This window comes from Legionella impletisoli, from assembly GCF_900639875.1.
Lineage (GTDB): Bacteria > Pseudomonadota > Gammaproteobacteria > Legionellales > Legionellaceae > Legionella_A > Legionella_A impletisoli.
In genome coordinates, this window is record NZ_CAAAIA010000006.1 from 1 (window position 1) to 115343 (window position 115343).

Below are 115343 nucleotides of genomic sequence, written 5' to 3' on the forward strand. Positions count from 1 at the left end.
CAGCTCTTTTTACAGGGCTTTGTTCTCTTCTTAATGCACTCGATTTATTAGAACGATATGACCCAGGAGAACTTAAACAAATGCTTCGCCAAATAATAGGAGAAGCATTTGTGTAGATACCTATGGGTCAAGCCGAGGTACGTAGGGGTAGTAAAAATCGTACTTCTTAACCTAATATACTCCAACATGCTTTGGATTGACCAAAGCATCAACAAAGTGCCCACTACGTAGTCAGCTTGATTGCAACATCCACCGATGCTGGTATATCACTTCGAACCTGGATACCTCAGTTAAGTCGATTTGTGTTTCATTTGGTATGTTTTAGAAATAACCTCTTGAACTTCTTGTTCCCCAAAAGACAAGCCCTTCTTATTCGCCCACATTGAGAATTCCCGAAGAGATTCACTCGTTGATTCTGAACGCTTATCCTTTAGCCATAATGCATGTGCAACTGATTCAGGACTCAATTTTTTAGACTGGATCCCTTTCAAGAAACTTGGCTTAACTATTGTTTCTTCAGAAGCACCAGACGTTGGAGTTGGTTCCAGAGAAGTATCCTCTTCCTCATGCCCTGAATTACTGAATGATTCTAACTCAAGTGTTGTAGAAGACTCTGAGCTGGAAAGTTCTTCAACGGAAGGTGCTGAAAAATCACTGATGGATTCAGAATTCGGTATATCAACATCGTCCTCTTGCTGTTGGCTTTGAGTGATAGCTCCAATGCACTGACTGAGGGATGTAGTGTGAGCCATTAGAGACTCCTCTTCAATCGATGTAATTATTTCTTTATATCGACGCTCTTCTGCTGCAAAATGTTGTTCATTTTGCTTTATCATGATTCCAGCAGAAAATCCTCCCACCAATAGTGTGGTTGCGGCTGCGGCTATTGCGATGCCTAGTGGCGCAAGCACCCCAGTCAACGCTAATGCCACGCCAACACCCGCTAACAAACCAATCAATAATCCCTTACCAAATGGGCTTAAGTTTCGGCTTAAAAAACTTCGTGTATGAACGGTTGGTTGTTCTACGGCTTGCAGCGCTTGAGAAAGTGAGCGTACTTGCTCAGGAATGTCAGTCATCAATTGCTGATAAGAGTCTATTGATTCTAACATGAAGCCTTGTTTCATAGCAGATATTTTTACATCGGCTACATTTTGTGCCGTTTTTTTATGAAATGCCTTCACAGCTTCTCGAACTTGAAATGGAAAAGATTTTAGATCGTCCGTTAATATTGCTAATAAACGGTTCATATAATCCTTATAAACGTCCTCATTAAGCAAATCAGCGTGCTCAAGTTCATATTTTATTTGTTTAACAACTTCCTGCGGAACTTCTGCTTGCTCAGCAAGTGTTATGAACAGTTGTAGTTCAGTTTTTTTGTATTCGTATAAACGTTGGGGATCAAAAATCGTATTAGGTTGAATGCATAGATGTAAAACACGTAAAGACTCTTCGTTAATGGAACCATTTTTATTAAATAATGTTGATATTAGACGAAATACTTTATCACTACGAATAGCTTGACGAAGCTCCCCTGAAAACGAAGCAAAGCCATCTACAATAATTTCAGATTGCCCTTCATTCGGTACAAAATTTTCCGTCGCAAAAACTTCAACCGCGCGATCTTTCGGCGCTGCAGTTATATTTTGTAACGTGGTGATAATCCATCCTTTTTCTTTTTTATCAGGGGTTAAATCATCCAGCATCGCAATGAGTGAGAATCCAGCTGGATTCCCTTCATCATCGATATAAAAGAAACAAACACTAACTTCATTTTGGCTTAATTTTTTAGTGAGATGAGGTTGTGAGTTCATCAAAGGAACAGAAATATTAACGGTATAGATCACGTGGCCGATCGATGCTCCGGTTAAATTTCCTTGAGTATATCCAGGGTAAACCCCTGGTGCTAATTGATGCCCAAAGGGTGTTGATACCACCCAGAAGGATTTTAAATCTTCCACTGTTCTACCATCAAAATCGATATAGCAGGTTCGAGGAAGATCTTTTAACATAGTTGTTAAATAATTCCTAAGTTGGCTTTTTTGTTCCTCTGTATATTGGCTTGAATCCTCAGGGAGAGCATCTATTTCTGGAGAAAGATAGATACCCTCAGGCAAATCAAAAGACTCAGGAACCTTATCGTAAGTAATTTGATATCGTTTTAATTTCATGGAAATCACTCATAAAATGATTATGTTAATCTTATAGTTAAGTATAAAGCGAAATTCTTAAGGAAATATGAAGAATTGTGCACTAGTTGGGTAAAACGCTTTCAAGTAGCTTGCGAGTATAAGGTTCTTTAGGATTTTGAAAGATATCATCAGAAGAACCTTCTTCAACTTTTTTACCGGATTTCATAACCAGTACCTCATCGGCAAGATAAGCAACAACTGCCATATTGTGCGTTATAAACAAATAAGATAATCCTTGTTCTTGCTGCAAATCTTTCAAAAGATTAATAATTTGAGCTTGAACGGAAATATCAAGAGCACTGGTGGGTTCATCGCAAATAAGTAGCTCAGGCTCGGTTGCTAAAGCTCGGGCGATGCAGATCCGTTGTCTCTGGCCACCTGAGAATTGGTGGGGGTAACGAGACAAACAATTTGCCGGCAAATTCACTTGCTCAAGTAAGTGAACTTGTTTTTTCTTAATGTCTCGCGTTCTAATCCCTTGAGCGAGCATGCCTTCTGCTAGGATTTCATCAATTGTCCATCTAGGATTCATCGAAGAATAGGGATCTTGAAAAATAATCTGCACTTTTTTGCGAAACTGTCGTAATGCATAGCCTTTTAATCGAGTAACCTCCTCATCATGAAATAAGATTTTTCCTGATGTAATGGGCTGTAGTTGCATAATGGTGCGAGCAATGGTTGTTTTCCCACAACCCGATTCACCCACTAACGCCAACGTTTTACCTTTTTTAATCTCAAATGAAATGTCATCAACGGCCTTAAAAACTTCTCTGGTTCCTTTTAAAAGACTTCCTGATATAAAATGAACCGACATATTGTTGACCTTCAAGATGGGTTCAGCGTGATTCTCAAGCTCAGCCCATGTCTCATTATGATTCGGTAAATCGGGTGGGACAATATGTTCTGGATATAGATGACAACGAACCTTTCGCTGCTCAATCGGTTGAAGCTCGGGTTCAATTTCGTTACATGGCTCAAAGACATGGGCACACCGAGGATGAAAACGACATCCTATTGGCATAGCATCCAACGTGGGCACCGTACCTTTAATGGTATGAAGCCTTTGCCCTCGCTTAGCAATAGAAGGCACGGATACCAGTAATTCTTGCGAGTAAGGATGTAAAGGTTGCTTAAAAAAGTCATCGACCGTTGCATTTTCAACAATCTGTCCAGCATACATCACGCAAACTCGATCAGCCGTTGCTTTGACCACTGTTAAATCATGTGTTATCAGCAGCATGCTCATTTGGTGGCGAGCTTGCAATTTTTTTAAGAGCGTAAGAATTTGCGCTTGAATCGTAACATCAAGCGCTGTGGTGGGTTCATCAGCGATTAATATTTCAGGATTACAAGCCAACGCCATGGCAATGACAATCCGTTGCTTTTGCCCTCCAGATAATTGATGTGGATATTGGATAAGCCGTCGCTCAGGATGAGGCATTTCCACTTCGTTTAATAAGGCAATCATTTGCTTTTGTCGCTCAGACTGACTTAAGGATTGATGCTGCTTTAATGCTTCAGATAATTGCTGGCCGATAGTTAGCACAGGGTTTAGTGCGGTCATTGGCTCTTGAAAGATCATCGCGAACCTTCGCCCACGAAACGTACGCATGAGTTGTTCAGGAAGATTTAAGAGATTAACGCCAGCGTAATTGATCTCACTTTGTTGCCCGTAAACTCCATAGAGAGGCAAAAGACGCATTAAGGCTAAAGAAGTCAGCGATTTTCCACATCCTGATTCGCCAAGTAATGCGAGTGTTTCACCAGGATAGAGCTCAAAACTTACGTCTTTCACCGCAACGATGGGAGCTTCCTTGGTTTTAAACGCAACACTTAATCGTTTGATTTCAGCTGCATGGTCCATCGGTAAAATCGGTTAAAAACGAATGAATACACTTTAGCAAGGGTTAAGAGAGGATTCAATGCATACCTGGTTTTCCAAAGCTTGCTTTTTCTCTTGATTCATCAAGAAGTCGCTCAGAAGAAGTTTTGATCCCTAATGCTTCCCTCGCTTTTTTAACAAACTTGGCTAGTAAGTTAGATACCCAATTTTTGCTTATCGAATGTTCTTTTAAGGCACTGCTTTTTTCAGCTGTAGTCATTCTTTCTGCACTATTTTTATAAGGACTTCTTTGTACAACCTCTTTGTTATTGCATATTTCATCTGTTTTTTTTAAAAAATTATGAAGCACTTCAGTAGCCTTATCCTCAGTCATGGAATCGATATGAGCATTAAGTCTCTCAGAATGAGCCGTTACTTTAGACGCATAGGGCATTTTTTTATCAGTAAGCGTCGATTGGTTTAAAATATCTTGCTGGAGGGAATGAAAAACCTCTTCCATAACGGATTTACGAGCCCTGATTCTACTGACATCGGCGTTATTTAGGCCCCATGATCCCTTAAAATTTTCATTGGTGATCGTTCTATCGATATCGTCTAATTTATCAATTTCTTTTAAAAAACCAGCTGTAATTTCTTTTAGACAAGTCTTTTTGGGAGAATCTGACATGAATGTATTAAGAATAAGTGATTATATTATAATCATAGCTGATTTTATTCAAATTGCTTTTATTAAGACATCATGTAAAAATCATCAAAGCTGGGGGTAGCTTAAATCTACGACTTGCCTGTTTTCTCGACTTGTCCACGGAATCAAGGCATACTTCGCTAAAACACTGGACAACGCGTCAAATCCAGCTGCATAGGGCATGAGGTGGATTGTCAACAGGCCATAGATGGGCTAGAAAATTTTTTTTGAGCTAGAGTGGTTGAAGCATTACACATTAAAACGAAAATGCATGACATCACCATCTTTAACAAGATATTCTTTTCCTTCTAAGCGTAATTTTCCTGCTTCTTTAGCGCCTTGTTCTCCGCGATAAGCAATGAAATCATTATATGCGATAACTTCCGCGCGAATGAATCCTTTTTCAAAATCGGTGTGAATCACGCCGGCTGCTTGGGGAGCTGTCGCTCCTTGTTTAATCGTCCAAGCCCTCACTTCTTTAACTCCGGCTGTAAAATAAGTTTGCAATCCCAATAATTTATACCCTGCCCGAATCACTCGATGTAAACCAGGTTCACTTAATCCAAGGTCTTGCATAAACTCCATTCGATCTTCTTCCTCAAGCTCCATGAGCTCAGCTTCGGTTGCAGCACATAAGGCAACGACTTCAGCCTGTTCCTTTTCTGCAAACTCGATTACCCGGTTTAAATGAGGATTATTTTCATACCCGTTATCATCCACGTTTGCAATGTATAGCACAGGTTTTGCGGTGAGTAAGAATAATCGGCGACTCACTGTCGCTTCATCAGGAGTTAATTCAAGGGTCCTTACAGGATAGCCTTCATCCAGATGCGCTTTGATTTTTTCCAGTGTTGTTGTTTCAAATGCTGCTTCTTTATTACCGCTTTTATTTAATTTTCCAGCTTTATTGAGGGCTTTTTCTACGGTTTCCATATCGGCTAGAGCAAGTTCGGTATTGATCACTTCAATATCATCAATGGGATCAACCTTCCCTTCAACATGAACCACATCGGAATTATCAAAGCAGCGAACCACATGAGCAATGGCGTCGGTTTCGCGGATATTTGCTAAAAACTGGTTGCCAAGCCCTTCCCCACTAGAAGCACCCTTGACAAGTCCAGCAATATCCACAAACTGCATCACCGCCGACACGGTTTGCTCAGGCTTTACAATCTCGCTTAACGCAATTAATCGAGGATCTGGAACGGTAACCATACCCACATTAGGTTCGATCGTACAAAAAGGATAATTGGACGCTTCAATGCCCGCTTTGGTTAACGCATTAAAAAGAGTGGACTTTCCTACATTGGGTAAGCCTACAATACCGCATTTAAATCCCATGAAAACCTCATTTAAAATGATACATTGAGTGGAGTGAACTCTTGTATTCGTAAAGCTGCATGATTAAAGATTCCCCTCTTCCATTAATAGGAGAGTGGGGGTTTCGTGAGAAATATATTTAATCACCAACATTAATCTGATTCATCGCTTTGGCGAGATTACCTGATAAAATGGTAGGTATCTCATCCACGGCACGATCAATGGCGTTAAAAATGGCCTCACGCTCAGGAGCACTCGGTTTGCCTAATACATAATTTAAGACCAGTTCTTTATGACCTGGATGGCCTATCCCAATCCTTAACCGATGAAAATGATTCATCCCCAATTGTTGAATCGAATCCCGCAGGCCATTATGTCCTCCATGCCCCCCGCCTGTTTTTAACTTGATGCGACCTGCTGGCAGGTCGAGTTCATCATGGGCTACCAATATTTCTTCGGGCTTAATGCGGTAAAATTGGGCAACGGCTCGAATAGGCATGCCGCTGTGGTTCATAAATGTTAAGGGAAGAATAATTTTGCAAGTCTTATCATCGATTTCAAGATGAGCTAGCTCGCAATGCAATTTCTTTTCTGGTTTAAACGTAAGATTATAACGGTTCGCTAATTGTTCGGCAAACCAGCCGCCTGCATTATGGCGCGTTTGCGCATAGGATGCACCTGGGTTTCTTAAACCGACGATGAGCTTGATGGTCATGAATGAACGTTTTACGCCTTGATTTTAATAAACAAGTTGGGTTGAGCAACCCCGTGCTCAACCCAAGGCGAATTACTCAGGTTTTTCTTCACCTGATTCTTCAGCGGATTCTTCACCAGCTTGTTGAGCTTCCAGAGACTCAGGTCCAGGAATGGTTTCAACTTCTGGAGCTTCTGCTTCAGGTGCTGGTTCCAATTCAACACGGGGTTCGTGAATGCTGACCACAGGGTGATCATGCCCGCCTTCTGTTGGATCAATAGATAATTGAACGTTCTTAGGCAATTTTAAATCAGACAGATGCAATACATCATCCATTTCCATATCAGATAAATCGACTTCGATGTATTCAGGAAGATCTTTTGCTTGGCAGCGAACTTCAACCTGGTTCATAGTATGACTAACTAAGCCACCCGCTTTCACGCCTTTGGATTTCTCTTCATTGATAAAATGAATAGGAACCATTTTAACAAGAACATCTTTCGCGCTGACACGCTGTAAGTCCATGTGCATAATGATGGGTTTATATGGATGACGCTGTAGATCTTTTAAGATAACCTTTTCTTTTTTCCCATCAATCTTTAATTCAAATACACTCGAATAGATGCTTTCAGTTTCGAGTGCTTTTAACACTTTATTATGTAAAAGATGAATGGATTGTGGATCTTTATCACCGCCATAGATAATAGCAGGTACTTTATTTTCTTCGCGACGTAGGCGGCGGCTCGCACCTTTCCCTATATCGTTTCTAGTTTCTGCTTCTAAAGTAATTGTTGACATTCTATAAGTCTCCGTAAAAAAACATATCCCCATGCTAACCATTTAGCATTTTAACCTTGCGACCAGGCTAATTGGGGTTGATTCTGCAACGCTTAGTGTTTACAGACTGTTGCTTGAGACAAACTCTCAAATAACAAGTGCGCGGAGTATACAATATTTTAAATACAACTTGAAGTCGTCTCGGTAATTTTATAGAATGTGCACCTTTATTGAACCCATGAAGGCCAAGCAGGCGAGTTGGAGAATTAATTATGTATGCGGTAATCAAAACAGGCGGTAAACAATATCGCGTTAAAGAAGGCGATGTTTTAAAAATAGAACAACTGACCGCTGATGTTGGAAGTAACGTAAAATTTGACGAAGTATTGATGTTAACAGACGGCGATAAAGTAACTTGCGGAACTCCTTTGGTTGACAAGGCCGTAGTTAACGCTGAAGTCGTCGAACATGGCCGTCATAAAAAAGTTAAAATTATTAAATTCCGTCGTCGTAAGCACCACATGAAGCAAATGGGTCACAGACAGTACTATACTCAAGTTAAAATAACTGGTATTAAGAAATAAGTGCAAACTAAATTTTGTAATAAATATTTGGTTTTGCCCGTTTAAGAGGATATTGCAATGGCACATAAAAAAGCAGGCGGTAGTACACGTAACGGCCGCGACTCAAATCCAAAGTATCTTGGTGTTAAACGCTTCGGCGGTCAAATGGTGAATGCAGGAGAAATCTTAGTTCGTCAACGCGGAACGAAATTTCATGCTGGAGAAGGTGTAGGACTGGGACGCGATCATACACTGTATGCGTTAGTATCAGGCCTTGTTCGGTTCACCACCAAAGGTGCTCAAAATCGTAAGTTCGTCATGATTGATCCAGCTGCTAGTGAAGTCAGCGAAGGATAATCGCATCTACGTTCCCTAAAGCATAAGAATTGTCGGAAGCCTTGTCCGGCAATTCTATCCCCTTCCACCAAAGAACGCCTATCTTTAAGAGCTAAAACAATGCGATTCGTAGATGAAGCCACCATTAAAGTTGAAGCCGGTAAAGGCGGTAATGGCTGTCTTAGTTTTAGACGTGAAAAATATGTTCCCCGCGGCGGCCCGGATGGTGGGGATGGTGGGGATGGCGGCAGCATTTTCCTTGAAGGAAACCAGGATTTAAACACCCTCATTGATTTTCGTTATCAGCGCCAGTATAAAGCAGAGAACGGCGAAGGTGGGATGGGTGGAAACTGCACCGGTAAAAAAGGCGACGATCTTATTATTCAAGTGCCCGTGGGAACCATGGTGTTTGATGTTGAAACCGACGAGCTCTTAGGCGATATCAAGCAAGCTGGGGAGAGGCTCTTGGTCGCTCAAGGCGGATTTCATGGCCTAGGAAATACTCGCTATAAAAGTAGCGTCAATCGAGCGCCACGACAAACCTCACCCGGTACTCCTGGTGAGGTTCGGCAACTTAGGCTCGAGTTACGTGTTTTAGCGGATGTTGGACTTTTAGGATTGCCCAATGCGGGTAAGTCAACCTTAATTCGAGCTGTTTCCAGTGCGAAACCTAAAGTAGCGGACTATCCTTTTACCACCCTTCATCCCAATCTTGGCGTTGTGAGAATTTCTCCGCTTAAAAGCTTTGTCATGGCTGATATTCCAGGGCTTATCGAAGGTGCTGCTGAAGGCGCCGGGCTAGGTCATCAATTTTTGCGTCATTTATCGCGAACGTGCGTTTTATTACATGTGGTTGACATCTCCCCCATAGACGGCAGTGACCCGATTGAGTCTGCAAAGGTCATTTTATCTGAACTTAAAGCCTTTGATCCGGCATTATTGCATAAACCAAGATGGCTGGTTTTAAATAAAATCGATACCATCTCAGATGAAAAGGAACTTAAAAAACGCATTGATTCCATCTGTGCTGGCTTAAATTGGCAGGGCAAAGTATTCCCTGTTTCTGCAGCAACGAAGGCCGGTACTGAAGAACTATGTTATGCCCTAATGCAATTGATTGATGAGATGAAGCAATCGGAAGCATAACCATTCGGTGGCATATTCCAATACTAGGGGACTTCGATATGGGATTTCATGGGTTTCGCTGCCTTGCTGACCATCGTTTTGATACTTTATGGTTAATTGCGTGTTAGAACTTGTGATGTTTTCCCAATATTCTTGTAACCCACTGATATAAAAATGCAATCTAGATTCGCGTTCATGAAAAGTTAATTTATGAAAATTATCCTGACGCTGAAGCGCCGTTTGCAGCCGCCCGCCTGTTGCATCATCTATAATTTCGATCGTATCGTTAAGCTCAGCAATGCGTTGTCTTAAAAGCTCTGAAGCTCGATATTCGGGAGGAGCAATAATAAAATCAGTAACAAGCGGATCAATCCGTGCTTTTATTTCACTGACCTGCTGTTGATGACAACGTACTTTAAATTCCACATAAGGAACATCCAAACGATATCCTACCTCACAATCAACGGTAGAAATGGCTTCTTCAAGCATTTGTGCGACAGCACTTTCAGCTACGCCAAATAACCGCCATTTTAACAATACTTTCCCTTTCGATTTGTTTTTTAGAAGTTCAGGCAAGACAAACTGCTCAAACATTGGCAGGCATTCTCGAGGCGGGCCTGGAAGAAGAATAAACGTTTTTTGGTTGGCTTGGGAGATTCCACCCATTGCCGTACCAAAGGGATTAGGTAGTAACACTGTGGCAGGAGGAAACAGTGCTTGCTGGCGATTTCCTGTGTTCATCGTTAGGTTTGCACGTGACAAAATACGTTCTATATGTTGAATGGCTTCTTTATGTTCTATTAACTTACGTTGTAAAAAGCGAGCCAACGCAAAACGGGTACGATCATCGGAGGTAGGACCAAGCCCTCCTATGATAATCACAGTATCTTTGTGCTTTGATAAAAACTCAAGACAGGAAATGATTTCTTGTTCTTCGTCTCCACAAGCTAATTGTAACCCAGGGGATAAGCCATCTGATGCCAAACGGTGTGCCAGTTCATGCCCGTTGGTGTTTAAGGTATCTCCGGTAATAATTTCATCGCCTGTCGCTAAAATTGCGATACTCATGGTAAATTCACTCCATTCATAAGATGGATGTCTCGCACGCTATCTACATGGGCGGCACCAGGATTTAAGCGAATTCCCCATAATGCGCGCACCGGCACTCCATAGATGTAACGAGCATCAACCACAACCAAGGGATTATCACTTGCTTTTATTAAATATCCATCGGTAAACCAATAAAAGATTTTAAAGTCTCGAGCCTGTTGGCCGGAATTATAAGCTGCCTTGGATAACTCCGATAAACTAAATGCTGGATAAAGCTTCGCGGATTGAACAAAGCTCTCTGAAAAAATTGGCGTTTTTACTTCTACCAAGACGATTTTATTGCCAATAAATCCAGCACCTCTCCAATGGGTTGAACTAGCCAATGTGGGAAAAACACGTACCTTTTTTAAATTTAGATATTTAGCTTTACCAAAGGATTCGAAGGCTGTTAATGCGCGATGATGTTGTTCTATATTAATCAGTAAAAACAGTAGCGCCAGTATTAAACCATAACAAACCCCTTTTCGATCATCCAATACACGCGTCCAAACCACACCTAATACTAAAGGAAGAGTAAAAAATGGATCAATAATGGATATAAAATCCCAAGCATAGCGAGAATTGGAAAAAGGCCAAAACAATAACGTTCCATAACTCGTGCAGGTATCCAAAAGGGCATGCGTTGCATAGCCAATTAAAGAGGCTAATAACGTGATACGCCAACGTGCTCGAAAGCGTTGGAACATCAAGAAAAATAACCCCACAACGAGGGCACCTATTGGTATAAACAATAGAGAATGTGTGAAGTGGCGGTGATAGATTAAAAAAAGCATGGGGTCATTCGATGATCGGATGAGCAAGTCCAAATCTGCCGCCATGCCTGAAACCGCGCCAATAATCCAGGCATTTTTTTTATCATAAGGATGCAATATAGCTTGCGAACAAGCTGCTCCAAGCGCTCCTTGTGTTACAGGATCCATAAGTTATGCTCGGTGGAGTGTTATTTGAGGGTAAGGCATTTCAATCTGTTCCTCATCAAATCGTTTCTTAATCTGCTCATTTAATTGGGCTCGAACGTTAACAAACTTCTTCGTATCAGTCCAAGTCATAAACTTAATTTCAATAGCAGAATCCGCAAAATTATTAATGATGGCTTGAGGAGCAGGATTATCCAATACGTCTGGATTATTATGAGCCAAATCAAGCAGTACCTTTTTTATCTGCTCAATATCGCTTTTATAGGATACACCGATAAGAATATCAATCCGCCTGGTTTTAAAATAACTCATGTTAATGATCTCAGACTTAACGATGGTCTCATTGGGAATTCGAATTCGCATATTATCAGGGGTCAAAATTTTAGTAGACAATAAATCGATTGAGTCCACCGTTCCTAAAAGATCCTTCATTTTGATGGTATCCCCTACTTTAAAAGGGCATTCAAAAATTAAAAATATCCCACTCACTAAATTTGAAGCGGCTGTTTGCGATGCAAAACTTAAAGCAACAGTAAATACCCCTGCCGCTCCTAATAATACCGTAAGTTTAAACCCAAGTTGTTGTAAAGCAGAAAAGACGAATATAAAAAGAAGGGCATAAAAGATAAGGCGTCTTGTCAAAAGAGCCTGATGCCGTGAGAAACGTTTGGTAACGGCTCGCTCAACCATAGAGCTTACTTGCTTTGCAACAATTAAACCGATAATCAATAACGCTAAGGCATAAAATAAGCCAAGCCAGTTCACAGTTGACAGAAATTCCATCGGTTCTCCCCATTTATTTACAGAATGTTTTTCTTGTTTTAAGTCACGAAAATCTTAGTGGAATATGCTCATCTAGCCAATCTAACATACATTGTTGAATTTCAGGTGGCGCAGAATCAATACTTTGCATGCAAAGAAATGCAATTTGATTGTTTTTTTCAATTTGATGTAAGCGTTGTCTAATTTTTTTAAGCGAATGAAAGGCGCCATTCACCATGATTGCTTTTAACTGTAAGTCAACCACAGCATTATGGTTTTTTAAATCTAGATGATGCGCTAAAGAAATGGGCCAAAATTGTTCTTTATCACGCAAAGGATAAACAATATTTGCCGATAATAACTCAGGGTGATTAGAAAAATAGTCTTTAAATGTTGTTTTGCATAAGGAAAAAGGAACATGGTGTAAATGAAAAAATCGTTTCTTAAACCCTACCTTTTTTGCCGTATTTTCTTGCAACGCGCGGTGTTCATCAACTGGTTTATAAAAATTTGAGGCTCTTAACCAATAAGGTAGCCAAAGAATTAGCTGAGTATGCCATTTTTTATGATGCTGAGTTTTCCACACTCCTCTAAGCACGGGTTTGTTTTGATTAAAAAAATCTTCATAGTTCAGAGGACGTACGAGTAAACAATCATCGTTAAAATAAATAAATCGCTCAGCAAGTTCTGGTATACGCCACAGCATCGACTCGATGGTAATGCTGTTAAACGTGGGAAGATATTGTTCGTATTCTTTAAATAGTTCACGATGATCAATAAGTTTTAATTTTTTTTCAAACTGTGTTCCTTGTAATAATTTCAACACAGGTGGGGTTTGATCATCGGTAACAAGAAAAATTGTTCTTATCCAAGGTGCATAATGCAATAAAGAAAAAACACTATATGTTAATTCTCCGCATTCATTAAAGCGTGTTGGAGCCGCCGAAGTTGGTCGGCTAATGCCAAGAGTAGCAAGATAATCGGCTAATTTTTTCTGATGATTCGGATCACGGCCATCCACCCAAGTGATGACCGCATCTATAGGTTCTTTATGTAATGAGTCGTTCATAAAACAAAAAACCCCGTGTCATAACGGGGCCAATTAATTAATAAAAAATCAAACTGGAGTGGAATTACTCTCCAGCTTTTTGCTCTTCTTGTTCAGCAGCAGGCCGGGCTGGTTCTGCAGCTGGTCTTACTTGGTCTTCAGCTTTTGGCTGAGCAACGGCTTCGTTGCTAACTTCAGGCTGTTTACGTTGCTCTTCTCCACCACAAGCAGTAAGGGCTAAGCCCATCACACCAGCGGCTAATAATATGGCCAACTTTTTCATGTTTATCTCCCTATTTTTTTTGTTTTTTTTGAAGAAGTTCCTTCACCAGTCTAGCAAAAATTTTTAGTATTGGAAGGACTTATTTGTACTTTATCATTTTAGTCGATCTTTTAATACCATGCTTGATGAAAATATATATACTTATGGCCAATGAACATGCGAGATTTTAGGCTGAGAGCAAATGCATGAAAATTGCTCATGGGTATGTTGCCAATGATAGGGCTAATTGCGTTTTAAAATTGACTTGATACAATGCATTTAACTTTTGGGCGTATTAGTCAAAAGAGTCCTGCCATGAATACACTTCAAATTACCCCAGGTAACCTCACAGCTAAGCTGATTCGCCAATTATTTACCACATCAACTTCTATTTCATTGGAGCCCAGTTGCTGGGAACGGGTATTGTCAGCAGAATTGCTTGTTAAGAGTATTATTCAAAAAAAACAAATGGTTTACGGCATTAATACCGGTTTTGGCCTATTAGCCAATACGTCCATCCCTTTTTCTGATTTAACAACGCTTCAACGTCGAATTCTTCTATCTCATGCAGCAGGGATGGGTGAATTGCTTCCTGATGATCTGGTTAAATTGATTCTCCTTTTCAAAATCAACAGCTTAGCAAGAGGATTTTCTGGGGTTCGTGCCATTATTATTGAGACCTTAATCAAATTTTATAATGAAGAGATTTATCCTTGTGTCCCATCTAAAGGCTCTGTCGGTGCCTCGGGTGATCTCGCACCTCTCGCTCATTTATGTCTACCGCTCATTGGAGAAGGAACTGCGCGTTATAAAGGCGAAATAATTTCAGGTGTTGAAGCGTTGAAATTGATTTCACAAAAACCACTGGAGCTTGCTCCGAAAGAAGGGTTGGCTTTAATTAATGGAACTCAGGTTTCAACCGCAATTGCCTATTATTATTTATTGAAGGCTCAAACCTTAATCAGTGCAAGTGTGATCATTGGTGCATTATCCGTTGACGCAGCAGAAGGTTGTGATACCGCTTTTTATCCTCAAATTCATGAGGCGCGGGGCCAAACAGGTCAAATTCAAGTTGCAAAAACACTTCTTTCCTATCTACAAGGCAGTGAAATACGACAATCTCACCTCGATTGTACGAGAGTTCAAGATCCCTACTGTTTACGCTGCCAACCACAAGTCGTTGGCGCAAGTCTTGATAATGTTCGACATGTAGAAACGATATTAACTAAAGAAGCCAATGCTGCTACGGATAATCCTTTGATTTTTACAGAGATTGACAAAATTTATTCCGGCGGTAATTTTCATGCCGAACCGGTAGCACAGGCATCGGACTTGCTTGCTATTGCACTCTCTGAAGTTGGCGCCATTGCTGAACGAAGAATCGCGCTTTTAATTGATCCGAACTTCAATGCTGGATTACCGGCTTTCTTAACTCAAAATCCAGGACTTAATTCTGGTTTTATGATTGGGCATGTCACTGCAGCAGCGCTTGCGAGTGCCAATAAATCTTTAGCGCACCCAGCTAGTGTGGATAGTTTACCCACTTCCGCAAATCAAGAAGATCATGTCAGCATGGCAACCTATGCTGCTTATCGCTTAAAAGACATTGTGGAAAATGTCCACGGTATTTTAACGGTAGAACTTCTTGCCGCTTGCCAAGGTATTGATTTGCGACAGCCATATAAGACCTCTAATACGCTGCAAAAGATACTAGATTTAGTTCGAAATGATGTTTCCTTTTGGGGAGAAGATCGTTATTTTGCACTCGATTTGGAAAAGGCCAAGCCAATCGTTATAAATATAGGCGATGAACAATCTCATCGGTTGTTCCCTAATGAATAAATAAATTCGTTCTTTTTATCATGTCTACGCTGATTATAAGAGGATCATAGCTCGACCACGATATTGTAACGACGATTCTCTTTACTGACTTCATGAATATCCTTTGTTAGAATCGGGATAAATTTTTTTATACGTTTCTAATCATGATGTCATCCACTCACACCCCCATGATGAAGCAATATTTGCGAATTAAAGCGGATTATCCTGATATGTTACTTTTTTATCGCATGGGGGATTTTTATGAGTTGTTTTTTGAGGATGCAAAACGCGCAGCGACGTTATTGGATTTAACGTTAACTCATCGCGGTCAATCAGCTGGAAAGCCCATTCCGATGGCAGGCGTTCCTTATCATGCCGTTGAAAATTATTTAGCACGCTTACTTAAAAAGGGTGAGTCGGTCGCTATCTGTGAGCAAACGGGAGATCCTGCCACCAGTAAAGGCCCTGTTGAAAGGCAAGTGACCCGCATCATCACCCCAGGGACCGTCACTGATGAAGCGCTTTTGGAGTCTAAATCAGACCATTTGTTATTAGCGGTTCATGAAAGTAAAGAACATTACGGACTCGCTTGGGCTGATTTAAGCGGCGGGCGTTTTCATTTGTCCCAATTAGACAACAAAGCTCAATTAATCGCGGAATTGGCTCGTTTAAATCCCGCCGAGATTTTATTAACCGAGTCTGAAATCTATACTCATCTTGCAAAATTATTTACCGTAAAGCTACGACCTGCTTCTGATTTTGATTTACAAAGTGCCGAGAAAAAATTAGTTCAACAATTTGAAGGCCAAACACTGAATGATTTAGGAAAAGCAGAATGCCCCAAAGCCATCCCCTCGGCTGGCTGCTTACTGCATTATTTGGCGATGACCCAACGGCAAGCCCTACCCCACTTAAAAACAATAACCATTGAACGAAGCGCTGATTTTCTACAATTGGATGCTTCCACCCAAAAGCATTTAGAACTGTTCGATACCCAGCAAGCGCAACGAAGCTTAAGTCTTTTTGGACTGCTAGATCATACAGCATCAACTATGGGCAGTCGCTTACTAAAGCGCTGGTTAGGCCGTCCCCTTCGACACCATGAAGCCATTATTAAAAGACAAAAAGCCATTCATGCCCTTCAAAAGGCTGAACAAGGACCTGCCATCCATCACCTCCTTAAACAAATGTGCGATGTTGAACGAATTAGCGCACGAATTGGTTTAAAATCAGCACGCCCAAGAGATTTGGTTCTATTGCGATCCACCTTATCTTTATTACCTGAGTTGGCACAGTTGCTTGCCCGTTGCCATTCGGACTTAGCCGCTCATTTACATACTGAGTTAAAGCCTCTACCTCTTCTGCATGCCTTACTTTGCCAAGCCATTAATGAAAATCCTCCCATACTGATTCGAGATGGTGGGGTGATTGCTAAAGGGTTTGATGAGGAGTTAGATGAATTACGCGAGTTAAGTGAGCATGCCACCGATAAGCTCCTTCAATTAGAGCAAAACGAAAAAAAACGCTCGGGGCTTTCTGCTTTGAAATTTGGATATAATCGCGTTCATGGTTATTATATTGAACTCAGCCGTTTACAATCCGATAAAGTTCCTGATTATTATCAAAGAAAGCAAACCCTTAAACATGCCGAGCGATTTATTACGCCGGAATTAAAAACTTTTGAAGAAAAGGTGTTATCTGCACAATCCAAAGCATTAGCCCGAGAGAAATGGCTTTACGAACATCTTTTAGAAGCTATTCAGCCTTATCTTTATTCGCTTCATAAAATAGCACAAGCCATTGCTGAGTTAGATGTATTAAATACGCTTGCCGAACGTGCCCAATCTTTAGGTTGGAACGCACCTTCTTTAAGCAGTAAGGCAGGGATACATATTAAATCAGGAAGACATCCTGTCATTGAACAACTGTTGCAAGAACGATTTATTGCAAATGATTTGGAAGTTGAACCTTCCAAGCATGTTTTATTAATTACTGGGCCGAATATGGGGGGTAAATCGACTTATATGCGACAAACCGCCTTGATTATTCTCTTAGCACATATTGGCAGTTATGTACCCGCAGCTGAAGCCACCATAGGACCAATTGATAAAATTTTTACCCGTATTGGAGCAAGCGATGATCTCACCTCGGGTCGCTCAACCTTTATGGTCGAGATGACTGAAACCGCTCATATTTTAAATCATGCCACAAGCCAAAGTTTGGTTCTAATTGATGAAATAGGCCGTGGTACGAGTACCCATGATGGCATGGCCTTAGCCTATGCATGTTGTGCATATCTGGCAAACACCATCAAAGCTTATACGTTATTCTCAACGCACTATTTCGAGCTCACTCATTTGCCTGAACAATTCTCTTCCATTCAAAATATGCATTTGAAAGCCTTAATGAGCGCACAAGGGATTGCGTTTTTATATCGTGTTGAACCTGGCTATGCAAAACAAAGTTATGGTCTTGAAGTGGCTGCTTTAGCGGGCCTTCCAAAAGCGGTGCTTTCTCTCGCAACTCAACAATTACAACGGGCTGAAACCGCCATCAAACCCCATTTCAATCCTCATCAAGAAGCTTCTTCTCTTTCAAAGATTGAAACGGAACTTTTACGAGTGGATGCAGATGCGCTTTCGCCTCGTGACGCCCTTGAACTCATATATCGTCTAAAAACATTAATGGCTGCTGAAGTAGCAGAATAATGTTATAGTCCAACGTCATGATTGATAAAAGCAACCGATTAAAATTGATCAAAAAATTTCCAATATACATTTTATTCATACTTTTTTGCTGGCTAACTGCAACCACGGCTTTAGCGGTCAAATTTGAAATCAGTGGTGTTAAAAACGAGGTTAAGCAAAATATTCAGTCTCGCCTGGAAGAGTTATATCGGGATGAATCGATAGCACAGGATCCCGAAGAAGCTTTGCGTCATCAAATTGAGAAAGCAATGTATCCCTATGGTTATTTTGCTCCACGGATTAGGATTCTTGCACGATCTCATCAATATTTAAGAGTTCATATTAATCCTGGGCCTAAAATGAGGATAACCAGCCTCTCAGTTCAGATTACAGGCGAGGGATCGAACAATCCTGAACTATTAAAAGCGCTGCACGCTCTTCCACTTAAACAAGGTCAACCTTTTTTAAGCCCCAAATACGATGAAGCCAAAGAATCCATCTTAAGTGCCGCTGAACATGAGGGATACCTGCATGGGACTTTTGAACAATCCGAAGTATTAATTGATAGGAAGCGTTACACCACTCACATCACGCTGGTGTTTAATACAGGTCCACAGTTTTATTTTGGTCACGTGCGATTTGATCCAACCTATGTAAGCCCAGAATTGTTACGACGCTATCTTCCTTTTCAACCAGGGCAACCTTATTCAACTGAGCAACTATTAACGCTGGAATCAACCCTTTCAGCAAGCGGTTATTTTCGATCCGTGGTCGTGAAGCCCCAAATTGATTCTAATCGTACCGTCCCGATTGATGTACACCTCGAACGAGTCCATCGAATAAATTATACTTTAGGAGTTGGTTATGGTACCGATACCGGGCCACGTGGACGAGCAGCCCTGCACATTGTCCCTGTAAATCGGGCCGGTCATAAATTCAATGCCATTGTCCAAGGTTCATTTAAAGAAAATGCTCTACTAGCACAGTATGTGATTCCTGGAAGAAACCCAATTACGGACAATTATAATATCACAGGAAGTGTTTCAAATCTGGATTACCCCACTGGCTACAGCAATGCTTTCTTATTATCACTTGCGCATCAGCACATTAAAAAAAATCATCAAAGAGTCTTATCGCTTAATGCGTTATCGGAGCGATTTAATTACACTGGTTTTCCTAAAACCACAAAATCATTATTCTATCCCAAGGCCGTGTTAACCTGGACTAAGACAACCGATCCACTTTTTACGCCGACTGGCTATAACATCACCATGAATGGGCTAATCGCTCCAAGTATCAGTCAAGCTACCATCGATGCAAAAGGTGCATTAACCTTGGATGCAATCCGTACTCGTTTCTATCTTCATGGGATCCAAGGAATAACTGGCATTAGTAATGTGTACGAATTACCGCTATCGCTTGCCATGCTGCTTGGGGGCGCTGAAAACTTGAAAGGATACAGCTTTAACTCGATTGGTCCTGGTAAAGTCATGACCTATGGTGGCATAGAAATACAAAAAGAATTCATTGATAAATGGTATTTAATAGGCTTTTATGACGTCGGAGATGTATATAAGCCAACTCCAAGAGAAATGCTACATGATGCAGGCCCTGCGTTGATGTGGGTTTCTCCAATTGGGCCAATTAAAGTTGGGGTAGCCTTTCCCATCACGAATCGTTTTCAACGCGTACCAGGAAGGGATCCAAAACTGGTCATTAACATGGGACCGGATATTTAATGATGCGCTATTTAAAACAGGTCGTTTATGTATTTCTGAGTATGTTTATCGTAGTCATTGCGATATTAGCCTTTTTTTTAGCAACGACGCCAGGACTTTATACGACCATTAAACTGATTGATGCGTTTATCCCTGGCCATTTATCGATTAAAAAACTTGAAGGTCACTTCATTGATGAGTTTTCCTTTCAAGAACTAGTATATGAAGATGATTCAAAACAAATCAAATTAATTCAGGGCGAATTTCATTTAAAACCTTTGGCTTTAATTCGACAACGATTAATCATTCAAGAACTTCGTGCTAAAACACTCTATATTAAAATTAAAGATACGCCAGAAGTCATTGAAGAGACAGCAGAAATTGACTTTGAGTTTCCAAAACTTCCTCTAGCTATCGCAGTGAAAAATCTTACCCTTGATGCCGTCAAAGTGGAACAACTTGGCATCACGCGAGTACTGAATCATTTAACCTTAGAAGCAGAACTTAATAATCAACTCTGGTCCGTTCATCAGTTAGAGATAAATTATGCTGGATTGCTTTTAGATTTAAATGCCAAAATTCAACCCAAGCCTCCTTATCATGTGATGGCTACCTTAGCGATTTTGGAAGCCAAAACACATAAACACGCGTTGAAAGGGAAGGTTAAGCTCTCTGGAGATTTATCGCATTATCAATGGCAAGGACAATTCTCAGGTCCATTGAAAGGTCAACTTCAAGGTAGTTTGAAACAGGCTCATCAAATTCAATTGAATGCCAAATGGCAGGATGCGAAATGGACCTTAAATCCCAACTATGGCTTAGCGAGTAAAAAGGGCTCTTTAGAAATTAATGGAACCTGGCAGGATATGAATATCCAAGCCAACGCGGTATTTAATCGCCCTCTCAACGGTCAATTATCAATTAACACCCAAGTCAAAAATCAAGCCATAACAACCCATAGTGTGTTAGATACACCGCAAGGAAATATAATCGCAGACGTGTCTTATGATCTGACTGCCAAATCGCATTTAAGGGGTAAAATCTACTCAAAAGCGATTTCCTTTGAAGCAATCGATTCCCCTATTTCCCATATTGAATTTACAACCCATTTTTCGGGAACCACGCTTGAAACTTTAACGCTAACGTCCTCTTTTAGCGCTCAATATTTAGAGCATCTATTACGAGGCGATATTCATTATGCTAATCGCGCTTTTAATGGAAAATTATCCCTTGGACCAAATGAACTGACCTTTAAAGGAAAAGACCTATATCAATGGGATGCGCATGCCTTAATCACGCAGCCTGAGCTTTTGCATCCTGCTCTAAGGGGCCTAAATACGACCATTAAAGCAGATGCCAAAGTAACTGCCCCCCAAAAAGGGAACATGGAGTTTTTAGTGAGTCCCGGGAGCTACCGCTCTAGCGAGCAAAAGACACTTCCTTCCATCTCATTTGAAGGAGGAAAAATAACCGCTAAATTAACGTCTAAGGGCTTATCGAGTAAAGGAGCACTTACGCTTGATCGCAATAAACACATTAATCTAAGCCTTTCGATGCCTCAATACAGCTTAGCTACTCCCTACTCATCAAAACAACCCATTCAGAGTGACATTCGTCTAAATATTGACTCCCTTGAGTTTTTAAATGGAATAAGCCCTGAAATTGAAAAACTTCATGGCCAGCTGGCCATGAAGTTAACTGCCTCCGGCACATTAGGGAATCCAGCTCTTGAAGGGCAACTTAATTTAAACAACGCTAGTATCTATCTTCCTAATTTAGATATCACCTATAACCCGATTAACCTTGAGATTAAAACGGCGAATAACCAGTGGAATGCGACAGGAAGTATTCTATCCCAAGGGAATAGCTTAGCAATAAGTGGAAGCGGTCGATTTGCGCCAACGGTAATGGGTGAAATGACGCTTAAGGGTGAAAACATTCCCGCTCTTAATACCGCGGAGTATTCTATCCATGTGTCACCTAATCTTGTAATTCAATTTGAGCCGAATGCGGTTGCAATTAAAGGCACGGTACTTGTTCCCCACGCTGAAATTAAACCCATAACCTTTAGTGATACCGTCAGTCTTACTGAAGATGCTGTGTTTGTAAGTGAGAAAAAAGAAACCACTCCACTCACAATCACAACCGATATTGATTTAAAAATGGGCGAACATGTTCAATTAGATGTCAAAGGCTTGACCGGTAATTTAGAAGGTGGGATACGCATCCAAAAACTTCCAGGAGCCGATCCTTTTGCTGTCGGGGAACTTCGCATCCATGATGGGAAGTATCAAGCCTATGGGCAAAATCTTACCATCAAAGAAGGAGAGCTCATGTTTACCGGTGGGCTACTCACTAACCCCGGTATTCGAATCAGGGCCGTTCGTTTCTTCAAAAATGCAAGCAGTTTTGCCCCATCCAATGAAATGTTTGATTTTAGTTCAGGAAATTTAGAAACATTTGATTTAGGTGGGAAAGTCACGGTAGGAGTAGAAGTCACTGGCCGAATTAACAACCCAAAAGTTAAGCTGTTTTCTATTCCCTCTAATTTATCGCAAGCAGATATTTTATCGCTGATGATTTTAGGAAGGCCAGCAAGCCAAGCTAGCCAATCTGGAGGGCAACTGCTCTTATCAGCTATTTCTGCAATGGATCTTGATTCAGGAACCAAAGGGGCTCAACTCATTAGCCAATTAAAAAATACGCTAGGATTTGACTTTAATCTACAGCGCTCAGCTTCCTATGATCAAGCCAGCAATCAAACCAATGAAAGTACAGCCGTTGTGATAGGTAAATCCATAACCAAACGGTTATATCTAAGTTATAATATGGGCTTATTTCAAAATGATGGTAATGTACTAACCATTAAATATTTATTAAATCGCTACTTCAGCATCCAAATTACCGCTGGCGATACCGGTAATGGCATTGACTTTCTTTACAACCATACGAAGGATTAACATGACGTCATACTCAATCCCTCTTCGCTTAAAACGTTTAAGACAAACTTCATCCATTCGTGCGTTGGTTCGTGAACATCATTTGCATCCTAGTAAGCTTATCGCTCCACTTTTTATCAGTGAAACCTTGCAGGAAAAGCGCGAAATTAAATCCATGCCTGGTCATTTTCAATTAAGTATTGGGTCGCTTTCCGAAGAAATTGAATCTTTGACCGATTTAGGCATTACCACCGTGATCTTATTTGGTATTCCCGCCCATAAAGATGCAGAAGGCAGGGCCTCTTTAGAGCAAAATGGTATTATCCCACGCGCGATCAAAACCATCCGTCAAACCAATCCGGATATGGTTATCATTGCAGATGCCTGTTTTTGTGAATACACCGACCATGGCCACTGCGGGGTATTAAAAAACGATCTTATCGATAACGATAAAACACTAACATTACTAAGCAAACAAGCCGTTTGCTTTGCTGAGGCAGGCGCCGACTTCATTGCGCCGAGCGGCATGGCCGATGGCATGGTGGGGGCAATTCGCGAGGCTTTAGACAAAGCCCATCATCAAAATACTGCCATTTTAAGTTACGCAGTTAAATACAGTTCCAGTTTCTATGGTCCTTTTCGTGAAGCCGCAGAAGGCGCCCCCCAGTTTGGTGATCGCAAAACTTACCAAATGGATCCAGCCAATGGTCTAGAGGCCATCCGAGAAGCAAGTCTTGATCTTGAGGAAGGCGCTGATATCTTAATGGTTAAACCCGCCATGAATTATTTAGACGTTATTTTCCGACTCAAACAACATTTCCCCCAAGTGCCTCTTTGCGCATATCAAGTCAGTGGTGAATATGCCATGATAAAAACCGCAGCAAAACTTGGATTAATGGATGAGCAACAAGCTATGTATGAAAGTTTAATCGCCATCAAAAGAGCCGGGGCGGATATGATCATGACTTATTTTGCTAAGGAAATGGCTAAGCTTTTAAAATTTCCAGTTTAAATCTTTTCCAAAACCTCCTGTAAATGTTTAACAGCCTCAACCTCGATATCCATTGGCTGTTTAGGCGCATTAGCAAAAGGCACGATTGCGCGTGTAAATCCATGTTTGGCGGCTTCTCTTAAACGCTCTTGTCCACTTTGTACTGGTCTTATTTCCCCGGCCAGCCCCACTTCACCAAAAATAATGGTTTTGCGATCAAACACACGATTTCGTAAGCTTGAAATAATGGCGGCAAGCAACGCTAAATCGCTTCCAGTTTCGGTTACCTTTACTCCACCCACCACATTAATGAACACATCTTGGTCATAGGTTGCTATTCCGCCATGGCGATGCAAAACCGCTAATAAAATCGCTAAACGATTTTGCTCAAGCCCTGCTGTAACCCGTCTGGCTTGGGGTGCGTGAGTTTGATCCACTAACGCTTGAATTTCAACCAACATGGGACGTGAGCCTTCCCAAGTAACCATCACTGCACTTCCTGGGGTAGGCTCAGGCTGGCGTGAAAGAAAAATAGCCGAAGGATTAGCCACTTCTTTAAGCCCACGGTCAGTCATGGCAAACACACCCAATTCATTTACTGCACCAAAACGATTTTTTATCGCTCGAATCACCCGAAAGCGGCTATCGCTTTGCCCTTCAAAATACAAAACACAATCCACCATATGTTCGAGCACCCGTGGACCCGCCAAAGCGCCTTCTTTCGTGACATGCCCTACTAAAAATAAAGCGGTTTGTGTGGATTTAGCAAAACGAACTAATTGTGCCGCTGATTCTCGTACCTGACTAACACCACCTGGAGCAGATTGAATCAAATCTGTAAATATCGTTTGAATCGAATCAATCACGATGACACGAGGTTTTTCTTTTTGTGCTTGCGCAATAATGGTTTCCACCTGGGTTTCCGCAAGAAGCCTTAACCCACCGAGTGGTAATTGTAGACGTTTCGCTCTTAATGCCACCTGTTGCAATGACTCCTCTCCAGTAACATAAAGAATGGCTTGTTGTTTAGAAAGATTCGCCAACGTTTGTAACAAGAGCGTGGATTTACCAATTCCCGGATCACCCCCAATCAGCACGACCGATCCATCTACGAGCCCCCCGCCTAAAACGCGATTTAATTCCGATAAACCACAATCCATTCGAGATTCTTGGTCCATAATGACATCTTCCACGAAGGTCACTTCGGAACGTTGGTTGGCATAATTGGTAATTCGGCTATGTTTATTGCTGGTTTGAGCTATCTCTTCGACCATGGTATTCCAAGCGCCACACTGTGAGCATTGTCCTGACCATTGGGAAAAATTAGCCCCACACTGACTGCAATTAAATTTCGTTTTTTGTTTCATTGGTTTTATAAGGTGAACTAAGTTAACTCATCATAACGGAAATCGCCGGATAAATTAAATCGCTTCTTATACCATTCTTTACTTATCCACAGTTTTAATCAGACCCCATCCAAATCATGGGTATTGAAACCCATCGTTATGGCAGTATAATGGCATCATTTGTCAAAGAGAGAACGGCGATGACCAAGCCCGCTCAGTTTGAAAAATCCCTGTCTGAACTCCAAAAAATCGTCGCTCAGCTTGAAAAAGGGGATTTAACACTGGAAGAATCATTAAAGCAATTTGAAAAAGGAATTAATCTTGCCAAAAAATGCGAAGACGCATTAAATCAAGCCGAATTAAAGATCGAAGCCCTTTCAGAAAGTAAGTCCGCACCAAGTGATGAAGTAGATGAATAAACCGAATGTTCCTTCGACTTCCCGAAGCACAAAAAGTAGCGCCAGTAATCCCAAAATGCTAGAGCGTGTGAATAATTCGTCTGCGACCCAAAAAAAGCCTAGGTGCGTAGGGCATGAGGTGAGTTGTCAAAGAACCCAAGAGGCCAAGCCACGAAAAATCAGCTTGAAAAACTCCACTTCAGGTGAACAAACGTTGCAAGCACTGATGACTCGTCACGAATCTATTTTAAATCGTGTCATTGAATACTCCGATATTCCAGCACCAAGAATTAAAGAAGCCATACGTTATTCTCTTTTTCCAGGTGGGAAGCGACTAAGGCCTATGCTCGTTTATTTAATTGGCAATTTAGTCCATGCTTCTTTAGAGAGCTTAGATTACATTGCGATTGCTATTGAATTGACGCACTGCTACTCGTTAATTCATGATGATTTGCCTGCCATGGATAACGATGACGTTCGACGCGGAAAACCCAGTTGCCATCGCGCTTTTGATGAAGCAACTGCCATTTTAGCCGGCGATGGCATGCAAGCCTTGGCCATTGAAATCTTGCTGACAAAACTACCAGGCTATTTACCAGAAGGTAACATTATCACGATTGCAAACGAATTAGTAAAAGCCAGCGGCCCTTCTGGCATGGTAAGTGGCCAAGCATTGGATTTGACTGAATTATCCAATCCTAAAATCGATGAGGCTCAGCTTTCACGTATTCATCAATTAAAAACTGGCCAATTAATCCGAGCTTGTGTATTAACTGCTCTTGCCGCAGGTACGCCAAACCGTGAAGAAGCCCACGCATTAGGCATGTTTGCTAATCATTTTGGTTTGTTATTTCAAATGCAAGATGATTATCTTGATCGTTATCAAAGCGAAAATCTAGGTAAAGGTCGATCATCTGATCTGGCTAATGAAAAAGTTACTTATGCCAGTTTATTTACTCAACAAGCATTGAAGCAAAAAATCAGCGACCAATATGATAAAACCTTTAAAGCACTGTCCTGCTTTGGCAAACGTGCGACAACCATCTTATGTATTTTAAGCGATTTAAAAAATAGCATAAAGTAGTCTGGACAAAAGCATATACTCAACTCGTAGACGCGTCGAAATTGCAATTTCTAGATAACAGATAACGATTAATTTGAATTTTATTACAAAGGTAACCACCATGAGTTTTTATTTAAAATGTTTACTCGCAATCACGAGTGCTGCAATCGCCGCAGCCATCAGCTTTCTGGCCTTCTCCATGTGCAGTTCAGCAGCGGCCACGACAGCGGTTGCAGCTGGGGCTTTAACGTTAACGGCAGGGATTGGAGCAAGTTTAGGTTTTGGCGCTTTAATAGTACTTCCTTTACTGCTCATTGGTGCCTGCTTGCTACCTTGTTTATTTGGAAACAACCGTCATCACTATGTTCATACCCACTCTTCCTCCCAACCTGATGTCTACGTTACCGGTGGGAGTCTTTTTTTTAATCCAAGGACAAGAAGATACCCATCTTGTACCGTTAGTCATACGCCAGGATTTCATCAAGGTAATTATCATGGGCATTCAACATCCATGTTTCGTCCTACTCATGGTCATACGGGGAATCATTCAAGTTATGGTAGTACTCATGTTCACCCAGGCTCTAGTTCCGGCGTCCGCGTCAGATAAATGATTTTTTGGAAAGAAATTCCTAAGATACATTAAAAAACCCTTGACAGAAAAAGAAGCCCTCATTAAACTTCGATTCTCTTTTTGAGAGTATGTTCCAGTTTATTTGGGGTTATAGCTCAGCTGGGAGAGCGCTTGCATGGCATGCAAGAGGTCGGCGGTTCGATCCCGCCTAGCTCCACCATCAGTATAATCCTGATGGAATACGTTCCGGGTCCCCATCGTCTAGAGGCCTAGGACATCGCCCTTTCACGGCGGTAACAGGGGTTCGAATCCCCTTGGGGACGCCACTCATGGCAACATAACGCATTACGTTTTTAGCTCATGCTATAAAACGCTGAAAAAAGCTCCAGGTCCCCATCGTCTAGAGGCCTAGGACATCGCCCTTTCACGGCGGTAACAGGGGTTCGAATCCCCTTGGGGACGCCATTTTTTATCTTACAAACGCTCAAAAATTGTTCTGGTATTAAATCCAAATAAGCGTTCATGCATGCGATAAGCATATTCGTCTGTCATATTTGCGATGTAATCGCAAACCACACGTAAAGCCGATTCTTCATCGGATTGCTCATGAAACAAACTACGATTTTTATTATCCAATAAACTCCCAGGATTTGAGCTGATGGCTTCAAAAAGGCGTAACACCACGGTCTGACCACCATATTCAAAGGTTCTGGCTTCCTGGGAGTCAATCACATGGATGTAGATAAACTGCATTAAATGATCAAGCAAAGCGCGCGCTTCTGGGTTTAAGATGATGTTGTACTTTAAAACAGGATTTTCAAATGAAGGATTGGTTTCTTGAAGTTTTGACTCAGTAATAAAATAATTGACCATCTCACCAATCACTTGTTTTCGAATGCACATTTCTGAGTCGAACAATTCATCAAGAAGTTGATCGATATTCATTCCTAAAGGTGTATCGGCTAATAGCAACCGTAATTCCTTGGTATCGAATTTGCTGCGGTCAATTAAACGAAGATGAATCGCATCTTCCAGATCATGCACGCCATAAGCAATATCGTCCGCAACATCCATAACGGAGCAATCAAACGAATGATATGCGGCTTTACCATGGATGCGTTCTTTTGGTTTTTGACTAAGTGACTGGAATAACAATTTATCTGAATCTGAAAAAGGAGATAACAACCAAGCCACTTCCTGCTCTTCACAATCAAAATACCCTTTGGGCGGCAACCAATCATTAATGCGAATGGTTTTGCTAAACGTTTCTTCTACTTGAGGCAGATGAGTAGCCACCACATTAGAGCGGCGTACGGGATACTTTAAAACTCCTAATAAAGCTCGACGGGTTAAATCAAGTCCATAAGCGCCGTAGCTGTTCTCAACTTTGGTTAATAAGCGAAGCGTTTGACCATTGCCTTCAAATCCACCGTGATTGCGCATTTTATAATTCAAAGCCACCTCACCACCATGACCAAATGGAGGATGGCCAATATCATGAAGCAAACAAATTACTGTCACTAAGTCATCATTGGGCAATAAACCAGACAAGATAGTCTCTTGCTGATTTAAAGTCAGATTTCGCACCAAACTGCGACCAATCGATGCCACTTCAAGGGAATGAGTTAACCGCGTGCGATGAAAATCGCCTTCATCGGTTCCTAAAATTTGAGTTTTACGTTGCAATCGGCGAAAAGCTGGGCAATGAATCACTCGTGTTCTATCACGTTCATAGGGATCACGATGATCACGAGTGCCACGCTGGTTAGTCTGCCCGGAACGGCGATGAGTCCACATAAATTACCCTTAACGATTCAAGTTTTATCATTTTATTAAAAATACCTCTTTTACTAAAGTTTTAACAGAAATTGCAGATAACTTAGATAAGAGAACGATCATGGATTGCACTCATCAACAATAAAAATGACAAGGGGGAGCGATGTCATGTGGAATAAAATCCGAGTGATAACAATGGTGGGTACAGCACTCATTTTAAATGCTTGTACTTCCTATAATCCGCATGGTTATATGAATTATCAAACCTACACCTGGAATGGCGAACCGTTATACCCTGAAAGTTATGATGCCAGCTACACCTATCGAGATTATGAGCGTGAGAAAAAACCTGTCGTTGTCCCGGAAACATATCACGTGGGAGCGTATCACTCACCGGCGCGTGCAAAAGATAGAGACCGAAACTGGGTGCAAAGCCAAAACCCTTCAAACTATACCATAGAACTCGCTGAAGGAGATAAAGCATCGAAAGTGGCCAGTAAATTAGTGAAAGCACCGAAAAATGATCGACGTGCCCAAGTGAAATATGAACAAAATGGCACAACCCGTTATAAAGGAGTGTACGGAAGCTACCCAAGTTATGAAGCCGCTCAGCAAGCCTTAAAAACATTGCCTGAAGAGGTACGTGAAGGGGCAAAAATTGAATCTTGGGGAAGCGTACAACGGGTTGCTGATTAACTCTAAGTTCTCATCGAGCCATGATGGGTTCAAAAAGCATGAACCCATCATGATTCGCGTTTTAGGGGCGTTCTTTCGCTGAAAGAATGAAAGAAATTTTGGCCAATCCCGATGCATCAAGACGTTGGGCATTAAATTGTTTAATCGAAAACGCGTAAGTTTGATGCAGTTGTCTTAACCACTGCATAAACATCACAAAGGGCACGGATTCAAAGGATAATTGAATATCACCCCCGCTCAGTTGTTGAAGCTGATAAGGAAAAGGTTGAAATAACGGATTTTTAAGTTTTCTAGAGAGTAAGGACAATAATTGCGTGTTCGTTAAGTTTTGCTGCGGTTTCAGTTGATTTTTTTGCCCTCGTACTTGTTTCATCCAAGCCAAGGTTTCTTGCTGTTCTTTATGTTGTACTGTTTTTTGTTCCAAAGCATTGTAAAGAGGTGAAAAAACAATCAAGTAAATTAAATAAACAATCACCACCGCACTACCCAACACCAAAGCTAAACGATCGCGCTCATTTAAATTCTGCCAATAATTTTTCAACGTTTTAGCTCCAAAGTGGCCATCACTTGTCCTTCCTTAGATGAGGCTTGGGTTTGATTAACTTTGATATTTGATTGTTGTAACGCTTGCTGCAACGATTCAAGCGCCTGAAAATCTTTGCTACTCAGGGCCACGATTAACGTTTGGTTTTGAAACAATAATTGTTGAATGGTGATAGTTTGAGGATCATAAGTTTCTCCTAAAGTCTTAAGTAACATCCAGAACGTTTCGCTCTCCTGCCCTGCTCTCGAGATTTTAAGGGATTGTTCAATCCTAAACCTCGGGCTAATGACTTGTTTGGCTTCAGGGAAAAATTCTTTGTATATTATTTCTATTTCTTGGTCTAATAGTTCTATTTTGTTATTTAAAACCAGGACCTTAGTCAGGTTAATTATAAAGAAACTGAGCACGAACATTCCAAGAAGTCCCGCAGTAGCAACATACCAAAAACGAGTTGTGTCGTGTTTGCCACCTCGTTGAAACTCTCCTTGACATAAATCTATCGTTTTAGCATTGAGTAAGCGTGTGGCTATCCATTGTTTAGCCGTTTTACTGACACTTTTTGTGGGATTTTCAGTGGATAAGCTAGCACTATCATTAAATACGAGTAGTTCAATTTCAGGATTATCGGCTAAATATATGTCTGAAAGCTCAATGCTTAGTGCACCTTTAAAGGCTTTATCATAGATTAAAAGGGTGTCTTCAGTAACGCAATGCTCTCCTTCCTGAAGAGCAAACCAATCCAGTGTAATTTGGTCAAATTCAATCCCAGAAAAATCAAGCCTGTCAATTATTGAGGCAAGATATTCTTTATCCATTACGGCGACTAGATAAGTGTTATGCTTATAATGTTGTCGATCAAAGGCAAAATGTAGGGAAGTGACACTTTGTGCAAGCTGCTCTTCCAACGCATAAGGAATAGCTGCACGAGCCTTACGTTCTCCTAGCCAAGGCAATGGCACTTCATGCATGCTACAGAGTTTACTCGGAAGAACAACCATCGTCACTGCTCCTCCAGACTGAAGTTGCTTGACTTCCTCTGAGGTGCGAAAGGTTAACGGGGCACTGATATGGCCTTGGCTCGTCACCGTTAAACTTAAATACTTTTCCTCATCAGAATGATGGATAAAAAGGAAACAAGTGTTCACGCAATTCCTTATGCATAGGCGTAATCATGAATCTTATGCGCTGAAGCCCAATAGCGCTGAAGTTGCTGGGATAGCAAATAAACTACCAAAGCATATTGCGGGCTCGTGTTGTAGCGGGTAATTACATAAAAATTGGGAAAAGCCACCCAAAATGCTTCGCCTTCCTCTGTGTTTAGCTCAATAAGCCCAGCTTTTTTAGGACTATTGGCGAGGGATTTTTCAGGTTTAATTCCCGCTGCAATCAATTTGTTCAAATCGTAATCAGCATTTCTGCTATTAGTACGAATCGCTTTATATCCTGCACCTTCAATTTTAGCAGGTTGGGCAACCTGTTCATCTAATTTCCAACCGTGTTTATGGAAATAATTTGCAACACTACCAATCACATCCTGATCATCATTAATAAGATCGCGTTTTCCGTTGCCGGTAAAATCAACTGCATAATATCGATAACTACTGGGCATAAATTGCGGTTTACCTATCGCACCGGCATAAGAACCCTTAAACTCTGTAGGAGAAACGTGTTGCTCTTTACAAAGAATTAAATACTCTTTTAACTCTTTCTTAAAAAAAGGAGCACGTTTAGGATAATCAAAGGCAAGTGTCGTTAACGCATCCAATACGCGGTAATTTCCTTGACGTTCACCATATAAGGTTTCTACACCAATGATCGCCACAATAATATGCGGAGGTACGCCAAATTTCTTTTCTGCCTGTTTTAGTGCGTTTTGGTTCGCTTGCCAAAACGCTATGCCTTTTCGAACGCGCTCTGGTGTTAAAAACAGTGCTTTATAAACATCCCAGCTTTTCTTTTCGTAAGGCCGATTCATCGACTCAATAATTTGCGGCTGAAATTGGGCTTCTTTAAGCCAGTGCGTTAACTGCTGGCGATTGAACCCATGCTCTTTTACCATGGAATGAATAAATTGCTGAACTTCCTTTCGTTTTACCAGTGCTTCATCAGCCTGAGTAGAGCATGAAAAAACCAGCAAACCAATCACTACTAATCGTCCGAGTAAATGCATGCGACATCCTTAAAATAAACAGCCGTTTTCTATTGGTTCATTTTATCGTATTTGCACGCCTGAGACTACCTCTCTCCTTTTTGTTTCAGAGTTTTCGCTTGTCGTTTCTTTTTTATGTAGAAAAAAGTCTGTCATGAACCAAGGTTTCCCTTTGCTAGCCCTTTCTGATGAAGCAATTTTGATATAAAATGGCTTAATTTATCAGCAGGTTTTCAATTGAGCGACTTAACGCATATTCGAAATTTTTCTATTATTGCCCACATCGACCACGGCAAATCCACTCTGGCCGATCGTTTTATTCAGCTTTGTGGTGGTCTAACAGACCGTGAAATGGCAGCCCAAGTTCTTGATTCCATGGATATCGAACGAGAACGCGGCATTACCATTAAGGCCCAAAGCGTTTCCTTGGATTACAAAGCACGAAACGGTGAAACCTACCTCTTAAACTTCATTGACACGCCAGGCCATGTCGATTTCAGTTATGAAGTATCGCGCTCACTCGCTGCGTGCGAAGGCGCTATCTTAGTTGTTGATGCAGCACAAGGTGTCGAAGCCCAAACTGTAGCGGTTTGCTATACTGCCATCGACCAAAATCTAGAAGTGTTGCCGGTATTAAATAAGATTGATTTACCGCAAGCCGAACCCGAACGAGTCATTGAAGAAATTGAAAACATTATTGGTCTTGAAGCCAAAGATGCCATTAAAGTCAGTGCTAAAATTGGCTTGGGCGTTGAAGATGTATTAGAAGCGCTAGTGCACCGTATTCCACCCCCCAAAGGCGACCCTGACGCGCCTTTGCAAGCGTTGATTATTGATTCATGGTTTGATAGCTATTTAGGTGTTGTATCATTGGTTCGCATTGTGAATGGTTCGCTTCATAAAGGCGATAAAATGCATGTGATGTCGACTGGGCGAAATTACGATGTGGATGAAGTAGGAATATTCACGCCTAAAAGAACAAAAAAAGACGCGTTGAAAACAGGTGAAGTAGGGTATGTCATTGCTGGCATTAAAGACATTCAAGGTGCGCCTGTGGGAGATACCCTCACACTTGAAAAACCTCGCGCTGAGAAACCATTGCCAGGTTTTCAACGGATTAAGCCCCAAGTCTATGCAGGATTATTCCCCATTAGCGCGGACGATTTTGAAGCTTTTCGAGAAGCATTGGCAAAATTAAGTTTAAATGATGCTTCGTTATTTTATGAGCCCGAATCTTCTGAAGCGCTTGGATTTGGTTTCCGTTGTGGCTTTCTTGGCATGCTACATATGGAAATTATCCAAGAACGTTTAGAGCGTGAATACAATCTGGATTTAATTTCAACTGCCCCTACTGTGGTTTATCAGGTCATTACCACCAAAGGTGAAACATTAATGATTGATAATCCTTCGCGCTTGCCTCCTTCACCGCAAATTAAACAAATGATGGAGCCCATTGTTCGCGCAAACATTCTTGTGCCTCAAGACTATCTAGGCCAAATTATCAGTCTATGCGTTGAACGCCGTGGTGTGCAAGTCAATATGACCTACACCGGCCGTCAAGTATCCGTTGTATACGATCTTCCAATGAGCGAAGTCGTCTCTGATTTTTTTGATCGTTTAAAATCCGTGAGCCGTGGTTATGCTTCTTTAGACTATAATTTCATCAAGTTTCAAGACGCTGACTTGGTTAAAATGGATATTTTAATCAATGGTGAACGTGTTGATGCACTGTCGGTTATTGTTCACCGCAGTGCAGCTCACACCCGCGGTAAAGCTTTGGCTGAAAAAATGCGAGACTTAATCCCGCGCCAGATGTTTGACGTGGCGATTCAGGCCGCCCTAGGCAGCCATATTATTGCTCGCCAAACGGTTAAAGCCTTACGTAAAAATGTCACGGCAAAATGTTATGGCGGCGATGTAACGCGTAAACGAAAACTGCTTGAAAAACAAAAAGCCGGTAAAAAACGCATGAAGCAGGTTGGCCAGGTAGAAATTCCTCAAGAGGCGTTTATGGCTGTGTTTCAAACGGATAGAAAAAAATAAGGTATGTCCATGAACTTTGCTCTTTTGTTGGTTTCATTAACGTTGGTTACCGGATTAATTGCTTTAATTGACCTGCTTTACTGGTCTAAAAAGCGTACGCCTCTTCAAAAACAGGCTAAGATCATCGAGCTTTCACGTTCTTTTTTTCCAGTGTTTTTGATTGTTCTATTGCTTCGCTCTTTTATTATTGAGCCATTTCGGATCCCTTCCGGTTCTCTTGAGCCCACGTTATTAGTGGGGGACTTTGTCGCGGTGAATAAATTTGCTTATGGATTGCGACTACCGGTGCTTGAGACTAAAGTGTTACCAATTTCCAATCCCAAGACGGGTGAAATCGCTGTATTCCGATGGCCGCCTAATCCATCTTACGATTACATCAAACGTGTGATTGGTGTGCCCGGTGATAAAGTCGTGTATCGCGACAAAAAGTTGACCATTAATGGCGTTGAAATGAAGCAGGATTTCATCGAATACACGATGGATGAAAGTTCAGGAAAACCTGTGGCAAAATACCAAGAAATCTTAAATGGAATAAAACATGATATTTTTATTCGTCCCGATGTCAAACCTGTGGATTTTGAAGTAGAAGTCCCTGAAGGCCATTACTTTGTAATGGGCGATAATCGCGACGACAGTGCTGATAGCCGTTATTGGGGATTTGTAGCTGACAAATACCTTCGTGGCAAAGCTTTTTTAGTATGGATGAGTTGGAATAGCAATACAGGGATGATTCGATGGTCTAAACTTGGAAGTGTCATTCATTAATCTGAGGTTAAACAAGAGGCAATATGAATAAGCAATCAGGGATGTCTTTCATTGGAATGGTATTCACCATGGCGGTAGTTATTATTGTTCTGGTCACCTCCATGCGGATCGTACCCGTTTATATTCAGCACTATACCGTGATTAAATCAATAGAAACCTTAGATAAAATTCCTAAAACGGAATTTTCTGGTGATCCCATGACAAATGCCCATGTGTTGCGGCAGAAATTAACCAATCAACTCTATGTGAATGGCGTTGAGATCCCTGAAGATAAAATTCTCATTAAACCCAGTGGTGAGGGGCAATATACAGTGGCTATCACCTATAAAGTGACGAAATCCTTAGTTGGAAATATGAGTCTTTTGTTTGATTTTGATGTATCCCGTGAGGTAACCATTGGTCGAGATTAACTTACAACGATTATGCAGAACGCTAGACTATCGCTTTAATAACTTAAATTACCTTAAGCAAGCTTTAACGCATTGCAGTGCCGGTGCGGTTAATTATGAGCGCCTGGAATTTCTCGGAGATTCTATTTTAAGCTTCGTCATTTCCAATGCCTTATATGAGCAATTTAAACATAAAAGCGAAGGCGAACTCAGTCGTTTGCGTGCGTATCTTGTAAAAGGTGAGATGCTCGCCGAGATCGCCTTAGAAATTAATCTTGGTGACTACTTATATCTAGGCCAGGGGGAATTAAAAAGTGGCGGTTTTAGGCGTGCGTCCATTTTAGCCGATGCCTTAGAAGCCGTGTTTGCTGCAGTTTTTTTAGATGGTGGAATTGAACCATGCCAGCATGTTATTTTAAATTTATTTAAGTCACGTCTGGATGATGATGGGTTGCATGATAATCTAAAAGATCCCAAAACTCAGTTGCAGGAATTTTTACAAGCAAAAAAAATACCCCTGCCTAATTACACCCTTCTAAAAATTAAGGGCGAAGAACATGATCAAGAATTTCATATCCGTTGTGAAATTCCTGACTTAAAGCTCACGACCCTTGGACAAGGGCCTAGCCGAAGAAAAGCCGAACAACGAGCTGCAAAAGAAGCGTTAAAGCTGGTTCGAACCATAGAGCGGCCTTCTACATGACAAAACCATTATCCGACCGTTTCAGAGTCGTAAAGAGCCTCATCTTTTTGCGAGCCATCGATTCGTAATTCTAGCCACATTGCATTCAATATAGCAAAAGTACAGGCTAGCCCCGTACCTAAAATCCATGAAAAATACCACATAATCAAATCCCCCTAAACGTAAATTCGTCATAAAAGCATTCATGCCTTTATGACGTATGTCTGTTAATAAGCAGAGTCCTTATTTTCTAATAAGGTATCCATTGTGATTTTACCGCGCAATACACGATAAACCCATGAAGTGTAGAGTAAAATAATGGGTAAAAATATAACCGTTGCAATCAACATAATAAATAATGTCAGATGGCTTGATGAACTGTCCCAAACCAATAAGCTTTGGGAAGGATGGGAAGAGGACGGTAAAATAAAAGGAAACATACTCACCCCAACGGTTGCAATAATTCCAAAAACCGTTACCCCACTAAAGAAAAACGCAAGTCCAGCAAATCGAAGCAATAATGAGGCTAACAATGCCCCAAGCATTCCAGCTATGGGGGCTATCAAAGCCATAGGATATTGCTGATAGTTTGAAAACCAGGCGTGAGCTTTACGAATAGCGGATTTATAAAGCGGATTAGATGGCCCTTCATGCAAGACCGTATCGTTTAATACATATCCATCAATACCATAAAAAAGCCAAAGTCCACCGACTGCAAACAATACAAATGTTAATAACGCAGAACTTCTTGCAGCCCTACGTGCTCGTTGCTGCAAATGTCCTTCTGTTTTAAGATTTAAGTAAAATGCGCCATGCATCGCAAGCATCACAACCGATAAAAGACCACACAGCAAGGCAAAGGGATTGAGTAAATTTAAAAACGAGCCGGTATAAAATGGGCGCAACGTGAGGTCAAAATGAAATGGTACACCTTCAAGCACGTTGCCAACGGCTACTCCAAAAATCAAGGAAGGAACAAATCCACCCACAAAAAGCGCATAATCCCATACCGTTCGCCATCTTCGATTTTCAAGCTTAGAGCGGTATTTAAATCCCACAGGACGCAAAATCAACGCCAGTAAGATGACTAACATCGCCAGATAAAATCCTGAAAAAGACAACGCATACAAAGCAGGCCATGCTGCAAAAATTGCACCACCACCAAGAATAAACCAGACTTGATTTCCTTCCCATACTGGTCCAATGCTGTTAATCATGATGCGCCGTTCGATATCCGTTTTGCCAAGAAGGGGCAACCACATGGCCACACCTAAATCAAAACCGTCCATAATCGCAAAGCCAATCAGCAAGATACCGAGTAGTACCCACCATATAACGCGTAATAATTCATAATCTATTGGCATATTTATCTCCTAATGGGCGCTATGATCAGGACCAAGACGAATGTATTTGACCATCAAATAAACTTCTACAATCGCTAAGATCGTATAGAAAATAATAAATCCTGCGAGTGATGTGAGGATTTGTGAACTCGTCACTGAAGAAGTGCCGAGCATGGTCGGTAAAACCCCTTGAACTACCCAAGGCTGGCGCCCATATTCAGCAACCACCCATCCTAATTCGGCGGCAACCCAGGGTAGCGGTAAGGACCAGAACGCAAGATGCAAATACCATCGGGAAGTATGTAGCTTACGCTTAATAGATAAGTAAAACCCTGTTGCAAACAAGAAAATAAAAAAGAAACCACAAGCTACCATAATCCGAAAAGAAAAGAATAACGGAGAAACATGGGGTTTTAAATCATTAGCGGCTTGATCAATTTGTTCTTCCGTCGCATCACTTACGTTTTCCGTATATTTTTTTAACAATAAGCCATAACCAAGATATCTCTCATGCGCTTGAAAGTCTGATTTAGCTTGCTCATCCTGTCGATTCTGTTGTAAACGAGTTAAGGCATCATAAGCCAACATACCTTCGCGGATCCGCTCTTTCCCCTCAGCAACCAACTCGGTTATTCCCTCAAGCGGTTGATTAAAAGAACGGGTCGCTATCATGCCTAAGGCAAAAGGGACTTCAATGCCATATTTCGTAGTCATTGTTTTTTCATCAGGAATTCCAAAAAGAGTTAAACCGGCTGGTGCCTTCTCGGTATGCCACATCGCTTCCATCGCGGCCAATTTCATTTTTTGATTATTATTGGCCACATAACCACTTTCGTCCCCAAGTACTACAACCGATAAAGCTGAAGCTAAGCCAAAGGAAACCGCAACCGTCATTGAGCGCTTTGCAAACGGAACGTTTCGACCTCGTAACAAAAAGTACGCACTAACACCCAATACAAATATGGCACCTGTTACATAGCCCGCACTAATGGTATGAACAAATTTTGCTTGTGCAACCGGATTAAACATCACGTCATAAAAACTTGTCACTTCCATTCGCATGGTTTCAAAGTCAAATTTTGCACCCACTGGGTTTTGCATCCACCCATTTGCAATTAAAATCCAAAGCGCAGATAAATTAGTACCTAAAGCAAGCAGCCAAGTGCAACACATATGTTGAAATTTTGATAATTTATCCCAACCAAAAAAGAATAAACCAACAAAGGTTGCTTCAAGGAAGAACGCCATTAACCCCTCAATTGCAAGTGGTGCACCAAACACATCGCCGACATAGTGAGAGTAATACGCCCAATTCGTTCCAAATTGGAACTCCATCGTTAATCCGGTTGCAACCCCTAGAACAAAATTAATACCAAATAAGACCCCCCAATATTTAACCATTTGCTTCCAGATTTCCCGACCGGTCATCACATAGACTGTTTCCATAATGGCTAATAGGATCGACAACCCAAGGGTTAAGGGAACAAAGAGAAAGTGATATAACGCCGTCAATGCAAACTGCAAACGGGATAAATCAACAACATCAATACCAGGAATCATAGACCACCTCTGTAAAAGGTTAAAAAAATTTTATGAATTTCCTTGATTCAAATACCGTTTGTTTTGAACGGTATACTTCAGCATCCAATCGTGTGTTTCAATTGGCTTATGACGAAGAGGTTTAATACAAACAAACCATAGAATCGTTAATAAAAAAAATTTAATTGTAAGTGTGATTAGAATATCTCGTTTTAGAGTAGTCATATCAACCTCCAATTGAACAATTAATGTTCTAGCGACGCCATCAACTCAAGCCATTCTTCTTCAGCGTCGATGAGTTGGTGGCCAATTTTATTACGTTTTTCAGTCAATTCATTTAACAAAGTCGAGTCAGCGTTTAAATAAAGTGATGAATCGCTAAGCTTGAGATCTAGCGCTTTAATCTCAGCTTGATACGACTCCATGTGCTGCTCTAATTTTTTCAAACGATTTTGCTGGCTTTTCTTCTCGCGATAATCATTATTTGAATTGTTTTCTTTCTGTATGGTCGCAGAAGACGCATCATGGCTTAATAACCATTGATGATAAACATCCACATCCCCATCAAAGGGTTTAATTTTTTGATGATACACTAGATAAAAATCATCCACGGTGGTGCGTAGAAAGTGGCGATCATGAGAAATAACAACCAATGCGCCCTCATAACTTTGAAGAGCCATTTCAATAGAAGCGCGCATTTCCAAATCAAGATGATTGGTCGGCTCATCCAATAAGAGCAGATTAGGACGCAACCAAACTAATTTTGCTAACGCTAATCGTGCTTTTTCCCCGCCCGAGAAGTGATGAATTGGAGCTAAAGCCATATCCCCTATAAAATTAAATCCGCCTAAAAAATCTCGAACGTTTTGTTCGCGAGCTTCAGGGGTGAGTTGCAGGATGGTTTGCACAGGGCTTAGGGCACAGTCTAAATCTTCCAATTGGTGTTGAGCAAAATAGCCAATTTGGAGATGGGGTGATCTCTCAAGTTTCCCAGACATGGGGAGTAACTCCCCAGTTAAAGTTTTAATAAACGTTGATTTTCCTTGGCCGTTTGGTCCGAGTAACGCCAAACGATCGCCTGGATTTAAGGATAAATTAACCCGTGTTAATACGGGATCTTTCAAAGCATAACCAACGCTGACTTCATCACAACGAATGAGTGGTTTCCCTGCTTTGGGACAAGGATAAAATTCAAAGGTAAACGGAGAATCTATCTGAGCTTTAGCGATGATGTCCATTTTCTCAATCGCTTTTAAACGACTTTGTGCTTGCTTAGCCTTAGAAGCTTTCGCTTTGAAACGATTCACATACTCCATCATATGAGTAATCTTGGTTTGTTGTTTTTCATATGAAGCATGTTGTAAAGCAATTGCTTCCGCTCGCGTTCGTTCAAAGCGGCTGTAATTACCGGTGTAAAGAGTAGCGCTTTGTTGCTCAAAGTGAAGAATATGGGTTGCTAATGCATCTAGAAATTCTCGGTCATGGGAAATCACAATCACAGTAGCTGGATTTTGTTTAAGCCAACGTTCAAGCCAGAATATTGCTTCAAGATCTAAATGGTTCGTGGGTTCGTCAAGCAGTAATAAATCAGCCGGAGTCATCAAGCAACGCGCAAGGTTCAAACGCATCCGCCATCCACCTGAAAAGCTATTCACACTTAATGTTTGATCATTCGTTGAAAATCCCAAGCCAGCTAAGATAGAAGCAGCCTGTGCTGGCTTACTATATCCACCGGTTTGAGATAAGCGATCATGACAGATCACAATGGCTTCATCATCACCCGTTTTTTCAGCCGTCTCTAATTTCTTAAGCAAGGCTTTATAATCTTTATCCCCTGCTAAAACATAATCCAATGCGGGTAGATCACTTTCAGGAAGCTCTTGCGAAAGATGGCTGATGCGAAGTTGGGCATTTAACTGACACACCCCGGTATCCGGCGTTAATTTTCCCAGCACCATGCTGAAAAAACTACTTTTTCCACAACCATTTCGCCCTACAAGCCCGATTTTTTGTTTTTCAAAAAGACTTACCGTAGCTTGGCGCAGCAAGATCTTGTTTCCACGACTAAGCGTTACCTGATTGAGCGTTAGCATGCTAATACTTCGGACGGGTTGAATAAAACTGAGCTATTTTAACATAAGATTTGATAACAGATAACCAACATTTCGCAGCAGCGTATTTTTTTAAATAAATAATTAAGAAAATTTGAAGCGACGCGACCCTACTGCCTCAGTTTTAAGCTTTTCGCCACATCACATTGCATTGTGCTTTTGCCGCATCTTCTAAGAGCTCAATCAAAGGCCATGCACGGTTTGATAAGCTGACTGGCTCGTCTTCTGAATTCTCTTCCTGATAATCTGGGGTTTGGTTTATTGGTTCTTTATGGGTAGCGAGCGATTGTTTCAACCGATTTAATGCATTGGGGACATCTTCAGCTAAAATGGCACTAGGCACTTCGCCACTGTGTCCCATCATCTTAATTAATTTCACAGCAACATCACCAAACATCGTTATATTCTCATGCGCATCACAGCTAAAAGTCACCAACATCCTGCTCTCCTAAAAAAGCGTCTATTTATATGGTTTAGTTATATGGTTTAGAAGTAAGAAGCTCGATTTAGTCTATCTCTAAAAACTTGTGTTTTCAATTCAAAAGCGCTATATACCCAGGGTAAACGCATCTAGCAGTATTAAATCAAAATGTCTAAATTAAGCACTTTACAGGCAAACTCAACTTCAAACTTCATTCGAGATCGGCTGAGTGCCCGGCATCAAGCAGAGTAAGTGGCAAAAAAGCATGTGATGTTCAAAAATTAGATCCGTTTGCCCTGCTATATATCTGATTGAGTTTGAATAATAAAACATATCATGCTATTACAAAGAGTAATAGAATAAAAATAAGAAGGCACTATGAAAGCAAACAAACGATTGATTGTGTTCTGCTTTTTAACCATGCTTTTGACCACGCAAGCATTTTCCCTACCCCTAACCCCAAAAGACGAACCTAAAGCAGACAGTTTTTATATCTGTTATGAAAAACGATGCCCTAATAATGTGATTATGACGCCCGTTGTAAAATACACGAGATATAAATACATCGGTTGCGTGATTAGCCGTCTACCCTGTCATTTATACTGTGGTGACAAATTTAATCCTAATCGAGGACCCTTAAAACAATTTCAATGGATGAATAATTATCCTGATGCATTAAATTCTTTTTATCGCTGCGCTTACAGTTAATAAAACTAGCCCGCTTTTTAGCGGGCTTTCCGTGATCAACTGTATCCCCTCAAAAACCTTCTAGTTTTTATTCTCTCCAGATGGCTGAGGCTTGTTGTTATCTTGCGTTGGCTTTTTCGGTTGTTGTTTTCCTTTTTGTTCTTGTTGAATCGCACCAGGCGCAACATCCGCGTATAAATATATTTTTGCGAAACTAGCACCAATGCATTCACCAAGCAAGCGACCCCATTTTGATGCGGATTCCTGCGTCATCATATCCGGCAACTTATCATTATATTTTTTGATACATGCATCCGCTAAATCAGGGATTTCTTTCAGACATTTATCATAGGTCACACCCATTTCCTTAAAACGGCCCGCGATAGAAGGATCTTCAAGAAACCCTTTGCAAATTGGTTCAGGGACAACGTTTCTCACTTGCTCTAACCATTGATCTTTTGGCACTTGAACCGGTTTCACTTGCCCTGGGGATTCATAAGGAAGATTTTGATTAGGCGTTTGCGAAGTCGTATCATTGGCTGCAAGCGCCAAAGCAGAATAAAGAATCATGCTCAATCCAATTCCTTTGTTATAGTGAGTACATTTCGCCATGTTATGTTCCTTATTGTTGAGTGAGTACGATTGTATACTGCCCTGCCCTTCTTGATTGCTATCGATTGCATTATTTTTTCAATTTTTTAATCACATCTTCCAAAGTTTCTACTTCTCCTGAATAATGAAAGTAAATTCGATGATGCTCACAATCAATGATACTTAATGCTTCCTGTGGCTTTCCATTGAATTGCTTAAATATCCAATAAATGCCCTTTGATTCCGAATCCCGAATGGTTTCAAGTACATCTAACATGCGATCTTCTTCAAATTCGAGGTGGGTGCAGACTAGACCACCTGGCTCTCGAGATATTTTGTAAGCATAATGTTTTTCTTTCATTCTTTTCTACCATCCAATAGCATCTAACTAAGGATATCGGCCAAAAAGAATAAAAGTTGAGAGAAAGTGTAATTTTTTTCCTGTGCGTCCTAAGACCTTAAGCCTAGATTTTTCTGAGCGATGTATTTTATTCCCCCGCTCGTTTTTGAATCATTTCTAATGCAGTTTCCAAGCGACTTAAAACTCGCGATTTTCCTAATAAAGTTAAAGTCATATCAATGGAAGGTGATGAGCTATTTCCAGTTACAGCAACTCTTAATGGTTGGGCTATCTTACCCATACTGACATTAAATTGAGCAGTAATATCATTGATGCACTGTTGCAATACATCCCGTTGCCAATCTGTGATGTGTTCTAAGCATTGATAGAGTGCTTTAAGAGGTTCTAAAATAACCGGGCGTAAATGTTTTTTGACGGCTTCTTCATCATAATCGATTTGATCTTGATAAAAATAAAGGCTGTTTTCGCACATCTCAGCCAACGTTTTGCAACGTTCTGCTTGGATAGGAACCAGCTTGGTAAGCTCTGGCCCTTTGGTCCAGTCTATGTTTTCTTTTTCAAAATGCCACTGTAGCGCTTTGGCAACTTGCTCAGGGGAAGAAAATTTTTGATAATGTTGGTTTAGCCAATACAATTTGTCATAGCTAAAACTAGCCGCACCACGGCTGACACTGTTTAAATTAAAATATTCAATCATCTCTTCTAGGCTGAAAATTTCCTGATCGCCATAAGACCAACCTAATCGTACTAAGTAATTCAATACAGCATGAGGAAGTAGACCTAGCTCTTTAAATTGCAAGATACTCACTGCACCATGGCGCTTTGAAAGCCGCTTACCATCTTCTCCAAGAATCATGGGTAAATGCGCAAACACAGGAATGGGAGCATTCAAGGCCTTAAATAAATTAATTTGCCTTGGGGTGTTATTGATATGATCATCACCTCGGATCACATGCGTAATTTCCATATCCCAATCATCCACCACAACAGCGAAATTGTAAGTAGGATGACTATCTGAACGTAATAAAATTAAATCATCCAACTCACTGTTTTGAACTTGTATCTCACCATATACTTGATCACGAAACGAAACTTCACCCTCATGAGGATTTTTAAAACGCACCACATGAGGCTCAAGTGTGTCAGGTAAATTTTTATCACGGCAATGACCATCATAACGAGGCTTTTCTTTACGCTGAAGCTGTTCCTCTCTTAAGGCCTCCAATCGCTCCTTACTGCAATAACAACGATAAGCCTTACCTTCCTCTAATAGCTGCTTTAAAACGCTTCTATAACGCGGGTAGCGATCCGTTTGGTAAAACGGCCCTTGATCGGCGGTTAAACCAAGCCAGCTCATACCATCTATAATGGCTTGAACAGACTCTTTGGTTGACCGTTCACGATCAGTATCCTCGATTCTAAGGACAAATTCGCCCTGGTGATGGCGGGCGTAAAGCCATGAAAACAGTGCAGTTCTAACACCACCGACGTGTAAAAATCCAGTAGGACTTGGGGCAAAACGGGTTCGTACAACCATTTAAAAGCTCCGTTGTATGCTTTAAAAAATTCAAGGTATAATTCAGCGATGAAGTATAGCGTGACTTTGTCAGAGGCGCAAAATAACAAATGATTAAGGAACTCGATTGAAAAGTATTGGTATCAAATACCAGTTAAGGATCACCACCTTAATTCCTGTCATGGTGGTTGCTCTATTATTTGCTTTATTCTATAACGGTCAATTTAGTCGTGATTTATCGCAACATACCTCACGATTAGGCGAAGCCTACATTAGGCAATTACTTCCCGCAGCACAGCTTGCCTTGCTTCGAGATGACAAACGCATTCTACAAGGGCTCATTGATGCGTCGACTATTAATCAAGAGGTTCAGTCGCTCGCATTTTACAATGCAAAAGGACAATTACTCGCCTACCGCGGCGGAAAGCACTCTTTAAAACACCCCTTCAAGCCCCCTGAATTTACAGGGGATTACATCGAACACAAACAGATTAATCCCTACAGCGTTAACTTTATTTCCCCAATTACTTTACCTAAATTTAACCTGTATTCGTTTGCCCCTTTTAAAGTGCCGAGCAGTCCTGTAGCTTTCCAGGCTGATGATATTTTAGGCTGGCTCTCTATCGACATTGATACACAACCAACGTTGATCAAACGTTATCAGATGTATATCGTGACCATCTTTATCACGCTATTAGGGCTATTGATTGGCCTTAGCATCCATTATTTCCTTTCTAAACGTATTTATATTCCTATCGCTCGCTTAAGACGAAGCATGAAACAAATTTTAAGCAATGAATTTGAAACGGAAATCAAAACCACAAGCCGCGGGGAGCTTGGTACAATTGAACAAGGTTGTGCTCATTTGCAAAAGCAATATTTGAATATGGTGAATGATTTAAATCAATACATTGAAACGGCAACTCAGGATTTACAGAAAAATCTAGAACTTTTAGAAGAAAAAAACATCGAACTTTCTCTTGATAAAAAGAAAACAGAAGAAAAAAGCCGGCAAAAATCTGAATTTATTGCAAACATGAGTCATGAAATCCGCACCCCCATGAATGGTGTGATTGGCTTCACAAATGTTTTATTAGAAAGCAAATTAGATCCTTTACAATTGGATTATGTAAAAACGATTAAAGCTTCCGCTCAGGATTTATTATCCATTATTAATGATATTTTAGATTATTCAAAAATGGATGCAGGCAAGTTACATCTAGATTGCATCCCGCTCGATTTGAGAGCATGCATTGATGAAGTCTTTACGCTTCTTGCACCCAATGCGCATAAAAAAGGCTTGGATTTGATTCCCTCGACAGACATTCGAGTCCCTAAAACCGTACTAGGCGATCCGCTCCGATTAAAACAAATTATTAATAATTTAGTGGCTAACGCCATTAAATTCACCGATCATGGCTATGTATTAGTCAGAACTAAAATTGAGCATGAAACCGAACAGGATTACACGGTTTGTATTTCAGTAACCGACACAGGCATTGGGATTGCTGAATCCGATCAAGCGACCTTATTTAATGCCTTTAACCAAGCTGATACCACCATTACCAGACGATATGGCGGCTCTGGACTTGGATTAGTCATCACCAAGAAATTAGCCGAACATATGAATGGTCGAGTCTCACTTGCTAGCGAGCAGCATAAAGGCTCCACCTTTTCCGTGCATATTAAATTGGCAAAGCTTCAAGCATATGAAATTGAAAAACACCAAATTCATCGCTTTGGCAACTTAAAAGTAATTTGCTTTGATGATAATCCCCTTCATTTGGAAGCTTTGAATAATGGCCTTGCTTTGTGGGGAATAGAATGCGTTCTTGTAAATTCTTTCAATGAGCTTAACCAAGCGTTTAAAACCCATCCTGATTGTCATTTAGCTTTTGTGAATGTTAATCAAGGGTGTGAAAAACAAGTGGCCCAAGTGATTCGAAAGAAAGATATTCCAACCGTCTTAATTTCAAAGTGGCTTATTCCGGAATATGATAAATGGGGCGCTAAAGCTTTTCTCTTTAAACCACCAAATATTCAAAAATTACATGATACGATTGAGTCTCTAATCAATAAACCGTATTTAGAAGAACCCGATTATGGGATAAATGAGCTTCATGTATTAAGAAAGCAAATTAAGCAATGTGGCTTAAATATTTTAATAGCAGAGGATAATCCCGTTAACCGGCGCTTATTGCATTCTTTACTTGGAGAGAATGCCAATATCGATTCAGTTAATGATGGAGTACAAGCTGTAAAACAATGTGCTAAGCATCGGTATGATGTCATTTTACTTGACTTACAAATGCCTAACCTCAATGGCATTGATGCAGCTAGCCAAATTCGACAGCAATCGATGCTAAACAAATCAACTCCTATTATTTTAATCAGCGCCAATAACATTCTTGAAAATGCTGAGGCCTTGCAAAAAGTAGGGATTAACTTGTGCTTACAAAAGCCTTTTGATGAAAGCGTTTTATTACAACATTTGATTGAAATCGTGAATAAAGCCAAAGCAACCGCTATTGACTGGTCAATTTGTCTTAAACGCGTGTCGGGCAATATCGAATTAGCGAGCGAGTTTCTCGCGAGATTTGTAAAAGAGCTAGAAAATGAGCGTAAAGAGTTCATACGACTTAATGCTGAAAAAGATTGGGTCGGATTGGAAAGAGCGGCACATAAACTACATGGCGCTTGTTGCTTTTGTGGTGTTCCACACTTGCAAAAACTGTCTGCTCAACTTGAGTTATCCGCAAAAGATACTAATCCAAGTGATGCGTTTGAATCCGTGTTTAACCAATTGATTCAAGCCATTGATGCAGTACTTGAAGAATACAATAATTTTTATCGCACTTTTGAAGCTGTTTAATACTAGGGTCATAGACCCTAAATTTGGCGATTGAATTCTAGCGACAGAGGTGAATAATAACAGGGAGAGAATATGTCCGTTAAAAATGCGATTTATGCACAATCGGGTGGTGTTACTGCCGTTATCAATGCTTCAGCGTGCGGCGTTATTCAAACTGCGCGCCTTCACCCTCAACAAATTGGTAAAGTCTTTGCTGCAAAAGATGGTATTATTGGTGCCCTCAATGAAGAATTAATCGATACATCGCTTGAAAGTGATGATGCTATTGCTAAGCTCATGCATACTCCCTCTGGAGCATTTGGCTCATGCCGTTACAAGCTTAAAAACAATCAAGAAGAGTTTGAGCGCCTGCTTCAAGTGTTTAAAGCCCACAATATTGGATATTTTTTCTATAATGGTGGTGGTGATTCCCAAGATACCGCGAACAAAGTGGCAGAAATGAGTCTGGAGGCTAATTTTCCGGTAACTTGCATTGGCATTCCTAAAACGGTTGATAATGATCTACCATTTACCGACTGCTGCCCTGGGTTTGGTTCGGTTGCCAAATACGTTGCCGTATCCACTTTAGAAGCAGGAATGGATGTAGCGTCAATGGCCGCCTCTTCCACAAAAGTGTTTATTCTAGAAGTCATGGGGCGGCACGCGGGATGGATTGCAGCGGCCAGCGGGCTTGCTGGGAAAAATGAAAACGAGCCTCCGCATATTATCTTATTTCCTGAAGTTCCTTTTGAACAAGACCGATTTATACAAGAAGTGGATAAGTGTGTTCAACAATATGGTTATTGCGTAGTCGTTGCTTCTGAAGGCATTCGCGACCACGATGGAAAGTTTTTAAGTGAAGCGGGGCTTCGAGACGCCTTTGGCCATGCTCAATTAGGCGGAGTGGCTCCGGTAATTGCTGATCTTATCAAAAGTAAACTTAACTTAAAATACCATTGGGCGGTGGCCGATTACCTACAACGTTCAGCAAGACATATTGCCTCAGGCGTGGATGTTGAACAAGCTTATGCACTAGGTAAAGCTGCCGTTAAATTAGCGCTTGATGGGCAAAATGCCATTATGCCGATTATTGTGAGAGAACAAAATTGGCCTTACGAATGGTCGATTGGTCAAGTCCCACTCCGTGACGTTGCTAACGTAGAAAAGGCAATGCCTTCTGAATACATTCGAAAAGATGGCTTTGGAATCACTGAAGCTTGTCGAGACTATTTGCTTCCACTCATTCAAGGTGAAGCTTACCCTCCTTACGTCAGTGGTATTCCTGATTATGTCCGATTAAACAATCGGCTTGTTGAGAAAAAATTGCTTTAATAAAAAACCGCCCGAAGGCGGTTTTTTCTAGTGGGTGAAGATTATCTGCAGTTTGCTGGGCGATATTTGTCTGATAAGGTACCGCCAGTACAAGTCCAGGTTACTTCGCCGTTGGCTTGTAAGGTAGGTGTTAACACAATGGTTCCATTACCTGCAGCTGCAGTATATGTGACCGTAATGGCTCCAGTCGCATCAGCAATCGCAATTGAAGACACGTTAGCCGTGGCAGCAGGACTCACGTAACCAGTAGCCGCTTGAGTTGCAGGTAGCGCGTTATTGGAAATCGCTGTTTCAGATACGGCCAATTTTGCTGCTGAAGCCAGATTTAATCCCTCTGTGACACGAGCGCGGATTGTGTAATCTTGATAAGCTGGAATAGCAACGGCAGCCAGAATACCAACGATCGCCACTACAATCATTAACTCAATTAATGTAAAACCTTGTTGTTTCATGACTTCATCCTCAAAAATTAATAAACTCGTTTATATTAAAGCAACTTCTATGCCAATTTTATTTTTATTTTTCACCATCATAAAAATATAGTGCAATCATTAAGCCAACTTATTCTAAAGCACGGCGCTTTATTTATAAAATAATTTATTATTCAACTAGATAAGTATTGTAAAAAATCATATTTATTTCTTCAATATAAGACGATTTACCGCAATTTTTTTCTAAATCAAACTAGTATTCTTGAATATTTATAGTGGATAGTGGTCAATTTGGTCACATTATGACAATCAGGGGTATTTTATTGAATTAACGAACTAACGACAATTGACGGGACGATAGCGGCTTTCCAACGTTCCCCCCGTACAAATCCAGTAAATGTTTTTATTCGCATCTAGCGTTGGAAGAAAAATAATGGTTCCGTCACCTGCTGCAGGGGTGTAGTCTACAATGATCGCGCCTGTTCCATCGTTGGCTATGGTAACAGATTCTATGTTATCAGTTGAAGCCGGGCTTAGATAATGGGTTTCTGCTTGAGAAGTGGGTAAGCGCCCGTGAGTCGCTACCGCGTCTGCAACCGCTAATTGCGCTGCAGACGCAAGGGAAAGACCTTCCGTTACGCGAGCTCTTACGGCGTAATTTTGATACACAGGAATAGCGATCACAGAAAGTATCGCGACGATTCCTACAACAATTAATAGCTCAACAATGGTAAAGCCTCCTTGCTTCATCCATGCCCCTAATTTTAAAATGTGTAGGTTTTTCCGATAGTTATCGGACATTATTCATCTCATTGTCCATCAAATTACCAAAAAACGCAACTATATCTATACTGGTGGACAGGGTAAACGCATACTCTGTGCAAGTAAAATCAAAACGCCGTCTTTGCGAACAAAGTGAAGGAATCCAGATGCTTCGTTAAGATTTCGTAATGGATTGCTTCACTTTGTTCGCAAAGACAATGTATTGTTTTTTTCACATAGCGCTTTTGCCCTGTACTTGTGGAGGCTTAACATGACAAATGTTTAGTAACTGCGTATACTTTTAGCATGATGAATCATTCCTAACTCCCTTATGAACAGAACGTTACGACTAAAAACCATCTTATCTGAAGCGTTAAAGGCGGATGTATTAATGATTGAAGATGAATCGCACCGACATCATGTACCATCGAATGCAGAAACTCATTTCAAAGCAACCATCGTTTCGTCTTCATTTGAGAATACAACCCGAATCAGTCGCCATCGGTTAGTTAATGCGTTAGTCAAGCATGAGTTTGATAAAGGATTACACGCGCTAAGTCTTCATTTATATACTCCTGCAGAATGGAATGCCCGTAGTAAAACAGTAAGCGACTCTCCAGTTTGTCGTGGAGGAAGTCGTCATGGTTAGTTCAAAGGAAAATATATTCTGGCAAAACACTGTTTCGCTTCAACCCAAATCGCGGGGATTTCACTTAATTACCGAAGATATTTTTTCTGCATTGACCGACATGCCAGATGTACAAATTGGATTATTAAATATTTTCTTGCAACATACATCAGCCTCTTTAGTCATCAGTGAAAATACCTGTCAAGAGGTGAGGGAAGACTTAGAACAATTCTTCAACCGCATTGCTCCGGATGATAATGCTCTATATCAACACACGATTGAGGGAGAAGATGACATGCCAGCCCATATTAAAAATGCGATGCTTGGTTCTAGTCTTATTATCCCAATTAACAATAACGCACTACAATTAGGACAATGGCAAGGGATTTATCTCTGCGAACATCGTAATCAAGCATCAGCACGTCACCTTGTATTAACCGTGCAAGGGCAATAAATCGTTTACTTTAATGTCATAGAACTAGATTGATTAGTATTGGTTTTTTCAGTGCCACTTGTCCTAAACGCCGCTAAATGGGTACCCATACTCCATAGATTAACTAAGCCATTGACCACATTAACCGCTGGTGGTGTCGATGAGCTAATCACTGCCTGGACTGAACGGCCCACTCCGGCGGTGCTGAAAAGTAAACTCATAAAATCACGTACAGGACCATTCTCAGTATCGCTAAGTGCGGCAAAAGCAAATGAGGATACAGCCATTGCAAATCCTGCCTCAAAACCATTGACTTCTGGATTAGTTAAATAGTCATACGCACTGATTCCGAATGCAACTAAATTAAGCACTTGGGCGCGTGCGCAGTGGTCATTTCGAGAATTAAACAATGAAAATGGGTTAAACATAAACGATCCTTGGTTTGACTTAATTAAATACACTTAAGAAAAAATAAGAGCGTTTTTACCATGTATGAAGAAAAAATAAAACCCAAAACAGATAAAAAAACAACAGGGATATTATTTTTACCCAATAGGTTCAAATTTTATTCATTATCTGGTATAATAAGTTAATTTTTTGATGTATGAGAACATTATGTACAGTGTATTAAGAAGAGTTTGGCCAACGATTCAATTCCCTGCACTTCAGGGAGATGATTCAACAACGAAACCTAATCCTTTAGTAGCCTATAGAAGTCCTCTCTTTGTCCAAGCCCCAAAAGTCACGTTACTAGGGGGAGTATTTGGATATTATGGAATTCACACCTGGAGTATTCAACGTAACTTTAGGCCTTTTTCCCTTTTTGGACCAATGAACCCTAACCCCTTTAGACTATTTCCACGTCCAGTAGGACTGTTTCCACTGCCAGCCTTTGCACCAGTACTGTTCCCTAATCCTTACTTGACTTTTCCGAGTTTAGCGAGTGCTCTACCCCAAGCTGTTAATAGCGCTCCTGCAATAGAAGACCATCAAGAAGATATTGATGCAGCTCATGAAACGGAGGCAAACTCTGATGAAAAATCAACTCTGGCAGTTTCTCCAGCAGAAGTCACAGACGAACAAAAAGCCACACAAGCTACGGGAGTATTCAGTAACCTCATAACGTTTTTAAATCACAATGCTTCCTTTTTATGGCAAGCGCTTGGAGTGGCTATGATGGTGGTAGGATCACTCATAGCCCTTGCAGGTGCTGCTTTGATTGCAGCCAGTGCGGGCACCGCTAGCGCCCCGGGAATCATTATGGCAGGAGCTGGAGCAGGCGTAGCCGCTGCAGGACTTGGATTTTTTTCTATTGGTCGTGCTAAGAAAAATGCAGAGATAATCGAAGAGCCGATGCTTACTCCTTAGTAGATAGGCTGGGGTTGTAAAGCCCAATATCTCTCCCACATGGCTTTACAACCCAGTCTAGGATGGCTTCCACAAAATTGAAGGGCTTCATTCATGGTGGAATGTTTGGATCATTAGCAACTTAATCCACTTTGAAAACTTTTCATGTTTAGACACAGGATGCGGTACTAGGCGCACTACCTTTTTCCCATTATAATGAGTATCGTTTTGCCCGTTAGGATTTTGCTGTTATGAAAGCCTGGTCTTCAGAGAAAATTTCTGTTCTTGCTTTGGTTTTATTAATCACAGGCGCTATTGACAGCATCCGTAATTTACCAGCCACCGCTTTATTTGGCTCTTCTTTAATTTTCTTTTTTACCTTTTCAGCCATTGTTTTTCTCATTCCAGTTGCTTTGGTCTCAGCAGAACTATCCTCTACTTGGTCGGAAGAAGAAGGCGGCGTTTACAGCTGGGTTCGCCATGCCTTTGGAGAAAACTGGGCCTTTTTTACTATTTGGCTGCAATGGATTAACACCATGGTGTGGTATCCAACTATTTTATCCTTTATTGCTGGCACCTTAGCTTACCTTATTAACCCTGAATTAGCGCAGAATAAAATCTATTTGATTACCGTCATCTTAGTCACCTTCTGGTCACTTACCATTCTTGGCTTAGCAGGCTTGCGTGCATCGGCAGCATTTGCAAGTTTTTGTGCGATTGTGGGAATGATTATCCCGATGGGGTTTATCATTTTATTAGCCATCATTTGGGTGATGCAAGGCAACCCAATAGCCGTGGACTTAAGCTTAGAAAACTTAATACCTCATTGGCAACAAGGCGATTCATGGATTTCATTAACCGCCATCATGACCTCATTTTTAGGCATGGAATTAGCAGCCGTGCACGTTCGAAACGTCAATAACCCGCAGAAAAATTTTCCTAAAGCGATGTATTTTTCAGTGATTTTAATTTTAACCACGATGATTTTAGGCTCTTTAGCCATTGCGTTTGTCTTACCGCATGATCAAATCAGCCTAGTCCACGGTGTGATGCAGGCGTTTACCAATTTCTTTTCAGCCTATCATCTATCGGCGTTAATGCCGCTGATGGTCATTTTACTCTTGCTAGGAAGCCTTGGCAGCATGGTGAACTGGATCATTTCACCTGCCAAAGGATTGCTTATGGCAGCCGATCACGGCTTTTTTCCGAAGTGGTTATACAAACTCAATAAGCACGGCATCGCCTCACGCGTATTGGTGTTGCAAGCCGTTTTAGTGACGTTATTATGTGGCGGATTTATGTTATTTCCATCCGTAAATGCCATCTATTGGCTCTTTACCGCGTTAAGTACAGAGCTCTATATCTTAATGTATGTACTCATGTTTTTAGCCGCCATTCATTTAAAGCACAAATTCGCCGAGATCCCAAGGCCTTTTTCCATTCCTGGAGGGCGAATGGGTTACTATTTCACCTGTCTTTTAGGATTAGTCGGCTGCTTCATCACGTTAGTGGTAGGATTTTTCCCACCGGTTGAAAGCATGGATGTCGGAGGCGTACGTCACTTTAGAGTGGTCTTTACTAGCGGCATTATCTTAATGATGCTTCCCGCGGTTTTATTGTATTCGCGGAAAGCATGGGTTCATGGGCGGGTTAAGCTGATGGTTTAGGTTTGATACGATTATTTTATCTCAATATCAACATCCGGATAGCCTCCTTCTCTTTGCCACAACTTTACCATCTCCCCAGACTTCAACTCCTTCAATTTATGTTGCTCATCTTCAGGAACCTGGACTTTAATTTTAGTACCTGAGTCAGTTTCTAACAAGAGATATATTTCTCCAGCTGCAAAAGCAACCGAATTTAATCCCAAGATTAATACCAACCCACTTAAACCAGCCAATATCCGTTTCATAATGACCTCGATTTTAATTTAGATGAGACATGTACAATATTAGTTCACCAAATACTCTTTTACCAATGTTCAACCCGGAATTTACAAAACATTTGCATTTTAAAGAGGTGAACACTGAGCCACGACCGTTAGGGAGTGCTCCTAACACACACTCGCTTCAAAACGCTTGCTTACGCGCGTGGTTCAGAATTGGTTTACTAGTTTCTTGGCAAGGTCTAAATCTTCTGCTGTGTTGATGTCTTGCAGGGGCTTGGTACAAGCCGTGGCAACTTTGATGGGGTACCCTAGCCATAAAACACGTAATTGCTCCAAGGCTTCAGCTGCTTCGAGTGGACAAACGGGTTGTTGAACGAGTTCTAATAAAAAAGAAGCGCGGTATGCGTATAAGCCAATGTGGCGATAATGTAGTGACAGATCATTTGGATGATCTCGATTAGCAGGAATAGGACTTCTTGAAAAATATAGCGCATTTTGGTGCTTATCACGAACCACTTTTACCACATTGGGATTATCTCGAGCGGTCATCTGTTCAATCGGCCAACATAACGTGGCCATAGGGGTATCTGACTTAGCGAGGGTGTGAGCCACTTGTGTAATCAACTCAGGCGCAATAAAGGGCTCATCCCCTTGCACATTGACAATAATGTCATTTTCTTGAAATGCTCCACGAGCGACCACTTCGGCAATGCGATCCGTACCAGACTGATGAGTTGTTTTTGTCATTTCAACCGAGGCTTTAAACGACTTAGCTAATGAAAAAATTTCAGCATGATCCGTTGCGATGGTCACTGACTTTGGCTTTGCTTTCAATGCCTGGCGATAGACCCGTTCAATGACCGTCAGGCCATTGAGCTCCATCATCAATTTACCAGGAAGGCGCGAAGACTGATGGCGCGCAGGAATAATGACATGAAAATCAAGGCTCATAATTCGTCTTTTTCCTCAAGCGTTAAGAGTCTTGCCTCGTTTTCAAGCATGACAGGAATTCCATCACGGATGGGATAGGCTAAGCGGTCAAAACGGCAGATCAATTCTTCGTTTTTTAACAACAATTTGCCTTTGCAAACTGGGCAAACGAGGATTTCCAGTAATTTTTTATCCACGCGGTTCTCCATGGGTAACTTGATTTCGAATGTAAACGGGAAGTGCCTCTTCGGCGCTGACCGCTTTGACGAGACCGGATTGTACCAGATTTACCATCGCAATCGCATTAGGATATATCAAGCACTTATCTTGAATAGATCCGCACACTTTATCCGGAAACTCATTCCAATACGTGTTAAATCCAACACCTGCTAGGAGAATTGGTTTCTCAGCACTTAACCGAATGTCATGAGCATTTGAGACCTGCTCTTGGGCTTCATAAGATTGATCGCTAAACTCCCCCCAATATAATTGATTCATACGAGCATCTAAAACGGCCAGAATTGGAAGGGTTGGAAATTGTGCAACTGAAGTTTGTGAAGCTTCAAACGCAATTGCTCTGAGCGTGCTGACGGGATACAAAGGCAAGTTTTGTGCATAGGCTAATGCTTTTGCCACGCTACAAGCAATGCGTAATCCTGTGAAACTTCCAGGGCCGCACCCAAACACAATGCCGTCTAATTGGTTTAATCCGATTGCTGCCTCAGCCATCAAGGCCTCTATCATCGGTATCAGCAATTGAGCATGCTGGCGTACAGCATCTTGTTCTTGATGATAGATTTGTCCATAGGCAGAAATCGCAACCGTTGCTTTTTCAGTGGAGGTATCGATTGCTAGTAAATTCATCATGTTTGTTCAGTTTTATTTAGCTTGGAGTGATTGGACGATTTTTATCCCAGCGTTTTAATAAATTCAATCACATTCGTTTCATCTCGGGTCTTTCGCATATTGGGCAAGCTTGCAAAAATTTTACTGCCATAATCTCGACCCGTTAAGCGAGGATCGGCAATCATTAATACACCGCGATCAGCGGCATCACGAATGAGCCGCCCTACCCCTTGCTTTAAAGCCAAAATAGCACTGGGTAAAGATAACACGTCAAATGCTGATAAGCCTTGCGATTTTAAATAAGCCATTTTACCACGCATTATGGGATCTGTGGGACTAGCAAAAGGTAATTTATCAATAATAACACATGACAATGCCTCTCCTTTTACATCCACGCCCTCCCAAAATGTTGCTGTACCTAATAACACCGCATTGCCGTATTCACGAAATCGTGCCAAGAGAATGGATTTTGCTTCATCGCCTTGGATTAATAAAGGATAGGTGAGTAACGGCTTTAGAAGACTTGCCACTTCGTTTAATGCCTTATGACTCGTAAATAAGAAAAAACAACGGCCTTTACAGGCATTAATAATGGTTAAGGCTTTTTCAAGTAGTAACTCATAATAGCGATGGTCTTTGGGATCCGGTAGTCCACGAGGTAAATATAAAAGCGCTTGCTCTGCAAAATCAAAAGGACTTTGCAGTTTTAGTGTTTTAATTTCTTGTAATCCCAAAGGCCTTGTAAAACAATCAAATGATGAAGCCATGGTTAAGGTCGCCGAAGTAAATACCCAGCAGCTGGATTGTTTTTTTAATAATGCTGAAAAAGGTTCTGCAATATCATAGGGCGTTGCGTTAAATACTAAAGCATGCTTAAACCGCTCAATCCAACGAATATCTCTCTGTTTTGGATGGTCAAAAGAAGCCAGACGTTGATTAAACTCCAGTAACCGTTCTTTACAACGCATTAAACCTGGCTCTTCGGTTTGTTCAACCGTTGAAAAACAAGCCAACCAATTGGTGATGAGTTGTTGAAGCTGTTCGATGCTGGCTTTAAACTCAGAAAGAGGCGCGACTCTTTCCCATGAAATGCGCTCTTCATGCCCTGGGAGTGAACGTAATAAATCATCGATGAGGTTATCCAGTTGTAAACTAAGCCTTTTTAAGGGTTGATTCGCCAAATCCAGAATAGGCCATTCTTTGAGCACGTCTTTCATTAAATCTTGAATCTGCTTTGTTCCTAGCCGTTCTCCATAAAAATTGGTAGCGATTTCGGCAAGTTGATGGGCCTCGTCAAAAATCACCACATCAACACCTGGCAATAATTCTCCAAACCCTTCTTCTTTAAGTCGTGAATCTGCAAAAAATAAATGATGATTAATTACCACGACATCCGCCTCTAATGCCTTTTTCCTGGCTTTAACGAGAAAGCATTTTTGATACGCTGGGCATTCACTACCTAAGCAATTATCGCTCGTCGACGTGACAAATGGCCAAACAAAGGAGTCTTCTTTAATTTCTGGTAACTCACTGCGTAACCCTTCCGATAGTTGGCTCATTTTTTCACGAATCACTAAGATATCCGTCACACTTTGTTGACTCGCGAATTGACCTTCTTCAGCATGCAGTTCGGTTCGATAACGACAGATGTAATTGGAGCGACCTTTGAGATTTTGCACCCGAGCAGATAAACCAAGCGCTCGTACGAGCATGGGTAAGTCTTTATAGAAAAGTTGATCTTGCAGCGTTTTAGTCGCAGTAGAAATCAACGTTTTTTTACCGCTTAAAAGGCAAGGTACAAGGTAAGCAAACGTTTTTCCCGTACCCGTGCCTGCTTCAGCAACTAAAATGTCTTGAGATAAAATGGCTTTTGCAATCGCAATGGCCAAATCATTTTGCTGTGGGCGGGCAACAAAACCTGGAATGGCCGTATAAAGACGGCCTTTTTCAGCCAACGCTCGCTCACAGAGTTGAATCAGATCATCCGTGACGTCTTCTATTTCTTCCACTCTTTTTGTAAATATTGTAATTTATCTTCAACGCCTTCCCATTGTCCTGCATCCTCTGGCGCTTCTTTTTTGGCGGTAATATTAGGCCATTGTTTTGAAAGCTCTGCATTGAGCTCTAAAAATTTTTGCTGCGAATCGGAAAGATCATCCTCAGAAACAATGGCTTCAACCGGACACTCTGGCTCACATAATGCACAATCAATGCATTCATCAGGATGAATCACCAGAAAATTAGGCCCTTCATAAAAACAATCAACCGGACACACTTCAACACAATCGGTGTATTTGCATTTAATGCATTGCTCAGTCACCACAAACGTCATAGCAACCCCTCAACAGCTAAAAAAGATGCGGGTATTAAAGCATAGATTAATTCAGCTCGCTAGGGAATAACTAAAATATCTCTGTACCTAACAAAAAAACAGCCATGTACAGAGTGAAACTATTCAACTTTCAATTGTTCCGAAATTCAAATTCAAGACTTGAGCCTAGGCATCCCCTTTCTTCACAACCTCGCGAATGTGAAGAAAGGTTCTACTAAGTATTAAACAAGTAAGAAACGCTGCCAAACATTGATACGGTAGAGCCTTGAATGGTTCTAGAATGAGTTTCTAAAGCAGAGGTGTTTGGAATGGGTGTGGTTATGGAGTCACTATTTTTTCCTAAGTAGTTATACACAAGCTCAGTCGAGAAAAGCCAGTGTTGTTGTAATTGATAGCTCATCCCTAAACCGACATTAAATCCAGTTTTATAATCGTCAAGTGAAATATTTGTCTCATATTTCGCATTGGCTAACGTCGCTATATTAGTGCGTGTTCTTTTAATACTATAGTTCTGATGGATATCCGCAAAGGATATACCTGCTTCAAAGAAAGGTAATAATTGTGGAGCCACTTCATACCCTAAGACCGCATCAATATTGTAAATGGGTCTCATTTGGGTTCTTATTGCGTTATCTCCTGAAATGAGGAGGTTTCCAGAAGAAGTTGAAAACCCAGTTTCATTCAAGTTATTTAATGGTGTGTAGTAAATTGATCCTTTTGCTCCAAGGTAAACTCTATTTTGGAGCATAGTTCCATACCCAACTTGACCAGTAAATAATGAAGCGGTATGGGTATAGTGGTTTGTGTCTAAATCGCCACCTACCCCATCGGATCGAGAGGTAGAAAAGCTATCATGTGAATACAAGGTTGTAAATCCAGCGCCTAATCCAACATAAAACCCACTGAAATCATACACTGGCTCAACAGGCCCCATGCTACCGGCATTCAAAGAGGTACATCCTAAAGATAAAATCACAGGAATAATTAACCGACCCTTCATTCTAATTCCTTTTAAAATATGATAATTAATGATGCTGAGATAAAACCCATAAATCAATTAACATTAACAAGATATTTTATAGCGTGCAAGTTGCATTACCTTAATTTCAAGCAGTTATAAACCAACTTTGTCCAATTTTATGTTATTTGCAGCAACGAATTTAATTCCTATAAAATCGTCAATTAAGCCCGAAAAACCACACTTTCTACCGCGTACAGCGTAAGAAGAGAGAAACCCATGTTATTACACCCATAGGTCATCGATTAAAAAGCCCAGGTTCCTGGGTACCAGATTTTTCTCACATCGAGGCACAGCGAACTCGAGCACCGGAGTTTACATCAGTAAATGAGGCGCGGAGAGTGAGGCTGTAACGAAGGGGTAAAGAAAACACGGTGCCCAGGTTCCTGGGCATCAGATTTTTCTCACATCGAGGCACAGCGAACTCGAGCACCGGAGTTTACATCAGTAAATGAGGCGCGGAGAGTGAGGCTGTAACGAAGGGGTGAGGAAAATATGGTGCCCAGGGCCGGAGTCGAACCGGCACGGGATTTAACTCCCGAGGGATTTTAAGTCCCTTGCGTCTACCTGTTTCGCCACCTGGGCATATTTTTGGAGGCTGAGGCCGGAATCGAACCGGCGTACACGGCTTTGCAGGCCGCTGCATAACCACTCTGCCACACAGCCAGTTTAATAACTGGTTAAAAAAAAAGCGACCATTTTTTGTCGCTTTGATTGGAGCGGGAAACGAGATTCGAACTCGCGACCCCAACCTTGGCAAGGTTGTGCTCTACCACTGAGCTATTCCCGCGCATCTACGGGAGGCAATTTTACCTAAAAATGCTACCCTGTCAACAAAGAAATTCAATTTTTTTTAGTTAATGTTGGCCAAGCGATCATTAAGTAAACGGTCATTGACCAAATCGTTAAGATTGCTGACAAATATAACAAAATAAACCCGAGCACACCCCACCATGAGGTATTCGGGTGAAAAGCCAACAGCAAGACAAGAGCTATCATTTGCATGACGGTTTTTACTTTACCAATGTAGCTTACAGCAACACTGGCGCGACTGCCAATTTCCGCCATCCACTCACGAAGTGCTGAAATAACAATTTCCCGACCTACGATAATAATAGCCGGCAAGGTGATGTAATTGAGATCTTTTGCACCAACCAATAACAGTAAGCTGGTTGCAACGAGCAGCTTATCCGCAACGGGATCAAGAAACGCCCCAAAAGGAGACATTTGTTCCAACTTTCGGGCTAAATACCCATCTAACCAGTCGGTGATACTCGCTAGGGCAAAAATGACGGCGGCTAAGGCGTGCGCCCAATCAAAAGGTAAGTAAAAAACCACAATGAAAACTGGGATGAGCATAATGCGCATCAAGGTTAATTGATTTGGCAAACTGGTTATATGGCTCACAAACGACCTCTGCTTTAATCTCTACTCATCCATCTTAATCTGCAAATATTCAGCCAATAGATGATAATCGTCAAATACTTTCTCAGCACCTGCTGTTAATAACTCATCGATGACATCAGGCTGATTATAAAAGTTAACGCCTATGGCTCGAACATTCAGACATGTTGCCATTTCAATATCGCTAACGGAATCGCCTATCATTAAGGTTTCAGATTGCGTCACCCCGCAAATTTCCATGATTTCTTCTAGCATTTGTGGGCACGGTTTAGCGGGAACCTGACCTGCTGAGCGAGTAACGGTAAAATAATCCTCTAATCCGCTCGCCTGTAAATCACGATGAAGCGATTGTTGCCCACGATTGGTGGCAATGGCTAAATCAACGTCTGCTTTTTGCAACGCTTTTAGAATGGCTTCAGCGCCAGGCAGTAAATACACGTCCATTGAGCGCATGGCCAGTGATTCACGAAGCGCTTCTAATAACTCTTCTGATTGCCTCGGTAAAATCTCTGGAAAAATTTTTTTAATGGCGATGGCCAATCCATGCACAAGATATTTGCGTGCTTCTCGCTCATTCACTTCGCCTAAATTCATCCGCTCTGCTTCTTTGTTCAAAACGTTCAGCACTTTGCCGAGTGTGTCACCTAAGGTCCCTTCCCAATCGAACACAACTAATCGATAGGTGCTATTCATAAGACGGGTTGCTCCTTGCTCGTAATGCGGTCAATGTCTCTTTAAATCGGTCATCTAATTCCGCTTGAAAAGAATACGTTTCGCCCTTCAGATTAAATTGAATCGACCGTGCATGTAAATACAAACGTGAAGTTCGTTTTGTCATCGAGTCTAAAGGAGGCTGGCCTCCATACTTATCATCACCCGCAATCGGATGGCCAATATATGCACTGTGAACCCGGATTTGGTGTGTTCGACCCGTTTTAGGATACGCTTCAACTAAACAGGCTTCTTTAAAATTTTCGAGCAACTTAAACTCCGTTTGGGAAGACTTACCTTCTTCCTTAATTGAAACCATTCGTTCACCCGATTTCAACCGATTTTTTTCTAAAGGCCTATCAACTAGGACATGTTTTTGTCCCACCCAAGGTTTATTTAAGAGCGCCCAATAAATTTTTTTAACTTCGCGCGCGGCGAGTGCTGCTTGAATGACTCGAAGTACACTGCGCTTTTTAGCCAAAACCAAACAGCCAGACGTTTCTTTATCCAAGCGATGAGCCAGTTCAAGATAAGGTAAATCAGAACGCGATGCTCTTAGCGCTTCAATTACCCCTAAACTTAAACCGCTTCCACCATGTACTGCAATTCCAGCTGGTTTATTGATAATCAGCAAATCCTTGTCTTCATAAAGAATGCTTTTAAGTAATTTTTGATTTAATTGATGTCCCACAAATACTTCACTGGGTTCGGTCACCCGAACGGGGGGAATCCGAACGCTATCACCGGATTCAAGCTTTGACGAGGGCTTAGCCCGCTTTTTGTTAATTCTCACCTCACCATTTCGAATCAGGCGGTAAATATGACTTTTTGGAACCCCTTTTAGAATGCGAAATAAATAATTATCCAATCGCTGACCATCTTCATCAGGGCTGATTTCTTTATAGTGAACACCACTCATTTGATAATAAACCTGTTTGCTGTATGTGATTTTTTTGATATTATATATATTGAGCAGAATAAAAATTAATCTGCGACAGAATTATAACGCATAAACGATTATTTAGTTTAGCGGCTGGCGAAAAAACCAGTCATTATACAATAAAATGCGCTTTCCTTAAGTATTGATAAAAGGAAGCCGCCCATTACTAGAGTCAAATTGAATACATACTCAACAGATACCCGCGCATGGAATCTATGCTATCAAAACAGCAACAGACCTTACTATAAAAAGGCTGAGTGCGCGTGGTCTGTTCTTCAGAGTCTGTCTGCAAGTTGTTTAATCATGCGAAAAAATGGAGCATCGCTAAAACAGCCTCAATTTGCGGTGAATAGACCGCTCACGTTAACAGAACCCAGCGCTTTTTTAGAAAAGATTGCCATTTTTTCAGCGATTAAGCGGTTGGAAGACAAGATGTTGAATCTTGCATACCTGTTCATCCAGACCAGTCGAAACCGTTTTAGTTCCATGAATTATTGTAGGCATACTCCTACAACCTCAAACGAACTTATCGAACATGAAACAAATTGGTTTCTAAACTGCTCCAGTGAATCTGCAGTCAGCCTCTCAAGGTTTTGGGCAACGCTTAAAAACAAATTCTCTTACAAAGTTGCAATTACCACAGCCGCTTCGACTTGAACGATAAATCGTTTTGGGTTGTGAAGATTCTTAACTGCGGTAAGTGCTGGTAAAGAGAATCCCTTTCAATATCATTACTTCAGGTCGAGCGCCCTACAATGGGGTTAAAGATGGAAAAAATGTTAATTAATGCAACGCAATCAGAAGAAGTGCGCGTTGCTCTTGTCAAAGACAATGTCTTGTTTGATCTAGATATTGAGTGCCCTTCTGAGGTCAAGAAAAAGGGAAACATCTATAAGGCGATTGTCACCCGACGTGAACCTAGCCTTGATGCGGTATTTGTGGAGTATGGCTCCAAAAGACAAGGATTTCTCCCTCTAAAAGAAATTTCGCCAGAATATCTTTCTAAACATCCCGATGAATTTGGCGATGAACGACCACCCATTACTACCTTGATTCGGGAAGGCCAAGAATTGCTTGTCCAAGTGGATAAAGAGGAACGTGGCAATAAAGGTGCAGCATTAACCACTTACATCACACTTGCAGGCTGTTATTTGGTTCTTATGCCCAATAGCCCCCGCTCAGGTGGGATTTCTCGGCGTATTGAAGGAGATGATCGCAACGAGCTAAAAGAAACCCTCAATGCCTTAGATATCGATGACAGCATGGGTGTGATTATCCGCACAGCTGGTGTTGGCAAAAGCCATGAAGAGCTACAAGCAGACTTAGATATGTTACGGAATCAATGGCAAGCTATCAAAAACGCCTACCATACGCAACTCGCTCCCTGTTTGATTCATCAGGAAGGTGATGTAATTATTCGCTCCATCCGCGATAATTTAAGAAAGTCTATCAGTGAAATCATCATTGATGATCAAATATCTTTTGTGAAAGCAAAACAATATATTGAGCAGGTTAAGCCTGATTTTATTCACAACCTCAAGCTCTATAAGAGCACCATCCCTTTGTTCAATTTTTACCAAATTGAAAGTCAAATTGAAACTGCTTATCAGCGAGAGGTTCTGCTACCTTCAGGGGGGGCCTTAGTCATCGATCGCACCGAAGCACTGGTATCGATAGACATTAACTCGGCCAAAGCCACCAGCGGTTCAGATATCGAAACCACTGCCTTCAACACCAACCTTGAAGCCGCTGATGAGATTGCTCGTCAATTGCGCTTAAGAGATCTTGGGGGGCTTGTGGTCATTGATTTCATCGACATGAGTTCTTCAAAACATCAACGCGAAGTGGAAAAGCGGTTACAAGAAGCCCTAAAAGCTGACCGAGCACGCATTCAAGTAGGTCGCATTTCTCGCTTTGGGCTTTTAGAAATGTCTCGCCAACGTCTTCGATTATCGCTTGGTGAAACAGCTCAAGAAATTTGCCCGCGCTGTGAGGGTCGTGGAACTGTTCGAAACATCCAGTCGCATGGATTATCCATTATTCGATTAATTGAAGAAGAAGCTATAAAAGAAAAAACCGCTGAAATCCAAGTGCAATTGCCGCCTGATATGGCAACTTATCTCATTAACGAAAAACGCGAGTTTATTCTTAATATTGAAAAGCGACATGGGGTGAACGTGGTGCTTATTTCTAACCTCCACCTCCAATCCCCACAATACAGCATTAACCGGCTCAAAGAAGATAATGTTGGCAAAAATAGAAAACCCAGCTATTCCTTGATTCAAAAGCCTGAGGTGGAAATAATCCGCGCTGATGAGCCCACGCAAAATACTGTTGAGCCGATTGTAAAGCCTTATGCCGGACCAAACCATACTAAACAGAAAGAGTCGAGCATTTTGCAGCGACTTTGGAATTACTTATTCTCTAATACTGAAGATATGAGTACCGAACACCCAGAGCGTAAACCACATCGCCATCAGCACGGTAAAATTGCCCAAAGCCCCCGTCAACCTTCCCAGAAACGTGCGCAAAGCGGGCAGCAACACCGAAGAAAGCGACAAAATGGACAAGGTCAAAACGCAAGACGAAATCAACCGAACCATGCGCACCGCAAAAGCAGTAGTGGTCAACAACCGGCTCAATCCAATAAACCTAACAACCGCGTCGTTCCACTTAAAGCGGATTCTTCAAAAAAAAAAGTTCAGAACCCGAGGGAGTCTGGTGAATAATAACGAAACATTAACACATTAAGTTTTAAAAACTAAAACAACTGGCTTTTAGGATAAATCGATTATTTGGTTCTTTTGCTTTAATAACGACTTTATTGCGACGCAGGATAAACGCATCTAATGGCATTGCTTTATGAGCGGGATTCAGCTCCGAACTTCATTCAACATCGACTAGATGCCCTGCATAAAGTAGGGCAAATAGGAAAAAAGCGTGTAAAGTTAAGAAATTAGATGCGTTTGACCTGTATTGCAACTTCTATATGGAGATATATGGTTGTAAAGCGTCACAAACACGATAGACTAATAGCCAGTTTTTTGTTTCATGAGTAAAACCATGCACTCATCCTCCCCCATTCGATTAACCATCATTCTTGCGCCTTTCGTGCTCGCTTTGGCTTTGGCCATGGATGTGTATGTTCCTGCCATTCCGCTCTTAACTAAATTATTTAATGTATCCGATAACACCATGCTTTTGACCTTAAGCTTGTTTATGCTTACAGCCGGTTTAATGCAGTTAATTATAGGTCCCTTATCCGACAGCTTTGGCCGAAAGCCTATGACTTATCTTGTTGTGTATTTATTTTCATTAGGCTGTATTCTCTGCGCGGCTTCCGTAGGACCTGGTACTTTAATTTTCGGAAGAATTATCCAAGCCATTGGAAGCTGTGGAATGTTAGTGCTGGGTTTCACGATCGTGCGCGATTGTTTTAAAGGCGATGAAAGCGCTAAAGTTTATAGTTATCTAAACGGCATCATCTCATTTTCTCCGATGTTTGCTCCCTTTATTGGCAGCTACTTAGATATTTATTTGGGATGGAGAGCTATATTTTTAAGTTTGTTGATTATTTCTGTTTTCTCTTTCATTGCTTTAAAGTTTTTTTTAAGAGAAACCCTACCCCGAAAGAATCGTATGCCATTTTCCCTGTACGATACGATGAGACAATATCAACGTATTTTTATCAATCCAACGTTTGCGATATATAACCTCGCGACCTGCTTTGGGCTGGCGTATCTTTATCTATTTTGTGCTTTATCGCCTTATCTAATTATCCGGGATTTGCATATTCCTGAGGCACGTTACGGATTTTATTTTTTCTACATGGGCGTTTCTTTTTTTATTGGTAGTGTGTTGTGTAGTGTGATTGTTGAGCGGATTGGTATATATTTAACGTGCGTATTTGGTTTTATCATCACCTTAATTGGTGGTATTTGGATGGCTACCTGGTATATATCTTCTGGCCTTACTCTGGAAGGGTTTATTTATCCCATGTTATTGATTGGTATTGGCGGCACATTCAGTATGGGTGCAGGACAAGGTGGCTCGATGTGGCCTTTTGGAGATCACACAGGAACCGCGGCAGCCTTAGGTGGAACTTTACGATTTACCTTTTCTTCAATCATCGGGCTGATGGTCATCAGCGATGATGTAGCCAGTACATTACCGCTGGGTTTACCCGCCATTGGATTTAGCGTAACGGGTTTGTTTTTGTTTATTGTATTTAAAGCGCAGTTACTTCAAAGAGCCTTTCGACTCGATTCTAGTGATATGGTGAGCTGAAGAGAACGACTTTTAATGTCTGCTTTATAGATACGCTAACGCTCTTCGCGAGATTTTAGACCTGTTGCAATGGGAGATACCCCAATTTTTGGATTAATGCCGCAATCATCGAGCAACTTTAGTAAATTATTGCCTTTCCTGGTTAAGCGCTTCACGCAATAGATCTCTAGATAGCTGTCTAAAATGTATTGATAATCAGGCAAGGTAAGAACCGTAAGAATCTTTTCAGCACGCTCTAAATCTTGCCTCTTATCATAATCGCAGGCTTGAAAGAGTATCGCACCAAGCATAGCCGCTAAGCTTGCTTTTCGAACAGGATCCGATATATAAAAACGTTGGATACACTCATCAAGAGCCCTATCTTTATCCCATTCTAACCAGGATTCATACAATGCCTTTGCTTCAGTAAAGTTTGCCTCAGTAGATTCTTCAGCTTGCAATAGAAAATAGGAAACTGGCACAACAGCTTGGACATTAGCCCACGAGCAATTACCTGAAATTTGCGAACTCATGGGAAGTTTCAAAACAGGCATTAAGCCAAGCTGATTATTAATGATCTGATGAAAATAGCTGCGACTTTGTTTTTTATAGAGAAATTCTCTAATAAAATGAATCGTAAAGGCATCCGGTCGAGTAATTTTGTAAACATTCACGCTGCCTTCTTTTAAGCTATTCTCACCTCGATCAATTTTAGCCCACCACTGCTTATATTTTATAAAGCTCATGGCATGCCCGCGGCTCGCTGCCGGTAAGATTAAAAGAGGTGATTGAATCAACGAATTTAACTTCGTCATATCCTCTTCTGACAGGTTCACATGGTGTTGTAGTTTTAACAGTTCATCAGCAATCAAAAGTGCATCCATGATTTCATAAAGCGTATTAAAATGTTTGCGTAAATGCTTCGTTGAAAAACTGCTAGTAAAGCGGCGCAGTGAATCTTGAATTACAGCCACAGTGAATTCGAGGATGAACCCCTCATAATCAAGTTCAATAAACTCTCCTTTTGCATTGACAATATCCACGTCACCTGAAAGTTCAAAACGATGCCCGATAAGTTTTGCAAGAATGAAATCCAAGGCAAAATCTAACTTAGCATGGTACTGATATAAAAGATGTTTTAAATGATTTTGACCGCGAAGAATAGGATACACCAAGACAGGGAGGCCCGAGTTAGTGTAAGCATTGGGACAGGCTCCATGTTTTAAGAGAAGGAGTACCATGCTCTCATCATGATTATCAACCGCCCAGTGAAGCGCCGTTCTACCCGTTACGTCGGGTTTATTAATGTCTACTCCTCTTGCAATTAATAATTCTGCAATATGAACTTGTCTTGTGATCGCGGCTTCAATTAAAGGGGTAAAACCGTATTCATCGATGTCATCAAGCAACTCGCCTTCTCTTAGATAATAATCAAAATCAGGAATGCGGCAGCTGATAATGTCGTTTGCAATTGTCATTTAAGGACCTTGTGGTTTTGGCGCACTACCCATTTTAGGCATATGCCCTAAGCGCAATTGCTTCTCCATTTCCTGCTCGCGACGTTGATTATCAAACTCTCGCCGCGCTTCGGTATTTAAGGGCGGTTCGGGATTTAAATTAGGGTCAACCCCATCAAAGCGCTGACTATCCAACCAAGGATTTTGCAAGATATTATTTTGTAACTCGCCTTCAGGGGCATAATCATGCTCACGCTCTGCGTGGTTACGAGCATTCACCCGGGCATGACGACGATGCCCTTGTTGCTCAAGAATTCGACGAGCTCGCTCCATATTACGTGTTTCATCGGCTAAATAAGACGTGGCGCGCCCTTCTGGCTTTTTTTTGCCGCCAGAGCGGCGGCTTTGGCTAGAATATTCAGGATTGCGGTTCACTTCACCGCTTGCGTTTGTTTGAGTCTTCTTAGAAGTCAACATACGCTTGAATGAAGAGGTGGATTTACGTTTACTCATATCTCCTAGTATAAATCATAAATACTCACGTTGCAGAATTTCGGCAATCTGTACAGCATTGGTTGCAGCACCCTTTCTGACATTATCGGCTACAACCCAAAGATTTAAGCCATTGGGATGCGAAATGTCTTCTCGAATACGGCCAACAAACACTTCATCATGCTCAACTGCACTGGTAATTGGTGTTGGGTATTGCTGTTTGGCAATATTATCCACAACCACTACCCCCGGGGCCTTTGAGAGGAGTGATTTCGCATCTTTCGCACTCAAAGGAGACTTTAATTCAAGATGGATGGCTTCAGAGTGACCATACAAAACGGGCACTCTAACCGTGGTTGGGTTCACCATAATTTCATTATCTTCAAAAATTTTACGCGTTTCCCAGACCATTTTCATTTCTTCACGGGTATATCCATTTTCCTGAAACTCATCAATATGAGGTAATACATTAAAAGCAATTTGTTGTTTATATACGGTTGGTTTTTTAATCGGTCTACCATTGAGTAACTCACCCATTTGCGAGACTAATTCCTCAATTGCTTTTTTACCAGTACCTGAAACAGCCTGATATGTGGCTACATTAATGCGCGCGATCCCTGCTTTATCATAGATAGGTTTTAAAGCAACCACCATTTGTATGGTTGAGCAATTTGGATTGGCAATAATCCCACGATTTTTATAATCCATAATACGATGCGCGTTAACTTCAGGAACTACTAAAGGAATATCCTCTTCATAGCGAAAACAAGACGTGTTATCAATAACCACACATCCTGCAGCCGCAGCAATAGGTGCATATTGCGCTGAAACCGAGCCACCTGCGGAAAATAAAGCAATATCCGCTTCTGAAAAATCAAAATGGGCTAAATCTTCCACATCATAAGTTTGCCCGTTAAATTCCACGGTTTTTCCAGCTGAACGAGCACTGGCTAAGGGATAAAGTTGATCTACTGGAAATTTCCGCTCTTCTAATACTTTCAACATCGTTTCACCAACTGCCCCCGTGACCCCGACGATGGCAACGTTTAATTTTCTACTCATAATGCCCTCTTTTGAATGATCAATAAGCCCTATAAGTTTTGAGCTTTATGTCTTAAATAATGATCCATTAACACCAAAGCCAACATTGCTTCGGCTATGGGAACGGCCCGAAATCCTACACAAGGGTCATGGCGACCTTTGGTCACGACTTCAACCTCTTCGCCTGAGGTGGTAATCGATTTACCAGGAAGGGTAATGCTTGACGTTGGCTTAAGGGCCATACTAATCCGTAACACTTGCCCGGTTGAAATTCCACCTAAAATACCTCCAGCATGGTTACTTAAAAACCCTTCCTTCGTTAATTGGTCTCGGTGTTCACTACCTTTTTGCGAGATAGAAGCAAACCCTGCTCCTATTTCAACGCCCTTGACTGCATTAATCGACATCATGGCATAGGCTATGGATGCATCAAGTTTATCAAATACCGGGGCGCCTAAACCTACAGGTACGCCGCGTGCAATTAGTCCAACTCGAGCACCCACAGAATCGCCTTCGCGTCGTAGTTCATCAATATATGTTTCCAAGGCGCTTACTTGTGATGGATTAGGACAAAAGAAAGGGTTTTCATTAATACGGTGTTCATCTTTAAAATCAATCTTTAATTCGCCGAGTTGCTCTAAAAAGCCAATGATTTCAATGCCTAAGGTTTTTTTTAAATAAATTCGAGCGATAGCACCTGCTGCAACTCGGGCTGCAGTTTCACGAGCAGATGAGCGTCCACCGCCTCGGTAATCTCGGTGACCATATTTATGATGGTAAGTAAAATCGGCATGCCCAGGCCGAAAGGTATGTTTAATGGCTTCATAATCTCGGCTTCGATGGTCTTCATTGCGAATCAACAGCGCAATAGGTGTGCCCGTGGTCTTTCCTTCAAAAAGACCGGATAAAATCTCAACTTGATCCGATTCTCGCCTTTGACTGGTATACTTTGATTGGCCAGGTTTTCGCTTATCCAAATAAGGTTGAATATCGCTTTCTTGTAAAGTTAAACCCGGTGGACAGCCATCTACGATACAACCAATTGCGGGTCCATGGCTTTCTCCAAACGTGGTTACAGTAAATAAAGTTCCAAAGGTATTGCCGCTCATTGCCTTCTCGTGAAGATGTTTTGAATATCCAGGGGGCCTAGAAATCTAGAAACCCTTCTAATTTTAGTGCTAATTCAAAGGATATGTATCAGGATTAAAAATAATCAATTAATTGCTCTCGGGTTAATAAAAAAACGCCCTGGCCCCCTGACTCAAACTCTAACCAAGTAAAAGGGACATCAGGATAGGCTTCAATCAGTGCTTCTTCACTATTCCCAACTTCGACCACTAAGATCCCTTCATCGTTTAAATAATCATGAGCCTCGTTAAGAATTTTTTCAACAATCAGAAGTCCATTCTTTTCCGTTTCAAGTGCAAGTTTTGGCTCGTGTAGATATTCATCGGGCAATGTTTGCATTTCTTCCGTACCAACATAAGGAGGATTACTAACGATGATGTCATAACGCGTTTTTGGAAGGTTGTTAAAACAGTCTGATTGAATCAAGGTTAGTTGTTCTTCGAGTACGTGTTGCTCGCGGTTAATTTCTGCCACAGCCAATGCATCTTGAGAGATATCGATTGCATCAACTTTAGCTTCTGGAAAAGCATAACAACAGGCGATTGCAATGCAGGCACTGCCAGTACATAAATCTAAGATGCGGTTCACACGATTTGCATCAATCCAAGGAGAAAACGCTTGTTTGATTAATTCAGCAATCGGTGAACGGGGAATCAGAACACGCTCATCGACATAAAACATTAACCCACAAAAATGTGCCTCATGGGTGAGGTAAGGAACGGGTACTCTATCCAAAATACGGCGCTCTAATCGTTTGGTCAATTGCGCTTTTTCCTCTTGGGTTAATCTTGCAGATAAAAGCATTTCATGACCATCATAAGGAAGCGAGAGAGTGGATAGGATTAACGCCAAGATATCATCCCAAGCGTTATCGGTTCCATGACCAAAGTACAGACCAGCCTCGTTTGCTTTAGAAATCCCAAAACGTAAGAAATCTAGTATAGAGTCCAATTCTTTGGTTGCGTTTGAAATAGTGGAAGACACGAATTTCTCCTGCAGCAATTATTTAAAACCGGAAAGAGCCATTACGCTGCGATTCAGCAATAAAAATGAGAAAAATGAACAAAATCGTAACACTAATAGGTCAATATATCAATCTGAAGCGCCTTTTTACCAGGGCAAACGCATACTGTGCTTTTTTATAATCCAAGTTATGTCATCCCCGAGCAGTCGGGGATCCATCTGGAAACAAAGTGATGTACCAGGTTGAGAAATGGATTCCTGCCTGCGCAGGAATGACACAATTCGCAGGATGAACTGACTTAAAATTTAGTTCAAAATGGTATGATCTTGCCCTGGCCTTGTACGGGACGAAAAACACTGAACCTTACGTGCCCATGCGGAGTCGGTATATACTTATAGTATTACATTGTATTCATTCTGATTCATTATGTCTAAAAATGGTATTAGCAAAGAAGAAAAGGCTTTATTTCGGCAAGAGATGCGTTTTGTTAAACCCTTACAAAATGCATCTAAAAAACACGTCGCCCCCAAAGTACACCCAGAGACACCAAAGCCACGATGTCATGAGCAAGAAACTACGATCTTAAATCCGGTCTATCTCTCAAGCCAATATAGTGTACCTGTCTATGCAGATACCATTTTAAGCCATCGAGAGGCAGGATTACCTCTCAAACGATTTCAGCAATTAAAGAAAGGTCTAATTCCTTGGCAATCACGACTCGATTTGCATGGTTTAAGTGTTGATCATGCTGCCAATGCATTGCGATTGTTTATAAGTCACCAAAATTTGGAGGGTAACCGCTCGTTACTCATTATTCATGGTAAAGGCGGACACCGTGGTGAAGTACCAATGATTAAAAGCTACGTTAACCATTGGTTAGCTCAGTTTCCTGAAGTATTAGCCTTTCATAGCGCCTTGCCTCGTGATGGCGGGGCTGGAGCCGTGTATGTTTTGCTGAAACGACATCGCATTTAATCTCTGTTTAGCGTTCATTCATATTCAGCGATTGAATTTTTTTTCATAATGGCTTAATATTTGCACTAAATTTTTAGTCTTAAGACCATGAGTAAAAAAGCCATTATTATAGGGATTTCCGGCCCTTCTGCTTCCGGTAAAAGTTTGTTAGCCAATACCATTGTTAATGAATTAGGCTCCGATCAAGTTGTTGTCATTTCTGAAGACTCCTACTATAAAGACAACAGTCACCTTCCGCTTGAAGAACGAGAAAAAATCAATTACGACCATCCCGATGCCTTTGATCATGCATTATTGTATGAGCATTTGCGGCGACTGCAAAAAGGCGAATCCGTCGAAATTCCAATTTATTCACATTCGAAACATATACGAATGCCTGAAACGCGCTTTATTGGCAGCCATGCCATTATTGTTCTGGAAGGGATTTTGTTATTCAGTGATAAGGCACTGCGTGAAATCATGGATATACGTATCTTTATGTCTGCGCCTTTAGATGTGTGCTTAAGTCGTCGTTTAAAGCGCGACGTGGTGGAACGCCATCGCTCTTTTGAATCTGTGTTGCTTCAATATGAGACAACGGTTCGTCCTATGTATTTACAGTTTATTGAGCCTTCAAGCCGATACGCCGATCTGATTGTTCCCCGAGGTGGTGAGAACCGCATTGCCATAGATATGATCCAAGCCAAAATGCGGGAGTTGCTTGCCAAACACACCAATTGACCCTAGAGGAGAATAGCATGGGATTTTTAAACGGGAAAAAAGCATTAATTGTTGGATTAGCGAGTAATCGCTCGATAGCCTATGGCATTGCAAAAGCCTTTCATGAGCAAGGCGCTGAGTTAGCATTTACTTATCAAAATGACAAGCTGAAAGAGCGCGTTGAAAAAATGGCTTCAGAATTCAACTCAAGCTTAACTTTCCCCTGCGATGTTGCCAGCGATGATGAGATCAATTCCGTTTTACAACAATTAAACCAACATTGGGAAAAGCTAGATATTCTCGTTCATTCTGTAGCGTATGCCCCTCAGGATCAAATCAGTGGTGATTACGTAGAAAACGCAACCCGGGAAGGATTTAAAATAGCACATGATATTAGTGCATATAGTTTGGTTGCCTTAGCGAAAGCGGCTATGCCGATGATGAAAGAAACGAACGGTTCTATCATTACCCTAAGTTATTATGGTGCAGAAAAAGCCGTTCCAAATTACAATGTAATGGGCATTGCCAAAGCAAGCTTAGAAGCTTCTGTTCGCTATCTTGCCTCAAGCCTTGGCTCAAGGGGCATTCGTGTTAACGCGATTTCAGCTGGCCCAATTAAAACATTAGCCGCTGCTGGAATTAAAGACTTTCGAAAAATTCAAAGCGCTTACGCAAACGTAACTCCGTTACAACGAAATATTACAGCTGAAGAAGTTGGTAATGCCGCTGCTTTCTTGTGTTCTGATTTAGCTTCAGGAATTACTGGAGAAGTTGTGCACGTTGATGCTGGTTATCACGCGGTAGCTATGGCCGATTTAGCTCCATAATTATTTGGAGCGCGCTCTGAATCAACCGTTTAGAGCACTCCCCAGTCACTATTTTTCAAGAAAAGAAGTCACAGACTGTTGTGTTTTCAAAAATTTTGCCAATTGATGATTGTAAAATTAGCATTCTCTCAAATTACCGCGGCATAGACCGCGGTAACCATACAAAACACTTATAAACCCCGAAGATTCGATCTTAGAAAAACTAGCGTATGGAGTTGATCTTTATGATAGCCTAAGCCCAACCTTGATGAAATAGGAAAACTATTTTACGTGATGAACGATTTCAGCCTTTTTCAACATCCCGCTGATGTAGAGATCATAATCTAGTACACCATAACTTGCTTCCAACTGCTGAGTAATACTCGCTTCCTGCTCTGGATCCAGCTGGCTCATTTGTCCATCATGAACGGCATTGAGTTTTACAATAGCAAAGCCTGTGTCATTGATGGACTGACCAGCGTACTGATCGGGTTTGGCGATGCTAAACGCTAGTTCATTGACGATTTGGGGAGCCAAATCAGAATCACGCATCGCAGATTCAATAGGAACCCATTTTAAATGATGCACAGTAAACAAGTCTTTCACATCAGCATTTTCTTTTAATGAATCAAGAATTTTTTTACCGAGCTCATTGGCCTTTGCTTGAGCTTTCGTGTTTGCTAAGCGAGCAATAATTCGATCCTGTACTTCAGCGAATGGCTTTTCCTGGGTTGGGATATGCCGGTTAACGCGAAGAACTACGACCTTTTCGTTATCTACCTGTACGGGCTCACTATTATTTCCCTGCAGAAGAACATCATGACTAAATGCAGTATTAATTACTTGCTTATTTTGAGTCAAAGCACTGTCGCCGCCCGTTTTGGGGAACGGCTTGGTGTATTTGATGGTTAAGCCTAATGCTTCCGCAGCAGGCTTTAATGAATCAGGAGATTGATAAGCGAGATCGGTTAATTGCTCTAAGCGCTGTGCGTATTCAGCTTGGACCTTTTCAGCCACCAATTGTTCTTTAATTTCTTGATTTACTTGATCAAAAGGTTTGACAATTGCAGGCTTATATTCGTTTAATTTTAATATTTCATAGCCATATTGTGTTTCAATCGGTTCTGAAATTTGTCCAGGTTTTGTTAATTTTAACAAATCCTTATCCAGGGCCGACTGACCTGCCGTTATCCACGGCATCTCACCTTGCTTTGCCAGTGACACTTTATCATCTGATAATGCCTTAACTTTTTCAGAAAATAAAGCTGGATTGACTTTAACGTCTTGATAGGCTTGCATGGCTTTTTGTTTTAGAAGTGCTCTTTGTTCAGCTGAAGCAGATTCAGGAACAGCAATTAAGAGATGAGAAACTCGCCATTGCGCAGGAGTTAAAAAATTATTTTGGTTTGCATCGTAATATTGGCGAACTTGTTCTTCGGAAACAGTAACCAGATTCCGTGTGTCATTCATGGAGAGCTCAATATAAGCAATACCAACTTGCTCAGGCGATAAAAACTCGCTCTGATGCGCTTGATAATAGGTTTTAACTTCGTCTTCTGTGACATTTTTAATGTCAATAAACTGAGAGACGGGTATGGTAAGGTACTGATAATCTCGGGTTTGCATATATAGTTTAACAAAACGCTCTACTTCACTCGGCAGGGCAAAGGCCGTTCCAATCAGAGCAAATCGCTGTTGGTTGAGTAACATACCTTGACGCACTTCTTGTTGAAACGACTCTGGGGTGAAGAGCGCGCCGCTGATGGCTTGTTGAAATCGATTCGCTGAAAAATGACCATCTTCTTGGAATTGAGGAATATTTAATATAGCCGCATTGGCTTGTACTGATGTAACTTCAAATCCATACTTTCTCGCAGCTTGTAAGCTCAGCTGATTAATGATTAGCCCATCGAGAATTTGATTTTTCAGTTGGTTTTCACCTGCAGCGGTCAGTTGAGATGGATCACGCATCTGCCTAATTCGGCGGTAGCTTAATTCATACTCCTGCTTGCTGATGGTATGCCCATTGACTTCGACGGCTGCAGTCGTGGCATTACGAGACTGCAAATAATAATCGACACCAAATAAGGCGAATGTGATGGCTATCAATGTGATAACAACCCAAGCCACAATACCTTGAATGCGCTCATTTAACTTCTGCAACATGTAGGAGTTCCCTATCGACTAGTTTCTTTTGGCTAAGTCGGTGTGATGTTCTAAATGAATTTCGTTGAATTCCATCTCGGACAACATACACCTCTAGAGCCCAAGTTATCAACTTTAACAAGCGTATGTTAGATTGTAATAATCAATAATAATATCAATCCTCATCGCATGTTATGAACAAGCTAAAAAAAACGCGCCTTTCGGCGCGTTATGCTGGCGGAGTGGACGGGACTCGAACCCGCGACCCCCGGCGTGACAGGCCGGTATTCTAACCAGCTGAACTACCACTCCAAATCGTGGTGGGTGCTGCAGGGATCGAACCTGCGACCCTCGCCTTGTAAGGGCGATGCTCTCCCAGCTGAGCTAAGCACCCGGGTAATTACGCTTTTTCCTTTTGTACAGCTTCTTTTAGTGACTTGCCAGCTTTGAACTTTGCAACACGTGAAGCTTTAATCTGAATGGTTTGTCCGGTCTGCGGATTACGGCCAGTACGTGCAGAGCGGTTACCAGTTGAGAAAGATCCGAATCCTGGTAATACAACCTGATCGCCTTTCTTCAAGGTATCTGTAACAGTTTCCATAAACAGGTCAAGCACTTTGCTTGCAGTGGCTTTTGTTACACCTGAGCGATTAGCGATAGTTTCAACCAATTCACTTTTATTCATCTTTTCCCCTTAGCTGTTAGTAGTCCATTTCACGGAGCTGATTAAATCAGAAACACCTTATATAGTCAAGCTACTACTTCCTTGAGAGCCCGCTAGTAGCGGGCAACGAGTGAAATATACCTCTTATTATCAGGCGTGTAAATCCTTATTTTCAATTTTTTTGCGACTTTGTTCACTTACGATCACACTGCTTGATGATCGATTGACCAAAGGGCTGGATTTTAATGCGATTTGTAAAACTTGCTCTATATTCTTCACGGGGTGAATTGTCAGTTTCTTCAGTACATTATCCGGTATTTCTGTTAAATCTTTTTTGTTTTCTTCAGGAATAATCACGTGTTTAATTCCACCTCGGTGTGCAGCAAGAAGCTTTTCTTTTAATCCACCAATGGGCAAGACCTGCCCTCTTAGAGTAATTTCACCTGTCATTGCAACATCCGCTCGTACAGGAATTCCTGTGATAACAGAGACCAATGCCGTACACATTCCTATACCAGCACTAGGACCATCTTTAGGTGTAGCTCCTTCGGGCACATGAATATGGAAATCGTTTTTCTCAAAAAAATCTTCGGGTAAATCGAATAATTCGGCACGACTACGCACTACAGTAAGCGCTGCGTGAATCGATTCTTGCATTACCTCTCCGAGCTGTCCTGTATGAATCGTTTTTCCTTTACCAGGCATTCTTGAAGATTCAATCGTTAATAGCTCGCCGCCCACACTGGTCCATGCAAGTCCTGTGACTTGTCCAACCTGGTCGTGCTCTTCGGCCAAACCATAGCGAAATTTTTTAACGCCCAAATACTTTTCTATGTTTTTCTTCGTTACATTGATTTTCTTTTCTTTTTTATGCGTCAAGATCTCTTTCACAACCTTGCGACAGATGGTTGCGATATCTCGCTCAAGGTTTCTAACCCCTGCTTCCCGTGTGTAGTGTCGGATAATCTCATGCACCGCATCTTCGCGTATATCGATTTCATTAGAGTTAAGACCATTTAACTTAATTTGTTTCGGAATTAAATAATTTTTAGAGATGTTCACTTTCTCATCTTCAGTATAACCAGCAAGCCGAATCACTTCCATCCGGTCTAATAATGGTGCTGGAATTTCTAAGGAGTTAGCCGTTGCAATAAACATGACATCACTCAAATCATAATTGACTTCTAGATAATGATCATTGAATGTGTGATTTTGTTCAGGATCTAATACTTCCAATAGTGCTGAGGCAGGATCACCACGAAAATCCATTGCCATTTTATCGACCTCATCTAGCATAATAAGTGGATTTTTAACACCTGCTTTGCATAGTTTTTGGATTATTTTACCTGGCATTGATCCAATATAAGTACGTCTATGCCCACGGATTTCTGCTTCATCACGCACGCCACCTAATGCGATGCGAATAAATGTTCGCCCTGTAGCATTCGCAATCGATTGACCTAAAGAAGTTTTACCGACCCCGGGAGGCCCAACCAGACATAAAATGGGACCTTTTAAACGTTTAACACGTTGCTGCACAGCTAAATACTCGATGATGCGTTCTTTAACCTTTTCAAGACCATAGTGATCTTTATCGAGCATTTTTTCAGCTTTAAGCAAATCATATTGAATTTTATTTTTCTTTTTCCAAGGAACGCTAAGCATCCACTCTAAATAGTTTCGAATAACCGTTGCCTCAGCCGACATAGGCGACATAAGTTTGAGCTTGTTAAGCTCCGACATGGCCTTTTCCTTTGCTTCTTTAGGCATGCCAGCTTTATTAATTGATTTTTCTATTTGCTCCAGTTCACTGCCTTCTTCGCCAATTTCACCCAATTCTTTTTGGATGGCTTTGATTTGTTCATTAAGATAATATTCACGTTGGCTTTTTTCCATTTGACGCTTCACACGGCCGCGAACACGTTTTTCAACTTGAAGTAAATCAATTTCTGTTTCAATTGCAGCCATCAGGCGTTCTAAACGAGAACCAATGTCAACGGTTTCCAGCAATTCTTGTTTGTCTTCTACTTTTAAGCTCAAATGCGCTGCAATGGTGTCTGCTAGTCGCCCAGGTTCTTCAATTCCAGATATGGAGCCAAGCACCTCAGGCGGAATCTTTTTATTCAGTTTGATATACTGCTCAAACTGAGACATTAAAGACCGCATTAGGATTTCAATTTCTTGCTCTTTGAGCGCTTCGCTCACTTCGGTGATTTCTTCAAGATCACTGCTTAAATACCCTTCATGAAGGTAATATTCGGCCACTTTCGCACGCTCTTCTCCTTCAACGAGAACCTTTACCGTTCCATCAGGCAATTTCAGCAATTGTAAAACGCTTGCAATGGTTCCTACGTTGAATAAATCTTTTGGACTTGGATCATCGTTAGCAGACTTTCGTTGAGCAACCAGAAAAATCTTTTTATTATTCAGCATCGCTGCTTCAAGGGCTTTGATGGATTTATCACGCCCTACAAAAAGTGGGATAACCATGTGAGGATAAACGACTACATCTCTTAATGGTAAGACGGGAAGATTGGACATCCCTTCTTTATCATTGTCGTTAGGTACCAGCTCATTTTCATTCGACATCTTGATCCCTTATTCAAATGATTAATTGTTGGAAAGTTTAGTTATGCTTAGGGTATATTGATATATTTGGATCCCTAGTGTATCGCGTTTAAACCAGTAAAAGAAGAATTCTTCGTTGATGACGAATTCTTCCTGAATTTAATGAAGATGTACGGCATTGAAGCATCCTTCTCCACGCGGCTTAGATTTTAAGATGAGCAAGTAGACTGGTTGTGAAACAGTCTACTTGTACCAGTTTGCATCTGTATATTTAGAGGCGTCTATTCACCGCTAGTTCGGGTCGCTACGTGTTTAGGCTCTTCGCCTTCGAAAATCATGATGGGCTTTCCACTATTACTCACCACGGATTCATCAACCACCACTTTGCTCACACCTTCTTGAGAAGGTAACTCATACATGGTGTCTAAAAGTATATTTTCAAGTATGGACCGTAAGCCCCTAGCACCAATTTTGCGATCTAAGGCTTTTCTAGCAATTAATCGCAACGCTTCTTCACGGAATTCTAACTCAACACCTTCCATTTTAAACAAGGTATAGAATTGTTTTGTAAGAGCGTTCTTTGGACGACTTAAGATGTCAACTAAAGCATCTTCATTCAGCTCATGCAACGTCGTCACCACAGGTAATCGTCCTACAAATTCAGGTATTAATCCATATTTCACTAAATCTTCGGACTCTAAGGCACCTAAAACTTCCTGCAAATCTTCTTTGTCTTTTTTATGTTTCAATTGAGCAGAAAATCCGATGCTTGATTTATCACTTCGCTCGCGAATGATCTTTTCTAATCCTGCAAAGGCTCCGCCGCAGATAAATAAAATATTCGACGTATCAACTTGCAAAAATTCTTGTTGCGGATGTTTACGCCCACCTTGAGGAGGAACGGATGCAATCGTTCCTTCAATTAATTTAAGGAGCGCTTGTTGGACACCTTCACCAGATACGTCACGGGTGATCGAAGGATTATCAGATTTTCGAGAAATTTTATCGATTTCATCGATGTACACAATTCCCTTCTGGGCCTTTTCTACATCGTAATCGCATTTTTGCAATAGTTTTTGAATGATATTTTCAACGTCTTCACCCACGTAACCTGCTTCAGTAAGCGTGGTTGCATCGGCTATCGTAAACGGTACGTTGAGTAATCTTGCTAGGGTTTGAGCTAGTAATGTTTTACCGCTCCCAGTAGGACCAATCAATAAAATATTACTTTTGCCAAGCTCGATGCCTTCTTCATTTTTAAATTGTAAGCGCTTGTAATGATTATATACAGCAACCGATAATACCTTCTTGGCATGAGATTGGCCGATTACATATTCATCTAGAAATTGCGAAATTTCCTTTGGGGTGGGCAAATGTGATTCCGTATCTTCTTGAGTTTCATGACTTTCTTCACGAATAATATCGTTACACAATTCGACGCATTCATCACAAACAAACACCGATGGTCCGGCTATTAACTTTTTTACTTCATGCTGGCTTTTACCACAGAAAGAACAATACAAAATCTTATCCCCATCATTGCCAGAACTTTTAGTCATCTACAAAACCCCTTTTTTACTAAAGAATTAAAGCCTTCTTTAATAAAATTTTAGCTAATTAAAAATTTAACGCCAGTCTTTATCCATTGGAATTAAAAGATGCGGATTAGTCATTTCACATCATCAATCCCAATGGGTTTCTAACTGTGAGGGGATAATCGCAAAAAGCCCCTCAAAAGATTAACGTTTTTCTTCTTTTAAAGTATCGGTTCGATCATAAAGTACTTGATCAACTAAGCCGTATGTTTTTGCCTGCTCAGCATTCATAAAGTTATCACGTTCCGTATCTTTCATGATTTGATCGGGTGATTTTTTGGTATGCTTAGCCATGATGCTATTTAAGCGCTCGCGTACCGCTAATGTTTCACGAGCGTGAATTTCAATATCCGTCGCTTGCCCGCGATAACCACCAAGCGGCTGATGAATCATAACACGTGCATTAGGCAAGCAATAACGTTTGCCTTCAGCCCCACTCGACAGCAATAAAGCAGCAGCACTAGCCGCCTGGCCAATACATAAAGTACTGACATCGGGCTTAATAAATTGCATGGTGTCATAAATTGCTAATCCAGCGGTTACCACTCCTCCGGGTGAGTTGATGTACAGAGAAATGTCTTTATCTGGGTTTTCGGACTCTAAAAATAGAAGCTGAGCCACCACCAGATTTGCCATATGATCTTCGACTTCTCCAAGTAAAAAGATAATTCGCTCTTTTAACAGTCTGGAATAGATATCATAAGAACGTTCACCTCTGGAGGTTTGCTCAATCACCATCGGCACGAGGCCGCTCGCATTTCGAATGATGTTTTCCGATTCTCCCCGCATGTTTATGCTCCTTTCTCTTGGCTATCCTTTTTGGGATTCATCACTTCCTCATAAGACATGGATTTTTTAACCGTTTTGGCATCTTCTAAGATTTTTTCAGCCACGATTTCTTCCATAACGAGCGCTTCAATTTCCGCTAGGCGTTCTTTATCGCCTGTATACCAAGTTTTCAGCTCTTCTGGACTTTCATAAGCACTGGCTAATCTATCAATCATAGCGGTTACGCGATCTTTATCAACCGATAATTCATGCTTTTTAACGTATTCAGAAAATAACAAGCCCAAATGCACGCGGCGTTTCGCTTGTTCTTCAAACATCGAACGTGGAAAATCAGGTATTTTTTCATTATCACGATGTTCTGGGCCGAAAATGCGATGGTACATTTCGTGTTTTAAATGCTCAATTTCTTGATTTACTAAAGAAGAAGGAATTTCAAATTCATTCTTTTCTAACAATTTTTCAAACGTTTTTTCGCGGTTCAGCGAACTGATTCGACGCTCTAATTCACGCTCCATATTCTCGCGAATGTCTTTCTTCAAGGCTTCCATACCGCCTTCTTTAATATTAAATTTTTCTGCAAATGCCTCATCAAGTTTAGGCAGCTTGCCTTCGTAGATAGACTTAACCGTAACGTTGAAAGTGGCTTCTTTTCCTGCCAACTCTGCATGGCCATAGTCTTCTGGGAATGTCACCTTCAGATCAAATTCTTTGCCTTGCTCCGCACCAACAAGTCCTTCTTCAAACCCTGGGATCATAGAACCAGAACCGAGAACGATTTCAAAGTCTTTTGCCTCACCGCCTTCAAAAGGCTCATCCCCTAAGAACCCTTTAAAATCAATTACTAATTTATCGCCTTTTTCAGCAGGACGTGATACTTCTTCCCATTCTTTATTCTGCTCACGCAGTTTCTCGATCATGTCGTTAACGTCTTTGTCTTTAACTTCAGCTTCAGCAACTTCCACTTCGGCTTTATTTAATTCACTAACTTCTATTTCAGGATAGACTTCAAATGTAGCGCTATAACGAAAATCTTTGCCAGACTCAAGTTGTTCGGGCTCGATGGTAGGATAGCCAGCAGGTACCAGCTCCTTTTCTTTCAGTGCTTCGAATAAGGTTGATTGCACCATATCACGCGCTACTTCTTCACGAACGGAATCCGAATAGCGCTTTTTGACCACATCAAATGGGACCTTGCCTGGACGAAAGCCATCTATCTTAACTCTTCGAGCAAGATTTTTGAGACGTTGGCTCACTTCTTCCTCTACTTTTTCGGTAGGTACCGAAATAGTCACTTTACGTTCCAAACCGTTCAAGGTCTCAACAGAAACTTGCATCTAGTCACCTCTTGAAATTATTTATTTTAAAAATGGTGCGAAAGGAGAGACTCGAACTCTCACGGGTTACCCCACTGGAACCTAAATCCAGCGCGTCTACCAGTTCCGCCACTTTCGCAAGCAGGGTGGAATTATTAAACAGTAGCATTATCTTGTAAAGACTCAAGATAAAAAGAGAAATCAGACATTTTATTTATGAAACTGGGGTGAGCGATGGGACTCGAACCCACGACAACCGGGATCACAACCCGGGGCTCTACCAACTGAGCTACGCCCACCATATTAAACACCTGAATACCGCTTGGCGTTTGGCACGCCCGGCAGGATTCGAACCTGCTACCCTCGGCTTAGAAGGCCGATGCTCTATCCAGATGAGCTACGGGCGCATTTATGCGATGGCATTATACCATTCCCTTCAATCCGGGTATCAATTGGTCGGGGTGGAGAGATTCGAACTCCCGACATCCTGCTCCCAAAGCAGGCGCGCTACCAGGCTGCGCTACACCCCGTTGATCCCGTCCCAAGGACAGAGCGCAAATGATACTCCCGCACGATTATAAGGTCAAGAAGCTTGGGAAAATTTTTTGTGAAATCGATTTTTTTCTATTCTAAATGCCTGTTCAGAGGTATTCTTAAATTTTAGTGTGCATACCTGATTCATTCTCTTAAGATAAACTAATTGCTTATGAAAACTCAACTCCTACCTTTGTTCGATACCATAGATAAACTTCATAAAAATGCTGAATATGTTCAATTGCCTAACCAGGCTTTTCAATCGGATTTTTTAAAGTGTTTAAGTTTTTTAAAAAGTTACAGCGGCAGTCAGGGAACCTATAATAGTTACCGCAGAGAGACCGAACGTTTATTGCAATGGTGTTGGCACATCCGTGGGATCACATTAAACCAACTAAAGCGCGAAGACATTGAACAGTTTGTTCGTTTTTGCCAAAATCCTCCACAAGCATGGATAAGCTTGAAGAAAGTTCCTCGCTACATCGAAAAAGAAGGCGAAAGAATACCTAATCCTGAATGGCGACCCTTCGTGGTGACGCAAGCTAAAGCCTTGCGTAAACGAGGGGATAGTATGACGCTTGCCCAATTTAGTTTATCGCAAGGAGCCGTGCAGGAGATTTTTGCGATTTTGAGTACGCTTTTTAATTTTCTAATCGCGGAAGAATATCTTTTATCAAACCCAGTCGCTTTAATCCGACAAAAGAGTAAATTTATTCGAAAGCGCCAGCAAAATGCACCCATTCGGCGCTTAAGTTTAACGCAGTGGGATGCGGTCTTAAACGCTTCGGAATTGCTAGCCAATGAACACCCTGAAAAACATGAGCGAACACGATTTATTTTGAGTCTTTTATACGGAATGTATTTACGAATTTCCGAATTGGCAGCCAGCGATCGTTGGATCCCTACCATGAATGACTTCAGCAAGGATAGCAACGGCTTCTGGTGGTTTACAACCGTTGGAAAAGGGAATAAGGAAAGACAAATTGCAGTCAGTGAAGCGATGCTAGCAAGCTTGATTCGATGGCGAACGTTTCTAGGTTTCTCCCCACTCCCCTCACCGGCTGATAACTCGCCTCTTATACCCAAACTGCGGGGATCAGGTCCTATGAGTGATACCGCGCCATTAAGACGCTTGGTCCAACAGTGTTTCGATTTGGCAGCGGATGAATTAAGAAAAATTAACGAGCATGAAGAAGCAGATAACTTAGCGGCTGCTACTGTACATTGGCTTCGTCATACAGGGATCTCAGAGGATGTTAAGATAAGGCCTAGAGAACATGTTCGAGACGATGCCGGGCATAGCTCAAGCGCCACAACCGATCGCTATATTGATGTTGAGCTACAAGCGCGTTATCAATCCGCTAGAAATAAAAAAATCAAACCCTCCGATTAGGGTTTAAAAATGGTTAAAATTGTTGCGGCAATAATCCATAAAACCAAGCCAACCTGAGTGGTTATGGGGCGTGGAACTGGAATTTTTCGCTTGATTTCCCAGGCTCGTAGCAATAAAAACGGAACAATAGCCAGTAAAAATAACTGCAAGATATGCACAGAATGCTGCTTTATAGACAACCAGCCAGAGAGTGCATGCAAAAGGTAATGAAAGCCTTCTTTGCACTGCAACAAGAACCACAATTCAAAAGGCTCGTATTTTTCTATCAACCAAGAAGCCAACACCAAAGGCAAAAGAAATTTCAACCCAGGAAGGGAGGTGATCCGCTTGTATACGCCAACAAATTCTTGTGAAAAAAAGACAAGGATGGAAGTGCTGAGAACAATAAGACCTAACGTGAGAAACATAAAATCCTCTAGTACAACTGGGTATTATGAATAATGCAAATTGCTGGAAAATTATACTAAAAATTTCGAAAAAAGCCAACGGTTTATATCAATTCAACTGCCGAATTTATGATTATGTGCGTTCTTCCAGTTCTTCCCAACGTTGATATAAAAACGCTAATTGCGCTTCATCTTGAGTGAGTTGTTGACTGATTTGGGCAATGGTCTCGGTATCCTGCTGATAGAATGATGGCATAGCCATTTTAGCTTGTAAGTTTGCTATTTTTTGTTCTAAGGTTTCTATTTGCTGCGGTAGCTTGGATAGTTCGCGCTGCTCATTGAAGCTTAGTTTTTGAGTTGATCTCTGCTTGACAGGCTCATTCGTTTCTTTTTTAAGCGCTTGTTTTTTTGCTCGCTGTTGCTGATAATCATCATACCCACCTACGTATTCATTAAAATGACCATCCCCTTCATAAATCAACACACTCGTCACCACGTGATTAATAAAGGTACGATCATGGCTTATAAGCAATAAAGTTCCAGGATAATCCATCAGCATAGACTCTAATAACTCTAATGTTTCCAGATCTAAGTCATTGGTGGGTTCGTCCATGACTAAAAGATTCACGGGCTTTGCAAATAATTTCGCTAACAGTAGGCGATTCCGTTCTCCACCGGACAAGGTTGAAACGGGTTGGGTAAAACTTTCCGTTGGAAATAGAAACTCTTTTAAATAAGAAGCAACATGTTTTTGCTTGCCATTGACGGTGACGTAATCCGCCCCTTCTGCAACATTTGCCATTACCGACTGGTTGGGATCTAATGAACGTCGCAATTGATCAAAATAGGCGACCTCTAAAGCAGTTCCGTGACGAAGCTCACCTTTTTCTGGAGTAATTACACCTAAAAGGATCTGAATCAACGTAGTTTTGCCAGATCCATTTGGCCCGATGATTCCAACTTTATCCCCACGCATCAGTAATAAAGAAAAATCCTGAATAAGCGGTTTTCCATGAAGAGAATAATGAATGTGATTAGCCTCTAACACCAACTTACCTGAACGATTTACTTCAAGATCAAAACGTTCAACTTTATCTGTTGGATTTCGACGTTTTTTATAAGCTTCTCGCATCGCTTTTAAAGCGCGTACGCGTCCTTCATTTCGAGTTCTTCTTGCTTTAATTCCTTGTCGCAACCAAGCTTCTTCTTCACTTAAGCGTTTGTCAAAAAGCGCACTTTGTTTTTCTTCACTTAACCTTGCCGCTTCTTTGCGATCTAAGTACGTTTCATAATCGCATTCATAGCGCTTTAATTGGCCACGGTCTATTTCAATAATATGCTTGGTCACTTGGGATAAAAACGCGCGATCGTGAGTCACTAACAATAAACTGCCGTTGTATTGTTTTAAATAAGCTTCAAGCCATTCAATGGTGTAGATATCTAAATGGTTTGTGGGCTCATCTAGAATTAATAAACCAGGTTCAGCAATTAATGCCGCAGCTAATAAAGCACGTCGCTTCATACCGCCTGATAATTCGCTCATCAAAGCATCTTTATTTAATTCTAAATGCGAGGCCAAGGCATCAATTTTGGGCAGCAAATCCCAAGCATGGAATTGATCAACCTGCTGCTGATAATAGGCTATCTTATCCGCATCACCGCGAATGCTGCTTTCATGAAAGCCCGCAATTGCTTCGCCTTTTTCACCAAGATGGTGAACTAAAAAATGATAGACCGACTCGTCGCGGCTCGTTGGAACTTCTTGTGAAAGCCCAGCTATTTTAAGCCCACTTTGCTTTTGAATTTGTCCACTATCTTGAACCAGTTCTCCAAGCAATAACTTTAATAAAGTGGATTTACCCGCGCCATTACGACCTACGAGTGCAATACGCTCGTTAACTTGAATTTGTAAGTTCGCATTATCTAGAATTTGCTTACCGGCAAGATTAAGGCTTACGTTATGAAACGACAAAATACTCATAAATTAAGTTTAGTTAGAAAGCACCATAATCGCATCCATTTCTACCTGGGCATTACGAGGTAAGGCTGCAACGCCAATTGCTGCTCTGGCAGGATAAGGTTCAGAAAAATAATGCGTCATGGCTTCATTAATTAAAGGAAAATGAGTTAGGTCTGTGAGATACACGTTTAATTTCACAATATTTGCTAAGCTACCACCAGCCGCTTCACAAACAAACGCTAAATTTTCAATGACTTGTTTAATTTGAGCACGTATTTCTTCGCTGCATAATTGCATCGTGTTTGGATCCAATGGGATTTGACCAGATAGATACACAACCTGACCAGATTGAATCGCTTGACTATACGTCCCAATCGCTTCAGGGGCTAATTCAGATTTAATTGCTTTCATTTACTCACCATATTTTTTACGATAAAGCCGCATAACCATTTTGTTTGCTCTTAAGCGTCGCATGACCTTTGCGAGATGGGTTCGATTGTGGACGCTTAAAGAGAAGGTGACGGCGTTATAACGTCCATCTCGGGGATCAACATTAATGTTTCCAATATTCGATTGTGCTTCAGAAATTGCCGTTGCCATCGCCGCTAATACGCCTCGCTTATTCATCACTTCAACCGTGACATCGACCCAAAACTCTCCTTTGACTTCTTCATCCCAACGCAAGGAAATAAATTGTTCAGGATTAATTTTGGCTTGATTAATCGTAGGACATTCACTTGTATGCACCAAAATTCCTCGTCCTTGTTGGAATCGACCTACAATGCTATCGCCTGGTATGGGTTGACAACATTCTGCAAAATGCACCACCATCCCTTCCGTACCTTTAATCGCTAAAGGACGCGTCTTGGTGGATTTAATTAAATCGCCACTTTCTTGTGCCACCACTAACCGCTTAGCGATCACCATTGCCATTTGATTTCCAATGCCTATGGCATAGAGTAGCTCGTCAATCGATTTATAATTTAGATCACTTAATAAGGCATGAAGTGAGTCCTCGGGAATTTTCGAGTAGTTACTTCCTAATTCTGCAAAGGCTTGCTCGAGTAATCGCTTGCCCAATACAATGGACTCAGCGTGTTGCTGGCCTTTTAAAAAATTACGAATATTGCTGCGCGCCTTGCCGGTTACCACAAAGTTTAACCAAGATGGATTTGGATGGGCCCCAGGTGCTGTGATCACTTCAACGGTTTGACCATTTGTTAAAGGAATACTGAGGGGAACTAAACGGCGATTTACTTTGGCAGCCACACAGCTATTGCCTACATCAGAATGCACAGAATAAGCAAAATCAACCGGCGTCGCGCCCTTTGGCAATTCCATAATTTCCCCTTTGGGGGTAAAAACATAGACTTCATCTGGAAATAAATCAATTTTCACATGCTCAATAAATTCCAACGAGTTGCCTGTTGAGCGTTGCATTTCCAATAAACGTTGCACCCACTCTCGGGCACGAAGTTGCGCTTCGTTTACCTCAAGTCCAGAGGATTTATAAATCCAATGCGCAGCAACCCCATTTGCTGCCACATTATCCATATCACGGGTTCGAATTTGCACTTCCAAAGGTACACCATAAGGGCCAAATAGTGTGGTGTGAAGTGATTGATAACCATTGACTTTGGGGATCCCAATATAATCTTTAAAGCGTTGTGGCACAGGTTTATACGTTTGATGTAAAGCACCTAAAACGCGGTAGCACGCATCAATATCTTCAGTAATGACTCGAAACGCAAACACATCCGTAATTTCAGCAAAAGACGCTTTTTTTTGCTTCATTTTGCGATAAATACTATACAAATGCTTTTGACGACCAAATACATGTTCATAAGGAATATTGAGCTTATCTAACGCTTCTTGTAAATCGCGCTCAATGCGTTGGGTAATTTCACGACGATTACCACGCGATTTTTCGACTGCTGATTTTATCGCACGATAGCGCATTGGGTAGAGGGCTTTAAAACCTAGATCCTCAAGGCCAATATATATCGAATGCATTCCTAAACGATTGGCGATTGGCGCATAGATTTCTAGTGTTTCAATGGCAATTCGTTCTTTCTTCGCTCTAGGCATTACGCCAAGCGTGCTCATGTTGTGAAGGCGATCGGCGAGTTTGACAATGATAACGCGAATGTCCTTGACCATAGCCAAGACCATTTTACGAAAATTCTCTGCTTGCGCTTCGGCACGGGATTCAAATTTAATTTGGGTTAATTTCGTCACCCCATCCACCAAGGCTCCGACTTCCTCACCAAATTGTTTAATCAGATCAGCCTGGCTCAATGAAGTGTCTTCTACGACATCATGCAACAAAGTAGCCATAATTGTTTGATAGTCTAAACGCATTTTGGCTAAAATTAGAGCCGCAGCTACAGGATGAGAAATATAAGGCTCACCGGATCGTCGCATTTGCCCTTTATGGGCATTTTCTGCAACCTGAAAGGCTTGGTGGCATTTTTCAATAAATTCAGGCTCAAGATAGCACTGCAGCTCTTCTTGCAATTCCTTAAAGTAATCCACGCGGCTCTCCTGCGCTTATGCAATAATCGTCACGTTGAAAAACGAGAACCGCTTCAACATGACGATGGGGGGAGTAAAAATTATTCTTTTTCGAGGTATTCAGAAGAGACTAAACCGTCAGCTATTTCTCTAAGTGCGACAACCGTTGGCTTATCATTTTCCCACTCAACCATTGGCTGAGCACCTCGTACTGCGATATCACGAGCTCTTTTTGTCGCCAACATCACTAGTTCAAAGCGATTGTTAACCTGTTCCAAGCAATCTTCAACAGTAACTCGTGCCATAATGTAACCTCTCCCAACAAATGATATAAATAGACAACATTATATTCTACTGCGATGTCAACAATAAAGAAAGTAGTTTTCTTTGTTGTACTGACTGTCGCTTTAGACGCAAGCGATGTGCAATGACAATGGATTTCAACTCCTCGGCCGCTTTTTTAAACTGATCATTCACAATTAAATAATCAAATTCATGATAATGACTCAGTTCATCTTTTGCTTTATTCATGCGTGCAGCAATGACTTCTTGATTGTCTTGTTTACGATCAAAAAGGCGTTGTTTCAACGCTTCAAGTGAGGGCGGGACAATAAAAATCCCAACAGCGTCTTTGAAGATGTGCTTAATTTGCTTTGCGCCTTGCCAATCAATATCCAACACCACATCAATTCCAGCCTGTAACCGATCGTGTATTTGTGCTTTTGACGTACCATAAGAATGTTCAAACACATGCGCATGCTCAACAAATTCTTGCTCACGGATCATTTCATTAAATGTGTTTTGATCAATAAAAAAATAATCCACGCCATGAGTTTCTCCTGGGCGCTGCGGTCTCGTCGTATGTGAGATAGAAACTTCTATGTCATTTAGTTCATCAATAAGCTTTTTAACTAAGCTTGTTTTGCCGCCTCCAGAGGGCGCTGCAACGATGAATAAACTACCCGAATACTGTTCAGCCATGATCGCTTACTCTATGTTTTGTATTTGCTCGCGCATTTGTTCAATTAATACTTTCATTTCTACTGCATGCTGTGTTAATGCCGCTGAATCCGATTTGGAGCTTAGCGTATTCGCCTCACGATTTAACTCTTGCATTAAAAAATCAAGCCGACGACCAACCGCTTCTTGAGTAGCTAATACTCGGGACACTTCGGCGATATGTGCATTTAACCTGTCTAATTCTTCACTTACATCCAGTTTAGCCAGCATTAAAGCAATTTCTTGCTCGATCCGACTATCTGCAACATTCATTTGAAGCGATTCTAAACGACCAAGTAATTTTTCTCGCGCATGAGTCGCAATCGATTCAATTAACCCTTCAACGTGTTTCACTTCAGCAGCCAGTAAAGTCAAACGTGAATCAACAAATTCTCTTAATTTTTTTCCTTCAATGTGTCTTGCTTTTATAAGCTCATCAAGAGTCAAAGCAAACAAACGCACGACTTCATGGGAAAGCATTTCGCGATCGGGTTGGCTCAACTCTGCAACACCCGGCCAAGCTAATAGATTGCTTACCGTTAGATCATTTGCAAGTTGCTGATGTTCTGCTAATTCGTTTCCAGCGTTGATGAGTGCTTTCAAAAGCGCTTCATTGATAATCATAGTCTTTTCTGCACCGGGTGCATAATCAAGCTTAAGCTGGCAATCGAGCTTACCGCGGCTTACTTTTCCACGAAACGCATTGCGACAGGCGATTTCTAGGCTACGAAAAGATTCTGGAAGTCGAAAGCTTGCTTCCAAATAACGATGGTTAACTGACTTTAATTCCCAACAAATAAGGGTAGAATCCACTTGGCTTTGCACTCTGGCAAAGGCGGTCATACTATGAGTCATATCTTTAAAAGCTTATTAAAGTTTGCGCGACTATACCGGAAATTTGTAAAAAAACAAACCCAAGGTCGGAATGTTCAAATGACTTGCATTGCCTCAACTTGTTCTGCCTCTTAGAGACATTCAAAGACAAAATCCTATGCTTCATCCTCATTCCATATTGGTATATACTTACGCTCCGCGCGATCAACTCTGCGGTTTTTGGCCGCGCGAAGTATTATCATTTTCTCAAGGAATTATTATGCGCCCTAGCAATCGTGAAGTTAATCAATTAAGAGACATCCAAATAACTCGAAATTTCACTCATCATGCCGAGGGGTCCGTTTTAGTTGAATTTGGTAACACTCGTGTGCTTTGTACCGCATCGGTAACCGATGGAGTACCGCGGTTTTTAAAAGGAAAAAATCAAGGATGGATTACGGCAGAATACGGAATGTTGCCACGCGCAACCCATAGCCGAACAGAGCGTGAAGCGGCTAAAGGCAAACAAGGTGGGCGTACGCTAGAAATTCAACGCTTAATTGGTCGTTCTTTACGCACCTGCATTGACTTAAAAACCTTAGGTGAATGCACCATTACCTTAGATTGTGATGTCATCCAAGCAGATGGAGGTACCAGAACAGCCGCCATAACGGGGGCCTGTGTGGCATTGAAAGATGCAATAGACTGGATGATATCGCGTGAAAAATTACGCAAAAAACCTGAATTTCATTATGTGGCTGCTGTTTCTGTTGGTATTTACCGTGGACAGCCTGTTTTAGATTTGGACTATGCTGAAGATGTATTGGCAGAAACAGATATGAATGTCGTCATGAACGATAAAAATCAGTTCATTGAAGTTCAAGGAACCGCCGAAGATGGCGCATTTACACGTGAGCAACTTAATGAAATGTTGGCGCTTGCAGAATCCGGCATTCGTCAGTTATTTGATCTTCAGAAATCTTCCTAATTTTCGAATTTCTGGGAACGTTTAACCATTCAAGCTCAACGCCTGCACCGGCTTAGCTAGTGTTTTAGCGCAGTACTCCTAGATTCCGTGGATAAGCCACAGAACGTGGAAGATTCGTGCCGGCTGCAGAAATTGTTGAAGATTCAGTGCTTGCCCGTGGCCTCCACCGGCCATTTTGAATTCCGCTGTTCAATGATCTTTGTTTTTCATTGGCATGTGAATTTAAGTTAAAACATGGTTTTATTCATTGCCACAGCTCTGGCCGTATCTCTGGAAATTAAATTATCCGAAACCAATTTGGATAAGTGTTGATCTAAGGTTAACATGCCTTGCGCTTGCCCTGTTTGAATGGATGAGTACATCTGAGCCACTTTATCTTCGCGAATTAAATTTCGTATGGCTGAATTGCATATCATAATTTCCAACGCTGCTACTCGACCTCCACCCACTTTTTTTAATAAAGTTTGAGCGACTACTGCTTGTAAGGATTCAGACAACATGGAACGGACCATGGCTTTTTCCTCTCCGGGGAAAACATCGATAATCCGGTTGATGGTTTTTGTTGCAGAATTGGTATGCAAGGTTCCAAAAACCAAGTGGCCTGTTTCAGCCGCTGTCATCGCCAAGCGAATCGTTTCCAAATCACGCAACTCCCCAACCAAAATTACATCTGGGTCTTCCCTTAATGCCGAGCGAAGTGCCGCACTGAAACTGTAGGTATCTTTATGAACTTCACGCTGATTCACTAACGACTTATTACTGTGATGGACAAATTCAATAGGATCTTCGACTGTAAGAATATGATCGTAACGTGTGCTGTTAATGAAATCGATCATCGCAGCTAGTGTTGTACTTTTTCCAGATCCAGTTGGCCCGGTTACCAACACCAACCCTTTAGGGTAAGAAGCCATATCGGTAAACACACTAGGCAAGTTTAAATCATCTAAACTAAGAATTTTAGAAGGAATCGTACGAAATACCGCCGCCGCACCCCGAGCCTGGTTAAATGCGTTGACCCTGAATCGAGATAAATTCGCAATCTCAAAAGAAAAGTCGGTTTCTAGTTTTTCTTCATAATCTTTGCGTTGTTTATCATTCATGATGTCATAAATGATTTTAATGACATCTTTATGGTCCATCGGTGGAACGTTAATTTTGCGCAAATCACCATCAACACGAATCATTGGAGGCATACCTGCTGATAAATGCAAATCAGAAGACTTATTTTTTACTGCAAATCCCAATAATTCAGTTATATCCATTCGAGACCTATTACTTTAATTTAACATGCTAATTCAAAGATTAGCCTAAAAATTAATCATCAGCAACTGAGTAAGCCTATATTTATTTGGCTAAAAAACTTAACCATGATCACTAGTAACGTCCGAAAAAATATGCTTAGATGGTAGACCAACCATTTGCAAAAAATGACTTTTTTGAAGACACTGTGTTAAAATATTAGATTGTCTCGTATTTATAGCAGCAATTTAGTTCTTTTTTTTCAGAATAAGTTGCTCAATTTAAATAAAAAATTGGGGTTTATGTTATGTCCTCGGATGCTACGATTGCAATACCCGTATCTACTAATACAATAGACTCAGATCGCAAGCATAATACCACTTGGGTGCTTAGCCTTTATGGAACGGCAATTGGAGCCGGGACATTATTTCTTCCAATTGATGCCGGATTGAATGGCTTACTCCCCCTCATGATTATGACACTTCTTGCGTTCCCCATGACTTATTTCTCTCACCAAGCATTATGTCGTTTTGTTTTATCAGGCTCAGGGGATCACCCCGACATCACGGATGTGGTTGATCAACACTTTGGTCAAAAAGCAGGTAAACTTTTAACCTACCTTTACTTTTTCTCCATTTTTCCGATTTTATTGATGTATAGCGTGGCTTTAACGAATACCACACAAAGCTTCATCGCCAATCAAATGCATCTTACTCCTCCTCCACGTGCCTTAATTTCTTTACTGCTGGTTATTGGTTTGATGCTCATTATTCGAATGGGTCAACATATGGTTATTAAAGCCATGAGCTTTTTAGTTTATCCCTTCATCATAGTTCTGGTGATGTTGTCGCTTTATTTGGTTCCGCACTGGAACAGCGCTATCTTTCATTATCATCCCCAAGGCCATAGTGGGATTAAATCCTTAATGATGTCTTTATGGCTGCTAATCCCGGTGGTGATTTTTTCATTTAATCATTCTCCTATTATTTCGTCTTTTGCAGTAAGTCAAAAAAAACGATATGGCCATGATGCAGCAAAAAAAAGCACGGGTATATTAAAAACAACGCACCTTTTGATGGTTATCACCGTCATGTTTTTTGTATTTAGCTGCGTTTTAAGTTTATCCCCAGAAAATCTTGCTGAGGCCAAAGAGCAAAATATTTCGATTTTATCTTATCTCGCTAATCATTTTCATACGCCTTTAATTGCTTATATTGCTCCCATTATTGCCTTTCTAGCGATTGCAAAATCGTATCTTGGTCATTACCTTGGTGCGAGTGAAGGTCTTGCTGGTATGATTAATAAATCTTTAAAAATGCGAGGCAAAACCTTATCGAACCACACTCTGGATATCGGAATTGATTTATTTATTATCTTAGCTTGTTGGGTCATTGCAACCATAAATCCCAATATTTTGACTTTAATTGAAACGTTAGGCGGCCCCATCATTGCTGTGTTTTTATTTATCATGCCGATGTATGCCATCAAAATGGTCCCGAGCATGAAGCAATACCGTAAACCGTTGGCTAATCTCTTTACTGCCTTCATTGGTATTATTGCACTATCTGCGATTCTTTATGGATTGAAACATACTTTAGGTGGTTAAATGACCATCACACTTCAAATCGAAAAAATAAATAAAGCGATTATCGAATCAGCTAAAGCATCGGGGCGTTCCCCAGATTTAATAAAGCTACTAGCCGTCAGTAAAGGCCAAACCGTTGATGCCATTAAGCGTGCCTACTACGCAGGGATCCGCGATTTTGGCGAAAATTATTTGCAAGAAGCCCTTCCTAAAATTAACGCGTTGCCATCGTTGGATATTCAGTGGCATTTTATCGGTCATATTCAAAGCAATAAAGCGCGAGAAATTGCAGAACATGTTGATTGGGTACACAGTGTCAGCCGCCTTTCGATTGCACGAGCATTGAATCAGTTTAGAACGCTTGAGCATGCATTAAATATTTGCCTACAAATTAATTTGGACAATGAAGCGACTAAGTCTGGGATCCCTCCTGAAGAAGCCCCACAGCTTGTAGCCGAGGTTCTACGCTTATCGCGTCTTAAGTTGCGAGGGTTAATGGTTATTCCAACACCATCGCTTGATGAAAATCAGCAGTACGAACGTTTTCTTCGTGTCCATCATTTGTTACAGTCCCTGAATCAAGAATTTAAAATCAATATGGATACGCTGTCTATGGGGATGAGTCATGATTTCCCTGCGGCTATTCGCGCAGGCAGCACCATCGTTCGAATTGGACAAGCCATTTTCGGAAAACGACCATGAATATTACTTTTGTAGGATTCGGCAATATGGCTAAAGCGATTGCTCACGGCCTTTTAAATGAAAAATCAATAAAGCTTTCGGCTTCCTCGCCCTCTTTATCCAATGGAACCACAGCCAAAGGTATAAACACTCATTCAAATAATTTAGTTTTTCTACCTGAAGCAGATGTTGTCATCCTTGCTGTAAAGCCTGTCATGATGAAAAGTGTAATGCAAGAGATCATTGCGATGATTCCACCTAAAGCCTTAGTAATTAGCGTTGCCGCCGGCATTCCGCTCTCTTGGTTTAATCAATTTAATGAAAAGCTTGCTGTAGTCCGTGCTATGCCAAATATCGCTTCATCGGTTGGTAAAGGCGCGACTCCTTTAGTCGCAAACCCTCAAGTTACCCTAGCTCAAAAAAAACAAGCAGAATTTATATTCAACGCCACTGGGCTTACAACATGGGTTATGGAAGAAGAGGCGATGGATGCGTTTAATGCTCTTTCTGGCAGTGGTCCAGCTTATGTGTTTCTGTTTATGGAAGAAATGATCCATGCGGCTTGTGCTTTGGGCCTTGAGAAAGAAACGGCCAAAACCTTCACAATGCAAACCGTTGCAGGCGCACTGGAGTTAGCTGAGCAAGGAAATCTTGAATTATCTGTCTTAAGAAAACACGTTACTTCCCAAGGAGGCACCACAGCCGCGGCTCTTGAAGTATTTAAGCAACAAGCGTTCGGTAACCTTATTTCTCTTGCCATGAAAGCAGCTTACAATCGTGCAAAAGAACTGGGTTTAATGAATACCAATCAAAACACTTAATTTCTTGGAGAACACATAATGGGCGGATTGCTATCGGCTGGTTATTTCTTATTTTCTTTATTTTTCAGCCTTGTCTTATTTATATTGTGGTTAAGAATTGCGCTGCAGTATTTAAGAGTAAGCGTACTTCATCCTGTTAGCCAAGTCATTCATAAATTAACCGACCCACTGATTAACCCAATAAACCGGTTATTTGGTTTTAATAAAGGACGTCGAAGCCGGTATGATTGGGCAACCATGATGATATTACTGATCGTTGAAGCAATTAAGATCGCGTTGCTTAGCTTGATGTTTTTCGGTGCGCTAATGCCCATAGAATTTTTTATTTTATATATTCTCGCGGATTTAATTATTCAACCTTGTAATTTATTGTTTTACGCCGTTCTTATTCGCGCCATTATGAGCTGGGTTAATCCGACTTGGCATAACCCGCTTGCAGAGATTGTATATCTTTTGACAGAGCCTTTGCTCCGTCTAGGAAGGCGTGTGATTCCAGACATTTCGGGATTTGATTTTTCACCTATTTTGGTGATTGTGGTTTTAAAAGTATTAACCCTTTTTATTGGCGGTTTACTTCCTGTTCCGTTACTTTAAGAATCCCAGTTAGGAACTTCGGATCTTAGAGCAAAACAAATACATTCTGGCGACAACCGCCATCCTGCACCACAGTATTTTTTAGATAAACATTGAGAAAATTTGAAGCGGATAAGACGCAGGTGCGGAATGTCGGCTATAATGAGGATAAGTTCTTTTTTGGTGCAAATCATGACGCAGAAATCTTTATTGCTCTTGGTCGCATCTTTGTTTCCTATGGCCACCTTAGCACAAGATACGATTTATTGCCCAGCACATGCCGCCTACATCAAAGTGGGCATGACGGCTGAACAAGTCTTAGCTGCTTGTGGCCCTCCATTGAATAGGCAAGTAGGCGATCGGGTAACTAAGCGCGTACCCGTAACGCAATTAATTTATAACTCATTAAATTCTGGGTTTGATTCCTGGGGGGGCACCACGAATTTATATGATCAATGGTCACTTCCTCAAGGACCAAGCGGGGTCAACTTAGAAGTTGACATCATGAACAATAAAGTCATAGCGATTAAATTTAATGGCTCTAGCTCTAACGCCATTTCAATGTGCTCAGGAGGAAGCTTTGAAATTGGGGATGATCAAAGTCAGGTCTTTCAAGCGTGCGGCTCTCCTTCTACAACCAACAACACCTATATCAACCAACCCGTTCCCACAAATCAAAAACCCGAAGTGTGGGTTTATCAAAACGATAAATTTCAACAACCTTTTAGCTTGACAATCATTAATGGCAAATTAGAATCCATTAGCCAATAATCTGTTCCGTCTCAAGCGCAATTACGTTGATTTGGTTCTGGCTTTGATTAAACCCTTTAAAAATTAGGATTCTTGTATGAGTGAAACAATTGACGATTTAACCATTTCTTATCACGAAAACGGCATTGAAACGACCAAAGAATTGGATAAACATGTGCTTTCAAAAGGCGCTTGGACGACCATCCTTTATCGCTATCAAGATTGGGACAATGCAAAACAAGTATATGGTCCAGTGAAGTATTCCATTCGACGTTATCAAAAACGCAACAATCAATATTGGCAGAAATCTAAGTTTAATATTTCCAGTGAAGAACAAGCGCGTAAAATTATCAGCGTTTTAAGTGACTGGCTCACAGAAACTCAAGAAACGGATTAGGACTAAACAATCCCGATTAAATTCGCCCAAATCCGGCCTAAAATCTCATGCCAAGCAATATTTAAATATGCGAAATTTTGAGGATTTGGGAAAACCAACTTTTCCCACCGCTCATCGGACCAGTAAAAAGTAAAATCCGTCGGCGCTGCCGTTGGCGTCAACCCTTGTTTTTGGAACAAAGCCATAGAGCGTGGCATATGAATGGCGGAGGTTACCAAATAAAAAGATTGACCTTCTAATAACTCGTTTAATTCCCGGGCTTGATCCGCTGTATTAATAGAAGCAGATTCCAAAACGATGTCTTTTTTGGGGATAGCAAACCATTGAGCTAAATCAAACATCCGACTGGCTTCGGAGGCCTCTCCATTAAAATTTCCACCAGAAAGGACCAACTTGGCGCTAGGAAGCATACGATAGAGACGAACACCTTCCATGAGTCGACGAGTGCTTGCACTGGTTAATAAGTTATTCGGCGGGGAGTTAGCATATTGATATTGACCACCCCCTAATACCACAATCCATTGAATGGATGAGTTAGGTTTTAAAATAGGGTTGTATTGTCTTTCTAAATGTTCAGTGACCAAGCGAGGTAAAAATGAAGTGCTAAACGTTAAAAAACACACCAAAACCAGAAAAAATCCTATTTTGACAATACGGGGACGACCACCTCTTGCCAGAAGGATTAAACATCCTAAAACTAAAGCAAATGTAAAAAAATAAGGATTAATGATCGCTTCTAGAAAATGTCGAACAAACGCCATCATTTTACTCGCTTCATCAAATAGAGTCCAAGAAGTGCAAACAATAAAGGTGGACCAAACGCTGCAATCATAACCGGTAATTGAAACACTTGGCTAATGGGCCCAAAAATTCGATTAATCATATGAAAACCAAAGCCCATGGCCGCTCCCGCTAATAATTTTGAACCCATGGTAGAAGAACGCAACGGTCCAAAAATAAAGGGAATCGCTAAGACCATCATGATGACCGTAGTAAAAGGCTGTAAAATCCTTTGCCAATAAGCCAGCTGATAATTTACTGCAGACTGATGGTTTTTCTTTTGGATATGGAGATAACGTTGCAACTCAGGAAGTGTCATTTCATCTGGCTCATCCCCTCCAATTTTTAAAATATTTGGTTTTAAAGGAACTTCCCAAGTCATTGTATCGTATTCTGCTGCTTTTGTTTGATCATGAGCTAGGGTAGATTCTGATACATTATGTGCCGTCCAAATGCCTTGATTAAAGGTTAATGAATCTATTTTTCTTGTATATTGTAAGCGATGGGTATTATCGAAGTGGAATTGAAACACACGTTGTAATTCATATTCAGATAAAACACTGCCAATGGTTATAAAATCATTTTGATTCCGTAACCACATGCCTTTGGCAGTCCTTAAGGCTTGGCCTTCACTCATGGCTTGTAACTTTTGATCATTCGCCATGGCCGCAAGCCTAGGCACAATGGTTTCACCAATTGCAGTTACCAATAAAATCACTAAAAATGCCGCCTGTAAAACGGCTAAGGTAACTTGCCAAATTGACATGCCTGCCGCGCGCATCACAACCAATTCATGGTAATTTGCCATGATGCCAAGTCCAATCAAGCTTCCTAAAAGACTGGCCATGGGAAAGAACAAATATACTTGATATGGCATTTGCAGCATTACAAATCCTGCTACTTGCATAATGCCATAATTGGCTTTGCCTAAATCATCTAACTGATTGACAAACAAGATGAAAATTTGTAACCCAGCTAGCATCAAAGTAACCAATGCAATAGCCGACAACACGTTTTTGGCAATGTATCGATTTAATAATCTAGGCGTCATGATAATTTGACCTGATTGCGCCAGATTAAAAAGATTCCTAACAGGAGTACTGGTATATGAATCCACCAAATCCCTAGCCAAAGTGGGGTTTTTCCAGCCATAAGCCAGTCTCGCGCGATGAACATGAAGTTGGCATAAATGATATAAAGTAGCAAAGCGGGCAATAGTTTTGCAAATTTACCTGCTCTTGGATTCACGCGACTTAAAGGAACCGCGACCAACGTAAGCGTAAGAACCATAATGGGAACGGATAATCGCCATTGAAGTTCGGCAACTTTTTTGGGATCAGAATTTACTATCGGTAATAAGGCTTTCGTTTCAGCCGTTCGAATATCATTTTTTACAGCCACCACAGGATGGGGCAGTCTCGCCTGATATCGTTCAAACTCCGCAACCTGATAATCCGCTCGCCCAGGAACACCTTGATAAGCTTTACCCTCTTTAAAAATGATGTAGTCTTCACCCGTTTTCTCATCCGTTTTAACAAAGGCTTTATCCGCCCATAAAACATCCCATTGGTTTTTACCATCCTGTTCATCAAGTTTAGCTAAAAAAACATGTTTGGCGACGGTGTGGGCGGGGTTCATGTCTTCAACATAAAACACTTGCCGACCGCCTTGAACTTCTCGAAAACGGCCTGGAACAATCGTTTGAATCAGTGTTTGCACACCGGATGTTCGCAAGAGTTTTGCGCGCTCAACCGCAATGAGCGGGCTTGCCCAAAGCATAATCACCAACACAATCACAGAGACCACACAAGCCATAATAAAGCTATGTTTGAGTAATTGATTCGGGCCATACCCACAGGCTTGCAGTACCGTCATTTCACTTTCTGCGTATAACCGCCCATAAGCAATTAACAAGGCCACATAAAACCCTAAAGGCAAAAGCAATCCCATGAGATTTGGCATTTCCAGCATCATCAGTTTCATAATGAAGACGGCTGGGATCTGGCCGCTTGCCGCGCGGCTTAAATACCGCATAAATTGATTGCTCATAAAAATAAGCAATAGGATCGTGGTGAGCGATGCCAGCGTGACAAATACTTCTCTAGCTAGGTATCGAAAAATAATCACGCGCGTTTTTTACCCCATATCAATCTATTGAAGATCATATATCATACCAAACCATTGTATTTCACGAGTAATTTTCTACTAATCAGGGGTGCAACTCTCGTATTTGTAAAAACTGCACGATTAAATCCCCCCTCTCCTCAATGCGTAGCATGGGGGAGAGGGGATTTTCGGGAAACAAAAAATTGCTAACTGCTCGCCATTATAGTAGAAAACTATTCCTAGCTTAAGTAAACTAATCCTTTTCACCTCATAAGAGGATCTGAAATGAATTACGAATTAGTAACAGAGTTAACCCTCAAATCCAGTGATTGCTTCGTACTCGGCGTATTGGATGATAAAAAATATTCCAATTTTATCGCAAATTTACCTTCAGATCATCAACACTTAGTGGAAAAACTATCTAATCGTCTAGAGGAAGCCGGTGATTATGTTTGGCAAATGGATGTCGATGGTCATAGCTTAATGATTCTTCATTGCGGAAAACAAGAGCAATTTACAAGCGAAGTGTTACGTAAGCGGATTAAAGAGTTGGCTGCGAATTTACTAAAACACCGCTTTAAATCTGCGACGCTGGCTTTACCTAAAGTCACGGATTTAAATCCAAATCAGCAGCTTGAACGCATGATCTTAGATTTTGACTCGGAGTGTTATCAGCTTTTGGACTACAAGAGCAAAGAGAAGAAACCTTACGCACTCAAAGAAGTGACATTTTATTGCCCAAACGCCCAATCTAAAACAGTTAAAGAAGCCGCCGCACTTTCTGAAGGCATTCGATTATGCAAAACATTAGCTAATACCCCATCGAATGTCTGCACCCCTAGCTATCTTGCCGAAAATGCCATGGAGTTTGGAAATAAACATCGAAAAGTCAGCGTAAAAATTGTTGAAAAACAAGAGATGCAAGAGCTTGGGATGGGTGCCTTACTCGCGGTGGCTCAAGGTAGTGTCGAGCCTCCCAAGTTAGTTGAAGTCCATTATCATGGCGGCGGAGATCAAGCCCCCATTATTTTAGTTGGTAAAGGCATTACCTTTGATTCTGGCGGCCTCTCGTTAAAACCTTCTGAAGCGATGACGGAAATGAAGTACGATATGACCGGAGCTGCAGCGGTATTAGGGACTTTAAAAGCCTGTTCTTTGTTGGAATTACCCATCAACGTCATTGGTCTTTTAGCTTGCGCTGAAAACATGCCAAGCGGCCATGCGGTTAAACCAGGTGATGTTGTGACCAGTCTTTCAGGACAAACCATTGAAATTCTAAACACCGATGCAGAAGGTCGTTTGGTACTGGCTGATGCGCTCACCTATGCAGAACAATACAAACCTCAGTTAGTCTTGGATATTGCGACCTTAACTGGTGCAATGATTATCGCTTTAGGAAGTGTTTACACTGGATTTATGACAACCGATGATGACTTAGCTAAACTCATTGAAACCGCTGCAAAGGAAAGCTTGGATAAAGCCTGGCGCTTACCCTTAGATGACGTTTATCAGAAAGCCATGGATAGTCAGGTGGCTGATATGATTAACGCAGCGTTTGATCGTTCAGCCAGTAGCATCACAGCCGCTTGTTTTTTATCGCGCTTTACCAAAAATTTCCGCTGGGCACATTTGGATATAGCGGGTAGCGCCTGGATAAGTGGTAAAAAATGTGATGCCACAGGACGCCCTGTTCCTTTATTAACGCAGATTTTACGTCATGTCGCAGCGCGTTGATTTTTATCTTATAGAGCAAAGTCCGCCGAAAGGAGAATGGTTACTGGCTTGTCGTTTACTTGAAAAGGCCTACCTTCGTAATCATCGTGTCTTTGTATTTTGTAATTCAGAAGAAGATGCTTTGTATCTGGATGAATTATTATGGACCTTTAAAGAAGACAGTTTTATTCCTCATAATCTCCAAGGTGAAGGACCTGAACCTCCACCTCCCATTCAAATTGGCTATCGAGATGAGCCGCGAGGATTTAATGATATTTTATTAAACCTTGCCCCAAGTGTGCCAACATTTGCTTCAAGATTTAAGCGAATCATCGAACTCGTTGCACCTGACGAGAAAGCCAAGGAGATAAGCCGAGAACATTATCGTTACTATCGATTAAACCGCCATGAGCTTTATACACATAAGATTGACGCATTATAAAGCAAGTGCTACTTCTGCAGTTCTTTAGCGAAAATCTTCTAAATCATCCATATCGCTCGGCTAAATAATAAGCTATAGCCTTCATCGCCATGGCTTCGCCGCCTTCGGGCTTGCCTGGCTTGCTGGAGACATTCCAAGCCATAATATCAAAATGCACCCAGGGAATATCGTTTGGAACAAACGCCTGTAAGAAGAGTGCTGCTGTAATCGCACTGGCATAAGGCGAGGAACTGGCATTAACTAAATCTGCAACTGAAGAATCCAGCATGCTTTGATAGCCTTGAAATAAAGGAAGTCGCCAGACTGGATCATTCGCTTTCTTAGCTGCTTTGATAATTTTTTCAGCCAACTCATCATCCGCAGTAAACATTGCTGAAATCTCAGTACCGACCGCCACACGGGCAGCACCTGTAAGCGTTGCAAAATCAATGAGTAACTCTGGCTTTTGTTCTGAGGCTTTCACCATAGCATCCGCTAAGATCAAACGACCCTCGGCATCGGTGTTATCCACCTCTACCGTGATGCCATTTCGCATCGTCAACACATCGCCAGGTCGAAATGAATCACCACTGATAGCGTTTTCGACTGCGGGGATTAACACGTGTAAATGAATAGGCAATTGTTTACTCATAATCCACTGCGCCAAACCCATCGCCTGAGCAGCACCTCCCATATCTTTTTTCATAAGCCGCATTGCATTAGAGGGTTTGACATCGAGCCCTCCTGAATCAAAGCAAACACCCTTCCCGATGAGTACCACAAGCGGGTGTTTCTCATCACCCCAAGTTAATGATAATAGCCTGGGTTCTTCTTTAGCCGCCCGTCCGACAGCATGAATTGCTGGATAATTATGCTGTAACAAATCATCTCCAACCCATTGCTCAAATTCAGCATCATAGCGATTAGCCAAATTGAATAAGGCTTTAGCTAAATTAGCAGGGCCAAGATCATTTGCTGGTGTATTAATTAAATCGCGAACATAAAACACGGCTTTCGCTTCCAATAGCACTTCGTTGAGCGCTTCTTCTTGAAGTGCTAAGACGCGTGTTTGTTCCTCTCTGTTTTTTTTGTAGCGGTCAAAACGATACTGAGCCAAAGACCAGATAATTAAAGCGGGTTGTGGGAGGTTATTTTCAAAATAGTAAGTCCCTCCAGGAAGCCGATTAACAGACTGGGCAACAGCTTGAACCTCTTCCCCATTGCCTGAACCAATGAAGATTTTATCCGCTTTACCGTGTTCATTTGGTATGACAGCCACATGGCCTAAATGCCCTTTAAATTGTTGAGAATCCATGGCATGTTTTACGTTCTCAGGAAGCTCTGAAAATCGTTCTTTATACTGAGATTTCGTGATTAAAATTAGAGGAAGAGCTTCTTGCCTCGTGGTTTGGTAAAACGATTCTGCTTGCATAACTTACTCCTTTACCTGACCGCGAAATTGCCTTGGACGAATACCCAAAATACCTAGGGAAATTAAATAAATAATCATCGCAACAAAGACATGCATCAATAATATACCCAATCGGTGAGCAATCGGTTTAGATATCCAATAAGACACATCTCCTACAACCCACCAAAGATAAGCCGTCATGACTAGATTGGCGATGGACAATTGAATTAAGAATTTCACCCAGCCCGCAGATGGTTGATAAATATCGCGCTTTAACAAAAGAAACAGCAAGATTCCACAATTAACATAGCCCGCTAACGTGGAGGCAAGCGTTAATCCCGCGTGCGCTAATGGGCTTATCAATAATGCACATAGGATGGTATTTACCACCATCGCGAATGCCCCGACCTTCACTGGGGTTTTAATATTTTGCTTGGCATAAAAACCTGAGGCGAGGACCTTGACCATCATAAACGCAGGCACACCTAAAGCTAACGTAAATAAACTTTTTTGCGTTTGCAATACATCATTTACACTAAATGCTCCATACCCAAAACATCCAGCAATAAGCGGAATCGCAAAAAAAGCCAATCCTAGGCCTGATGGAACGCCAATCAATAATAACAGCCGTAATCCCCAATCCAGTGCTCTAGAATAAAGTAGCGAACTTTTTTCAGCATGCTTTCTAGAAAGATGCGGTAAAATCACCGTAGCAATAGCTACCCCAAAAACTCCTAAAGGAAAATCCGTTAGGCGATCTGTGTAAAATAACCAAGAGACGCTACCCACTTTTAAAAACGATGCAAAAATTGTATCCACCATTAAATTGATTTGGGCAATGGAAACGCCAAATAAAGCAGGTACCATTAGCTTTAACACTTTTCTCACCCCAGGGTCATGAAAGATAAAGCTAGGTTTTACGAGTAGCTTACGATGATATAGAAATGGAATTTGAAACAACAATTGCACGATTCCGGCAATCAGAACTCCCCAAGCGAGCGCTAAGACAGGTTGTGCAAAATGCGGGCTGATATATAGTGCTGCGATAATCATGGAGATATTCAATAACACTGGGGTGAAGGCAGGAACTCCAAAATATCCGTAGGTATTTAAGATGGCTCCAGCCATGGCCGTTAAAGAAATCAACATTAAATAAGGAAACGTCAATTGCAGCATTTCACTGGCTAATACCGAGCGCGTGCTGTCTTCGCCAAATCCGGGTGCAAATACAAAGACAATGACTGGCGCAGCAATAACGCCTATTACCGTTACAAACGTTAAAACCGCACTAAGACTTCCAGCGATGCGTGCTAGAAACTGACGAACTTCGTCAATCGTTCGCGTTTTCTGATATTCAGCCAATACTGGAACGAACGCTTGTGAAAATGCCCCTTCGGCAAATAATCGACGCATAAAGTTCGGAATTCTAAATGCAACAAAAAAAGCATCCATTCCTGCCCCAGCACCAAAAGTTTGCGCGATCACCATATCACGTAAAAACCCCATAATGCGGGACATAAACGTCATAACGGAAACCAGCGTGGTTGAACGCAATAAACTCTGCTGCTTTGGGGTCATAACCTCGGATGCTGACATAATACGAACTAGAGATAAATCGAAATTGCCCTATGATAACTTTATGATTTATGAATTGCTATTTTTATACTTCGTACGCTCAAAAAATTCTGAACCTAACGTGCCCATGCCCTGCCTTGGTCTATTTTCATGGTTTATTTTAGGCATATCTTGACAAATTCGACTGAGAGGGGCATGATCGCGCTTTTATTCTTTGTACCGAATAAGTGGAGATTGTAAGTGGCAAACATTAAGTCAGCGATTAAGCGCGCCCGACAAAACGTTAAGCGTCGCCAGCACAATGCTAGTGCGCGTTCTATGTACCGTACCTACATCAAAAATGTTTTAAAAGCTGTAGAAGCTGGTAATCAAGAAGCGGCTAAAGAAGCGTATCAAAAAGCACAACCTATTATTGATAAAGCAGCTCAAAAAGGTTTGATTCATGAGAATAAAGCGGCTCGCATTAAAAGCCGTTTAAGTGCTCGCGTTAAAGCAATGGCTGCATAAGTATTCAAAGCCTAGATCTTGCTTTATCCGATCTAGGCTTTAATCATTACTCCAAATTTAATCTTCAATTTTTACATTAATTTTTTTGGCTTTCTCATTCGCTTTTTTAGGAATGGTAACTTCCAGAACGCCTTTTTTGTAGCTCGCTTTAATTTTTGACTCATCCGTAGTTTCTGGTAATGCAAAGCGACGATAAAATTGGCCTTGCACTCGTTCTATGCGAGAAAACCCTTCTTTTTCTTCTTTTTTCTCATACCGACGTTCACCTTTGATGGTGAGCATGTTATTTTCTAAAGATAAATGAATATCATCTTTTTCAACACCCGGAATATCAGCCTTAACAATGTATTTATCTTTTTCTTCACGAATGTCAACCGCTGGGCTCCATAAGGTGGTTTCAGCTTCTTCTTCAAAATTAAATGGCCGTAAGACTTCATTTAATACCGTGCTAAGATAATCTCTTGGCCATCCTTGTTGTTCGCGCTTCATAATGCTCATCCTATTCTCCTTGAATTGAATCGATTATCACCATAATTATCATGGGTATTTATAGATATAGTTGCTAATTTTTAAAATTCAAGAATGAGTACCCTAAATAAAATAAGAAAACTCTCACTTTATTAAGTAATTTTCTTCAGATTTATCTGACAAAAACACGAATTACTGTCCTCAAGAATTAACGAATAGCCATTAGATTAAAATCCCTTAACTTAATACCCGTTAGGTGAGTAAAATTCACTTTTGTGGAGGTCGGCTGTTATAGCGAGCAACTCGGGCGCCCCATTCCAATAAATGCTTATTGCAATCATCTTTGTTAAGAATCACTTCGATGAAGCATAAATGCGGCAGTTTTTTTGCTGAATCAATTGCCTTTTTGAGTTCGGTTTCGTTTTTAACAACAAATGATTTAACATTTTCATTATCACGAGAGAATACATGCACTAATTCAGCGTAACGCCAATTATTAATCACATTGTATGGTCCATCATGAATTTGTACTTCAATGGTGTAAGAGGCATTATTCATTAAAAATAAAATGGGTTTAAAATCATAGCGAATGAGTGTGGATAATTCTTGCGCGGACATTTGGAAAGAGCCGTCACCAATGCAAGCAATTACTCTTTTTTTATTGTGTAAAGCGGCTTGCATGCCGAGCAGTGCACCTACAGACCATCCAATAGAGCCATACTGCATTTGAATTTCAAAAGGACACCCCTCCGGCAATTTAAGCTCCATGCAATTAAACCATGAGTCTCCAGTTTCTGCGAGAACCGCATATTCTTCATTAAGCAAAGATTGAATGTGTGAAAATAAAACTCGCGTGGTTAAGGGTTGATCCTCTTTTGAGGGAATAGGCCTACAAAAAGTTGGCTCATCCGCTATCCGCTTGTAAGCACTCAACGCGTTGTTATTTGCCTTAAGTTCTTTTTTCAGCTGACTTAGAAAGTCATTCATGTACACATTCGTATAAACTTGCTGGCCTACCCGAACGGTTCCTTCAGCTATGGAGACTGACTTTTCCGGGATAATTCCCCACATATGGCCCACGGTTGTATAGTCGTTTTCATTTGGGCCAATTAATAAGTAAGCATCACTAGAGTCCACAACTTCGCCACAACCTGGCGAACTAACTGGCCCCCAATAAATACCTATATAGTTTTCATGCTGTTCAGAAATAAATCCTTTCGCATCTGGCATAGCCGCTACCGCGTAACGGGAGGCTTTGCTGAGCTCACTAATCTTTTCAAGCGCATGGCAAGGGCGTGCTTTACTGCCTACGATGATAAGGGGCTTGGTTGCTTGATTTAGTTTTTCAGCAGCAGCTTTAACAGCCGCTTTAAGTGAAGAGCTATCACTGATTTTAGCTGCGTTAAAGGCACGTTTGGTTGGTTCAGAAATTAGGTGGTTCGCAATATTGCATGCTATTTCTAGGTAGACTGGTTTGCTAGTTTCTATAGCGGTGGCTATCGCTAAATCAATTTCAGCGGCTGCACGTTCAGGTTTTCTTATGCATACAGCATGTGCCGTGACCCGTGCAAACATGTCCCGCACGTACAAATGATCTTCCGTAGCGAGTGTGTGATGCAATACCTCAGCATCTTGTATCGAGTTTGTATTAGGTCCTCCGGATATCACCAGTATAGGAAGATTTTCTGCATAGGCTCCTGCAACTGCATTAATAGCACTAAGAGCCCCCACGCTGTACGTTACGAATAACGCTGAAATTCCATGGATTCTCGCATATCCATCCGCTGCATAACCAGCATTTAACTCGTTGCAGCAATTAATCATTCTTAAAGACTTATTTAATAAAACCTCATCCAAAAGCACCAGATTATAATCACCAGGAATTGCGAAATAATCATTGATTTCTAACTCTTCTAGTCGTTTTGCTATATAGCGTCCAATGCTAAACATCTTCGCTCCTTATCCTGGCTCATTGCACATCCAATAAACTTCATCTTATGCATTTTAAATCGCTAAAGAAATATCATAAACGCTGATCTACGTTTAAACAAGAGAACCTCTACATCCTAAAATCTTCCAATCAACTAAAATGCTTTGGAGAAAAATTTTGATGCAATTGATCATAGGCTCTTTTTGCCGGGGTGTAATGAGGAAAACGCTGTAGTATTTTATTTAATATCATTCTTGATAGCTCCTCATCCCCACGATTCCACTCGTTCATTGCCTCAAAATACATCAATTCAACTGGCTGACCCGCGATTTCAGAACTTTGATTAACATTCACCGGTTCAATATAGCTTAAGCGCTCTTCTGCTTGTGCATCTAACCATTGCAACACATTGCCCGCTTGTTTATAACCATTTTTCTGCGCTTTCATTAGTAGTTCCTTCCCTTTTTTGGTTTGTTGCTCACCTAATGCACCATCATAATAGAATGTCGCCAGTTGAAATTGTGCGTAGGGATTATTTAATTTCGCCAATTGTTCGTATATTTCAATGGCTTTTTTATTGTCTTTAGTTATTCCTTGTCCATACTGATACATTCTGGCTAAAGCCAGCATAGCTTTCGTATTACCTTTGTCTGCAGCTTGCTGATAAAAGCGCATTGCAGCTGAAGAATCGAGCGCTTTTGCTACCCCGGTCTCAGACATCAACCCTAATTGATACAACGCCTCGCGATTCCCTAAGTCCGCTGCTTTTTGATACCAATGAAGAGCGGTTCGTTCATCTCTTGGACCATTCAACCCGTTAAAATAAAGCCCAGCCAATTGCACCATCGCTTCAGCATTATTTTTCTCAGCTGCTTTAAGATAAAGCGCTTGAGCTTTATTAAAATCGACTGGAACCCCTTTTCCTAACTCATAGATCAAACCTAGATTGTAGTACCCTATTGGATTATTTTGATTTGTCGCTTGTTGATAAGATGCTAAAGCCAATTGATAATTATCAAACACCGTGTCATGAATAAATCCTAGTGCAACGGCTGCTGGTGAGTAAGTCGTTAAAGCCTGTTTCATTAAATGTGTTGCTTCTTCATAGTTCGGTTTGTTATCTACTTTACCTAAGAAATACATTCTACCAAGCAAATATTGTGCAACAGGCTGACCCTGGGTTGACGCTTTGGTATACCATTGTTGTGCTGTTGTCACATCAACCTCACCGCCCAAGCCTTCCTCATGCATAAAGGCAAGTTTTAATTGCGCTTCTTTATCTCCTTTTTCTGCAAATTCCTGGTAAATATCACGAGCCTGTTGCATTTTTTTCGGATCATTTCCTAGTGATAAATAATAATCTGCCATCAATAATCCTGCCGTGCTGTTTCCTAAGGTCCTAGCCGCATTTAATTCATCAAGAAATGCCTGCCCATCTCGTTCTTTCACCACCGCTAAATTTAAATTACCGTATGAAAATCCTGAATCAGCAGAGTGTTGCAACAATTTTTTGCTGGTAGCCACATCCTGACTGATGTGTTGGCCTTGATTTAAATAGGTGCCCATAATAAACGACCCAACGGGCGTCATGGTTGTTTTTTGATACCAGTAGATGGCTTCAGAAGGATTTTTAGCAACGCCAACTCCTCGATCCAGCATCAAACCCACTAATAAAGCAGCTTCTGTATTACCTTCTTCAGCATATTTTTTCGCAACAGCATAAGCTTCTTGTTGCTTTTCGGCATTCGTATCCATCGCATTAAAAAAGGCCAGAGGCAAAGAGGCTTCTTTCACGCCTTCTTGAACAGCGCCATGATATAGTTTCTTAATCGTTTGATTGCGTTTTTTAACCGCAGCCACACTGACATCCGCTTGCTTTTCGCGAACAAGAATCTCAGCTAACCGATATTGCGCAGGTCCATAGTCGTTTGATGAAGCAATGTAATACATCGCAACAGATTCAGTTGGATCTCGCTCAATCACTATCTTACCCGTTTCATCATGGAAACCTTGTTCTTTGATTCGCGCTAGAGCGTATTGAGCCATAGTATTTCCTTTGAAGGCAGCGTCTTTTAACCAAGATTCTGCTTCCTGATAATTTCGCTCAACCCCTTTTCCCTCTAAATACATCAGTCCAATATTGTATTCAGCTCGCAAGTCTTTTTGCTCGGCGGCTAATTGATAAAATTCAAGCGCTTTTTGATAATTTTGATTCACCGCAATACCATGTTCATAGAGCTGACCAAGCTTAAACTGCGCATCAGGAACACCTAATATAGCTTTCCCTAGAATTCGCTCAAAAGGGGTTTTTTCTGAAGAGGATGGGCTAAATTCTGTCTCAGACATAAATGCCATAAGATCAAAATCTCCGCTAACTCCGGGCTTGGGATAATATCCTATCTCATGAAAACCTACTGTATTCAGCGGGCTGTTAGGAATTAAAGGCTCTTCTGGTTCAAATGCTTCCAATTTATCGATAGGATATTGAGGTAAAATCAATTTATCCTTAGCAAGTGGATTAAGGCTTGAGGCTAATGCATTATAATATTCACTGATTTTAATATCATTGGGGTTCGTTAACACAAATTGGGGCTTATATAATTGTTCTCGGGTCACTTCGGCTAGTTGTGGCGCGGGGTTATAATTATTGTCTTGTAAGGCTCTTGTATTATTCCAGGGACTTTGAATCCCTTTTAGCGTATACCCGCTGGCAGCAAAGTCGTTTGACTTATCATTACTTAGCCATCGCGCTACTTCATCTCGTGCTTCAAGGGTTGTTTTCTTCTTGGGCTTTTTGGATTTTTCTTGCCATTCTTTAGCTAAATTTTCATCCGGCAAAACACCGATTCCATCTTTATACATTTTAGCGAGTTCGCGTTGCGCTTCAACGGCGTTATTTTGAGCCGCTTTTAACATCCATAAAAAGCCGCTATTAGGATCATAAAAGGGCCCATCTTTTATTAGATACAATTTCGCCAATGCGATTTGAGCAAAGGCATTGTTTTTTTCAGCAGCTTTGGTATACCACTCTTTTGCTTTTTCAAGATTACCTAGTTGTTGCTCTAAAGTCCCCATCTGATAAAGCGCTAAAACCGATCCCTGCTTTACAGCCTCTTCAATTAATTTTCGCGCTTCATCCGTATTTTTGGATACCAGTTTACCTTCAGCATATAACTCACCTTGCTTCAAGAGCGCTTGATAATTGCCTTGCTCTGCTGCTTTATTGAGCCAGATTAAACCGAGTTTACGATTATGTGCGTTTCGGCTATCCAGAAAATATTCCGCAAGTGTATATTGCGCAATGGAATTATTATTTTTAGCAGCAGCAATGTAGTAGCGCCTAGCCATGCTCGAATTGGGCTTGGTGCCATATCCAAACATATAAGCAGCAGCACAATACATTTGCGCTTTTAAATCATCTGAATCCGCTGCTTTTTTAAACCAATATAATGCTTTTTCAGGATTATTTTCGGTCAATAATTCATAGTGAGCTAGAATGTTTTGAGCAGGCAAATACCCTTTTTCAGCAGCAAGAGTCAAATGCTTTAAAGCCAGAGCATTATTTTTTAAAAGACCATAACCATAAAGACGCATACGACCTTTATAGTATTCAATCACCGGATCGCTTCCAGAATCTTTAGATAGCGCTTCTGCGGCCTTGGCAAAATTACCCTGCCGGTAAGCTTCTACTCCCGTATTTGCATATGCACCTTGCAGTCCTGCAGCGATTAGACATACCCATGGCATTACCGATTTCATGTTGTTCCCCTTGTCCTTTGCCACGCTATCTTCCAGTATAAAGGTCGATTATTTTATTGTGGTATAATGCCGTAATGCACGACCTCTCGAACGGCGCCTCCTCTGGTATTACTATTTACAATCCAATGGTTCCCTCGATTATTTAAACCAAATCGAACTCGAGCGAATTCACAAACTTGTAAATTTTCAGCGCAATCAACAACCTTGCCATATTTTGATTTTTTATCCTCTATCGTACAGACATATTTAATTTCTTTTTCACAGGTTGATAAGACCGCCCAACGATTGGGGGATATCTCATGATTAAGATACATGCTATAAGAACTATCACCTTGGCGCATCTGATATAAATTAATGGGCCTGTTTGATTTGTTTAAAATAAAATAAAGCGAATTTCTTTCCCCTGCCTCTTGAGGAAATAAATTCAGTGTTTTTAGTTCGAACGCGTATCCCACATCAACACACCCTAAAGGATTTCTTCGTTCTTCTTTCTCATCTTCTTTTGCTGTGGCAATTCCTGTTAATGTGAGCATGATTCCAATACCAACCCAGGTCAATAGGCTATGTCGATTCATTATTTTTTCTCCCTGGAGGCCAATGGCCTAACAATGACTTTAGTCCCTAAAAAGTTATTGGATTCTTTCGACGTTTCTACAAAATGATGATTCAACCATTTTGCATCACGAGTAAACATTCGTACACATCCATGGCTTGCACGATAACCAGGAATATCATCAGAGCCATGCAATGCTAACCCCTTATGAAAATACATGCAGTAAGGCATTTTTGCACCACCTCGCCCAAGAGGGAATACACCGGATTTACATTTTTCGTTTTCCATGCTGAACACTCGAAATATTCCTGTTTTGGTTCTACATGTCGGGCTACTATTATCGGAGCAGCGATCGCTCCCTGAAGAAATTGGGCCCCATTTCACTAAATTTCCTTCTTCATCATAAGCGCCATATGCCAGTTTGTCCTGATCAACAATAATCAGTTTTGTATTGTCTTCTGGCTTAATTTTTAAAGGAAAAGGAGAAATATCCTTCCAAGTGATGTGTTTTAAGTCTTTAGGTACAGCAATGACTTTTCCTGCCCAAAGATAATTATAAGTACGATTTAATCGTTGCACTAAATCGCGCTCGCGCTCATCAGGAAACATGCGCTCCCAAGATTGACTATGCCCGACACGAACGCATTCATATTGAGGATATTTACATAAAGCTGAGCCATAATAAACAGGCTCATCTTTCCCCATCGCTAGTGTAGCGAATACGGATAAAACAGCTGCAATCACTACTTGATGTCTATTCATGATCTTATCCTAATTCATCCTTAAGCGGGCGACTTATCCAATTGCTTGAAAATTCGCTCCAAATTAACTCACCCTTGACTTCAAACCCCTACAGTTACACTATCCTTTACTGTTATTTTCGACTGAATTAGAAATAAGTTTAGCTGAAAAAGAAAAAATTATGGATTGATGCTAAATACCTTTTAAGCG

Annotated in this window: 106 protein-coding genes, 12 tRNA genes and 1 pseudogene; 43 read left to right on the forward strand and 76 right to left on the reverse strand. The window is 41.2% G+C overall.

Annotated elements, in window-relative coordinates; all coding sequences use genetic code 11:
* Positions 1–290: 290 nt before the first annotated feature.
* The 6 genes from E1O41_RS07160 to E1O41_RS07185 form a co-directional block, all read right to left on the reverse strand.
* Positions 291–2171: a hypothetical protein gene (locus E1O41_RS07160; protein WP_131776647.1), complete on the reverse strand. Its 1881-nt coding sequence runs from the start codon at positions 2169–2171 to the stop codon at positions 291–293.
* Between the two features lie 82 nt (positions 2172–2253).
* Positions 2254–4056, reverse strand: coding sequence for an ABC transporter ATP-binding protein (locus E1O41_RS07165; protein WP_131776648.1), 1803 nt, complete (start codon positions 4054–4056; stop codon positions 2254–2256).
* 55 nt (positions 4057–4111) lie between these two features.
* Positions 4112–4702 (reverse strand): hypothetical protein, encoded by a 591-nt coding sequence (locus E1O41_RS07170; protein WP_131776649.1) that lies wholly within the window; start codon positions 4700–4702, stop codon positions 4112–4114.
* A gap of 267 nt (positions 4703–4969) precedes the next feature.
* Entirely contained in the window at positions 4970–6061 is a 1092-nt protein-coding gene (gene ychF / locus E1O41_RS07175; RefSeq protein WP_131776650.1) for a redox-regulated ATPase YchF, read from the reverse strand.
* A gap of 118 nt (positions 6062–6179) precedes the next feature.
* Positions 6180–6755, reverse strand: a complete 576-nt coding sequence (gene pth / locus E1O41_RS07180; RefSeq protein WP_131776651.1) for an aminoacyl-tRNA hydrolase — start codon at positions 6753–6755, stop codon at positions 6180–6182.
* A gap of 72 nt (positions 6756–6827) precedes the next feature.
* Positions 6828–7532, reverse strand: coding sequence for a 50S ribosomal protein L25/general stress protein Ctc (locus E1O41_RS07185; RefSeq protein WP_131776652.1), 705 nt, complete (start codon positions 7530–7532; stop codon positions 6828–6830).
* A gap of 251 nt (positions 7533–7783) precedes the next feature.
* Here E1O41_RS07185 and rplU point away from each other — a divergent pair, with 251 nt between their 5' ends.
* From rplU to cgtA, 3 genes are all read left to right on the forward strand, one after another.
* Complete coding sequence (rplU, locus tag E1O41_RS07190; RefSeq protein ID WP_131776653.1) at positions 7784–8095, forward strand: 50S ribosomal protein L21; 312 nt, start codon at positions 7784–7786, stop codon at positions 8093–8095.
* Between the two features lie 57 nt (positions 8096–8152).
* Complete coding sequence (gene rpmA, locus E1O41_RS07195) at positions 8153–8431, forward strand: 50S ribosomal protein L27 (RefSeq protein WP_131776654.1); 279 nt, start codon at positions 8153–8155, stop codon at positions 8429–8431.
* Between the two features lie 99 nt (positions 8432–8530).
* A complete protein-coding gene (gene cgtA, locus E1O41_RS07200) occupies positions 8531–9556 on the forward strand; it encodes an Obg family GTPase CgtA (RefSeq protein ID WP_131776655.1) in 1026 nt (341 codons plus the stop codon).
* Here the strand turns inward: cgtA and E1O41_RS07205 are convergent.
* From E1O41_RS07205 to E1O41_RS07225, 5 genes are all read right to left on the reverse strand, one after another.
* On the reverse strand, positions 9515–10603 hold the full coding sequence (locus E1O41_RS07205; RefSeq protein ID WP_131776656.1) for a competence/damage-inducible protein A: 1089 nt from the start codon (positions 10601–10603) through the stop codon (positions 9515–9517). The genes cgtA and E1O41_RS07205 overlap by 42 nt on opposite strands.
* Positions 10600–11565 carry a metal-dependent hydrolase gene (locus E1O41_RS07210; protein ID WP_131776657.1) on the reverse strand — a complete coding sequence of 322 codons (966 nt, stop codon included), beginning with the start codon at positions 11563–11565 and terminating at the stop codon, positions 10600–10602. The genes E1O41_RS07205 and E1O41_RS07210 overlap by 4 nt, the downstream gene beginning before the upstream one ends.
* A gap of 3 nt (positions 11566–11568) precedes the next feature.
* Positions 11569–12345 (reverse strand): mechanosensitive ion channel family protein, encoded by a 777-nt coding sequence (locus E1O41_RS07215; protein WP_131776658.1) that lies wholly within the window; start codon positions 12343–12345, stop codon positions 11569–11571.
* A gap of 43 nt (positions 12346–12388) precedes the next feature.
* Positions 12389–13393 carry a stealth family protein gene (locus tag E1O41_RS07220; protein ID WP_131776659.1) on the reverse strand — a complete coding sequence of 335 codons (1005 nt, stop codon included), beginning with the start codon at positions 13391–13393 and terminating at the stop codon, positions 12389–12391.
* Between the two features lie 64 nt (positions 13394–13457).
* A complete protein-coding gene (locus E1O41_RS07225) occupies positions 13458–13655 on the reverse strand; it encodes a hypothetical protein (protein ID WP_131776660.1) in 198 nt (65 codons plus the stop codon).
* Positions 13656–13949: 294 nt separating this feature from the next.
* Between E1O41_RS07225 and hutH the strand changes: the two genes are divergently transcribed.
* The 5 genes from hutH to hemB all read left to right on the forward strand — a co-directional run bounded on the left by hutH (position 13950) and on the right by hemB (position 23811).
* On the forward strand, positions 13950–15476 hold the full coding sequence (gene hutH, locus E1O41_RS07230) for a histidine ammonia-lyase (protein ID WP_131776661.1): 1527 nt from the start codon (positions 13950–13952) through the stop codon (positions 15474–15476).
* A gap of 146 nt (positions 15477–15622) precedes the next feature.
* The gene (mutS, locus tag E1O41_RS07235; RefSeq protein WP_131776819.1) at positions 15623–18163 is read left to right on the forward strand and encodes a DNA mismatch repair protein MutS; all 2541 of its coding nucleotides are present in this window, start codon (positions 15623–15625) and stop codon (positions 18161–18163) included.
* A gap of 17 nt (positions 18164–18180) precedes the next feature.
* Positions 18181–19881 (forward strand): autotransporter assembly complex protein TamA, encoded by a 1701-nt coding sequence (locus E1O41_RS07240; protein ID WP_229669343.1) that lies wholly within the window; start codon positions 18181–18183, stop codon positions 19879–19881.
* Entirely contained in the window at positions 19881–22820 is a 2940-nt protein-coding gene (locus E1O41_RS07245) for a translocation/assembly module TamB domain-containing protein (RefSeq protein WP_131776662.1), read from the forward strand. Before E1O41_RS07240 ends, E1O41_RS07245 begins: the two co-directional genes overlap by 1 nt.
* 1 nt (position 22821) lies before the next feature.
* A complete protein-coding gene (hemB, locus tag E1O41_RS07250) occupies positions 22822–23811 on the forward strand; it encodes a porphobilinogen synthase (protein WP_131776663.1) in 990 nt (329 codons plus the stop codon).
* Here the strand turns inward: hemB and radA are convergent.
* Positions 23808–25157 (reverse strand): DNA repair protein RadA, encoded by a 1350-nt coding sequence (gene radA, locus E1O41_RS07255; RefSeq protein WP_131776664.1) that lies wholly within the window; start codon positions 25155–25157, stop codon positions 23808–23810. The two genes, hemB and radA, sit on opposite strands and share 4 nt — an antisense overlap.
* A gap of 179 nt (positions 25158–25336) precedes the next feature.
* Here radA and E1O41_RS07260 point away from each other — a divergent pair, with 179 nt between their 5' ends.
* The 6 genes from E1O41_RS07260 to E1O41_RS07285 all read left to right on the forward strand — a co-directional run bounded on the left by E1O41_RS07260 (position 25337) and on the right by E1O41_RS07285 (position 27633).
* Entirely contained in the window at positions 25337–25555 is a 219-nt protein-coding gene (locus tag E1O41_RS07260; protein ID WP_131776821.1) for an exodeoxyribonuclease VII small subunit, read from the forward strand.
* A gap of 205 nt (positions 25556–25760) precedes the next feature.
* Positions 25761–26618 carry a polyprenyl synthetase family protein gene (locus tag E1O41_RS07265; protein WP_131776822.1) on the forward strand — a complete coding sequence of 286 codons (858 nt, stop codon included), beginning with the start codon at positions 25761–25763 and terminating at the stop codon, positions 26616–26618.
* A 100-nt stretch (positions 26619–26718) separates the two neighbouring features.
* On the forward strand, positions 26719–27204 hold the full coding sequence (locus E1O41_RS07270) for a hypothetical protein (RefSeq protein WP_131776665.1): 486 nt from the start codon (positions 26719–26721) through the stop codon (positions 27202–27204).
* Between the two features lie 108 nt (positions 27205–27312).
* Positions 27313–27388, forward strand: a tRNA-Ala gene (locus tag E1O41_RS07275).
* A 30-nt stretch (positions 27389–27418) separates the two neighbouring features.
* Positions 27419–27494 (forward strand) — tRNA-Glu (locus E1O41_RS07280).
* Positions 27495–27557: 63 nt separating this feature from the next.
* Positions 27558–27633: transfer RNA gene (locus E1O41_RS07285), tRNA-Glu, on the forward strand.
* Positions 27634–27642: 9 nt separating this feature from the next.
* On the opposite strand, the gene E1O41_RS07290 is transcribed toward E1O41_RS07285, so the two are convergent.
* Positions 27643–28965, reverse strand: coding sequence for an anti-phage deoxyguanosine triphosphatase (locus E1O41_RS07290; RefSeq protein WP_131776666.1), 1323 nt, complete (start codon positions 28963–28965; stop codon positions 27643–27645).
* 147 nt (positions 28966–29112) lie between these two features.
* On the opposite strand from E1O41_RS07290, the gene E1O41_RS07295 reads away from it, so the two are divergent.
* Entirely contained in the window at positions 29113–29640 is a 528-nt protein-coding gene (locus E1O41_RS07295; RefSeq protein WP_131776667.1) for an SPOR domain-containing protein, read from the forward strand.
* Positions 29641–29701: 61 nt separating this feature from the next.
* On the opposite strand, the gene gspM is transcribed toward E1O41_RS07295, so the two are convergent.
* Genes gspM through mltB form a run of 3 tightly spaced genes read right to left on the reverse strand, consistent with a single transcriptional unit; the run spans position 29702 to position 32354 of the window.
* On the reverse strand, positions 29702–30181 hold the full coding sequence (gene gspM / locus E1O41_RS07300; protein ID WP_131776668.1) for a type II secretion system protein GspM: 480 nt from the start codon (positions 30179–30181) through the stop codon (positions 29702–29704).
* Positions 30178–31329 (reverse strand): type II secretion system protein GspL, encoded by a 1152-nt coding sequence (gene gspL, locus E1O41_RS07305; protein WP_131776669.1) that lies wholly within the window; start codon positions 31327–31329, stop codon positions 30178–30180. The genes gspM and gspL overlap by 4 nt, the downstream gene beginning before the upstream one ends.
* Positions 31330–31337: 8 nt before the next feature.
* Positions 31338–32354 carry a lytic murein transglycosylase B gene (gene mltB, locus E1O41_RS07310; protein WP_131776670.1) on the reverse strand — a complete coding sequence of 339 codons (1017 nt, stop codon included), beginning with the start codon at positions 32352–32354 and terminating at the stop codon, positions 31338–31340.
* 216 nt (positions 32355–32570) lie between these two features.
* On the opposite strand from mltB, the gene lepA reads away from it, so the two are divergent.
* Genes lepA through rnc form a run of 4 tightly spaced genes read left to right on the forward strand, consistent with a single transcriptional unit; the run spans position 32571 to position 36233 of the window.
* Positions 32571–34376, forward strand: a complete 1806-nt coding sequence (gene lepA / locus E1O41_RS07315; RefSeq protein ID WP_131776671.1) for a translation elongation factor 4 — start codon at positions 32571–32573, stop codon at positions 34374–34376.
* 9 nt (positions 34377–34385) lie between these two features.
* The gene (gene lepB, locus E1O41_RS07320; protein WP_131776672.1) at positions 34386–35141 is read left to right on the forward strand and encodes a signal peptidase I; all 756 of its coding nucleotides are present in this window, start codon (positions 34386–34388) and stop codon (positions 35139–35141) included.
* 23 nt (positions 35142–35164) lie between these two features.
* Positions 35165–35551 (forward strand): DUF4845 domain-containing protein, encoded by a 387-nt coding sequence (locus tag E1O41_RS07325; RefSeq protein ID WP_131776673.1) that lies wholly within the window; start codon positions 35165–35167, stop codon positions 35549–35551.
* Positions 35538–36233, forward strand: a complete 696-nt coding sequence (rnc, locus tag E1O41_RS07330; RefSeq protein ID WP_131776674.1) for a ribonuclease III — start codon at positions 35538–35540, stop codon at positions 36231–36233. Before E1O41_RS07325 ends, rnc begins: the two co-directional genes overlap by 14 nt.
* A gap of 8 nt (positions 36234–36241) precedes the next feature.
* Here the strand turns inward: rnc and cydX are convergent, their stop codons facing one another.
* The 6 genes from cydX to E1O41_RS07355 all read right to left on the reverse strand — a co-directional run bounded on the left by cydX (position 36242) and on the right by E1O41_RS07355 (position 41644).
* Positions 36242–36379 carry a cytochrome bd-I oxidase subunit CydX gene (cydX, locus tag E1O41_RS07335; RefSeq protein ID WP_207384514.1) on the reverse strand — a complete coding sequence of 46 codons (138 nt, stop codon included), beginning with the start codon at positions 36377–36379 and terminating at the stop codon, positions 36242–36244.
* Between the two features lie 60 nt (positions 36380–36439).
* Positions 36440–37576 (reverse strand): cytochrome d ubiquinol oxidase subunit II, encoded by a 1137-nt coding sequence (cydB, locus tag E1O41_RS07340; protein WP_131776676.1) that lies wholly within the window; start codon positions 37574–37576, stop codon positions 36440–36442.
* Positions 37577–37585: 9 nt separating this feature from the next.
* Positions 37586–39115 (reverse strand): cytochrome ubiquinol oxidase subunit I, encoded by a 1530-nt coding sequence (locus E1O41_RS07345; protein WP_131776677.1) that lies wholly within the window; start codon positions 39113–39115, stop codon positions 37586–37588.
* A gap of 30 nt (positions 39116–39145) precedes the next feature.
* Positions 39146–39319: a hypothetical protein gene (locus tag E1O41_RS11750; RefSeq protein WP_165481144.1), complete on the reverse strand. Its 174-nt coding sequence runs from the start codon at positions 39317–39319 to the stop codon at positions 39146–39148.
* A 20-nt stretch (positions 39320–39339) separates the two neighbouring features.
* Positions 39340–41187, reverse strand: coding sequence for an ABC-F family ATP-binding cassette domain-containing protein (locus E1O41_RS07350; RefSeq protein ID WP_131776678.1), 1848 nt, complete (start codon positions 41185–41187; stop codon positions 39340–39342).
* 142 nt (positions 41188–41329) lie between these two features.
* Positions 41330–41644: a DUF1840 domain-containing protein gene (locus E1O41_RS07355; RefSeq protein ID WP_131776679.1), complete on the reverse strand. Its 315-nt coding sequence runs from the start codon at positions 41642–41644 to the stop codon at positions 41330–41332.
* Positions 41645–42004: 360 nt separating this feature from the next.
* Between E1O41_RS07355 and E1O41_RS07360 the strand changes: the two genes are divergently transcribed.
* Positions 42005–42334 (forward strand): hypothetical protein, encoded by a 330-nt coding sequence (locus tag E1O41_RS07360; protein ID WP_131776680.1) that lies wholly within the window; start codon positions 42005–42007, stop codon positions 42332–42334.
* A 60-nt stretch (positions 42335–42394) separates the two neighbouring features.
* On the opposite strand, the gene E1O41_RS07365 is transcribed toward E1O41_RS07360, so the two are convergent.
* The 3 genes from E1O41_RS07365 to gltX form a co-directional block, all read right to left on the reverse strand.
* Entirely contained in the window at positions 42395–42925 is a 531-nt protein-coding gene (locus E1O41_RS07365; protein WP_131776681.1) for a hypothetical protein, read from the reverse strand.
* Positions 42926–42995: 70 nt separating this feature from the next.
* On the reverse strand, positions 42996–43265 hold the full coding sequence (locus tag E1O41_RS07370) for a hypothetical protein (protein WP_131776682.1): 270 nt from the start codon (positions 43263–43265) through the stop codon (positions 42996–42998).
* Between the two features lie 127 nt (positions 43266–43392).
* Positions 43393–44802 (reverse strand): glutamate--tRNA ligase, encoded by a 1410-nt coding sequence (gene gltX, locus E1O41_RS07375; RefSeq protein WP_131776683.1) that lies wholly within the window; start codon positions 44800–44802, stop codon positions 43393–43395.
* Positions 44803–44908: 106 nt separating this feature from the next.
* On the opposite strand from gltX, the gene letS reads away from it, so the two are divergent.
* Both letS and E1O41_RS07385 read left to right on the forward strand, forming a co-directional pair.
* Positions 44909–47653 (forward strand): two-component system sensor histidine kinase LetS, encoded by a 2745-nt coding sequence (gene letS / locus E1O41_RS07380; protein WP_131776684.1) that lies wholly within the window; start codon positions 44909–44911, stop codon positions 47651–47653.
* A 72-nt stretch (positions 47654–47725) separates the two neighbouring features.
* A complete protein-coding gene (locus tag E1O41_RS07385; protein ID WP_131776685.1) occupies positions 47726–48964 on the forward strand; it encodes a 6-phosphofructokinase in 1239 nt (412 codons plus the stop codon).
* A gap of 41 nt (positions 48965–49005) precedes the next feature.
* Here E1O41_RS07385 and E1O41_RS07390 read toward each other — a convergent pair whose 3' ends face one another.
* The gene (locus tag E1O41_RS07390) at positions 49006–49416 is read right to left on the reverse strand and encodes a pilin (protein ID WP_131776686.1); all 411 of its coding nucleotides are present in this window, start codon (positions 49414–49416) and stop codon (positions 49006–49008) included.
* Positions 49417–49731: 315 nt separating this feature from the next.
* Positions 49732–50145: a pilin gene (locus tag E1O41_RS07395; protein ID WP_131776823.1), complete on the reverse strand. Its 414-nt coding sequence runs from the start codon at positions 50143–50145 to the stop codon at positions 49732–49734.
* A 343-nt stretch (positions 50146–50488) separates the two neighbouring features.
* Here E1O41_RS07395 and E1O41_RS07400 point away from each other — a divergent pair, with 343 nt between their 5' ends.
* Together E1O41_RS07400 and E1O41_RS07405 are read left to right on the forward strand one after the other, a co-directional pair.
* On the forward strand, positions 50489–50806 hold the full coding sequence (locus E1O41_RS07400) for a BolA family protein (RefSeq protein ID WP_131776687.1): 318 nt from the start codon (positions 50489–50491) through the stop codon (positions 50804–50806).
* Positions 50799–51239: a secondary thiamine-phosphate synthase enzyme YjbQ gene (locus tag E1O41_RS07405; RefSeq protein ID WP_188668207.1), complete on the forward strand. Its 441-nt coding sequence runs from the start codon at positions 50799–50801 to the stop codon at positions 51237–51239. The genes E1O41_RS07400 and E1O41_RS07405 overlap by 8 nt, the downstream gene beginning before the upstream one ends.
* Before the next feature lie 5 nt (positions 51240–51244).
* Here E1O41_RS07405 and E1O41_RS07410 read toward each other — a convergent pair whose 3' ends face one another.
* Positions 51245–51646, reverse strand: a complete 402-nt coding sequence (locus E1O41_RS07410) for a hypothetical protein (RefSeq protein ID WP_131776688.1) — start codon at positions 51644–51646, stop codon at positions 51245–51247.
* Between the two features lie 187 nt (positions 51647–51833).
* On the opposite strand from E1O41_RS07410, the gene E1O41_RS07415 reads away from it, so the two are divergent.
* Together E1O41_RS07415 and E1O41_RS07420 are read left to right on the forward strand one after the other, a co-directional pair.
* Positions 51834–52586, forward strand: a complete 753-nt coding sequence (locus E1O41_RS07415; RefSeq protein WP_131776689.1) for a hypothetical protein — start codon at positions 51834–51836, stop codon at positions 52584–52586.
* A gap of 230 nt (positions 52587–52816) precedes the next feature.
* The gene (locus E1O41_RS07420; RefSeq protein WP_131776690.1) at positions 52817–54232 is read left to right on the forward strand and encodes an APC family permease; all 1416 of its coding nucleotides are present in this window, start codon (positions 52817–52819) and stop codon (positions 54230–54232) included.
* A gap of 11 nt (positions 54233–54243) precedes the next feature.
* Here E1O41_RS07420 and E1O41_RS07425 read toward each other — a convergent pair whose 3' ends face one another.
* The 13 genes from E1O41_RS07425 to E1O41_RS07485 form a co-directional block, all read right to left on the reverse strand.
* Positions 54244–54477 (reverse strand): hypothetical protein, encoded by a 234-nt coding sequence (locus E1O41_RS07425; protein WP_131776691.1) that lies wholly within the window; start codon positions 54475–54477, stop codon positions 54244–54246.
* Between the two features lie 183 nt (positions 54478–54660).
* Positions 54661–55404 (reverse strand): 3-deoxy-manno-octulosonate cytidylyltransferase, encoded by a 744-nt coding sequence (gene kdsB / locus E1O41_RS07430; protein WP_131776692.1) that lies wholly within the window; start codon positions 55402–55404, stop codon positions 54661–54663.
* Positions 55401–55580, reverse strand: coding sequence for a Trm112 family protein (locus tag E1O41_RS07435; protein WP_131776693.1), 180 nt, complete (start codon positions 55578–55580; stop codon positions 55401–55403). The genes kdsB and E1O41_RS07435 overlap by 4 nt, the downstream gene beginning before the upstream one ends.
* On the reverse strand, positions 55573–56250 hold the full coding sequence (tsaB, locus tag E1O41_RS07440; RefSeq protein WP_188668210.1) for a tRNA (adenosine(37)-N6)-threonylcarbamoyltransferase complex dimerization subunit type 1 TsaB: 678 nt from the start codon (positions 56248–56250) through the stop codon (positions 55573–55575). Before tsaB ends, E1O41_RS07435 begins: the two co-directional genes overlap by 8 nt.
* A gap of 41 nt (positions 56251–56291) precedes the next feature.
* The gene (gene yoaA / locus E1O41_RS07445) at positions 56292–58229 is read right to left on the reverse strand and encodes a DNA repair helicase YoaA (protein ID WP_131776826.1); all 1938 of its coding nucleotides are present in this window, start codon (positions 58227–58229) and stop codon (positions 56292–56294) included.
* The gene (fdxA, locus tag E1O41_RS07450; protein WP_131776694.1) at positions 58226–58561 is read right to left on the reverse strand and encodes a ferredoxin FdxA; all 336 of its coding nucleotides are present in this window, start codon (positions 58559–58561) and stop codon (positions 58226–58228) included. Before fdxA ends, yoaA begins: the two co-directional genes overlap by 4 nt.
* Positions 58562–58775: 214 nt before the next feature.
* Entirely contained in the window at positions 58776–59561 is a 786-nt protein-coding gene (locus E1O41_RS07455) for an outer membrane beta-barrel protein (RefSeq protein ID WP_131776695.1), read from the reverse strand.
* Between the two features lie 514 nt (positions 59562–60075).
* Positions 60076–60164 (reverse strand) — tRNA-Leu (locus E1O41_RS07460).
* A 7-nt stretch (positions 60165–60171) separates the two neighbouring features.
* Positions 60172–60245 (reverse strand) — tRNA-Cys (locus E1O41_RS07465).
* Positions 60246–60294: 49 nt separating this feature from the next.
* A tRNA-Gly gene (locus E1O41_RS07470) sits at positions 60295–60369 on the reverse strand.
* A gap of 53 nt (positions 60370–60422) precedes the next feature.
* On the reverse strand, positions 60423–60986 hold the full coding sequence (gene pgsA, locus E1O41_RS07475) for a CDP-diacylglycerol--glycerol-3-phosphate 3-phosphatidyltransferase (RefSeq protein WP_131776696.1): 564 nt from the start codon (positions 60984–60986) through the stop codon (positions 60423–60425).
* Positions 60987–61007: 21 nt separating this feature from the next.
* Positions 61008–61676: an HAD family hydrolase gene (locus tag E1O41_RS07480; RefSeq protein ID WP_131776697.1), complete on the reverse strand. Its 669-nt coding sequence runs from the start codon at positions 61674–61676 to the stop codon at positions 61008–61010.
* The gene (locus E1O41_RS07485) at positions 61669–62613 is read right to left on the reverse strand and encodes an RluA family pseudouridine synthase (protein WP_131776698.1); all 945 of its coding nucleotides are present in this window, start codon (positions 62611–62613) and stop codon (positions 61669–61671) included. Before E1O41_RS07485 ends, E1O41_RS07480 begins: the two co-directional genes overlap by 8 nt.
* Positions 62614–62937: 324 nt before the next feature.
* On the opposite strand from E1O41_RS07485, the gene E1O41_RS07490 reads away from it, so the two are divergent.
* From E1O41_RS07490 to E1O41_RS07500, 3 genes are all read left to right on the forward strand, one after another.
* Entirely contained in the window at positions 62938–63291 is a 354-nt protein-coding gene (locus E1O41_RS07490) for a hypothetical protein (RefSeq protein WP_131776699.1), read from the forward strand.
* A 110-nt stretch (positions 63292–63401) separates the two neighbouring features.
* A complete protein-coding gene (locus E1O41_RS07495; protein WP_131776700.1) occupies positions 63402–65363 on the forward strand; it encodes an Rne/Rng family ribonuclease in 1962 nt (653 codons plus the stop codon).
* Between the two features lie 334 nt (positions 65364–65697).
* Positions 65698–66921 (forward strand): multidrug effflux MFS transporter, encoded by a 1224-nt coding sequence (locus E1O41_RS07500; protein WP_131776827.1) that lies wholly within the window; start codon positions 65698–65700, stop codon positions 66919–66921.
* Positions 66922–66956: 35 nt separating this feature from the next.
* On the opposite strand, the gene ankH is transcribed toward E1O41_RS07500, so the two are convergent.
* The 5 genes and pseudogenes from ankH to prmB form a co-directional block, all read right to left on the reverse strand.
* On the reverse strand, positions 66957–68378 hold the full coding sequence (ankH, locus tag E1O41_RS07505; RefSeq protein ID WP_131776701.1) for a Dot/Icm T4SS effector AnkH/LegA3: 1422 nt from the start codon (positions 68376–68378) through the stop codon (positions 66957–66959).
* Positions 68379–68735, reverse strand: a pseudogene (locus tag E1O41_RS07510) (Smr/MutS family protein); the annotation flags it as partial.
* Between the two features lie 150 nt (positions 68736–68885).
* Positions 68886–69911 carry an aspartate-semialdehyde dehydrogenase gene (locus tag E1O41_RS07515; protein ID WP_131776702.1) on the reverse strand — a complete coding sequence of 342 codons (1026 nt, stop codon included), beginning with the start codon at positions 69909–69911 and terminating at the stop codon, positions 68886–68888.
* A gap of 29 nt (positions 69912–69940) precedes the next feature.
* On the reverse strand, positions 69941–70999 hold the full coding sequence (gene aroC, locus E1O41_RS07520; protein WP_131776703.1) for a chorismate synthase: 1059 nt from the start codon (positions 70997–70999) through the stop codon (positions 69941–69943).
* A gap of 94 nt (positions 71000–71093) precedes the next feature.
* Complete coding sequence (gene prmB / locus E1O41_RS07525) at positions 71094–72002, reverse strand: 50S ribosomal protein L3 N(5)-glutamine methyltransferase (RefSeq protein WP_131776704.1); 909 nt, start codon at positions 72000–72002, stop codon at positions 71094–71096.
* A gap of 406 nt (positions 72003–72408) precedes the next feature.
* Here prmB and E1O41_RS07530 point away from each other — a divergent pair, with 406 nt between their 5' ends.
* The 3 genes from E1O41_RS07530 to E1O41_RS07540 all read left to right on the forward strand — a co-directional run bounded on the left by E1O41_RS07530 (position 72409) and on the right by E1O41_RS07540 (position 74483).
* On the forward strand, positions 72409–72957 hold the full coding sequence (locus E1O41_RS07530) for a Smr/MutS family protein (protein ID WP_131776705.1): 549 nt from the start codon (positions 72409–72411) through the stop codon (positions 72955–72957).
* 87 nt (positions 72958–73044) lie between these two features.
* A complete protein-coding gene (gene udk / locus E1O41_RS07535; protein ID WP_131776706.1) occupies positions 73045–73677 on the forward strand; it encodes a uridine kinase in 633 nt (210 codons plus the stop codon).
* A 17-nt stretch (positions 73678–73694) separates the two neighbouring features.
* Positions 73695–74483 (forward strand): enoyl-ACP reductase FabI, encoded by a 789-nt coding sequence (locus E1O41_RS07540; protein WP_131776707.1) that lies wholly within the window; start codon positions 73695–73697, stop codon positions 74481–74483.
* A gap of 261 nt (positions 74484–74744) precedes the next feature.
* Here the strand turns inward: E1O41_RS07540 and E1O41_RS07545 are convergent, their stop codons facing one another.
* The 12 genes from E1O41_RS07545 to E1O41_RS07600 form a co-directional block, all read right to left on the reverse strand.
* The gene (locus E1O41_RS07545) at positions 74745–76628 is read right to left on the reverse strand and encodes a SurA N-terminal domain-containing protein (RefSeq protein WP_131776708.1); all 1884 of its coding nucleotides are present in this window, start codon (positions 76626–76628) and stop codon (positions 74745–74747) included.
* Positions 76629–76842: 214 nt separating this feature from the next.
* Positions 76843–76919: transfer RNA gene (locus E1O41_RS07550), tRNA-Asp, on the reverse strand.
* A 6-nt stretch (positions 76920–76925) separates the two neighbouring features.
* Positions 76926–77001 (reverse strand) — tRNA-Val (locus E1O41_RS07555).
* Between the two features lie 6 nt (positions 77002–77007).
* The gene (locus tag E1O41_RS07560; protein WP_131776709.1) at positions 77008–77292 is read right to left on the reverse strand and encodes an HU family DNA-binding protein; all 285 of its coding nucleotides are present in this window, start codon (positions 77290–77292) and stop codon (positions 77008–77010) included.
* 129 nt (positions 77293–77421) lie between these two features.
* Positions 77422–79860: an endopeptidase La gene (lon, locus tag E1O41_RS07565; RefSeq protein ID WP_131776710.1), complete on the reverse strand. Its 2439-nt coding sequence runs from the start codon at positions 79858–79860 to the stop codon at positions 77422–77424.
* Positions 79861–80120: 260 nt separating this feature from the next.
* Positions 80121–81398, reverse strand: a complete 1278-nt coding sequence (gene clpX, locus E1O41_RS07570; protein ID WP_131776711.1) for an ATP-dependent Clp protease ATP-binding subunit ClpX — start codon at positions 81396–81398, stop codon at positions 80121–80123.
* Between the two features lie 180 nt (positions 81399–81578).
* Complete coding sequence (gene clpP / locus E1O41_RS07575; RefSeq protein ID WP_131776712.1) at positions 81579–82223, reverse strand: ATP-dependent Clp endopeptidase proteolytic subunit ClpP; 645 nt, start codon at positions 82221–82223, stop codon at positions 81579–81581.
* A gap of 2 nt (positions 82224–82225) precedes the next feature.
* Complete coding sequence (tig, locus tag E1O41_RS07580) at positions 82226–83557, reverse strand: trigger factor (protein WP_131776713.1); 1332 nt, start codon at positions 83555–83557, stop codon at positions 82226–82228.
* A 33-nt stretch (positions 83558–83590) separates the two neighbouring features.
* Positions 83591–83675: transfer RNA gene (locus tag E1O41_RS07585), tRNA-Leu, on the reverse strand.
* A gap of 84 nt (positions 83676–83759) precedes the next feature.
* A tRNA-His gene (locus E1O41_RS07590) sits at positions 83760–83835 on the reverse strand.
* Positions 83836–83866: 31 nt separating this feature from the next.
* Positions 83867–83943, reverse strand: a tRNA-Arg gene (locus tag E1O41_RS07595).
* 46 nt (positions 83944–83989) lie between these two features.
* A tRNA-Pro gene (locus E1O41_RS07600) sits at positions 83990–84066 on the reverse strand.
* A 170-nt stretch (positions 84067–84236) separates the two neighbouring features.
* Here E1O41_RS07600 and E1O41_RS07605 point away from each other — a divergent pair.
* A complete protein-coding gene (locus E1O41_RS07605; RefSeq protein WP_131776714.1) occupies positions 84237–85463 on the forward strand; it encodes a tyrosine-type recombinase/integrase in 1227 nt (408 codons plus the stop codon).
* On the opposite strand, the gene E1O41_RS07610 is transcribed toward E1O41_RS07605, so the two are convergent.
* The 7 genes from E1O41_RS07610 to E1O41_RS07640 form a co-directional block, all read right to left on the reverse strand.
* Entirely contained in the window at positions 85460–85870 is a 411-nt protein-coding gene (locus E1O41_RS07610) for a hypothetical protein (protein ID WP_131776715.1), read from the reverse strand. The genes E1O41_RS07605 and E1O41_RS07610 overlap by 4 nt on opposite strands.
* 112 nt (positions 85871–85982) lie before the next feature.
* Positions 85983–87830 (reverse strand): ATP-binding cassette domain-containing protein, encoded by a 1848-nt coding sequence (locus E1O41_RS07615; RefSeq protein WP_131776716.1) that lies wholly within the window; start codon positions 87828–87830, stop codon positions 85983–85985.
* Between the two features lie 9 nt (positions 87831–87839).
* Positions 87840–88220, reverse strand: a complete 381-nt coding sequence (locus tag E1O41_RS07620; protein ID WP_131776717.1) for a Rid family detoxifying hydrolase — start codon at positions 88218–88220, stop codon at positions 87840–87842.
* Positions 88221–90344: a bifunctional GTP diphosphokinase/guanosine-3',5'-bis pyrophosphate 3'-pyrophosphohydrolase gene (gene spoT, locus E1O41_RS07625; protein ID WP_131776718.1), complete on the reverse strand. Its 2124-nt coding sequence runs from the start codon at positions 90342–90344 to the stop codon at positions 88221–88223.
* 80 nt (positions 90345–90424) lie between these two features.
* Positions 90425–90628, reverse strand: a complete 204-nt coding sequence (gene rpoZ / locus E1O41_RS07630; protein WP_131776719.1) for a DNA-directed RNA polymerase subunit omega — start codon at positions 90626–90628, stop codon at positions 90425–90427.
* 46 nt (positions 90629–90674) lie between these two features.
* On the reverse strand, positions 90675–91304 hold the full coding sequence (gene gmk / locus E1O41_RS07635; protein WP_131776720.1) for a guanylate kinase: 630 nt from the start codon (positions 91302–91304) through the stop codon (positions 90675–90677).
* A gap of 6 nt (positions 91305–91310) precedes the next feature.
* Complete coding sequence (locus E1O41_RS07640; protein ID WP_131776721.1) at positions 91311–92177, reverse strand: YicC/YloC family endoribonuclease; 867 nt, start codon at positions 92175–92177, stop codon at positions 91311–91313.
* 238 nt (positions 92178–92415) lie between these two features.
* Here E1O41_RS07640 and rph point away from each other — a divergent pair, with 238 nt between their 5' ends.
* Positions 92416–93123 carry a ribonuclease PH gene (rph, locus tag E1O41_RS07645; protein WP_131776722.1) on the forward strand — a complete coding sequence of 236 codons (708 nt, stop codon included), beginning with the start codon at positions 92416–92418 and terminating at the stop codon, positions 93121–93123.
* A 227-nt stretch (positions 93124–93350) separates the two neighbouring features.
* Here rph and E1O41_RS07650 read toward each other — a convergent pair whose 3' ends face one another.
* A complete protein-coding gene (locus tag E1O41_RS07650) occupies positions 93351–94385 on the reverse strand; it encodes a type IV pilus twitching motility protein PilT (RefSeq protein WP_131776723.1) in 1035 nt (344 codons plus the stop codon).
* Between the two features lie 284 nt (positions 94386–94669).
* Between E1O41_RS07650 and E1O41_RS07655 the strand changes: the two genes are divergently transcribed.
* The 6 genes from E1O41_RS07655 (at position 94670) to E1O41_RS07680 (ending at position 99169) form a co-directional block, all read left to right on the forward strand.
* Positions 94670–95968, forward strand: a complete 1299-nt coding sequence (locus E1O41_RS07655) for an SLC5/6 family protein (protein WP_131776724.1) — start codon at positions 94670–94672, stop codon at positions 95966–95968.
* Complete coding sequence (locus tag E1O41_RS07660) at positions 95969–96649, forward strand: YggS family pyridoxal phosphate-dependent enzyme (RefSeq protein ID WP_131776725.1); 681 nt, start codon at positions 95969–95971, stop codon at positions 96647–96649.
* A complete protein-coding gene (proC, locus tag E1O41_RS07665; protein WP_131776726.1) occupies positions 96646–97449 on the forward strand; it encodes a pyrroline-5-carboxylate reductase in 804 nt (267 codons plus the stop codon). Before E1O41_RS07660 ends, proC begins: the two co-directional genes overlap by 4 nt.
* Before the next feature lie 18 nt (positions 97450–97467).
* Positions 97468–98043 (forward strand): YggT family protein, encoded by a 576-nt coding sequence (locus E1O41_RS07670; protein ID WP_131776727.1) that lies wholly within the window; start codon positions 97468–97470, stop codon positions 98041–98043.
* Positions 98044–98214: 171 nt separating this feature from the next.
* On the forward strand, positions 98215–98793 hold the full coding sequence (locus tag E1O41_RS07675) for a DUF2845 domain-containing protein (RefSeq protein ID WP_165481146.1): 579 nt from the start codon (positions 98215–98217) through the stop codon (positions 98791–98793).
* Positions 98794–98869: 76 nt separating this feature from the next.
* Positions 98870–99169 carry a hypothetical protein gene (locus E1O41_RS07680; protein ID WP_131776729.1) on the forward strand — a complete coding sequence of 100 codons (300 nt, stop codon included), beginning with the start codon at positions 98870–98872 and terminating at the stop codon, positions 99167–99169.
* A 2-nt stretch (positions 99170–99171) separates the two neighbouring features.
* Here E1O41_RS07680 and E1O41_RS07685 read toward each other — a convergent pair whose 3' ends face one another.
* The 3 genes from E1O41_RS07685 to lptF are packed head-to-tail and all read right to left on the reverse strand — an operon-like array spanning position 99172 to position 102076.
* Complete coding sequence (locus E1O41_RS07685; protein ID WP_278041030.1) at positions 99172–99933, reverse strand: YdcF family protein; 762 nt, start codon at positions 99931–99933, stop codon at positions 99172–99174.
* Positions 99930–101000 (reverse strand): LPS export ABC transporter permease LptG, encoded by a 1071-nt coding sequence (gene lptG, locus E1O41_RS07690; protein ID WP_131776730.1) that lies wholly within the window; start codon positions 100998–101000, stop codon positions 99930–99932. The genes E1O41_RS07685 and lptG overlap by 4 nt, the downstream gene beginning before the upstream one ends.
* Positions 100997–102076: an LPS export ABC transporter permease LptF gene (gene lptF, locus E1O41_RS07695; RefSeq protein ID WP_131776731.1), complete on the reverse strand. Its 1080-nt coding sequence runs from the start codon at positions 102074–102076 to the stop codon at positions 100997–100999. The genes lptG and lptF overlap by 4 nt, the downstream gene beginning before the upstream one ends.
* A gap of 264 nt (positions 102077–102340) precedes the next feature.
* Here lptF and E1O41_RS07700 point away from each other — a divergent pair, with 264 nt between their 5' ends.
* Together E1O41_RS07700 and E1O41_RS07705 are read left to right on the forward strand one after the other, a co-directional pair.
* Positions 102341–103789 (forward strand): leucyl aminopeptidase, encoded by a 1449-nt coding sequence (locus tag E1O41_RS07700; protein ID WP_131776732.1) that lies wholly within the window; start codon positions 102341–102343, stop codon positions 103787–103789.
* Positions 103773–104210, forward strand: coding sequence for a DNA polymerase III subunit chi (locus tag E1O41_RS07705; protein WP_131776733.1), 438 nt, complete (start codon positions 103773–103775; stop codon positions 104208–104210). The genes E1O41_RS07700 and E1O41_RS07705 overlap by 17 nt, the downstream gene beginning before the upstream one ends.
* A gap of 43 nt (positions 104211–104253) precedes the next feature.
* Here E1O41_RS07705 and E1O41_RS07710 read toward each other — a convergent pair whose 3' ends face one another.
* Positions 104254–105621: a leucyl aminopeptidase family protein gene (locus E1O41_RS07710; protein WP_131776734.1), complete on the reverse strand. Its 1368-nt coding sequence runs from the start codon at positions 105619–105621 to the stop codon at positions 104254–104256.
* Positions 105622–105624: 3 nt separating this feature from the next.
* Positions 105625–107196 carry a murein biosynthesis integral membrane protein MurJ gene (gene murJ, locus E1O41_RS07715; protein ID WP_131776735.1) on the reverse strand — a complete coding sequence of 524 codons (1572 nt, stop codon included), beginning with the start codon at positions 107194–107196 and terminating at the stop codon, positions 105625–105627.
* A 219-nt stretch (positions 107197–107415) separates the two neighbouring features.
* Here murJ and rpsT point away from each other — a divergent pair, with 219 nt between their 5' ends.
* Positions 107416–107682, forward strand: a complete 267-nt coding sequence (gene rpsT / locus E1O41_RS07720; protein ID WP_131776736.1) for a 30S ribosomal protein S20 — start codon at positions 107416–107418, stop codon at positions 107680–107682.
* Positions 107683–107739: 57 nt separating this feature from the next.
* On the opposite strand, the gene E1O41_RS07725 is transcribed toward rpsT, so the two are convergent.
* The 5 genes from E1O41_RS07725 to E1O41_RS07745 form a co-directional block, all read right to left on the reverse strand.
* On the reverse strand, positions 107740–108180 hold the full coding sequence (locus E1O41_RS07725) for an Hsp20/alpha crystallin family protein (RefSeq protein ID WP_131776737.1): 441 nt from the start codon (positions 108178–108180) through the stop codon (positions 107740–107742).
* A gap of 237 nt (positions 108181–108417) precedes the next feature.
* Positions 108418–110100 carry a thiamine pyrophosphate-binding protein gene (locus E1O41_RS07730; protein ID WP_131776738.1) on the reverse strand — a complete coding sequence of 561 codons (1683 nt, stop codon included), beginning with the start codon at positions 110098–110100 and terminating at the stop codon, positions 108418–108420.
* Between the two features lie 130 nt (positions 110101–110230).
* Positions 110231–113839: a tetratricopeptide repeat protein gene (locus E1O41_RS07735; RefSeq protein WP_131776739.1), complete on the reverse strand. Its 3609-nt coding sequence runs from the start codon at positions 113837–113839 to the stop codon at positions 110231–110233.
* 53 nt (positions 113840–113892) lie between these two features.
* A complete protein-coding gene (locus tag E1O41_RS07740; RefSeq protein ID WP_131776740.1) occupies positions 113893–114414 on the reverse strand; it encodes an endopeptidase IV in 522 nt (173 codons plus the stop codon).
* Positions 114414–115097, reverse strand: coding sequence for a L,D-transpeptidase (locus E1O41_RS07745; protein WP_229669352.1), 684 nt, complete (start codon positions 115095–115097; stop codon positions 114414–114416). Before E1O41_RS07745 ends, E1O41_RS07740 begins: the two co-directional genes overlap by 1 nt.
* Between the last annotated feature and the right edge of the window lie 246 nt (positions 115098–115343).

Bases quoted from the DNA above. Each gene is read 5' to 3' on its own strand.
- udk (WP_131776706.1), top strand. From the start codon at position 73,045: ATGAGTAAAAAAGCCATTATTATAGGGATTTCCGGCCCTTCTGCTTCC.
- gmk (WP_131776720.1), bottom strand. From the start codon at position 91,304: ATGGCTGAACAGTATTCGGGTAGTTTATTCATCGTTGCAGCGCCCTCT.
- E1O41_RS07215 (WP_131776658.1), bottom strand. From the start codon at position 12,345: ATGGAATTTCTGTCAACTGTGAACTGGCTTGGCTTATTTTATGCCTTA.
- mltB (WP_131776670.1), bottom strand. From the start codon at position 32,354: ATGCATTTACTCGGACGATTAGTAGTGATTGGTTTGCTGGTTTTTTCA.
- E1O41_RS07560 (WP_131776709.1), bottom strand. From the start codon at position 77,292: ATGAATAAAAGTGAATTGGTTGAAACTATCGCTAATCGCTCAGGTGTA.
- E1O41_RS07620 (WP_131776717.1), bottom strand. From the start codon at position 88,220: ATGAAAGCAATTAAATCTGAATTAGCCCCTGAAGCGATTGGGACGTAT.
- E1O41_RS07205 (WP_131776656.1), bottom strand. From the start codon at position 10,603: ATGAGTATCGCAATTTTAGCGACAGGCGATGAAATTATTACCGGAGAT.
- lptG (WP_131776730.1), bottom strand. From the start codon at position 101,000: ATGACGCCTAGATTATTAAATCGATACATTGCCAAAAACGTGTTGTCG.
- murJ (WP_131776735.1), bottom strand. From the start codon at position 107,196: ATGTCAGCATCCGAGGTTATGACCCCAAAGCAGCAGAGTTTATTGCGT.
- E1O41_RS07490 (WP_131776699.1), top strand. From the start codon at position 62,938: ATGCGAAAAAATGGAGCATCGCTAAAACAGCCTCAATTTGCGGTGAAT.
- E1O41_RS07360 (WP_131776680.1), top strand. From the start codon at position 42,005: ATGAAAGCAAACAAACGATTGATTGTGTTCTGCTTTTTAACCATGCTT.
- E1O41_RS07260 (WP_131776821.1), top strand. From the start codon at position 25,337: ATGACCAAGCCCGCTCAGTTTGAAAAATCCCTGTCTGAACTCCAAAAA.
- E1O41_RS07245 (WP_131776662.1), top strand. From the start codon at position 19,881: ATGATGCGCTATTTAAAACAGGTCGTTTATGTATTTCTGAGTATGTTT.
- ankH (WP_131776701.1), bottom strand. From the start codon at position 68,378: ATGACAATTGCAAACGACATTATCAGCTGCCGCATTCCTGATTTTGAT.
- E1O41_RS07500 (WP_131776827.1), top strand. From the start codon at position 65,698: ATGCACTCATCCTCCCCCATTCGATTAACCATCATTCTTGCGCCTTTC.
- clpP (WP_131776712.1), bottom strand. From the start codon at position 82,223: ATGCGGGGAGAATCGGAAAACATCATTCGAAATGCGAGCGGCCTCGTG.
- E1O41_RS07670 (WP_131776727.1), top strand. From the start codon at position 97,468: ATGGGCGGATTGCTATCGGCTGGTTATTTCTTATTTTCTTTATTTTTC.
- E1O41_RS07210 (WP_131776657.1), bottom strand. From the start codon at position 11,565: ATGGATCCTGTAACACAAGGAGCGCTTGGAGCAGCTTGTTCGCAAGCT.
- E1O41_RS07410 (WP_131776688.1), bottom strand. From the start codon at position 51,646: ATGTTTAACCCATTTTCATTGTTTAATTCTCGAAATGACCACTGCGCA.
- E1O41_RS07705 (WP_131776733.1), top strand. From the start codon at position 103,773: ATGTCGCAGCGCGTTGATTTTTATCTTATAGAGCAAAGTCCGCCGAAA.
- rpmA (WP_131776654.1), top strand. From the start codon at position 8,153: ATGGCACATAAAAAAGCAGGCGGTAGTACACGTAACGGCCGCGACTCA.
- E1O41_RS07740 (WP_131776740.1), bottom strand. From the start codon at position 114,414: ATGAATCGACATAGCCTATTGACCTGGGTTGGTATTGGAATCATGCTC.
- lepB (WP_131776672.1), top strand. From the start codon at position 34,386: ATGAACTTTGCTCTTTTGTTGGTTTCATTAACGTTGGTTACCGGATTA.
- gltX (WP_131776683.1), bottom strand. From the start codon at position 44,802: ATGGTTGTACGAACCCGTTTTGCCCCAAGTCCTACTGGATTTTTACAC.
- E1O41_RS07650 (WP_131776723.1), bottom strand. From the start codon at position 94,385: ATGGATATAACTGAATTATTGGGATTTGCAGTAAAAAATAAGTCTTCT.
- E1O41_RS07540 (WP_131776707.1), top strand. From the start codon at position 73,695: ATGGGATTTTTAAACGGGAAAAAAGCATTAATTGTTGGATTAGCGAGT.
- E1O41_RS07395 (WP_131776823.1), bottom strand. From the start codon at position 50,145: ATGAAGCAAGGAGGCTTTACCATTGTTGAGCTATTAATTGTTGTAGGA.
- radA (WP_131776664.1), bottom strand. From the start codon at position 25,157: ATGAAACAAAAAACGAAATTTAATTGCAGTCAGTGTGGGGCTAATTTT.
- E1O41_RS07290 (WP_131776666.1), bottom strand. From the start codon at position 28,965: ATGTGGACTCATCGCCGTTCCGGGCAGACTAACCAGCGTGGCACTCGT.
- E1O41_RS07660 (WP_131776725.1), top strand. From the start codon at position 95,969: ATGACCATCACACTTCAAATCGAAAAAATAAATAAAGCGATTATCGAA.
- E1O41_RS07700 (WP_131776732.1), top strand. From the start codon at position 102,341: ATGAATTACGAATTAGTAACAGAGTTAACCCTCAAATCCAGTGATTGC.
- E1O41_RS07225 (WP_131776660.1), bottom strand. From the start codon at position 13,655: ATGAAAAAGTTGGCCATATTATTAGCCGCTGGTGTGATGGGCTTAGCC.
- E1O41_RS11750 (WP_165481144.1), bottom strand. From the start codon at position 39,319: ATGACTACTCTAAAACGAGATATTCTAATCACACTTACAATTAAATTT.
- E1O41_RS07325 (WP_131776673.1), top strand. From the start codon at position 35,165: ATGAATAAGCAATCAGGGATGTCTTTCATTGGAATGGTATTCACCATG.
- lon (WP_131776710.1), bottom strand. From the start codon at position 79,860: ATGTCGAATGAAAATGAGCTGGTACCTAACGACAATGATAAAGAAGGG.
- E1O41_RS07735 (WP_131776739.1), bottom strand. From the start codon at position 113,839: ATGAAATCGGTAATGCCATGGGTATGTCTAATCGCTGCAGGACTGCAA.
- E1O41_RS07390 (WP_131776686.1), bottom strand. From the start codon at position 49,416: ATGAAACAACAAGGTTTTACATTAATTGAGTTAATGATTGTAGTGGCG.
- E1O41_RS07480 (WP_131776697.1), bottom strand. From the start codon at position 61,676: ATGAATAGCACCTATCGATTAGTTGTGTTCGATTGGGAAGGGACCTTA.
- aroC (WP_131776703.1), bottom strand. From the start codon at position 70,999: ATGAGCGGCAATACCTTTGGAACTTTATTTACTGTAACCACGTTTGGA.
- E1O41_RS07425 (WP_131776691.1), bottom strand. From the start codon at position 54,477: ATGAAACGGATATTGGCTGGTTTAAGTGGGTTGGTATTAATCTTGGGA.
- tig (WP_131776713.1), bottom strand. From the start codon at position 83,557: ATGCAAGTTTCTGTTGAGACCTTGAACGGTTTGGAACGTAAAGTGACT.
- E1O41_RS07160 (WP_131776647.1), bottom strand. From the start codon at position 2,171: ATGAAATTAAAACGATATCAAATTACTTACGATAAGGTTCCTGAGTCT.
- E1O41_RS07455 (WP_131776695.1), bottom strand. From the start codon at position 59,561: ATGAAGGGTCGGTTAATTATTCCTGTGATTTTATCTTTAGGATGTACC.
- E1O41_RS07240 (WP_229669343.1), top strand. From the start codon at position 18,181: ATGATTGATAAAAGCAACCGATTAAAATTGATCAAAAAATTTCCAATA.
- mutS (WP_131776819.1), top strand. From the start codon at position 15,623: ATGTCATCCACTCACACCCCCATGATGAAGCAATATTTGCGAATTAAA.
- E1O41_RS07270 (WP_131776665.1), top strand. From the start codon at position 26,719: ATGAGTTTTTATTTAAAATGTTTACTCGCAATCACGAGTGCTGCAATC.
- E1O41_RS07680 (WP_131776729.1), top strand. From the start codon at position 98,870: ATGAGTGAAACAATTGACGATTTAACCATTTCTTATCACGAAAACGGC.
- rpoZ (WP_131776719.1), bottom strand. From the start codon at position 90,628: ATGGCACGAGTTACTGTTGAAGATTGCTTGGAACAGGTTAACAATCGC.
- E1O41_RS07530 (WP_131776705.1), top strand. From the start codon at position 72,409: ATGTCTAAAAATGGTATTAGCAAAGAAGAAAAGGCTTTATTTCGGCAA.
- E1O41_RS07655 (WP_131776724.1), top strand. From the start codon at position 94,670: ATGTCCTCGGATGCTACGATTGCAATACCCGTATCTACTAATACAATA.
- E1O41_RS07385 (WP_131776685.1), top strand. From the start codon at position 47,726: ATGTCCGTTAAAAATGCGATTTATGCACAATCGGGTGGTGTTACTGCC.
- E1O41_RS07685 (WP_278041030.1), bottom strand. From the start codon at position 99,933: ATGATGGCGTTTGTTCGACATTTTCTAGAAGCGATCATTAATCCTTAT.
- E1O41_RS07545 (WP_131776708.1), bottom strand. From the start codon at position 76,628: ATGTTGCAGAAGTTAAATGAGCGCATTCAAGGTATTGTGGCTTGGGTT.
- E1O41_RS07725 (WP_131776737.1), bottom strand. From the start codon at position 108,180: ATGAGCATTATGAAGCGCGAACAACAAGGATGGCCAAGAGATTATCTT.
- E1O41_RS07515 (WP_131776702.1), bottom strand. From the start codon at position 69,911: ATGAGTAGAAAATTAAACGTTGCCATCGTCGGGGTCACGGGGGCAGTT.
- E1O41_RS07730 (WP_131776738.1), bottom strand. From the start codon at position 110,100: ATGTTTAGCATTGGACGCTATATAGCAAAACGACTAGAAGAGTTAGAA.
- E1O41_RS07495 (WP_131776700.1), top strand. From the start codon at position 63,402: ATGGAAAAAATGTTAATTAATGCAACGCAATCAGAAGAAGTGCGCGTT.
- E1O41_RS07220 (WP_131776659.1), bottom strand. From the start codon at position 13,393: ATGAACGACTCATTACATAAAGAACCTATAGATGCGGTCATCACTTGG.
- E1O41_RS07420 (WP_131776690.1), top strand. From the start codon at position 52,817: ATGAAAGCCTGGTCTTCAGAGAAAATTTCTGTTCTTGCTTTGGTTTTA.
- E1O41_RS07405 (WP_188668207.1), top strand. From the start codon at position 50,799: ATGGTTAGTTCAAAGGAAAATATATTCTGGCAAAACACTGTTTCGCTT.
- E1O41_RS07370 (WP_131776682.1), bottom strand. From the start codon at position 43,265: ATGAAAGAAAAACATTATGCTTACAAAATATCTCGAGAGCCAGGTGGT.
- pth (WP_131776651.1), bottom strand. From the start codon at position 6,755: ATGACCATCAAGCTCATCGTCGGTTTAAGAAACCCAGGTGCATCCTAT.
- proC (WP_131776726.1), top strand. From the start codon at position 96,646: ATGAATATTACTTTTGTAGGATTCGGCAATATGGCTAAAGCGATTGCT.
- E1O41_RS07415 (WP_131776689.1), top strand. From the start codon at position 51,834: ATGTACAGTGTATTAAGAAGAGTTTGGCCAACGATTCAATTCCCTGCA.
- E1O41_RS07165 (WP_131776648.1), bottom strand. From the start codon at position 4,056: ATGGACCATGCAGCTGAAATCAAACGATTAAGTGTTGCGTTTAAAACC.
- ychF (WP_131776650.1), bottom strand. From the start codon at position 6,061: ATGGGATTTAAATGCGGTATTGTAGGCTTACCCAATGTAGGAAAGTCC.
- E1O41_RS07710 (WP_131776734.1), bottom strand. From the start codon at position 105,621: ATGCAAGCAGAATCGTTTTACCAAACCACGAGGCAAGAAGCTCTTCCT.
- E1O41_RS07345 (WP_131776677.1), bottom strand. From the start codon at position 39,115: ATGATTCCTGGTATTGATGTTGTTGATTTATCCCGTTTGCAGTTTGCA.
- E1O41_RS07610 (WP_131776715.1), bottom strand. From the start codon at position 85,870: ATGTTTCTCACGTTAGGTCTTATTGTTCTCAGCACTTCCATCCTTGTC.
- cgtA (WP_131776655.1), top strand. From the start codon at position 8,531: ATGCGATTCGTAGATGAAGCCACCATTAAAGTTGAAGCCGGTAAAGGC.
- kdsB (WP_131776692.1), bottom strand. From the start codon at position 55,404: ATGAGCCTTGATTTTCATGTCATTATTCCTGCGCGCCATCAGTCTTCG.
- E1O41_RS07295 (WP_131776667.1), top strand. From the start codon at position 29,113: ATGTGGAATAAAATCCGAGTGATAACAATGGTGGGTACAGCACTCATT.
- E1O41_RS07265 (WP_131776822.1), top strand. From the start codon at position 25,761: ATGACTCGTCACGAATCTATTTTAAATCGTGTCATTGAATACTCCGAT.
- hutH (WP_131776661.1), top strand. From the start codon at position 13,950: ATGAATACACTTCAAATTACCCCAGGTAACCTCACAGCTAAGCTGATT.
- E1O41_RS07745 (WP_229669352.1), bottom strand. From the start codon at position 115,097: ATGGGGAAAGATGAGCCTGTTTATTATGGCTCAGCTTTATGTAAATAT.
- fdxA (WP_131776694.1), bottom strand. From the start codon at position 58,561: ATGACGTTTGTGGTGACTGAGCAATGCATTAAATGCAAATACACCGAT.
- hemB (WP_131776663.1), top strand. From the start codon at position 22,822: ATGACGTCATACTCAATCCCTCTTCGCTTAAAACGTTTAAGACAAACT.
- E1O41_RS07350 (WP_131776678.1), bottom strand. From the start codon at position 41,187: ATGCTAACGCTCAATCAGGTAACGCTTAGTCGTGGAAACAAGATCTTG.
- rph (WP_131776722.1), top strand. From the start codon at position 92,416: ATGCGCCCTAGCAATCGTGAAGTTAATCAATTAAGAGACATCCAAATA.
- E1O41_RS07615 (WP_131776716.1), bottom strand. From the start codon at position 87,830: ATGAGTATTTTGTCGTTTCATAACGTAAGCCTTAATCTTGCCGGTAAG.
- E1O41_RS07170 (WP_131776649.1), bottom strand. From the start codon at position 4,702: ATGTCAGATTCTCCCAAAAAGACTTGTCTAAAAGAAATTACAGCTGGT.
- clpX (WP_131776711.1), bottom strand. From the start codon at position 81,398: ATGACTAAAAGTTCTGGCAATGATGGGGATAAGATTTTGTATTGTTCT.
- tsaB (WP_188668210.1), bottom strand. From the start codon at position 56,250: ATGATGAATTTACTAGCAATCGATACCTCCACTGAAAAAGCAACGGTT.
- E1O41_RS07485 (WP_131776698.1), bottom strand. From the start codon at position 62,613: ATGAGTGGTGTTCACTATAAAGAAATCAGCCCTGATGAAGATGGTCAG.
- rplU (WP_131776653.1), top strand. From the start codon at position 7,784: ATGTATGCGGTAATCAAAACAGGCGGTAAACAATATCGCGTTAAAGAA.
- E1O41_RS07675 (WP_165481146.1), top strand. From the start codon at position 98,215: ATGACGCAGAAATCTTTATTGCTCTTGGTCGCATCTTTGTTTCCTATG.
- E1O41_RS07355 (WP_131776679.1), bottom strand. From the start codon at position 41,644: ATGTTGGTGACTTTTAGCTGTGATGCGCATGAGAATATAACGATGTTT.
- E1O41_RS07185 (WP_131776652.1), bottom strand. From the start codon at position 7,532: ATGTCAACAATTACTTTAGAAGCAGAAACTAGAAACGATATAGGGAAA.
- E1O41_RS07640 (WP_131776721.1), bottom strand. From the start codon at position 92,177: ATGACTCATAGTATGACCGCCTTTGCCAGAGTGCAAAGCCAAGTGGAT.
- E1O41_RS07365 (WP_131776681.1), bottom strand. From the start codon at position 42,925: ATGGCGAAATGTACTCACTATAACAAAGGAATTGGATTGAGCATGATT.
- cydB (WP_131776676.1), bottom strand. From the start codon at position 37,576: ATGCCAATAGATTATGAATTATTACGCGTTATATGGTGGGTACTACTC.
- E1O41_RS07400 (WP_131776687.1), top strand. From the start codon at position 50,489: ATGAACAGAACGTTACGACTAAAAACCATCTTATCTGAAGCGTTAAAG.